The organism is Streptomyces alboflavus (assembly GCF_000716675.1).
Lineage (GTDB): Bacteria > Actinomycetota > Actinomycetes > Streptomycetales > Streptomycetaceae > Streptomyces > Streptomyces alboflavus.
On record NZ_JNXT01000008.1, the window covers coordinates 115343 to 230685 of the forward strand.

The following is a 115343-nucleotide window of genomic DNA, read 5'->3' on the forward strand; positions in this document are numbered from 1 at the left end:
CCGGGTCGGCGTGCCAGTACGACCAGTAGGCGGTGGCGGGCGGCGTGAGGACGCAGTCGTCCTGCGCGGGCGTGGGGAACTGCTTGCCGCCCTTGTAGCCGCTGTATCCGATCCGGCAGATGAACGCGGGGCCGTCGTGGCCGGTGCCGGTGGTGCGCCAGCCGCCCTGGTTGAGCAGTTCGTAGCCGGTGGTGGGCGTGGTGCCGCAGGAGCGCAGGATCGGCCCGCCCCAGTCGCTGAAGTCGACGGCGAGGACCGCCCCGGACCGGGTGGTGCACTGCCCGATGGGCCGGGGCGCGGCGGCGGCCTGACCGGTGGTGGCGGCGAGCGCGCCCGCGGCCAGGGCGAGGGCGCCCGCCGCGCTGAGGGCGGTGCGCAGGACGCGGCGGATCACCGGGGGCCTCCCGCGAGGCCGCCGCGGCGGCGGGCGACGACGAGGGTGCGCCAGCCCGCGAGGCACAGGACGACGGCGGCGAGGGCGAGTCCCGTCACCTGCGCGCCGGTCGAGGCGAGGGGTCCGGTCGGGGTGTCCCCCGCCGCGGAGCCGCCCCCCGAGCCACCCTCCGGGCCGCCTCCGGGCGTGACGATGTCGGTGCCGCTGCCGCCGTCGCCGGGAGCCCCCGCAGGGTCGTCCGACGACGCGCCCGGCGGCTGCGGCCGGGTCCCGTCGAGGTCCCGTACGAGCGTGCCGAACGAGGTGCCGAGGGCGCCGCCGAGCGCCTGCGTCGAGGCGCGGACGTCGGAGCCGCGCTGCCCGCCGGCCGCCACGTTGAAGCCGCCGTCCCGGTTCTGCTGCTTGGCCAGGAACTTCCGGGCCTTCTTGATCTGCGTCTTGTACTTCGGGGCGTCCAGGGAGAGGCCCTGGACCGCGAGGGCCGCGGAGTTGACGGAGTCGCCGGACGCGCCGGGGAACCCGCCGCTGCGCAGCTGCTTGGACGCGATCCACTTCAGGGCCTTGGTGACGGCCTTGTCGGACCGGGTGTCGCCGACGAGGTCCAGGGCCATCGCGGCCATGGCGGTGGAGTCCACCTCGGAGTCACCGGTCGGTGGGATGAGGCTCGGCCAGGCGCCGGAGGTCTTCTGCAGGCTCCGCAGGTACGTGACGGGGGCCGCGGCCGCGCGCTTCTCGCCCGCGCGCAGCTGCGCGATGACGGCGAGGGACTGCGAGAACACCGAAGGGGCGTACCGGTAGGCGCCCTTGGCGGCGCAGCTGCGGTCGGCGCCCTGGCTCTTCTTCTTGCACACGGCCTTGCCGAGGGCCGCGATCAGGTCGTGGCCCGCGAAGTCGCGCGGGTCACGGCCGACGGCCTGGGCGAGTACGGCGACCTTGCCGATGGAGCCACCGGCGGCGTGCGAGGTGCCCACGCCCGTCCAGTCGTTGACGGTGCGCCGCCCGGAGCTCGCGTCCTTGCCCTTGCCGTCGAGGAAGTCGACGATGCCGCGCAGCACGTTGTTGTTCGTGCCCGTGGCGGCGAGCGCGTAGGCGCCGTCGATGGTCAGGCCGTAGTCGGCGAAGCCGGTCCCGGCGACGTTCTCGTAGTAGTGGCCCTTCTTCAGCCGGGAGCCCGCCGTGAGGTAGGCGGTGCCCTTCTTCAGGTCGGGGCCCTCACCCGCGCGCCACGGCGGCTTCACGCCGGAGGTCGGGGGCTTCACCGGGTCCGGGTCGGAGGGGTCGGTGGGGTCGACGGGCGGCTTCGTCGGGTCGACGGGCGGCTTGGTCTGGTCGGGGCGCTTGGTGGTGAGCGCGGCCAGGCTGGTGCGCGCGCCCGCGAACGCGGCGGCCCAGGTCGGGAAGATCGCCGGGTCGGTGGCGTCCTCGTCGGAGCCGAAGCCGCCGGACTTCGTCTGCTGCCTCGACAGCCAGGACACGGCGGCGTCCGCACGCACGGTGTCGCCGAGGAGCCGCATCGCCTGGGCGGACCTGGCGGTGGCGGTGACGTCGCCGGTGGTGACGCCCGGGTAGGCGGCGACGGCGCCGGTGGGCAGTTGGGCGCCGCGCAGGTTCTTGCGGGCCTTCGCCACGGCGTCGGTGTGGCCGCCCGCCTGCTGGAGGGCGATGGTCGCGTACGGGGTGGTGGCGGGGTCGCTGTAGGAGCAGGTGTCGCCGTCGCGCATGAGCGTCGGGCTGAAGCCGCCGTCCTTGCACTGGTGGGCGGCGACGCGCGCGACGGACTCGGCGGGGATCTTCCGGCCCGCGCGGTGCAGCGCGAGCACGGCGAGGGACTGTGTCTCCACGTCGCCGACACCGGGGAAGTCGCCCTTGGCGACGCAGTCGGCGGTGCCGCCCGCGGTGCACACGCTTCTGCCGAGGTCACGGGCCAGGTTGTGGCCGCCGAAGGAGTGCGGGTCACCCTCGGTGCTCTCGGCGAGCAGCGCGAGCAGGGCCGCGCCCAGCGGGCTCGGGGCCTTGTCGGTGCCCTGCGGGTAGGCGAACTCCTCGGTGCGCGCGGCGAGGTAGGACTTCATCCGGTCGAGGGTGGTACTGCGGCCCTTGGTGGCGGCGAGGGCGAGGGCGGTGTTCGCCGTCTGGTAGAGGTTGGCGCTCTCGGCGCCCTCGTCGCGGACGTGGTCGCCCTCGGTCAGCCGGCCCCTCAGCCAGGCGTCCGCGGCCTTCAGGTCGACCTTGCCCGGCTTGACGTCGGGCGGGTTGTCACCGGGGTCGGTCTGGCCGCCCGCGCGCACCTGGGCGGGGGTGAAGGTGGGGCCGCCGCTGGTGCCGTCGGGGTCGGTGGCGCCGAACACCCAGGCCTCGACGGAGCCGTTCTTCGGCTTCTGGCTCATGGCGCCGAGCGGGCTGTACGTCCAGTAGTCCTGGCCGGGCGGGGCGATCCAGTACGACCAGTAGGCGGTGGCGGGCGGAGTGAGCTTGCACTGCTCCTGGCCCGGCGTCGGGTACTGCTTGCCCGCGTTGAACTCCTTGTGCCCGAGGCGGCAGATGAACGCGGGCCCGTCGTGCTCGGTGCCCTCGGTGCTGAATCCGGCCTCGTGCAGCAGGTCGTAGCCGGTCGTCGGCGTCGCGTCACAGCCGCGCACCACACCGCCGCCCCAGTCGGCGAAGTCCACCGCGACGACCGCGCCCTTGGTGCGGGTGCAGGAGCTCATCGGGTCGGCCGCGGCGGGGGTGGCCGGGCCGAGCAGCAGGACGCCGCCGCCCAGCGCTGTCGCGGCCGCGCACAGCAGCGCGAGACCTCTCGTGCGTATGCTCCGGACCCGTCCGGTTCCCTGCCCCACCACTGCCCCCCGGGCGTCTGCCGCACCGGACTTCGTGTGGTGGCGGGTCCGGGGCCGGGGCCCGTGTGGAGAAACCGTCCGAACCACGCCGTAGTCCGCGACGGCGTCAATCGCTAGCCCTCAGTCCAGGTAATCCGGCTCGCCCGCCGGGCACTTGAGGTGCTCGGCGAACCTACGGTTGCGGGTCAGCGCCGGACTTCGACCGGCTTCCCCTGATGACTGAGCTTGGAATCGGCCGAATTAGAGCACAGTTGCGAATGCGCTGGCAAGGGTGTGCGGGTTCTGTGTGCTTCGAGTACCGTCCTGTGCTGCCGATCGGGGGAATCTGGTGCGAACCCAGAGCTGACGCGCAGCGGTGTGGACCGGCAGGGAGCCGGGCCGAGCCCGAATGCCCGAACGGCCAGCGTCAATGGACGTCGACCCCACGCGCTCGGGCGACGGCCGCGTGCCGTCCGGCTCGGGTCCGCGCACAGGGGGCCCTGCCGCGGGGGGACGTGAGGCCGCCGCCCCCTCACCCCGGGAGCTCCCCGACATGACCTCGTCCCGTGCCGCCCGCCGCACCCTCCTCGCCGTGCCCACCGCCCTCGGCGCGGTGGGCGCCCTCGTCCTGACCGCGCTCCCCGCGGCCGCCACGGCCACCCCCGGCCAGATAGCCACGTCCAAGACGAACGGCGTGAGCTATCTCAGATCCCTCCAGGGCGCCGACGGTTCGTACGCGGGCGCGGGCCTCTCCAACGAGTGGGCGTTCTCCGCGTTCGCCTCGGCGGGCACCGCGGCCGCCGACGTCAGCCCCGGCGGCGACACCTCCAAGAACGCCCGCACCGTGTACCGCGCGCACCTCGCGGCGCCGGGCTGGCCGGGCACGTCGCCGGTCGTCACCGACTACGAACGCGGCATCATCAACGCCTATTCGGCCGGCATCGACCCGGCCCGCGTCTCGGCGAGCCGCAACCTGATCGCGGACACCTACGGGCACTGGCAGAACTCCGCGCCGGGCTACTGGGGTTCGCCGTCCAACTTCAACGGCACGGTCTTCGCCCTGATCGCGCTGGGCGGCGCGAAGACGCAGTCCGGCGCCAAGCGGGTGCCGCAGGCGCTGCTCGACCGGTCCGTCGCCACGGTCCGCGCCAACCAGCACAACGACGGCGGCTGGAACTTCGGCAAGGCCGAGGGCGACCCCGACGCGCTCGCCACGCCCGGCGACATCGACATGACCGGCGCCGCGATGGCCTCCCTGTGCGTGTCCGGGGTGCCCGCGACCGACCCCGCCATCACCAAGGCACGGGCGTTCCTCAAGTCGAAGCTCATCAACAACTCCGGCGCCTTCGCCGCCATGTTCGGCGCCAACACCGACTCCAACGGCTGGGCCGTCTCGGGCCTGAACGCCTGCGGCATCAACCCGCAGACCGGCGACTTCCTCACGCCCGCGGGCAAGACCCCGGTGGACTTCCTCATCGCCCAGCAGTTCAAGCCGGGTGGCGGCTTCAAGTACCTGCCGACCGACACCACGCCGTCCGCGTACGCCTCCATCGACGGCCTGCGCGCCGTGGCCGGGGGCGGCTTCATGGCCGCACCGCCGACCCCGACGACGGCGGGCGCGTCCCGCTGGGCCGCCACCTCCGACTTCACGCCGGGCACCGCCACCAGCCTGGCCCTGACCGTCGACGACGGCACGTCGCTCAAGGTCTGCTCCGTCGCCTTCACGCCGACCGCCAAGACCACCACGCTCGGCGCGGTCCTGGACGCGGCGTCCTCGTCGGCCACCCCCGCGGGCTGCGTCACGTCCGTCACACCGGGCAGCGGCACCGGCACCATCACGGCCCTCAACGGCAAGGCCAACAGCGGCGGTTCGACGTGGAAGGCGAGCGTCGACGGCGCGGCGGCCGGGGCCGCCGCACGGAACAAGGAGATCAAGCTCGGCGACACGATCTCGCTGCGGTACGGCAGCTGACGACGGCGGACCGCCGCGCCGGGCGGGCCGGTTCGACCTGCCCGGCGCGCGCGTCCTATTGCTCGCGCTTCTCGCGTCGCAGCACCGCCCGCAGATGGTGCTGCAACGGCTGGCCGACGGCCGCCAGGTCGTGGACGAACGTGAGCGTGTCGTCGGCCAGGGTGTAGCGGCGGCGGGTGGCGTCGACCTCCTTGGCGGTGGGGGTACGGGCCACCTCGTGGGTGCTGAGGTCGACGGCGCCGTCGACCGCGTGGCCCACGGAGATCTCCGCGATGCCCGTCGGCTGGGTGATCAGCGCCTCCACCCGGCCGTCGGGCTGCAGCCGCCACCAGCCGCTCTCGCGCGCCGAGGGCCGCAGCGGCGCGTCGTCGCCGTCGACGAGCCAGGCCCGCGCCTCGTAGCGGAGGAAGGGCCGCCCGTCGTGGCTGAAGGTGACCTCCTGCGCGTACGTGAAGTCGGCGGCGAGCGTCGGGTAGGTGCCCTGGCCCCGGCCGCGCCAGGTGCCGAGGAGCCCGAGGACCGGCGTGAGCAGCGCGTGCGGCGCGGGTGCCTCGTCGGGGCGGAGGCCGTCGGGGTAGGGGTTCTCCGGTGCGGCGTCGAACACGGGGTGCGCTCCTGAGGTCGAGGGCGGGGTCGGCTGGGCCGAACGTCGGGGCCGGGGCCGGGTGGAAGCCTAGAACGCCGCCGGCTACGCGGGCGCCCGCCCCGCCCCCGCCCGCCCGCCGTCCGCAAGGAAGTCCCGCACCGCCGCGACGAACGCGCCCCGCTCCTCGTCGAACCCGGTCCGCGGCCGCAGCCAGCGGTCCTCGGCGGCCAGGTGGTCCCAGGACACCGGGTTGCCCGCGACGGCGAGCAGCCGCCGCAGGTCGTCCTCCGTCAGGACGCCGCTCTCCACCGGCGCGCCGTCGTCCGCCAGGACGCCGCTCCCCCGGATCAGGTCCTCCAGGAAGTCCAGGTCGTCGGGGCGCTCGTCCTCGTCGCGGTCGCCCCAGCGCTCCAGCATGTCGTGGGCGACGAACGCGCAGCCGTGGGCGTCGTCCTCGCACCACTCGGCGTTGCCCGGACACCACCGTCGCTCCAGGGCGCGCAGCGCGGACCGCACCACGGCCCGCCGGGCGGCGTACCGCTCCATGCGCGCGCACCGCTCCCGCACCGCCTCCGCGTGCCGCACGACGCACTCGGGACCGAGCACCCGCAGCCCCGAACACGCCTCCGTCAGCGCCTCGCTCCTGGACCGCAGCACCTCCGCACGGGACCGTGCCTCGATCTCCCCGAGCCGCCACACCACGTCGGCGAACGCGTCCGAGGCGCGCAGGAACACCGTCCACGCCTCGCACCGCTGCGCCTCCAGCCGCAACTCCCGCTCCACGGCGGCCTGCGAGCCCACCGACTCCAGGGCGACGCGCCGCCCGGACACCGTCTGCCAGCGCGCCATCATCACGGCGGCGAGCGCCGCCACCCCCGAGAAGGCCGCTCCCAGCGCCGTGAGAGCCGTGTGCACATCCTGTACGCCCATGCCGCGCAGCCTGCCGTCCGGCCGCACCGCGCCCCGGCATATGACAGCAACAGCACGCACCTTGTGCCCATCCGGGCCCAAGGGTGTCGCCCCCTGTCCACGACCGACCGATACGTACGCCTGGAGCAGTGCCGGGAGCGGCACCCGTCGGCGCAGGTCGTCGAGGCCCTCGCGCGCACAGCGGCGATCTGCTGCGGACGGTGTTCCTCGACCCGGGCGCGCGGGACTTCTCCCCGGACGGGGCCGGACGGGGAGCGAGTGGTGGCGAGCGCCGTGGCCGGGCTGCGCCTCGCGTACGGGGACGGACGCCGCCGGGCCGGTTGTCGTACCGTCACAAGTGTGACGTAGCGTGTCGCCATGTCCACGCCGCCACCACCGCCCCCGCAGGGCTTCGGCCCAGCTCAGGCCCCCTACGGGCAGCAGCCCCCGCCGTCTCCGTACGCCCCGCCGCAGCACCCGGGACAGGCCCCGCCCCAGGGCCAGTACGCGCCCTTTCCCGCTGCTCCCGGGCCCGCGCCCTGGGGCGGGCAGTACGGCGGACCGCCGCAGGGCGGGCGTCGCACCGGCAAGATCCTCGGCATCGTCGGGGGCGTCGTGGGCGCCGTCATCGTGATCCTTGTCGCGCTCGCCGTGATCGGCAGCACCACGGACGCCGGGTTCCCGGAGGCGAAGTACCGGCTGCGGATGCCGGGCACGCTGCTCAACGGGACCTACAAGCTCGCGCAGGACCTCTCCGACACGGCGGGCCGGAAGGTGGTCGAGGAGAACAAGAACCGCTCCAACGTCCGGGACCCGAAGGCGGTCGTCGGCCAGTTCAACGGCAGGGGCACGTTCTCGCGGAACGCGCTCGTGGTCTCCGGGATGTACGGGCGCTTCAAGGATCCCGGCGAGGCGCGCAAGGACCTGATGGAGGGCTCGGCCGGCGCGGACGGCGCCTCGGTCGCCGTCCCCGCGCGGGACATCACCCCCAAGGGCTCCGACCTCACCGTGCGCTGCCAGGTGCTCAAGTCGTCGCAGAACGGCGTGACGAGCAACGTTCCGCTGTGCGCCTGGGCCGACGACAACACCGGCGCGGCCGTGGGCCTGGTCACCCCCGAGAGCGCGACGCAGGACCCCGACGCCATCGACCTCGACAAGCTCGCGGAGACGACGCTTCGCGTGCGCGAGGAGATGCGCGAGCCGATCGGCTGACGTTCACCGGCATCCGGGGCGGGCGGTCTGGGGGCCGCCCGCCCCACCCGTACCTCGCACCCGCTCCACACGTGCCTCCCGGGACCGTCGCAACCTCCTCGCAACGTCCGGCCGCGTTGACTGGACCGGCCGCGCCGTCACGGTGCGCCGTCCGCCGTCCGCCGTCCGGAGGAGTGCGATCGCCCATGGCCGAGACCCCGCGCGTGGAACTCACCGCTGCCGCCGCCGATCTGCTGCGGCGGCTGCGGGCGGCCCACGGCCCGCTGATGTTCCATCAGTCCGGCGGCTGCTGCGACGGCAGCGCGCCGATGTGCTACCCCGACGGTGAGTTCCGCACGGGTGACTCCGACGTCCTGCTCGCGTCGCTGGACGTGGCGGGGGTGGCGGAGCCAGTACGGTTCTGGATGTCCAGGAGCCAGTTCGAGGTGTGGAGCCACACCCGGCTCATCGTCGACGTCGTGGAGGGCCGGGGCAGCGGCTTCTCCCTGGAGGCGCCCGAAGGCGTGCGTTTCCTGATCCGTTCCCGGCTCGTCGGGACGTAGCCATCGCCGTCTGGTCAACTCCTCCTGCCACTGGGACAGTTGGCAGCCCGTCCGAGACGAGGGGGACCTGTGACACGGTGTACGCGACGTAGTGCCCGGCGCAGAACCGGCACCCGGCGATGGGCGGCCCGAAGAGGCCCCTTCGCCGTCCTGACCGTCCTGACCACGCTGGCCGGTGCCGCCCTCACGGGGGCGGCACCGGCCAGCGGCGCTTCCGGCGACGACACGGCGGCGAGCACGCCGATCGCCCCCGGTGTGGAGTACCGGGACTTCGACATCCCGACCCCGCGCGGCCCGGCCCACGCGCACGTCCTGGAGGTGAACCTGCGCGATCCGCGGGTCCGCCTCGGCCTGCTCCACCCGGGCGCGGTCGGCGCCCGGCAGACCGTGTCCGCGATGTCCGACACCGCCGGTGCCGTCGCGGGCGTCAACGGCGACTTCTTCAACATCACGGAGACCCAGCACCCCGGGGTCGAGGCGACCGGCGCGCCCGTCGGACCCGCCATCGCCTCCGGCCGCCACCTCAAGGCCTCGGTGCCCAACGGCCAGCGCTTCGGCCCCGCGCTGCCGCCCGGCACCACCACCGAGGACGTCCTGGGCGTGGGCATCGACCGCAGGGCGCGCCTCGACCGCATGGCCCTGGACGGCCGCATCCACACCCGGTCGGGCCGGCTGCCGCTGCGCGGCCTCAACCAGTACGCCCTGGCGGAGGGTTCCGTCGGCGCGTTCACCAGCGCCTGGGGCCAGACGTCCCGCGTGCGGGCCACCTGCGGCACCGACACCGACCGGGGCGCGCCGTGCTCCGCCGACACCTATGAGGTGACAGTGCGTCACGGGCGGGTCGTGGACCGGGCCGACACCCCGGGCCGCGGTCCCATCGCCGAGGGCACCACGGTCCTCGTCGGCCGCGAGGCGGGCGCGCAGGAGCTGCGCAAGCTGTCGCCGGGCGACCCGGTGCGGGTGCGCCACCGCCTGGTCGCGGCGACGTCACGCGTCCCGTACAGCTTCGCGCTCGGCGGCTACCCGCTGCTGCGCGACGGCGCGCCGCTGCCCGGACTGGACGACCGGGTCGCGGCCGTGCGCACCTCGGCCGGCGTCTCCGCCGACGGCAAGCGGCTCTACCTCGTCGCCCTGGACGGCGGCCCCGAGTTCCGCGCCGGTCTGACGATCGCCGAGGTCGCCGCCTCCTTGCGCGCCCTCGGCGCCGACGACGGCTTCAGCCTGGACGGCGGTGGCTCCAGCACGCTGGCCGCGCGGGAGCCGGGCGCGCCCGCGGTCTCGGTGCGCAACCATCCGAGCGGCGGCGCGGAGCGCCCGGTCCCCAACGGCATCGCGGTGTTCTCCCGCGGCTAGGGCCGGTACGGGCGCGGGGGCGCCGCCCGGGTCACGGGGACGCGTCCCGCACCGCCACCAGGCCGTTGAACACCCCGACGTACGCCGTCCCGTCCGGGCCGAGCGTCACGGGCGCCCAGTTGTTGTCGTACGCGACGCCCGTGCCGGTGAGCCGCTTCCAGCGGGGCTCGCCGGTGCGGAAGTCGACGGCGGTGAGGTACCAGGCGTCGATGCCGAGGCGGTGGGGCTCCTTCGTGTAGAAGTACAGCAGCCCGTTCGTGGTCGACAGCTTGGGGACGGTGGACGGCGAGCGCACGGGGCTCTCCCACACGGTGTCGCAGCCGCTGCCGTCCGCGCGCACGTCGATCCGGCTGACGCCGCCGACGACGCTGCGGCCGAAGGTCAGGGAAGTGATGTTCTCGTAGCCGTAGTTGTTCTCGACGACGAGGCTGTCGCCGTGGCTGATCAGGGAGTTGTCGGTGGTCGACGCGCCGGAGCCGAACACGGGGACCTCGCAGACCAGTCGGCGGTCCTCGGGCACGTCGGGGTCGCGGCGGTAGACGAGGACGTGCATGCGGTCGTCGGCGTTGTCGGTGATGGCCACGTAGTCCTCGTCGGTGCCGAAGAGGTCGGGCGTGGTGCCCGAACCCTGGTTCACCGAGCCGGGTTTGGTGCCGGTGCCGCGGTCGTAGGTCTGGCGCCAGAGGACCTTCGGGGTGCCGTCGGCGGCCGCCTCGAAGCTGTACAGGGCGTGGTCGGAGACGATCGACACGCCGTCCTCGGCGACGGAGAAGGAGTTCTGGATCTCCTCGCCGCCGAGCCGCACGGAGCGGATCGCGCCGCTGTCGGGGTCGACGGTGCCGACGCGGCCCTGCCGGGTCACCCACCAGATCCGGCCGTCCCAGTCGGGCATGACGGAGGTGACCGGGTCGCAGGTACCGCTCGGGTACAGGTTCGTCCACGACACGCAGTCGTGCGGGACGTGCGCGGTCAGGTCCCAGTCGTCCTCGACGACGAACCGCCGGCTGCCGTCGGGGGCCTGCTCGTGCGCGAGCCGCACGATGTGCTGCCGGGAGTCGGCGAGGACGAGCCGGTCCTCGTCGTCGAGGTAGGAGTAGGCGCCGCCCGACGTGTCCTTGAAGATCTTCGAGAAGTCGAGCCGGGTGATCGCCTCGACGGTGGAGGGGCGCTGCGGCAGCTTGTACTCGGCGAGGGTGCGCAGGGTCCCCGGGTCGAGCAGCTTCACGAGGAATCCGGAGAACGTGCCGCAGACGGTGACGATCCGCCCGTCCTTGTCGAAGGTGACGGTCGCGCACTCCCCGCCGAGCGCCGCCATCTTCTCGCTGGTCACCCGCGGTTGGTGGCCGAGCGGGCCGTTCCAGGGGTAGGTGCCGCTGCCCGCGGCGTCGGCGTGCATGCCGCTGCGGCCGTTGGCGGCGAGGTGGGGGTGCTGCGGCGGCGGGTCACCGGGGACCGGGCGGGCCGTGGCGGGCTGCCCGGTGTACTGGTCGACGAGCCGGTGGCCGGGGGCGTTGGGGATCTCGTCGGCATGGGCCTCAGCGGCGAGGACCGGCAGGACGGCCGCCGTCAGAGCGAGGCACAGCGCGAGGGCCCGGCCGCGGTTACTTCGGGTAAGGCGTGGCATGGCCCGAAGCTAGGGCCGACTCCTTGAAGTGTCCATGTACGTACGGGAGTTGTTCACGCGGCCGAAACGATCACGCCGGAGCGGCCGGAACCCTCAGGGATGAATACCGCTGACGATGTCCGCCGTCGCGTTCATGCCGTTGTGGATCGTGGGCGCCACGCTGGTGCTCGCGAGATAGAAGCCGAGCAGGCCGCAGATCACGGCGTGCGACACCTTCATCCGGCCGTGGCGCAGGACGACCACGGCCAGGATCAGGAGCAGCAGCCCCACGGAAATCGAAACGGCCATCACGGACCTCCTCCGCCACGCCGGAATCACTGCTTTCGGCGGCAAGTGTGGCGTAGCGGAGGGTTTGTCCGGGTGAGATGTGTGTCCGCCGGACGGGTGGTTCCGCGGGCGAGCGGGTGCGGGGCCGTTACCTTCCGCGCGCGTCCAGGAACCGCTGGAGCCCGGCGAGGTCGTCGGTGTTGAGGTGGTCGACACCGGCGGCGAGCAGTTCGCCCCACACCGCCTCGCGCTGCGGTCCCGCCAGGTCGGGGGTGGCCCAGAAGCGGACGCGCTGCCCGCGCTTGTGGGCGGTGGAGACGATGCCCCGGAGCTTCTGCCGCTCGGCGGGCGGGATCGGTCCTACGCCCTGCCAGGTGAAGTTGAGCGACCAGTTGTCGCTGATGAGCGGGATGAACGAGGCGGGCGCCGCGCTGCCGAGGTCGGCGAGACGGCCGTCGTAGAAGGCACGCCGGACCCGCTGGGCCTCCATCGGCACCCGGGCCGCGCGGTCGCCGGAGATCACGGCGGTCACGGCGGAGCGGCGGACCTTGCCGTGCGCGTACGTGGTGAACAGGTGCCGGTAGCGGCGCAGACGCAGGTCCAGTTCGCGGTAGGTCGACGCGCCCTCGGTCTTGATGTCGATGAGGAGCTGGAACTCACCGTGCCAACGCCGGTACACCGAACCGTGGTTCTTGCGGACGCGGGCCGCCAGCGGGTCGAGGTAGAGCGATTCCAGGGTGCGGTTCGGGTCCAGGTCCTCCGGGTCGTGGGCGACCAGGAGCTTGCCGCCGACGAGGAAGATGTCGGCCTCGACGCTGGTGAAGCGGTGGTCGAGGGCGTCCAGGAGGGGGCGGGGGTGCTCGTAGTCGTTGTGCGCGTGGGCCTGGGCGAGGGGGCGGGGGCGCGGGTGACGGGCCGCGGCGGCGGGCTCGGTGGCGGGGAGCCCGCCGGACGGGGAGCCGTCGGCGGCGTGGGCGAGTTGGGGCGCGGCGACCGCGGTCGCGAAGGCGGCGCCGAGGGTGCCCAGGGCTCTGCGACGGGTGAAGGGGGCCATGAGGGGTCTCTCCCGGGGTCACGTGGGGACGGGGACGGGTCCGGCGGTGGCCGGAGCCTCAGTGAGTATGAGGCTCCGGGCGCCGCAGGAAACCCCCATGGCCTGGGAGTTGGCGTTATCGACCCCGTGTGTTCACCGGGTCCGGTCCACCGTGACCTCCGGGTTGGCGCAGTGGGCCAGGGGCTCGCCGCGCAGGTAGCGGCCGACTTCCGCCGCGACGATGCGGGCCGCCTTGTGGGCGACCTCCTGGCTGGCGCCCGCGATGTGGGGGGTCATGACGATGCCGGGGGTGGACAGGAGGCGGGAGTCGGCGGGGACGGGCTCCTGCGGGTAGACGTCGAAGCCCGCTCCGGCGAGGCGGCCGCTGTCCAGGGCGTCGCACACGGCGTCGTAGTCGAGGAGCGCGCCGCGGGCGCAGTTCACCAGGACCGAGCCGCGCGGCATCCGGGCGATCTGCTCGGCGCCGATCATGCCCTTGGTCTCCTCGGTCACGCGGGCGTGGAGGGAGACGATGCGCGAGCGGGACAGGAGTTCGTCGAGCGTGACCTGCTCGGCGACCCCGGCGAGCGCCTCCGGGGACACGTACGGGTCGTGGACGAGCACCTCGGCGCCCATCGCCACCAGGATCCGCGCGACCCGGCTGCCGATGGCGCCGTACCCGATCAGGCCGACGGTCGCGCCCTCGATCTCGATGCCGCAGTTGTCGTAGTCGTAGTAGTCGCCTCGCCACACCCCGAGCCGCAGGTCGGTGTGCGTGTCGCCGACGCCGCGCGCCGCCGCGAGGAGCAGCGTGAGGGTGTGTTCGGCGGTGGCGACGGCGTTGCGCCCCGGGGCGTAGCAGACGGCGACGCCGTGCCGGGTCGCGGCCTCCAGGTTGGCGTTGACGGGTCCGCCCCGGCTGACGCACATCAGCTTGAGGTCGGGGCAGGCCGCGAGGACGCGTTCGGTCAGCGGCGCCATCTGCGTCACGCACACCTCGACCCCGGCGAGCGCCGCGATCAGCTCGTCCTCGGTCCCGGACGCCTCGATGACCTCGCCGACCGGCCCGAAGGGCGTGTGCGGCCAGGGCAGGGTGAGTTCGCGGACCGTCGCGGCGCCGTCGGTGGCCCGGCGGACCTCCTCGCCGAGCAGGCGCGGCAGGACGAAGTGGTCGCCCGCGGCCAGGACGGTGAGGCCGCCGATACCAGTGGGGTCGGTAGGGCCGGTGGTGCTCATGAGGGCTTCTTTCTGTGCGTACGAGGGGAAGGGGTGCCCCGGTCAGTGCGCGGGGTGCGCGGGCGCGTTGAAGCGCAGGAGCGACGACTGCCCGTCGCGCACGCGCAGTTCGGTGAGGGAGCCGTTGTCCATGTGCGGGAACACCCTGCGGTACTCGCTCAGGGGGATGCCGAGCTGATCGCAGAGGGTCAGGCGCAGCAGCGTCGAGTGGGCGACGACGAGCACGCGCCCTGCGGGGAAGGCGGCGGCGATGTCGGCGAGGCAGGCGCTCGCGCGTGCGGCGGCCTCGCGCGGGTCCTCGCCGTCGGGCAGGTGGTGGGCGACGGGGTCGTCGAGGAACGCGTCCAGCTCGCCGGGGAAGCGGTCGCGCATCTCGGCCCGGGTGAGGCCCTCGCCGCGGCCGAAGTCGACCTCGCTGAGCCGCTCGTCGACGCGCGGCGTCAGGCCGAGCGCCTCCCCCGCGGGTGCCGCCGTCAGGCGCGCCCGCGACAGCGGCGAGCTGAACACCGCGTCGATGCTCTGCCCGGCCGCCCAGGCGGCGAGTTCGGCGGCCTGGAGGCGGCCGCGCGGGGTGAGCGCGACGTCGGTGCGGCCCGCGTAGCGGTTGCCGTCGTGCCAGACGGTCTCGCCGTGGCGTACGAGAATGACGTGGGTCACTGCGCTGTTCCTCTTGCTCGGGGGTGTTCGGTGTCCGTCGCGGCCCGTCCCGCCGCCGACTGCGGCGGTCGGTGTGCGCGTGCGCGTGCGTGCGCGGCGACCTCGGGGGCGAGCCAGCCGCGGGCGGCGAGCGCGTCGACGAAGCCGAGGTAGACGGGTGTCCAGCGGGCGGTCCGCGCCGGGTCCGGGCGGACCTCGGCGCCGGTGCGCACCATCGCGGCGGCCGCGTCCCGCACGGGCACGCCGCTCGACGTCGCCGCGAGGACCGCCATCCCGACGGCCCCTTCGGCCTGTTCGGGCACGCGCGCCGGGCGGCCGAGCACATCGGCGCGCAGCTGGTTCCAGTAGGCGTTGCGCGCGCCGCCGCCCGTGAAGGTCAGCGGCCCGTCGACGGGTGCGCCGATGCGGTCCAGGTAGTCGAGGCACAGCCGCTCCACGCAGGCCACGCCGAGCAGGTACGCGTGGAAGCGCCCCGCTTCGCCGCGCGGTGTGCCGAGGACGAAGGGCGTGGCGTCCGCCGCCCGGAACGGGAAGCGTTCGCCGCCGCTCGACACCAGGGGGTACGCGACCGCGTCCCCGTCCAGGGCGACACCGGCCGCCGTGAGCCGCGCGAGGTCCGCCCCCGGGAACTCCCGCGCGAGCACGCCCGCGCCGCTGCTGGACGCCCCGCCCGGCAGCCAGGTCCCGCCGGGGCCGCGGTGGCAGTAGACGACGCCGCCCGGGTCGCGCACGAGGTGCGGGCTGCTGCCCTTGAGCACGAGCGTGGTGCCGAGCACCGCGTTCCAGGCGCCGGGCGTCAGGGCGCCCGCGCCGATCTGCGCGGCGCAGCCGTCCGTCATCCCGGCGACGATCGCGGTCCCCTCGGGGATGCCGGTGGCCTCGGCGGCCGCCGCGCACACGGTGCCGAGCACGCTGCCGGGCCGGACCACGTCGGGCAGCAGCCGGGCGGGCACGCCGAGCGCGGCGAACTCCTCGGCGGGCCAGCGTTCGTCGACCAGGTGGTAGCCGGTCTTCAGGGCGTGGCTGGCGTCGGTCGCGACCTGACGCCCGGCCAGGCGCCAGGTGACGAGGTCGGGCTGGTGCAGCACACGGACGTCCGGGCCCGCGGCCGACTCCGCGTGTTCGAGGAGCCACAGGAGCTTGGGCAGCGCCCAGGACGCCTGCATGGAGCGGTAGCCGAGCGCGCCCCAGACGGCGCCGCCGACGGCGTTGGCGCGGGCGGCCTGGTCGGCGGCGCGCCCGTCGTCGTACATCAGGCCCGGCGTCAGCGGGACGCCCCGGCCGTCGGCGAGCAGGAGGGTGCCGGAGGTGGCGTCGAGGGCGAGGCCCCGGACGCGGGCGGGGTCGTCGAGCGCGGCCGTCGCCTCCCGGCAGGCGGCGGTGAGCGCCGTCCACCACTCCTCGGGGTCCTGCTCGTGCCGGACCCCGTCGCGGCGGCTGGTCAGCGGCCGGGACGCGGCGGCGAGGACGGTGCCCGCGGAGTCGACGGCGACACAGCGGGCGCTCTGGGTGCCGAGGTCGAGCCCGAGCCAGACGGCTTCGGGCGCCAGCCCGGCGGGGTCACGGGGCGGACGGGGGGCGGGGTCAGGCACGGGGGGCTCCTTCGGTCGCGGTACGGGATCAGGCCGGCGCGGTGCGGGATCCGGGTGGTGCGGTACGGGATCCGGGGGCCGCCGCCGTCCATCCGGCGTCGCGCGCGAGCGTCCGCCAGCGCAGGAACTCCTCGTAAAGACCGGCGTAGAACTGGGCGCGGTTCGGGTCGGGCTCCCAACTGGTGCGCATCCGCACGTACTTGGCGGCGGCGCTGTGCATGCTGGACTCGGCGCCGGTGAGCACGAGCCCGGTGAGGAAGGCGCCCTTGGCGCCGAGTTCGGTGTCGCCCGAGCGGGCCGTGGGCACGCCGGTGGCGTCCGCGATGAGGCGGCACCAGTCGTCGTTGTTGGCGCCGCCGCCGCACAGCCTCAGCTCGGTCACGGTCGTGCGGGACGCGGCGAGCGAGTCGCGGACGACGAGGGAGAGGCCGTCGAAGACGGCGCGGGCGAGGTCGGCCGGGGTGTGCTCCAGGGACAGGCCCCAGAAGGCGCCGCGGGCGCGCGGGTCGAGGAACGGCGCGCGCTCACCGGCCGGGGACAGATACGGCAGGAACATCAGGCCGTTCGCTCCGGGCGGCGCGGAGAACGCCGACTCGCCGAGCTGCGGCGGTCCTTCGAGCTGGAGGGTGCGCGCGGCCCAGGACAGCACCTCGACGCCGCTGAGGGTCGGGAAGGCGCGCAGGACCCGTTCACGGCCCCGGTAGGCGATGTTGATGCCGGACGGCTCCCCGGTGGCGTCGACGTCCTTGCGGACGATCTCCGTGCACAGTGTCGTGCCGAGGATGCCGCACGCCTGGCCGGGGTTGACGACGCCGACGCCGCGCGCGGTGGAGGCGATGTCGTAGGGAGCCATCACCACGGGGAGGCCCGGCTGCACGCCGAGTTGGGCGGCCGCGTCGACGGTGATCTCGGCGATCCGCTCGTCCTCGCCGAGTACCTTGGGCAGCAGACGCGCGTGCGCGGCGAGCCCGAACAGGTCCACGATCCCGGGGTCGTAGTCGCCGGTGGCGTGGTCGAGGAACGGCGCGGAGGCGTCGGACTCGTCGATCGCCGTCACGCCGGTGAGGTGGTGGAAGAGCCAGCCCGCCGCGGTCAGGCAGGCGCTGGAGCGGGCGAGGCGGTCCGGGTCGTGGGTGTCGAGCCAGCTGATCACGGCGTTCGGCATGCCGCTGCACGTCAGCGAGCCGTTGCGGCGGAACGCCTCCTCCAGGACGCCCGCACGCTCCCAGCGCGTGAGGAGGTCGCCGGCGCGCCCGTCGGACCACAGGATCGCGGGCCCGGTGGGCCGCCCCGCCGCGTCCACGAGCCAGGCGCCGTCGCCCTGCGCGGTGAACGTCACCAGCCAGACGGGGTCGGCGGGGCCGGGCCGTTCGGCGAGGGCGGACAGGGCGGTGCGGACGGTGTAGACGACCGCGTTCCACACCGTGTCCATGTCCTGCTCGGCCCAGCCCGGGTGGCGGCGCTGCACCTCGGTCTCCAGCCGGGAGACGGCGAGTTCGCCGCCCTGGTCGTCGAAGACGACCGACTTGATCATGGTGGTGCCGACGTCGATGGCGAGTACCGACATGGTGGTCACAGACCCTTCGTGGCGGGGGTGGCGACGGCGTGCGCGACGGTGCTTGGTGCGGGACCGCTGTCCGCGGCCGTGGTCCTCAGTACGAGGGTGAGGGCGGCGCTCACCGCGTGGAACCCCGCGAAGATCCAGACGACGCCGCCCACGCCGAGCGGCCCCCGGAAGATGCTGACGACCAGCGGCCCGACGAACGTGGAGGCACCGGCCCCGAGGTTCAGGGCGGCCATGGCCTGCCCCTTGTGGGCGGGCGCGATGGCGGTCATGAGGGCGGACAGCGGCACGTATCCGGAGAGGGTGGCGCCGTACAGCACGGCGACCAGGACACACAGCGCGTACTGCGCGCCGGCCGCCGCCGGGACGTAGTACAGGAGCAGCGTCGAGACCGTGCAGCCGACGCCGCCGCACCACGCGACCGTCGCGCGCCAGCCGACCTTGTCCCCGACGACGCCGAACAGCAGGTTCGTGACGATGTTCGTGGCGAACATGATGGCGAGCAGTCTGAGCCACTGGGCGTCGGAAAGCCCGACCTCGTGCATGAACCACGCCGGAAGCATCACCAGAAAGCCGAACTGCGAGGCGGTGTTGAGCATCCGCACCACGGCCCCGGCGCCCACCCGCGGCTCCCGTACCAGGATGGTGAGGCTGCCGACGAGCCCGGCCAGGGGGCTCTCCCCCGCCGGGGCGAGCCGCGCGGCCCCGGTGGGTTCCCGCACCAGGAGCAACGCGAGCAGCCCGCCGACCACCACCACGCCGAGCGCGGCCCACAGGGTGCCGCGCTCCCCCACCCTCGGGATGAGCAGGCTCGCGGTGAGCGAGCCGAGCGTCGGCAGGCCCGCGGAGAACGCCGACCAGAACCAGCCCATCGCGCTGCCCATCTGCTTCGGCGGCGCGACGGCGGCGATCCAGACGAGGAACGCGTACGCGAACAAGGGATAGGCGAGGCCGCGCAGGCCGTAGCCGAGCAGGAGCAGCGGGTACGCCTTGCTGGGGACGGCCACCGCGAGGAAGAAGACGTGGGTGACCACGAAGGCGCCGAGGCCGAGCCACATCACACGGCGGGGACCCCACAGGTCGGAGAGCGCGGCGGACAGCCATCCGGCGACGGCGCCCGTCACGCCGTACACGGTGAACACCATCGCGACCTGCGACGACGGGATGCCGAGGTCCTCCAGGTACGGCGAGAGGAAACCGGCCTCGATGCCGACGCCCGTCATGAAGACGAGCAGGCCGAGGTAGCCCCAGGAGAGGGGCTGCGGGACACCGGCGCGTGTGAAGAGCGAACGCGGCGCGGGGCTGTTCGTCATCGAAGCTCCCCTGGGGGCGTGGTCTTGGCGGGGTCCGTCCGGCCCTCGGGCAGGTCGGCCCCGACTGGGCTGGAGAGAGCAAACAACTGGCCGAAAAGGCACGTCAAACAGTTCGCGAATCCTCACGCGGGGTGGGTGACGGGCCGCGTGAGATGGCGTGCGGCACCCGCGTGCGCGGCCGGTCGAGCCGGTAATCGCGCTCCCGTGCCGAGTGATGTACGTGAGATCATCACTCGGAGACTTCACATCGATGCATCGGGAAGGCAGAGCCATGACCGAGGCCGAAGGCGGTGCGGCGGACCGCGTCGAGGTGCGCGAGCAGCGCAGGCGCCGCATCCGGGACCTGGTGGTCGCGGGCGGCTTCGTGCGGGCCGCGGACCTGGCCGACGACTTCGACGTCAGCCTGATGACCGTCCACCGCGACCTGGACTTCCTCCAGTCGCAGGGCTGGCTGCGCAAGGTGCGCGGCGGGGCGACGGCGCTGCCGTCGGCGCAGTTCCACGGCAGCGTCGCCGAGCGCATGACGACGATGGCGCAGACGAAACAGCGGCTGGCGCGCGCCGCGGCCCGGCTCCTCGTCCCCGGCCAGACGGTCCTCCTCGACGACAGCACGACCTGCCTGCACCTGACCCGCGAACTGACGGAGCACACCCCGCTCACGGTCCTCACGAACTCACTGCCCGCGATCACGGCGCTCGCCAAGGAGCCCGGCGTCTCCCTCATCGCGCTCGGCGGCGCCTACTTCCCCGCGTACGACGCGTTCATGGGCCTGCACACGGCCGACAGCGTGGCGGCGTTCCGCGCGGATGTCCTCTTCATGTCGACGACGGCGGTGACCCGCGGCCGCTGCTATCACACGTCACCGGAGACGGTGCAGGTCAAGCGGGCGATGATGGCGGCGGCCACGCGCCGCGTCCTGCTCGCCGACCACACCAAGTTCACCCGCGACGGCCTGTACGCGCTCGCGCCGCTCACCGACTTCGACGTGGTGGTCGTGGACGACGGGCTCGCGCGGGAGGAGGTGCGGGCGATGCGGGCGCGGGGGACGGAGGTGATGGTGGTGGAGCGGGGCTGAGGGCGCCGGCGGTGCCGAGTCTTCAGTCGTGCCGCGCGGGCACCGCGTCCAGGACCAGGTTCATCGTGGCGAGGAAGCTCTCGCGCGTGAACCCGACGGGGTGGATGCGGCGGCCGTAGTGCGCCAGCGCGGGGAAGTCCGCCGGGTCGGCGCCCAGCGTGATCACCTGGAAGGCCTCCCGCCTCCGCTTCTGCTCGGCCGGACCGGAGGACTGCCTGGCCGCGTGCGCGGAGATCAGGGACACGGACAGGGTCAGCAGCCGGTCGTTCCACTCGGGGATCAGTTCCTCGGGCACTCCGGCGTCGCTGAGTGCCTGCAGGGTCTCCTCGATCACCAGCCGGCTGCCGGGCCCGCTGCCCGGATAGTGGCCGGCGTCCTTCGCCAACTGCGGCAGCGCGGCGTACGCGTCCCATGAGCGCAGGATCAGATCGACGAGCCGCGCACGCCAGGTCCCCCGCCGTCGGTAGCCGTGCATGGCCTGGACCAGGACGTGGTCCACGATCGCGAGCATCAGCTCGGTGCGATTGCGGAAGTGCCGGTACAGGCTGGAGGAGTCGGTGCCCAGTTCGGCGGCCAGCTTGCGCATGCTGAAGGACTCGTCCCTCTCGGAGCCGGAAAGCAGCTCCACGGCGGCATCCAAAATGGTCTGTCTACTCCACCGCTGACGCATGACCGCAGCTTAATGGCAGCGGAGCCGAGCGGAGTGAGTGCTCCGCCGAACCGCGAGAGCAGTGTTGCACGCACCGTTGCACGCGGTGCGTGCATGACGTTCAATGGATCCTGTGACAGACCACCACGAGCAGGTTGCCGACGGACCGTCCCACGCCGCACCCCTGACCGAGGACACCTTTCCCCACCACCAGCAGGTGGTGCAGCGGTTCGGCGACCTCGCACCGGACGGCACGATCAGCACGGTGGCGCTGTCGCGACTGTTCGAGCATCCACGGGTCGGTCTGCGCCTCCCGCGATTCGGCAAGCTCACGGCCGGCGGCGGGTTCACGCCCTACCAGATCCTGTTCGTCAGCCAGCGCGTCGAGCGGCTGACGGCGTTCGGCAGGGTCGGCTCGACCGTCCGGGTCGGCACCGGTGTCCGCGCGACCGGACGGTCCTCGTACACCTACGGTCAAGGGATGTTCGTCGACGAGCGCCTCGTCGCCACGGCCGAGGCCACCGTCGTCCTCGCCGACGGTTCCGGGCCGATCGCCCTGCCGGACGAACTGCTCGCCGACCTCGCCGGGTTGCGACTGCCGGGCACCGGTGCGCCAGCCGCGTCGAAACCCGAACCGCGCCGCCGCGAGCGGCAGTACTACCCGGCCACCGCCACCGTCCACAGCCGCGTCGGTGACGTCGACGTCAACCGGCACGTCAACTACATCGCCCAACTCGGCTGGTACGACGAGGCGATCGCGTCCCACGCGCACCGCCTGCTGGGAGACGACGCCGCGAGGAAACTCCCGCGCTACCTCCCCTGGCGCTACCACGTGAACTACCTCGGCGAAGTCCTGCACCCCCGCTCCTACGACATCGGGATCGCCGTCACCGGACACGACGAGCACACCGTGCGGTACGAACTGGGCCTGTTCGACGGCGGACAGTGCCTGGGGACCGCCGACGCGGCCGCACCACGCGGCGGGCTTTCCGCCGCCGCACTGGCCGACGGCCGGCTCACGAGCTGACCCCTCGGCTGACCAGGACGACCGGCAGTGATCCACAATGGCCGGATGGTCACCCTTGAGACTCCCCGTCTGATCCTGCGGCGTTGGCGCGACGAGGACGTCGCGCCCATGGCTGCCGTCAACGCCGACCCCGAGGTCATGCGGTGGATCCGGGACGGCAGCGTCCGTGACGGACAGCAGACCCGCGACGGGATCCGGGCCTGGGAGAGCGAGTGGGAGTCACGGGGCTTCGGCCTGTTCGCCGTGGAGATACGGTCCACCGGCGAGCTGGCCGGCTTCACCGGCCTTTCGGTGCCGCACTTCTTGCCGGAGGTACTGCCGGCGGTCGAGGTCGGCTGGCGCCTTGGCCGTCCGCACTGGGGGCAGGGCCTGGCCACCGAGGCCGCCGCGGCCGCCGTACGGTTCGGATTCGAAGAGCGAGGTCTCGAGCGGATCGTCAGCATCGCCCAGGTGGGCAACGACGCCTCCGAACGGATCATGGTCAAACTGGGGATGCGTCCGGTCCGTGAGACCGTCAATCCCACCAGCGGTCGGCGAGTTCGCGTGTTCGAGTTGTCGTCGGACCAGTACGGCGCTCGGTGACGGTGCCGACGAGGACGGCAGCCTCGTGGCGGACCGCGAGCCGGAGCCGGTCGGTCCCGCCGCCGCCCTACGCCCGCGTCAGCTCGTCCCAGTGCACCGTCCGGTCGCACCACCGCTCGAGGAGCACCTTGTCGTGGCCGACCGCGAGGAGGCCCGCGCCGCTGTCCGCGCGGTAGTCCTCCACCGCCGTCACCAGCGCCGCCGTCGTCGACGCGTCCAGCATCGCCGTCATCTCGTCGCAGATGAGCCAGCGCGGGCGCAGGACCAGCGCCCGGGCCAGGCAGGCGCGTTGGAGCTGGCCGTCGCTGACCTCGTGCGGGCGGCGGGTGAGCAGGTCCTCGCCGAGGCCGACGGTGCGCGCGAGGTCCCGTACGCGGTCGGGGGCTTCGGCGCCTCGTCCGGTGGCGCGCAGGGGTTCGGCGATGAGCTGCGTGAGGGTGAGGCGCGGGTCGGCGGAGAGCCGGGGCTGCTGGAAGACGACGCCGAACGCGGTGCGCTGGGCGCGCGGCGCGCGATGGCGCCAGCCGCGTGCGGGCTCTCCGTCGATGACGACCTCACCCCGGTCGGGCCGGTGCAGGAGTGCCGCGACGCGCGCGAGGGTCGACTTGCCGCAGCCGCTGGGGCCGAGCAGGCCGACGGACTCGCCGGGCCCGACGGTCAGGCTGACCTCGCGGACGACGGGGTCACGGCGGTCGTATCCGGCGGTCAGGGAACGCAGTTCAAGCACGGGACGCCTCCAGGGCGGCGGCGACCGGGTGGTGGCAGGCGGCGCCCGACGAAGGCTCCGCCGGGAGCACGGGCACGACCGCGCAGGCCTCGTCGGCCCGCTCGCAGCGCGCGGCGAACGCGCAGCCCTCGGGCAGCGCGGACAGCTCGGGCGGCATGCCGGGTACGGGCCTGAACTCCCGGTCGGGCAGCGCGTCGAGCAGCCCGCGCGCGTAGGGGTGGCGTGGCCCCGGGTCGCCGAAGAAGTCGGCGGCGTCGGCGATCTCGACGATGCGGCTCGCGTACATCACGGCCACGCGGTCGGCGATCCGCTCGGCCGCCGCCAGGTCATGGGTGATCATCAGCAGCGCGCGGTCGTCCCCGACGTGCCGCCGCAGTTCGTCGACGGTGCGGTCGACCAGCTCGCGGTCGAGGCCGGTGGTGGGCTCGTCCGCGAGGAGCAGAGGGGCGTCGCCGATGAGCGCGAGGGCGGTCGCGGCGCGCTGGGCGAGTCCGCCGGACAGCTCGTGCGGGTAGCGGTCGAGGTGCCCGGCGGGGAACGCGGCGCGCTCGGCGGCGGCCTCGCCCGCCTCACGCAGCGCGGGCCGGCGCACACCCGTCAGCTCCCGCAGCGTCTCCTCCAGCTGGGAGCGCACGGTGCGGACGGGGGTCAGATGCGCGGCCGGGCTCTGCGGTACGAGGCCGACGCGCCGCCCGCGCACGGTGCGGGCGAGGGTGCGCTCGTCGGCGGTGAGCAGGTCGGTGCCGTCGCCGAGGAGCGCGGCCCCGGCCGTCTGGGCGTTCTCGGGCAGCAGGCCGAGCAGCGCGGAGGCCAGCACGGACTTGCCGCACCCGCTCTCGCCGACGAGCGCGAGGCACTCGCCCGCGGCGAGGTCGAACCGCGCGTCGGTGACGGCGGCCACGTGGGCGCCGCCGCGCATGCGGAAGCGGACGGAGAGGCCGCGTACAGAGAGGACGGGCGGGGGCGCCGCCACGGCGGCGGCATCGGCATCGGCATCGGCATCCACAGCAGTGACAGGCTCGGCCTCGGTCACGGCCGGCTCGGCCTCGGCCCCGGTGGGCGACCCACTCACAGCATCAGCTCCGATCGGCGGCGCGGGTTGATCCGGTCGCGCCAGGCGCCCGCGAGGCCCGCGATGGCGAGGGTCGGCACGATGATGAACAGGCCGGGGAAGAGCGTGGGCCACCAGTCGCCGGCCAGGAGGGAGCTGCGGGCGCCCTGGACGAGGGTGCCGAGGCTGGCCTGGTGGGTGGGCAGGCCGAGGCCGAGGAAGGACAGGGCGGACTCGTGCCAGATGGCGTGCGGGACCATGAGAACGGCGGCGAGCCCGGCCTGAGGCAGGACGCCGGGGAGCAGGTGCCGCACGGTCACGCGCCAGCGGGACGCGCCGCCGGAGATGGCGGCGTCGATGTAGGGCCGCGAGCGCAGCGAGAGGACCTCGGCGCGCACGATGCGGGCCGTGGACAGCCAGTGTGTGAGGGCCACGGAGATCACGACGGGCCAGACGCCGGGCCGGAACATCGCCACGATGAAGATGCCGAGCAGCAGGTGCGGCACGGACGAGAAGACGTCCACGAGCCGCATGACGACGCGGTCCACCCAGCCGCCGGACGCGGCGGCGAGCGCGCCCACGGCGGTGCCGATGACGGTGGCCACGACGGCGGCGACCACACCGACGAGCAGCGAGACACGCAGCCCGTACACGCACCGCAGGAGCAGGTCGCGGCCCACGTCGTCGGTGCCGAAGGGGTGCTCCAGGGACGGCGGCAGGAGCTTGTCGGCGAGGTGCACGGCCTGTTCGTCGAGGTCGACGAGGGGCGGCACGATCAGCACGGCGAGGACGACGGCCGCGACGATCGCGGCGGAGCTCCAGACCCGCCACGCGCGGGTGGAGCGGGACGCCCTGCGGGTACCCGCGGCGGCGCGGCCGGTCGCGGAGCGCCAGGTGACCTGGGCGGCGGCGTCGGCCTTCGACACCTCGGCCTGCGGACTGCGGGTGTCAGCCATCGAATCCCACCCTCGGGTCGGCGAGCCCGTACAGCAGGTCCGCGAGGAGGTTGCCGAGCAGGACCGCGACGGTGGCGAGCGCGGTCAGGGCGGCGAGCAGGGGGAAGTCCACGGAGGTGGCGGCCTGCACGGTCGCGGCGGCGATGCCGGGCCAGCTGAAGACGGTCTCGACGAGGAGCGCGCCGGTGATGAGCTCGGGCACGCGGGAGCCGACGAGGGTGAGCACGGGCAGCATGCCGGAGCGGAAGGCGTGCTTGAGGAGCACGGTCCGCTCGGCGAGGCCGCGCGCGCGGGCGCCCCGGACGGGGTCGTCGCCGAGCGCGTCGCCGACACCCTGGCGTACGTACAGGACGAACCAGGGAAGCTGGGAGACGGCGAGGACGGCGGCGGGCAGGACGAGATGGTGGGTGACCTGCCCGGCCGTCACCACCGTGCTGGAGGTGTCGGTGAGACCGCCCGCGGGCAGCACGCCCAGCTTGAGGGCGAAGAACCACACGGCGAGCAGGCCTAGCCAGAACGGCGGCGCGGCCTCCAGGGTGTACGCGAGCGAGGTCACGCACCGGTCGAGCCAGCCGCCGGGGCGGCGTGCGGCGAGCACGCCGAGGGCCGAGCCGAGCAGGATCGCGAGGACGAAGGCGGTCGCGGCGAGGAGCACCGACCAGCCGATGCGTTCACCGATGGCGTCGGCGACGGGCTGGCGCAGCGTGTGGGAGTCCCCGAAGTCGCCCCGGAGGGCGGCGGTCAGCCAGTCCCACCAGCGCTCGACCAGCGGCTTGTCGACGCCGAGGTTGGCGCGCAGCTGGTCGAGGTTCTCCTGGGACGCGGTGAGTCCGGCCGTGCCCGCGTACGCCTTGACGGGGTCGAAGGGCGAGGCCTCGGCGACGGCGAAGACGCCGAAGGTGACGATGAGCAGGACGGGGACGGCGAACACCGCCCGCCGTCCCGCGAGCCGCGCCATCGGGCCCCAGGGCAGCGCCCGCCGCCCCCGCCCGGCCGCCGGGGCGGGCCCGGCGGACTCGGTGGGGTCGGCGGACTCGGTGGGAGCCGACGTCACTTGTTCGGCTGCCAGTCCTCGACGTTCCACCACGGGCCGGACGCGAGGCCGTGGTCGTGCGGCTCGACCTGCGTGGACAGCTCACCGAAGGACTTGTTCACCACGTACAGGTGGTCGATGTGGGTGAGGAAGGTGTAGCCGGGGTTCTTGACCAGCTCGCGCTGGATCGTGTCGTACGCGGCCTGGCGCTTCGCGTGGTCACCGCTCCTGCGGGCGTCCTCCAGGGCCTTGTCGACCTTGGGGTTGTCGTAGTGCGCCATGTTGTTGAAGCCGTCACCGGCGAGCGCGGAGTTCAGGAGCGTGTACTGGTCGAAGTCCGGGTCGGCCGGGGAGCCGCCGCCCGCGAGGACCGCGTCCTTGGCCATGCGGGGCTCGATGACCTCCCAGGTGCCGGACTGCACCTCGGCCTTGATGCCGAGCTTCTTGGCGTCGGACGCGTAGGCGAGGGCGTGGTCCTGGCGGAGCTTGTCGCCGGTGAGGTACCAGAGGGGGAACTTCGCCTGGACGCCGTCCTTCTCGCGGATGCCGTCCTTGCCGGGCTTCCAGCCGGCGTCGTCGAGGATCTTCTTGGCCGCCTCGACGTCGAACTTCCGCTCGGTGCCCTTGGTGAACCAGGGGCTGTCCGTCGGCACCGGGCCGTAGGCCTCCTTGCCCGCGCCCTCCAGGATCTGGTCGACCATGGTCTTGCGGTCCACGCCGACGTCGAGGGCGCGCCGGATGTCGGTGTCGCCCGCGACCTTGTTGCCGGTCGGCAGGGTCACGACGCGGTAGTCGAAGGTCTTGGCGGCGTACGTCTGCTTGCCACCGTCGGACTCGAACGTCTTGGCGAGGTTGGGCGGCAGGATGGCGCCGTCGAGGTCGCCGGTGCGCAGGCGGGTCGCGCGCACGTCGTCGTCCTTGACGATGGCCATGGTGAAGTTCTTGACCTTCGGCGCACCGCCCCAGTAGCCGGGGTTGGCCTTGAAGACGAGCTTCTCGCCCTTGGACCACTTCACCAGCTCGTACGGTCCGGTGCCGACGGGCTTGGTGGTGAAGGCGCCGGTGTTCACGTCCTGCTTGCCCGCGATGTGCTGGGGCGCGATGGGCAGGACGGTCCGCTCGGCGAACGGCGCGTAGGGGTACTTGAGGTGGAAGACGACGGTGCCGTCGCCCTTGGCCTCGACGCTCTTGAGGGCGTCCAGCTCGGTCTTGGAGGCGTTGTTCGTCTTCTTGTCGAGGATGGTCTCGTACGTGAAGACGACGTCCTTGGCCGTGAAAGGCTTGCCGTCGCTGAACTTGACGCCCTTGCGCAGCTCGTACGTGTACGTCTTGCCGTCGTCGCCGACCTTCGGCAGCTTCGCGGCGAGCGCGGGCCGCAGCTTCATGTCCGCGTCGTGTGTGAGCAGCCCGTCGAAGATCTTGGAGTTGCCGTCCTTGCCGTAGCCGAGGAGCGGGCTCAGGGTCTCGGGCTCGTACGCGATGCCGACGACGGCGGACGTCTTGGCGCCGCCACCGCCCTTGCCGTCGTCCGGCGCCGAGCAGGCCGTGGCGGCGACCGCCAATGCGGCCGCCGCCGCGACGGCACCGGTGCCACGTATCGATCCGGCCCTCATGCTCCACACCCCTACACAAGATCAAGTGTTATTGCGAATGGCTCGCAATTATGCCTCATGTAATGGGCGGGTAATGGCCGGGTCCCATACGGCTCCGGGACTACGACCAGGTCAGGGCGTTGCGGGCGCGGGGAGGTCGACCAGGTCGGCCAATTCCGTCCGGTGCCGTCCCGCCGTGCCCAGAGCGATCGAGTCGGCCTTGGCCCGCTTCAGGTACAGATGGACGGGGTGCTCCCACGTCATGCCGATACCGCCGTGCAGCTGGAGCGCCTCCTCGGCGGCGCGCACCGCGACGGGGGCCGCGTAGGCCTGCGCGAGGGCCGCCGCGAGGTTCGGCTCGTCGCTGCCGGTGGCGAGGGCGTCGGCGGCGTGCCGGGCGGCGGCGCGGGTGTTGACCACGCGCAGCCAGAGGTCGGCGAGGCGGTGCTTGAGGGCCTGGAAGGAGCCGACGGGCCGGTTGAACTGGTGGCGTTCCTTCAGATAGGCGACGGTCTGCGTCAAGCACCATTCGGCGAGGCCGAGTTGCTCGGAGGCGAGCAGTCCGGCCCCGGAGCGCAGGCCGAGGCGGACGGCCGCGTCCGCTTCCGCGCCCTCGGCGAGCAGGCGCGCGGGGGCGCCGTCGAGGGTGACGGTGGCCAGCGGGCGGGTGCGGTCGAGGGAGGTCAGCGGGGTGACGGTGGCGCCGTCGCGGCCGGTGTCGACGGCGAAGAGGCCGCCGTCGGCGGGGACGAGCAGGATGTCGGCGACGGCCGCGTCCGCGACGCCGGTCACCTCGCCGCGCAGGGCGCCGCCCTCGTGCCGGACCCTGGTGTGGACCGCGCCCGGCGCGGTGGCGAAGGGCACGGCGAGCGCGCCCACGGTACGGCCGGACGCGAGCGCGGCGAGCAGCTCCGCCGCCGGGTCACCGGTGCAGGCGAGGAGCGTCTCGGTGGCGATGACGGCGCTCGTCAGATACGGCACCGGTGCCACCGCGCGCCCCAACTCCTCCAGGACGACGGCCGCTTCGCGGTGCGTGGCGCCCTGCCCGCCGCGGTCCTCGGGCACCAGGAGACCGGCGAGGCCCATGCTGTCGGCGAGGGTCTTCCACAGCTCGCGGTCGTGCGGCTGCTCCGACTCGGTGCGGGCGAGGACGTCGGCCGGGTCGCAGCGATCGGCCAGGAGGGAGCGCACGGCGGAGCGCAGCGCCTCTTCTTCCTCCGTGTACAGCAGGTCACTCTGCGTCGTCATCGAGTCAGGTCCTTCCAGGCGACGTCCTTGTCGGTGCGCGGTTCCGACGGCAGGCCGAGAACGCGCTCGGCGACGATGTTGAGCAGGACCTCGCTGGTCCCGCCCTCGATGCTGTTGCCCTTGGAGCGCAGATAGCGGTAGCCCGCCTCGCGCCCGGTGAAGTCGACCTGGTCGGGCCGGCGCATCGTCCAGTCGTCGTACAACAGGCCCTCGTCGCCGAGGAGTTCCACCTCCAGACCGCTGATCTCCTGGTTGAGGCGGGCGAAGCCGAGCTTCATGCCGGAGCCTTCGGGTCCCGGCTGGCCCTGGGCGAGCTGCTGGCGCAGGCGGTCGCCGGTGAGCCGGGCGACCTCCGCCTCCACCCAGAGGGTGAGCAGGCGCTGGTGCAGGTCGTGGGTGCGCAGTTCGGGGCGTTCGCGCCAGGCCTCGGCGACGGGGCCGATCATGCCGCCCTCGCGGGGGATGCGCATGCCGCCGATGGAGACGCGCTCGTTCATGAGGGTCGTCTGCGCGACCTTCCAGCCCTCGCCGACCGCGCCGAGGCGGCGGGTGTCGGGGATGCGCACGCCGCTGAGGAAGACCTCGTTGAACTCGGCTTCGCCGGTGATCTGGCGCAGCGGCCGCACCTCGACGCCGGGGTCGGTCATGTCGCAGATGAAGTACGTGATGCCGCGGTGCTTGGGCACGTCCGGGTCGGTGCGGGCGATGAGGATGCCCCAGCGGGCGACGTGCGCGCTGGACGTCCACACCTTCTGCCCGTCCACGGCCCAGCTCTCGCCGTCGCGGACGGCGCGGGTGCCGAGCGCCGCGAGGTCGGATCCGGCGCCGGGCTCGCTGAACAGCTGGCACCACACCTCCTCGCCGACCCACAGGGGCCGCAGGAAGCGGCGCTTCTGCTCGTCCGTGCCGAAGCCGAGGATGGTGGGCGCGGCCATGCCGAGGCCGATGCCGATGCGGCGCGGGTCGTTGTCGGGCGCGCCCGCGGCCTCCAGCTCGGCGTCCACGACGGCCTGCAGGGTGCGCGGGGCGCCCAGGCCGCCGAGGCCTTCGGGGTAGTGCACCCAGGCCAGTCCGGCGTCGAAGCGGGCCTTCAGGAAATCGGTGCGGTCCGTGGTCGCCGGGGGGTGCGCGGCGAGCAGGTCCTGGGTGCGGCGGCGGAGTGCGGCGGCGTCCGTCATGCGGCGGCCTCCTCGGGGAGGGCGGGCAGCACGGTCACGCGGCCGGTGGTGGTGCCGTCGGCGACGCGCTGAACGGCGGCCGCGGCCCGGCCGAGCGGCAGGCGCTCGCTCACCAGGGGCTTGACGGCGCCCTTCGCGGCCAGCTCGGTGAGGTGGTCGTGGCACTCCAGGACGGCGCGCGGGTCCTTGGTGTTGTACAGGCCCCAGTGCAGACCGACGATCGAGTAGTTCTTCACCAGGGCGTGATTGAGGGCGGGCGTCGGGATGGCGCCGCTCGCGAAGCCGACGACGAGGATGCGGCCCTCGAAGGCCACGCACTTGGCGGACTTGGCGTAGGCGTCGCCGCCGACCGGGTCGTACACGACGTCGGCGCCGCGGCCGCCGGTGGCCTCCTTCACGGCGCCCACGATGTCGTCGGCGCGCCGGTCGATCACCAGGTCGCAGCCGAGCCCGCGCGCGACCTCGGCCTTCTCCGGGCCGCCGACGACGCCGATGACGCGGGCGCCCGCCGCCCTGCCGAGCTGCACGGCCGCACTGCCGACGCCGCCCGCGGCCGCGTGCACGAGCAGCGTCTCGCCCTCCTTGAGGTGCGCGCGCCGGTGCAGCCCGAACCAGCCGGTCTGGTAGCCGATGTGCAGCGCGGCGGCCTCCGCGTCGTCGAGGGCGTCCGGCGCGGGCAGCAGGGCGGCGGCGTCCGCGACGGCGTACTCGGCGAGGCCGCCGTGCGGCAGCGCCGGGTTGGCGATGACGCGCCGCCCGTCCTCGGTCTCGCCGCAGATCTCCACGCCCGGCGTGAACGGCAGCGGCGGGGTGATCTGGTACTGCCCCCGGCAGAGCAGCGCGTCGGGGAAGTTGATGTTCGCGGCGCGGACCTTCAGGAGCACCTGCCCGTCGCCGGGCACGGGCCGCTCCGCCTCTTCGAGCCGCATCACCTCGCCCGGCTCGCCGTTGCGGTGTACGTGCCATGCGCGCATGCGGGGCCTCCACGCTGTAGTCGACCGTGCTCAGGATGCATACTAAGCGGTCGCTTGCCCGGAAGGGAACAGCGCGGCCCGCACCGGCGGCACCCCCTCCCTCACTCCCCCTTGCTCCCTCTTACTCCCGCTTACTCCCTCTTGCCGCCCTTCACCGCGGGCCGCGCCCGTACGTGCATGCGCTCCCCCTGCGGCCCGAAGAGGCTCAGGAACTCCACCGGACCCTCCCCCGTGGACCCGAACCAGTGCGGCACGCGCGTGTCGAACTCCGCCGCCTCGCCGGGGCCGAGCACCACGTCGTGCTCGGCGAGCACGAGGCGCAGCCGCCCCGAGAGGACGTACAGCCACTCGTAGCCCTCATGGGTCCGCGGGTCGGGCGTGTCGGTGCGCGGGGGCTCGATGACCTTGTACGCCTGGAGCCCGCCGGGCTGCCGGGTCAGCGGCACCATCGTCCGCCCGTGCCGGACGATCGGCTTGGCCCGCACCCGCGGGTCACCCACCGGCGGGGCGCCGACCAGCTCGTCGAGGGGCACCTGGTGGGCGCGGGCGATGGGCAGGAGCAGTTCGAGGCTGGGCCTGCGCCCGCCCGACTCCAGGCGGGACAGGGTGCTGACGGAGATACCGGTGGCCTCGGAAAGCCCGGCGAGGGTGGCGCCGCGCTCCTTGCGGATCTTGCGGAGGCGGGGGCCGACGGCGGTGAGGACCTTGTCGGTGTCGTCGCCGGATCCGGAGTCGGGGGCGAGGGGAGAGTCGTGCGGGCCGGAGGCGAGGGTGGAGTCGTGCGGGCCGGAGGCAGGGGCGGAGTCGTGCGGGTCGTGGACGTCGGACTTCTTTGCGCTTCCCATGCTCCCATTGCAGAATCAGCAAGCCGATATGTCAATCCAGCACCTTGATGGTGCCCCACCCCGCCCCATCCCGTGCTGTCCGGTACTGCCCCGCGCCGCCTCTGGAACTTTGCGAGCCGCCGCGCTATCGATGCGCCCATGACGAGCGACGGCGCCCAAGGGCCCACCACCGACGGCACACCCACAGACGGGACGCCCACAGACGACGCACGCACCGCCCCCGGCACGCCCCCGCTTCCCGGCCTCCCCACCCCTCCCCCACCCGGAGCGAGCGCCCTACCACCCGGCACCTTCGACGGCACCGTCGCCCTGGTCACCGGCGGCGGCAGCGGCCTAGGCCGGGCGATCGCGGCCGAATTCGCCCGCCTCGGCGCTGATTTGGTGATCGCGAGCCGTAATGAACAACGGCTGACGGCGGCGCGCGCGGAGCTGTCCGAGCTGGGCGGCCGGGTGGCGACGGCGGTGTGCGACATCCGCGACCCGGACCGGGTGGCCGCCGCCTTCGACGCCGCCGAGTCCGCGTACGGCCTGCCCGGCGTCCTGGTGAACAACGCGGCGGCGAACTTCCCCGTACCCGCCGAGGAGATGTCACCCAACGCCTGGCGCGCGGTCCTGGACGCGACGCTCACCGGCACGTTCTTCATGACGCGCGAGTTCGCGCGCCGCCACCTCGCTGCGGGCTCCCCCGGCTCCGTCATCAACATCGGCGCGTCCTACGCCTGGACGGGCGGGCCCGGCTTCGCGCACAGCGCGGCGGCGAAGGCGGGAGTGAAGAGTCTGGTCGAGACGCTGGCGGTGGAGTGGGGGCCGTACGGCATCCAGGTCAACGGCCTGGTGCCGGGCCTGATGCCGCACGAGGACCTGCCCCGGGACATCCGCGACGGCCTCGGCCCGGACCACGCCCTGGCCACCCGCCAGCCCGCCCTCCGCGTCGGCGCCCCGCGCGAACTCGGCTGGGCGGCCACGTTCCTGGCCTCCCCCTACGCCCGCTTCATCACGGGCCACACGCTGGTGGTCGACGGCGCGAACTGGCAGCGGCGGTCGCTGGTGAACCCTGCGGTGGTGCCGGTGCGGGAGCAGTTGGGGCGGGCGTGAGTCCGTCGGGACCGGGTCACCTGGTCAGCTCAAGTGCCCGGTAGTTCTCCAGGATCGCCTGCTTGATCTCCTCGAAGCGCTCCTCCGCGTCCCAGCCCTGCGCGCTGGCGGTGCCCCGCCCCCAGTCGGCCAAGTAGGCCTCGCGGTAACCCGGGAAGTACCGGACGGTCCGGCCCGCCCCGGGCCCCTGCCCCTCACTTCCCCTCGAACTCCGCCTCCCGCCCGCCCGCCTTCGCCGCGTACCCCTCCCCCACGTCCTCCGACGTCAGCGTGACCGCCGCGGTCATCGCCACGCGGTCCAGCGCCCGGCCGAGACCCGCGTCCGCGTAGGCGTCGATGTCCCGCTTCACACCCCGCACGGCGAGGGGCGCGTTCGCGGCGATCTCGGCGGCCACCTCCCGTGCGGTCGGCTCCAGGTCGGTGCGGGGCACGACGAGTTGGGCGAGGTGGAGGCGGGCCGCGGTGGCGGCGTCGATGCGGCGGCCGGTCAGAGCGAGGTACTTGGCCCAGCCCGCGCCCGCATCCCGGGCGACGCGCAGGTCACCGCCCGCGTCGACGGCGACGCCGAGCCGGGCCTCGGGCAGGGCGAACACCGCGTCGTCGGCGGCGATCCGGACGTCCGCCATGAGGGCGAGTTCGAAGCCGAAGCCCAGGCAGTAGCCCTGCACGGCGGCGACGACGGGCTGTGGCAGGCCCGCGAAGGCCCGGAAGCGCTCGTGCGCCCAGCGGATGCCTTCGTAGTAGTTGCCGGTGCGCTCCGCGGCGGAGCGGCCGGTGATGGCGCCGCCCGGCGCGGTGATGTCGATGCCCGCGCAGAACGCCCGGCCCTCGGCCCGGAGCAGGACCGCGCGGATCGAGTCGTCGAAGCGGATGCGGTCGGCGTACAGGCCGAGTTGGCGGGTGGACTCCCAGCTCCAGGCGTTGAGCTTGGCGGGACGGCAGAGGGTGAGGACGCCGACGCCGTCCTCGACGTCGAGGCGAAGGCGGCGCTCCGCACCCTCCGGGATGTCCGTGCTGACGGTGTCGATCACCGGTCCGACCCTCATTCCCGCGCCGGCGGTACGTTCCTGACGTACCGTCAGCCTACGGGCGGCGGCTCAGCGGCTGAAGACCTCGAACGCCACAGCGGGCTTGCCGCCGAAGCGGGGCGCGAGCTGCTCGGCGAAGCCGGTGAGGAAGGTGCGGCAGTACTTCTCGGGGTCCTCGTCGGTGAGGACCTCGATGTACGCGCGGTGTTCGAGCAGGGACTGGACGGCCCGCTCCAGGCCGGGGGTCGCGTCCACCGCGTGGGTCGGCGCGTTGGTGCCCGCGACGGCGACCCAGCGCACGCCGTTCCACGGTTCGAGGCCCTGCTCGGACAGCTCGGGGAAGATCCAGCGGTTGCCCGCGTCGGACGCGGCGTCCAGCGTGGCCCGGCCGACGGCGACGTGGTCGGGGGTGTTCCAGGCGACGCCGCCCCAGGTGTCGCGGTGGTTGAGGGTGATGACCAGCTCGGGCTTGTGCTTGCGGATGGCGGCGGCGATGTCGCGGCGCAGCGCGATGCCGTACTCGATCACCCCGTCCTTGTGGTCGAGGAACTCGACGGTGTCCACGCCGACGACGGCGGCGCTGGCCCGCTGCTCACGCTCGCGCAGCGGCGCGGCCTCGGCGGGCGCGAGGGTGTCGATGCCCGCCTCGCCGCGCGTGGCGAGCACGTACACCACCTCGCGCCCGGCGTCGGTCCACGCGGCGATGGCGCCGGCGCAGCCGTACTCCAGGTCGTCCGGGTGGGCGACGACGGCGAGGGCCCGCTGCCAGTCCTCGGGCATGGGGGCGAGCTGCGTGGGCTCGGCGGCACTGTTCTGCTGGTCGGTCATGGCCGCAGCCTAACCGTGCGCGCCGGGCACCACGAGGTCACATCCCCAGGTCAGAGTGCGCCGCTCGCCGCGTCGCAGTGCGTCTTCTCCAGGGCGGATCCGGTTCAGAGTTCGCCGCGCACCAGGCCGATGAGCCGGTCGAGGACCCGCGGCCCGCTCACCCGCAGGCCGTCGTGCTCGTACTCGTCCGTGACCCAGGTGCGCAGCCCCCGGATCGTGCGGGCGGTGTCCAGGGAGTGCTCGGTGTCGACGAACAGGTCGTCGTGGTACACCGCCGCGGCCACCGGCACCTCGTTCGCGGCGAGGCGTGAACGGTCGTACAGCGCGGGCCAGTCGACGCGGTCGGCGAGGAGGTCGGCCGTCTCCCGCAGCGGGCGCAGGGCGGGGTCGGAGTCGAACATCCAGCGCTGCACGGCCTCGCCGGTGAACAGCGGCGGGGCGCCGTCCGCGAGGCTCTTGCCCGCGTCGAAGCGCGGGAACTGGGCCCGCACCCGCTCCGCGGACCAGGCGGTGGGCCGCCCGCCCTGGGCGTAACAGGCCTCGTGCAGCAGGGCGTACAGCGGCGCTCCGGCGTACGACAGGATGCCCTGGACGGCCTCCTGGAAGGCGTCCGACAGGGCGTGGCCCGCCGGGGTCCGCACGAAGGCGTCCTCCAGGAGGTAGTGCAGCCGGTGGGTGCCGTCGCCGGTGCCGAGCAGAATGCCGAGGGACTGGAAGGCCTCGGTGGTGAATCGGTAGCCGCCGGGCAGGACGGGCTCGTGCTCGGCCACGTACTCGGCGATGCGGCGGGCCCGCTCGGCGTCCTGGGGGTAACGCGCGTAGTGCGCCAGGGACTTGCGCTCCATGCGCGGGTACGCGGCGCGGTACACGTCGTCGGCGTGGCCGTCGAGGGTCGGGAGGCCGCCGGTGATCAGGGTCGCCGCGAGCCCCTCGGGCGCGGCCGACAGGTAGTGCGTCGCGCAGAAGCCGCCGAAGCTCTGGCCGAGGACGGTCCAGGGCGCGCCGCCGGTGACCTCGGTCCGGATCGCCTCGCAGTCGCGCACGATCGCGTCGGCGCGGAAGTGCGCGAGGTAGTCGGCCTGTTCGCGCGGCCCGCCGCGCAGGGGCAGCGTCTGCCGGTTGGCGGGGGTGGAACTGCCGGTGCCGCGCTGGTCGAGCAGCAGCACGCGGTAGTCGCGCAGGGCGCGGCCGAGCCACGCCTGCTTGCCGCTGAACCGGTTGGCACCGAAGCCGGGGCCGCCCTGGAGGTACACCAGCCACGGCAGCTCCGCGCCCTCGCGCCCCGCCGCGACACACTCCCGGGCGAACAGCTCGATCCGCTCACCGCCGGGCTCGTCGTGGTCCAGTGGCACACTGAACCGCCGGTCGCTGAGAACGACTCCGGGCTGTCGGTACGTCTCGCTCAAGCCAACTCCTAAGGAAGCTGTCAGCCCGTCCGGCGTTTGAGGACGAGCCCTCAGGGCGACAGGAGGACCCGCCTCGTCCATGAGGCGACACCCCCTGCCCAAGGCGCCCTCGCCAGATTACGCTGACCGAGGCATCCGATGACTGACTAGGAGGAACCAGCGGTGCGCGTCGCTCTGTTCCTGACGTGTGTCAACGACACGCTCTATCCCGACACGGGCAGGGCCGTGGTGAAGCTCCTGTCCAGGCTGGGTGTCGAGGTGGACTTCCCGGCGGCGCAGACCTGTTGCGGGCAGGCCCACTACAACACCGGTTACCGACATCAGGCGGAGCCGCTCGCCCGGCATTTCTCCGATGTCTTCGGGGAGTACGACGCCATCGTGACGCCGTCCGGGTCGTGCGGGTCGATGGTGCGGGAGCTGTATCCGCGCATGGGCGAGCGGGCGCGCGCCGAGGGCCGTGACGACGGGCTCGCCCGGACGCTGGCGCCGGTGGTGCCGAAGACGTACGAGCTGACCGAGTTCCTGGTGGACGTGCTCGGCGTGACCGACGTGGGCGCGTACTACCCGCACACGGTGACGTACCACCCGACCTGTCACGGCCTGCGCTCCCTCGGCCTCGGCGACCGGCCGACGCGGCTGCTCGCGGCCGTCGAGGGGCTCGACCTCGTGGAGCTGCCGGGCGCGCGGGAGTGCTGCGGCTTCGGCGGGACGTTCGCGGTGAAGAACTCCGACGTCTCGGCGGCGATGGGCACGGACAAGGTGCGCGCCGCCGAGTCGACGGGCGCTGACGTGCTGTGCGCGGCGGACAACTCCTGTCTGATGCACCTCGGCGGCACGATGACGCGCCTGCGCACGGCGATGCGGCCGGTGCACCTCGCGGAGATCCTGGCGAGCACGGAGAAGGAGCCCTGGTCATGAGCGGCACGTACCTCGGGATGCCGGCGTTCCCCGCGGCGGCGCGCGACGCCGTGCGCGATACGACCCTGCGCGCCAATCTGCGCCACGCCACCCACACCATCCGCGACAAACGCGCGAAGGCCGTCGCGGAGCTCGACGACTGGGCGCGGCTGCGCGAAGCCGGGCGGCAGATCAAGGACCACACGCTGCGCCACCTCGGCGAGCATCTGCTGCGCCTGGAGGAGGCGGTGACGGCGGCGGGCGGCACCGTGCACTGGGCCGCCGACGCGGACGAGGCGAACCGCATCGTCACCGATCTGGTCCGGGCCACCGGCGAGCGCGAGGTGGTCAAGGTCAAGTCGATGGCCACGCAGGAGATCGGCCTCAACGAAGCCCTGGAGGCCGCGGGCATCCACGCCTACGAGACCGACCTCGCGGAGCTCATCGTGCAGCTCGGCAAGGACCGCCCGTCGCACATCCTCGTACCCGCCATCCACCGCAACCGCGGCGAGATCCGCGACATCTTCGCGCGCGAGATGGCGCAGTGGGGCCGCCCCGCCCCGGACGGCCTGACGGACGCGCCCGCCGAACTCGCCGAGGCCGCCCGGCTGCACCTGCGGGAGAAGTTCCTGCGCGCCAAGGTCGGCGTCTCGGGGGCGAACTTCATGGTCGCCGAGACCGGCACCATGGTGGTCGTGGAGTCGGAGGGCAACGGGCGGATGTGCCTGACGCTGCCCGAGACGCTGATCTCCGTGGTCGGCATCGAGAAGGTCGTGCCGACGTGGCGGGACCTGGAGGTGTTCCTGCAGACCCTGCCGCGCTCCTCGACGGCCGAGCGCATGAACCCGTACACGTCGATGTGGACCGGCACCACGGACGGCGACGGGCCCACCGCCTTCCACCTCGTGCTCCTCGACAACGGCCGCACCGACACCCTCGCCGACGAGGTCGGCCGCCAGGCCCTGCGCTGCATCCGCTGCTCGGCCTGCCTGAACGTCTGCCCCGTCTACGAACGGGCGGGAGGGCACGCCTACGGCTCGGTCTACCCGGGCCCCATCGGCGCCATCCTCAGCCCCCAGCTGCGCGGCACCGCGAGCGAGATCGACGCCTCCCTGCCCTACGCCTCCAGCCTCTGCGGCGCCTGCTACGAGGTGTGCCCGGTCGCCATCGACATCCCCGAAGTCCTGGTGCACCTGCGCGAACGCGTCGTCCAGGGCGGCGAGTTCACCCGCCACGGCGCGAAAACGACCCTCAAGCCCGCCCGCGGCCACGCGGCCGAGCGGGCCGCCATGCGCGCGGCGGGCCTGGTGTTCGCCCGGCCGGGGCTGCTGCGGGCCGGACAGCGCCTCGCCGCACGGACCCGGCGCGCGCACCCCCGGACGCTGCCGGGGCCGGGCCGGGCGTGGAGCGCGACGCGGGATCTGCCGACGGTGCCGAAGGAGTCGTTCCGCGACTGGTGGCAGCGCACGCAGGGACGCGGCGCGGGACCTGCGGGGTCGTCCGGCACGGCTTCTGGCACGGCTTCTGGCACGGCTTCCGGCACAGCGTCCGCCGAGGGTCGTACCGACGAGGGGAAGGCGGGAGCATGAGTTCCAAGGACGTCATCCTGGGTCGGATCGGCCGGGCGCTCGGCCCGGTCCCCGACGAGCCGTACGAGGCGGCCGTCGACCGGGACTACGCGCGCGAGCACGGCGAACGCACCACCGAGCAGACCGTCGACCTGCTCGCCGAGAACCTCGCCGACTACCGGGCGATCGTGCACCGCACGGGCGAGGACGAGCTGCCGGACCTGCTGATGCGGCTGCTCGCGTATCGCGGCGCCCGGAACGTCCTCGTGCCGCCCGCGCTGCCGCCGGGCTGGCTTGCGGCCGCCGACCCGGTCCGCATCCATGACCGGGCCGCGAGCACCACGGCGGAGCTGGACCGGGCCGACAGCGTCGTCACCGGCTGTGCGATCGCGATCGCCGAGACCGGCACCCTCGTCCTCGACGGCTCCCCCGACCAGGGCCGCCGCCGCATCACCCTCGTCCCCGACCACCACATCTGCGTCGTCCGCGTCCCCGACCAGGTCGTCTCCTCCGTGCCTCAGGCCCTGGAGCGGCTCGACCCCGGGCGCCCGCTCACCTGGATCTCCGGCCCTTCCGCGACCAGCGACATCGAACTCGACCGCGTCGAGGGTGTGCACGGGCCGCGCACGCTGGAGGTGGTCCTGGTGAGCGGGAGCCCCACGGCGGACGCCTGAGCGGTCGCCGAGCGTGTGCGGGGAGGATCACGCACGGTTAGCGTGAGGGAATGATCCGGTTCGAGCAGGTGACCAAGCGCTACCCGGACGGCACGACGGCCGTGGACGACCTCTCCTTCGAGGTCGCCGAGGGAGAGCTGGTCACGCTCGTCGGCCCGTCCGGCTGCGGCAAGACCACCACGATGATGATGGTGAACCGGCTCATCGAGCCGACCTCCGGCCGCATCTACGTCAACGGCGAGGACATCGCCGCCGTCGACCCCGTACGCCTACGGCGCCGCATCGGCTACGTCATCCAGCAGGTCGGCCTCTTCCCGCACCGCACCGTCCTCGACAACACCGCGACCGTGCCCGCCCTCGTCGGCTGGAAGCGAGCCAGGGCGCGGGCCCGCGCCGCCGAACTCCTCGACCTGGTCGGGCTCGACCCGAAGACGTACGGGCCGCGCTATCCCGAGCAGCTCTCCGGCGGACAACGCCAGCGCGTCGGCGTGGCCCGCGCCCTCGCCGCCGACCCGCCGGTGCTCCTGATGGACGAGCCGTTCGGCGCCGTCGACCCCGTCGTGCGCGAACGGCTCCAGAACGAGTTCCTGAACCTCCAGCGGACCGTGCGCAAGACCGTCCTGATGGTCACCCACGACATCGAGGAGGCCGTCCGCCTCGGCGACCGGGTCGCCGTGTACGGGCAGGGGCGCATCGAGCAGTTCGACACGCCGGGCGCCGTCCTCGGCACGCCCGCGACGCCGTACGTCGCCAGGTTCGTCGGCGCCGACCGCGGGCTCAAGCGGCTCTCGGTCACCGAGATCGAGGTCGACGACCTGGAACAGCCGCCCGTCGCCCGCCTCGACGAGTCCGCCGCGCAGGCCGCGGCCCGGCTGCGCGGGGACGACGCCCGCTGGGCGATGGTCCTCGACGAGGGCGGCGACCTGCACGGCTGGGTCGGCGTCGACGAGGTCGGCCTCGCCGGGGACGACGCCACCGTCGGCGACCTCGCCCACCGCATGAACGCCTGGGTGCCCGTCGGCGCACCCCTGAAGCAGGCCTTCGGCGTGATGCTCCAGCACGACGCGGGCTGGGTCGCCGTCGTGGACGGCTCCCGCTTCGTCGGCGTCCTCACCCCAGCGAAGCTGCATGAGGCGCTGCGGCGGTCTGTGGACGCGGATGCCCACGGGGTGGGGCGGGGGGACGTGGAGTTCGACTCGGTCGCAGACGCGTAGCGCCTGGCCGGCGCGGGGTGGGCGGGGTCCCCTGCGGGGGGCTCTTGGCTGCGCCATGGCTGGGGTTTGTCTGGGGCCTTCTGTGGATTTTGGCTGCGCCATGGCTGGGGGGTGTTTGGCGCCGCCGGGATGCTTGTGGGGGATTTCGCCGTTGCGGCGGAGAAGAGAGCCCCGTCCGGGGAGGTGGAGCGGTGGGCGGCAGACGGCGGGCAGCGGGCAGCGGGCAGCGGGCAGCGGGCGGCGGGCGGGCGGCGGGCGGGCGGCGGGCGGGCGTAATTGCTGGCGCTACAGCAGGTTCTTGGTCTCCAGGTACTTCTTCGCCACGTCCTCCGGAAGCCTGCGCCAGCTGTCCACCTGCCGGTTGAGGTCCGCCAGGTCCTTCGTCGTCAGGACCGTGTTGAGGCGGGCCAGGGCGCGGGAGACGCCCTTGCTGCCGGCGCGGGAGCGGTTGACGACGGGGACGATGTAGTCGGCGTTCTGGAGGTTCTTGTCGTCGGTGAGGAGGACCAGGCCGAACTCGTCGAGGGTGGCGTCCGTCGTGGTGGTGAGGACCATCTGGTCCTGGCCGCTCTGGACGGCCTTCTTGGCCTGGGTGGTGCCGACGCCCTTGGGGTCGACGCCGGTGATGTCGATGCCGTAGACCTTCTTCAGGCCGGGTTCGCAGTACGGGCGCTGGACGCATTCGTCGCCCGCGGCCAGGCGGACCTTGAGGCCGGACTTGCCGAGGTCGGTGAGGGACTTCAGGTGGTGCTTGCGGGCGTAGGCGGCGGTGACGGCGAAGGCGTTCTGGTCCACGGCCCTGCCGGGGTCGAGGACGGTGAGTCCGCGGGGCGCGGCGAGCTTGCGCAGGGCCTTCATGGTGGCGTCGAGGTCGGGTGAGCCGACGGGCTTCGCGTCGGCTCCGTTGACCTTCGCGTTCAGCCAGTCGGCGAAGGTGGCCGCGTACTCGGGCACGACGTCGATCTGTCCGGACTCCAGGGCGGGTTCGTAGAGTTCGCGGTTGGCGACGGACAGGATCTCGGTGTCGTAGCCGGCCTTGTCCAGGAGGAGCGCGTACATCTGCGCGAGCAGGTCGCTCTCCGTGAATCCGGCGGAGCCGACGACGAGGTGCTTGCTGTCGCCGGGCGGCGCGGTGACCTTGTCCTGGGTCTCCAGGGAGGGACCCGAGTCGCAGCCGGAGGCGAGCAGGACGGCGGCCGCGAGCAGTACGCCGCGCCGGGTCCCACGATTGGCTCCGCGAGCGGTGCGCGTCACGCCGCTCACCCCTTCCCCGTCTTGCGCGCCCATCCGGGCGCGAGCCGCTCGACGGCCTCGAAAACGCCCTCGACCAACAGGGCGAACACGGCGACGAGCACCGCGCCCGCCACCACTTGGGGCGTGCTGGCCAGGTTGAAGCCCGCCGTGATGATGCGGCCGAGGCCGCCGCCGCCCGCGAGCGCGGCGATGGTCGCGGTGGCGACGAGCTGGACGGCGGCGATCCGGACACCGCTCATGATCAGGGGCAGCGCGAGCGGCGCCTCGACCCGCCAGAGCATCTGCCGCCCCGTCATGCCCATCCCGCGCGCCGCCTGGACGACGCTGCGGTCCACGCCGCGCATGCCGACGTAGGCGTTGGTGAGCAGCGGCGGCACGGCGAACAGGACCAGGGCGACGACGGTGGGGCCCTCGCCCCACTTGCCGAGCGGCGTGAGCAGGAGCAGCACGAGGACCGCGAACGTCGGCACGGCGCGCCCGACGTTGGAGATGTTCACGGCGAGCGCGCCGCCCTTGCCGAGGTGGCCGAGGACCAGGGCGACGGGCAGCGCGATGAGACAGCTGATCAGGAGGCAGACGACGGTGAGGACGAGGTGCTGGGTGAGGCGGTGCCAGATGCCGTCGTCGCCCGCCCAGTGCGCGGAGTCGGCGAGCCAGTCCCAGGCGTCGGTGAGGGTGTTCACGCGCGGGCCGCCCTCGTCCAGGGCGTGAGGAGTCGCTGTACGCCGAGCAGCAGCAGGTCGGCGAGGACGGCGATGACCACGCAGAGCACGGAGGCGGTGAGGACCTGCGCCTTGAAGTAGGTGTTCATCCCGGAGTAGATGAGGTTGCCGAGTCCGCCGAAGCCGACGATCGCGCCGACGGTGGCGAGGGAGACCGCCGAGACGGTGGCGATGCGCAGGCCCGCCATGGCGGCGGGCAGGGCGAGCGGCAGTTCGACGGTCAGAAGCAGGCGGATCGGGCCGTAGCCCATGCCGCGGGCGGCCTGCCGGGTGTCCTCGGGGACGGCGCGCAGGCCCGCGAGGATGTTGCGGACGAGCAGCGTCAGGGAGTACAGGACCAGGCCCGCGATGACGAGCGTCTCCGACAGTCCGTACACCGGGAGCAGCAGCGAGAACATCGCGAGGGACGGGATCGTGTAGAGGACGGTGGTCACGGCGAGCACGGGTCCGGCGGCCAGGCCCCAGCGGCGGGCGAGAACGGCCAGCGGCAGGGCGATGGCGAGCGCGATCAGGACGGAGAGCGCGGTCAGCTCCAGGTGTTGCAGCACGGCGTCGGTGAGGATCTCGCGGCGGGTGCTCAGATAGTCGCCGCAGATCCACTCGTTGCGCGCGAGGCAGTCGTCCGGAGGCGCGGTCACCCGTCCATTCCAGCGGGCCACAGGGGGGTCGGCACCTGGTGCTGGACCGTACGGGGTGGGGTGCGCCGTCAGCCGGTGCGGCCGGTGTGGGCGCGGGGCGCCGTCAGTCCGTGCGGCGGGCGTGGGCCCGCGGTGCCGTCAACCTGTGCGGCGGGCGTAGGCCCGGGCGGCGCGGGCGCGGTCGCCGCACCGGGTGGAGCACCAGTGGCGGCGTTCGTCGCCGCCGGGCTCGCCGACCGCCTGGACTGGGGCCGGTAGCCGGACCGGCCGACGGCCCCACTCGGGCGACCCGGCGTCCCCTTCGACCCCGATTGCGGGTGCCTTCAGTGAACCTGCACATCGAATGCGCACCTTCGTCACGCCATTCGATCCGCGCTCCTCTCGAATTTCGGTGCATCGACCACAGGCAACGCTTTTCCGCGGGACCGTGTCCGATTTGTTGGAAGGAGTCATTCCGGGTACCGAATTTTCTTCTGTGAAGCTTGTGAAGGAGCTGCCACCACGCGGTGAAACAGCCTGCACGCAGCGGTGATTCGACGTCACAGCCGCAGCTGACCGCTGCTTCACCAGTTGGATGTACGCGCTGCGAACATGCTTTGATCCTGGCCGTCGCGGAATTCGAATCCCCAGGTTCCGCGGCCTTGGAAACACCTGTGCACCACTCATGAGAAGGGCAGCTCACATCATGAACAACGTCCCCCAGGTCGAGACCCGCGAGATTTCCGACGCCGACCTCGACAACGTCGCCGGTGGCCTCGTCTCCGGCGTCGTGGGCAACGTCACCGGCACCGTTGACTCCATCGCCCCGGTCTCGGGCGTCGTCGGCGGCGTCGTCGGCACGGTCGAGGGTGTCACCGGTGTGAACACCGGCGCCGTCACGGGCCTGGCCTCCGGCCTGACCGCCGGTCTCTGAGCCTTCGCTCACTGAGACGGCGTGACACGTGAGCCCCGGAGCCCCAGGTTCCGGGGCTCACGGACGCCCCAGGCACCGTGACGCCACCGACCAGGCACAGTAAGGGAAGCGTTCCGTGCAGTTCCGCCAACAGGCCCTGTCCAAGCTGCAGTCGCCCGAGGAACTCGACGTACCGGTGCGCTACGCCCGCCCCCAGGGCCTGCTCGTCCTCGCCGTCACCCTCGTCGTCATGGCCGCCGCGGGCGTCTGGGCCGTGACCGGGTCGGTCCCCTCGACGCTGCGGGCCCCCGGGATCCTCACGCACGGCCAGGGCAGCTACGTCCTGCAGAGCCCCGTCACCGGCCAGGTCACCCGCGTGCTCGCCAAGGAGGGCAAGCGGCTCGCCGCGGGCGCTCCCGTACTCGAAGTCCGTACGGAACAGGGCGACAAGGCCGTCCGCGCCATCGCCGCCGGCCGCGTGACCACGCTCGCCGCCAGGATCGGCACCGTCGTCACCACCGGCTCCGACGTCGCGACCCTGGAGCGCGTGGCGGGCACCGACGACCCGCTCCTCGCCATGCTCTACGTACCGGCCGACAGCGCCGCCCTCCCCGTCGGCACGTCGGTGGATCTCACCGTCCAGTCCGCGCCCACGGCCGAGTACGGCAAGCTGCGCGGCCGGGTGCAGGCCGTCGGGCGGGCCGCGCAGAGCAGGCAGAAGATCACCGGCTTCCTCGGCGACAAGGAGCTGGCCGGGCAGTTCACCCAGGACGGGCCGCCCGTGGCCGTGGTCGTACGCCTTGAGAAGTCGACGCGCACCAAGTCCGGCTACGCGTGGTCGACCGCCGACGGACCGCCTTTCCCGCTCGACTCCATGACCCCGGCCACCGGCACCTTCCACCTCGCCGAGCAGCGCCCGATCGATTGGCTGCTTCCGTGACCGCACCGCTCTCCTCCCCCGCGTCTCCCGCGTCCCCCGCGCACCAGCAGCCACTGCCGCCCCCCGGCGGCCGTCGCAGGCACCGCCCCGAACCCCCGCGGCGCGGCCGGCGTGCGGCGCCGCGCCCGGCGCCGAAGGGCAGGCGCCCACGGACCGTCCGCACGCCCACCGTCCTGCAGATGGAGGCCGTGGAGTGCGGCGCCGCCGCCCTCGCCATGGTCCTCGCCCACCACGGACGGCACGTCCCCCTGGAGGAGCTGCGCATCGCGTGCGGCGTCTCCCGCGACGGCTCCCGGGCGAGCAACGTCCTGAAGGCGGCGCGCAGTTACGGCCTGACGGCCAAGGGCATGCAGATGGAGCCCGCCGCGCTGGCCGAGGTCGAGGCACCCGCGATCCTCTTCTGGGAGTTCAACCACTACGTCGTGTACGACGGCACGGGGCGCCGCCTCGGCCGCCGGGGCGTGTACATCAACGACCCGGACAAGGGCCGCCGCTTCGTGCCCGCGGAGGACTTCGACACCAGCTTCACCGGAGTGGCCCTGGTGCTCGAACCGGGTCCCGACTTCCGTCCGGGAGGCCGCAGGCCCGGCGTCATGAGGGCCCTCCCGGCACGGCTGCGCGGCACCACGGGCACCATGCTCGCCGCGCTCCTGGCCAGCCTGCTGCTCGTCGCGGTCGGCGCCGTGCTGCCCGCGCTCAGCCGGACGTACATCGACCTGTTCCTGATAGGGCATCAGACGTCGTTGCTCGGCGCGCTGTTCGCGTCGATGGGCGCGATGGTCGCGCTGACCGTGGTGCTGACCTGGCTGCAACAGGCGAATCTGCTGCGCGGCCGCATCATCTCCTCCACCGTCGGCAGCGCCCGCTTCCTGCGCCATCTGCTGCGCCTGCCCGTCACGTTCTACGCCCAGCGCAGCCCCGCCGACCTCGTGCAGCGCCTGGCGTCCAACGACACGGTCGCCGAGACCCTCGCCCGCGACCTCACGGCCGCCGGGGTCGACGGCGTCGTCGTCCTCCTCTACGCGGCCCTGCTGTGGACCTACGATCCGCAGCTCACCCTCGTCGGCGTCGGCATCGCCCTGCTGAACGTCGTGGCCATGCGCGTCGTCATCCGGCTGCGTGCCACCGGCACCCAGAAGCTGCGCGCCGACAGCGCCAAGCTCACCAACACCTCGTACACCGGTCTGCAGTTGATCGAGACCATGAAGGCGACCGGCGGCGAGGACGGCTACTTCCGGCGCTGGGCGGGCCAGCACGCCACCACCCTCGAGGAGCAGCAGCGCCTCGGGGTGCCGAGCGCCTGGCTCGGTGTCGTCGCGCCGACCCTGGCGACCCTCAACAGCGCGCTGATCCTGTGGCTCGGCGGCCTGCGCGCGGTCGAGGGGCACCTGTCGATCGGCCTGCTCGTCGCCTTCCAGGCCCTGGTGACCCGCTTCACCGCGCCGATCACCCGCCTCAACGGCGTCGCGGGCCGCATCCAGGACTTCGCCGCCGACGTCGCCCGCCTCAAGGACGTCGAGAACTTCCCCGTCGACGCGCTCTACGCACGCCCCGAACCTGCCGCGAGCACGCGCCGCCTCACGGGCCACGTCACCCTCGACGCCGTCACCTTCGGCTACAGCCCCCTCGACAAGCCGCTCCTGACCGGCTTCTCGCTGTCGGTCGGGCCGGGGCAGCAGGTCGCGCTCGTCGGCGGCTCCGGCAGCGGCAAGTCGACCGTCTCCCGGCTGATATCGGGGCTCTACAGCCCGTGGGAAGGCACGATCCGCATCGACGGACAGCGCCTGGAGGACATCCCGCGCGGCGCTCTGTGCGCGTCCGTCTCGTTCGTCGACCAGGACGTCTTCCTCTTCGAGGGCACCGTCCGCGACAACGTCGCGCTGTGGGACCCTTCCGTCCCGGACGACGCCGTCGTCGCCGCCCTCAAGGACGCCTGCCTGTACGACGTCGTGGCCCGCAGGCCCGGCGGCATCCACGGCCGGGTCGAGCAGGACGGGCGGAACTTCTCCGGCGGGCAGCGGCAGCGCCTGGAGATCGCGCGGGCCCTGGTCCGCCGCCCGAGCGTCCTCGTCCTCGACGAGGTGACCAGCGCCCTGGACGCCGAGACCGAACAGGGCATCATCGACAATCTGCGCCGCCGCGGCTGTGCCTGTGTCGTCATCGCCCACCGCCTGAGCACCGTCCGCGACAGCGACGAGATCGTCGTGCTCGACCACGGGCAGGTCGTGGAGCGCGGGCGCCACGAGCACCTCGTCGCCGCGGGCGGCCCCTACGCCCACCTGGTCAAGGAGCACTGACGTGACCTCCGTCCCGGAACAGCACGCGTACGGCGACGACACCGTCGGCGGCGCCTTCGGAGCGCTCGGCACGCCGGTCGACTGCACGGGCCTGCGCAGCGTGCACCTGGAAGGCCCCCAGGTCCTTTGGCTCGTCGTGGCCGGCGCTCTCGACCTGTTCGCCGTCGACGCCGTGCACCAGGGCCCCTGGCACTACCTCGGCCGCCTGGAGCCGGGCACGCTGCTCCTCGGCCCGGTCGAGGGCCCCCAGCACACCCTCGTCGGCCGCCCCCTGCACGGCTGTGGGCTGCGCCGGATCCCGCTGCGCGAGCTGTACCGCCCGGACTACGGCGACACCTGGTCGTACGAGCAGTGGTACCCCAGCCGGTACGACACCCAGGACGCGGCGCTGAGCCTCCTGGAGCACGCCTTCGCGCTCGGCGTCGGACGCGGCCACCGGGTCCTGTTCGAGGCGCCGCTGGACGGCCGCGGCCTGAGCGACGAGGCCGTCCCCGACAGCACCGCCGCCCCCGACGGCGCCGTGGCCGACGACGACATCCTCTGGATGCCGGTCGCGCCGGGCAGCGTGCAGTATGGCGCCGCCTACAGCGAGCAGGCCGCGGGCGACCTGCTCGTCGACGCGGCGATGTGGCAGCGGATGGTCAACCAGCAGTACCGCCTTCTGGCCACCCTCGACCGGTGGATCGAGCGCCTGGAACGGGACCACGAGGACCGTACGGCCGCCGGTATCAAGGCGGGCGAGCACGTGCGCGAGCAGGCCGACAGGACGCTGATCGCCTCCATCGGCCGCTCCGGCGGGCGCCGTTCGCGTCCCGGGGACACCCATGGCGGTCACGACGCGACGTACGCCGCCTGCCGCCTGGTGGCCGGAGCGGCGGGCATCGCACTGACCGACGCCGCGGCGGGCGGTGCGGTGAGCGACCGGATCGACCCGGTGGAGCAGATCGCGGTGGCCGCGCGGATCCGTACCCGTGCCGTCCGGCTCGACGGCCGCTGGTGGCGCGAGAACGCGGGCCCGCTGGTGGGACACCGTGCCGCGAGCGGCGCGCCGGTCGCGCTGCTGTGGCGGCGCGGCGGCTACGAGTCGGTGCACCCCACGTCCGGGCGGCGCACCCGCGTCGGCCCCGCCAACGCCGACGAGTTCGAACCGCGCGCGGTCATGTTCTACCGTCCGCTGCCCGATCGGGCGTTGACCCCGTGGCGCCTGGCCCGCTTCAGTCTGCGGGGCAGCGGTGGCGACGTGCGCAACCTCGCGCTCGCGTCGCTCGTGACGGTCGTGGTCGGCGCTCTGGTGCCCATCGCCACGGGCCAGGTCCTGGGTGTCTTCGTGCCGAACGCCGAGAAGAGCCTCATCGTCCAGGTGGCCCTGGCCGTCATGATCACCAGCTTGGTCTCGGCGGCGTTCATGCTGCTCCAGAACCTCACCGTCCTGCGGCTGGAGGGCCGCATGGAGAGCGCGCTCCAACCGGCGGTCTGGGACCGCCTCTTGAGGCTGCCCACGCGCTTCTTCGCCGCCCGCTCCACAGGGGAGCTGGCGAGCGCCGCGATGGGCGTCAGCGCGATCCGCCGGGTCCTCTCGGGCATCGGCCCGGTCGCCCTGCAGGCAGGCTCCATCGGCGCGATGAACGTGGTCCTGCTCCTGCTCTACAGCGTCCCCCTCGCCCTGGCCGCCCTGGCGATGCTCGCCGTCGTCGCGGCCGTGTTCCTCCTGCTGGGCCTGTGGGAACTGCGCTGGCAGAGGCGTCTGGTGGAGCTCGGCAACAAGCTGAACAACCAGGCGTTCCAGACCCTGCGCGGACTGCCCAAACTCCGCGTCGCCGGGGCGGAGAGCTTCGCCTACGCGGCGTGGGCGGGCGCCTTCGCGCGCAGCCGTGAGCTGCAGCAGCGGGCCGGCCGCGTCAAGAACATCACGACGGTCCTGAACTCGGTCTATCTGCCGCTCTGCACGCTCATCATGTTCGTCCTGCTCGCGGGCCCGGCCCGGGGCAGCTTGACGGCGGCCGAGTTCCTCACCTTCAGCACCGCCGTGACGATGCTCCTGACGGCCGTCACGCAGCTCACCGGCGCGCTGCTCTCCGCGGCCGCGGTGCTCCCGATGTTCGAGCAGATCAAACCGGTGCTCGACGCGGTACCTGAGGTGCGCGCCGGGAGCACGCAGCCGGGCGAGCTCCAGGGCGGGATCGAGGCGCGGGGCCTGTCCTTCCGGTACGCCGACGACGGCCCGCTGGTCCTGGACGACGTGTCGCTGGCGATCCGGCCGGGCGAGTTCGTCGCCGTGGTCGGGCCGAGCGGCTGCGGCAAGTCGACGCTGCTCCGCCTTCTGATCGGCTTCGACGAACCGGCCGCCGGCAGCGTGCTCTACGACGGCCAGGACCTGTCGGCCCTGGACCAGTCGGCGGTGCGCCGCCAGTGCGGTGTGGTCCTGCAGAACGCCCAGCCGCTCACCGGTTCGATCCTGGACTGCATCTGCGGCGCCGAGTCGTTCACGCAGGACGAGGCGTGGGAGGCCGCCGCGATGGCGGGCCTCGCCGAGGACATCAAGCGCATGCCGATGGGCCTGCACACGATGATCTCCGGCGGCGGGGCGGTCTCCGGCGGTCAGCGTCAGCGTCTGATGATCGCCCAGGCCCTGATCCGCCGCCCGCGCGTCCTCTTCCTCGACGAGGCGACCAGCGCCCTGGACAACGAGACGCAGCGCACGGTCATGGACAGCACCCGCTCCCTCAACGCCACCCGTGTCGTGATAGCCCACCGGCTCTCCACCGTCATGGACGCCGACCGTGTCGTCGTCATGTCGGAGGGCCGCATCGTGCAACAGGGCCCACCCGCCGAGCTGTTGGCGGACACGGGCGGGCGGCTGCACGAACTGGTACGGCGTCAGATGCACACCCTCTGACACGCGACTCACCGCCCCCTGTCGCCCCGTCGCGCCGCCGTCCTATGATCCGGGCCGGCCCGTCCTGGGAGGACCGTTGGCTGTCGGACCCGCGACCGATGCGACCGTGTACGAGCCCGTGCCCTTCTGGGCCAGGATCCCGCACGGAGTGTGGCTCAAGGAGGCCACCTCCGTCGCCGTCGACTCCGAGGACCGCGTCTACGTCTTCAACCGCGGCAACATGCCCGTGCTCGTCCTCGACCGGGGCGGACACGTCGTCGACATGTGGGGCAACGACACCCCGTTCGCCGGGACGGAGGTGTTCGAGGACCCCTACGGCAACGCGATGCCGCGCTGGCGTGGCTGCCGGTTCCAGCGCGCGCACGCCATCACCGTCGACCACGAGGACCACCTCTGGCTCGTGGACGACATCGGCAACCGCATCACCAAGACCGACCGCGAGGGCAACACCCTGCTCACCCTGGGCACCGGGCGTCCGTCCGGTTTCCAGAGCGGTGAGCCCTTCAACCGCCCCACCGACGTGGCGATATCACCGCTCACCGGCGACATCTTCGTGTCCGACGGCTACGGCAACTCCCACGTGCACCGCTACGACGCCCGGGGCACCCACCTCATGTCCTGGGGCGGGCCCGGCACCGACGAGGGCCGGTTCAGCCTGCCGCACGGCGTCTGTCTGTTCGGCGACGACGCGGTGATCGTCTGCGACCGCGAGAACCACCGCGTCCAGGTGTTCTCCTTCGACGGGGAGTTCCGCACGTCCTGGCACGCCCACAAGGCGGTCGCCGTCTGCGCGGGCCGGGGTGCCGACACCAACGTGTATGTCGCCGAGCAGGGGCCGCCGCCGGTGCAGCGGGGCGTGCCGGGTCTCGGCCACAAGATCCAGATCTATGACAGGGAAGGGCGGCTCGTCACGCGCTTCGGCGCCGAGCTGCCCGGCGAGGCCCCCGGGCAGTTCAACTGGTTGCACAGCGTCGCCGTGGACTCCGAAGGCAGCGTGTACGCCGCGGAGGTGTCGTACACGGAGGTGGGCAGCACACTGACGCCGCCCCGGGAGCTGGTGAGCCTGCGCAAGTGGCGGCGGGTGCGGGGCTGAACGGAGCTGCTGGGCGCTGAACGTCGCTGATGGGCACAGACGGGCACTGATCGACTGTCGACATGCACGCAAACAGCCCGCAATTCTTGCGCTAATCTTGCGTTCATGACGCGACGACTTGCTCAGGTGGCGAAGAAGGTCGGGGTCAGCGAGGCCACGGTCAGCCGGGTGCTCAACAACAAGCCGGGGGTCTCGGACGCCACCCGGCAGGCGGTCCTCTCCGCGCTCGACGTGCTCGGCTACGAACGGCCGACCCTGCTGCGCGGGGAGCGCGCCCGTCTTGTGGGGCTCGTCCTGCCGGAGCTGCAGAATCCGATCTTCCCGGCGTTCGCCGAGGTCATCGGGGGCTCCCTCGCCCAGCAGGGACTCACCCCGGTCCTGTGCACGCAGACCAAGGGCGGCGTCTCGGAGGCGGACTACGTGGAACTGCTGCTCCAGCAGCAGGTGTCGGGCGTCGTCTTCGCGGGCGGCCTGTACGCCCAGGCCGACGCGCCGCACGACCACTACAAGCAGCTCGCGGCGCGCAACATCCCGGTGGTCCTGGTGAACGCGGCCATCGAGCACCTGGGCTTTCCCGCCGTCTCGTGCGACGACGCCGTGGCCGTCGAGCAGGCCTGGCGCCACCTGGTCTCGCTCGGCCACGAACGCATCGGCCTCGTGCTCGGCCCCGCCGACCACATGCCCTCGCAGCGCAAGCTGGCCGCGGCCCGCGCGCTGGCCGACGCGGCGGGCGGGCGGCTGCCGGAGGAGCGGGTGGCGCGGGCGATGTTCTCGCTGGAGGGCGGCCAGGCCGCGGCGGCCAGGCTGCTCGACTCCGGGGTCACCGGCATCGTCTGCGCCAGCGATCCGCTCGCGCTCGGCGCAGTCCGGGCGGCCCGCCGCCGGGGTCTGGTGGTGCCGCGGGACGTGTCGGTGGTCGGCTTCGACGACTCCGCGTTCATGAACTGCACCGAGCCGCCGCTCACCACGGTCCGCCAGCCGATCGAGGCCATGGGCCGCGCGGCGGTCGAGCTGCTCACCCTCCAGATCGCGGGCAGCGCGGTCCCGTCGGGGGAACTGCTCTTCGAGCCGGAGCTGGTGGTGCGGGGCTCCACGGCGCAGGTGGCACGCGAGGGCACGGGCGGCACGGGCGGGGTGTGATCAGTCGGCACGAGGACGACAGCGCGCAACAGTCGAATATTTTCAATTTACGCGCGAGATATTGCGGCCTGGTGTCGGCGGTGCTTGAGTAAGCGCCGCCGCACAGCTCTCCGCTGTGGGCTTCCCCAGCTCCCGCCATGCCCTGCCCGCACGGGCGGTGGCGCTGCCCCAGAGGGGTCCACCGATGAGAAGCACCGGGATACGCCGACCACGCGTGCACCGCACGCGCCGCCCCCGCCGCACCACCACGACCGCGCTCGCCGCCACGCTCGCCCTCACCCTGCTCACCGCCTGCGGCACCAGCAGCAGCGACGGCGGGAGCGACGGCAACGCCGCGGACGCGGCCGACGCGGCCTCACCGCTGGACCCGAAGACCAAGGTCACGCTCACCATCGACTGCATGCCGCCGGCCGCGGAGAAGGCCGAGCTGCGGCAGTGGAAGGAGGACGTCAAGGCGTTCAACGCCACGTACCCGAACGTCACGATCAAGGGCAAGCAGACCGATCCGTGCCTGGAGCCGCCCCGGTTCACGGCGATGCTGAAGGCCAAGTCCCAACCCGACGTCTTCTACACGTACTTCACCGACCTCCAGCAGGTCCTCGACAACGACGGTGCCACCGACATCAGCGCCTACGTCAACGACAGGTCGGTGCCCGCGCTCGGCGACATGGACCCCGACGTCCTGGACGTGCTGAAGAAGGACGGCAAGCTCTACGGCCTGCCCTCCAGCAACTACACGATGGGCCTGCTGATCAACCGTCCGCTCTTCGAGAAGGCCGGACTCGACCCCGACAAGCCGCCCACCACCTGGGCGGAGGTCCGCGCGGCGGCGAAGAGGATCGCGGCGCTCGGTGACGGCGTCGCCGGGTTCGGCGAGTACAGCGCGGGCAACAACGGCGGCTGGCACTTCACCGCGACGGCCTACGGCCTCGGCGGCAGCATCGTCGACGCGGACGGCACCGAGGCCGCGTTCAACGACGCCACCGGCAAGCGGATCCTCGACAACCTCAAGGCCATGCGCTGGGACGACGACAGCATGGGCAAGACGCAGCTCCTGAAGTGGGGCGACCTGCAGAAGCAGATGGCGTCGGGGAAGCTCGGCATGTTCCTCGCCGCGCCCGACGACATCACGTACATGGTGCAGAACCTCGGCGCGAAGTACGGGGACTACGGGATGGCGCCGATCCCCGGGCAGCAGGCCACCCTCTTCGGCGGCAACGACTACATGATCAAGAAGGGGATCTCGGCCGACAAGGTCAAAGCCGCGATCGCCTGGATCAACTTCAAGTTCCTCACCCCCGGCAAGGGCCAGTTCGACTGGGCCCGCACCAAGGCGGACGGCCTGCCCGTCGGCCTGCCGCAGCCCAACTTCTGGACCGGACAGACGAAGACGGCCGACGACAAGGCCCGCGCCACCAACTCCACCATGCCCGTGGCGAACTTCAAGGCGTTCACCGCGCACCCCGTGCAGGGCAAGCCCGAGCCGCCCAAGGCACAGGAGATCTACAAGGTCCTCGACACCGCCATATCGGCCGTCCTCACCAACAAGGACGCCGACCCGGGCAAGCTGCTCGACACCGCGGAGAAGCAGGTCAACCAGATCCTGGCGAACCAGTAGGGGGACACCGTGTCGGCCCCCACCCTGTCCGAGCGCACGACCCCGCCGCCCGCCCCGGACCCCGGCGCCACCCGCTCCCCGCACCGGCGCGCCGCGTTCCGGCAGGCGCTGAAGCGCAACCTCACCGCCCACGGCTTCCTCGTCGGCGCCGTGCTCTGCTTCTCGTTCTTCTCCTGGTACCCGATGGTCAGGGAGTTCTTCCTGGCCTTCGAGAAGCGCGAGGACGGAGCGACCGTCTGGGCGGGCTGGTCCAACTTCACGTACATCTTCAACGACCCCGCGTTCTGGCAGGCCTGGCGCAACACGCTCCTGTTCACCGGGCTCGCGCTGCTCCTCGGCTTCGCCGTGCCGTTCGTGGTCGCGCTGGCGCTCAATGAGTTCCGGCACGGCCGGGGCTATCTGCGGCTGCTCGTGTATCTGCCGGTGATGCTGCCGCCGGTCGCCTCGGTGCTTCTCTTCAAGTACTTCTACGACCCCGGGTACGGCCTGTTCAACCGGATGCTCGGCGCGGTCGGGCTGCCCGAGCAGCAGTGGCTGCAGTCGACCGACACGGCGATGCTGTCCGTGGTCCTCGCGGCGACGTGGATGAACATGGGCGGCGCGACCCTGATCTATCTGGCCGCGCTCCAGGGCATCCCGGGCGAGCTGTACGAGGCCGCGGAGCTGGACGGCGCGGGGATCCTCCGCAAGATCTGGCACGTCACGATCCCGCAGACCCGCCTCGTGCTGTCGCTGATGCTGCTCATGCAGATCATCGCCACCATGCAGGTGTTCGTGGAGCCGTTCCTGCTCACCGGGGGCGCGGGCCCCGAGGGCGCGACGCTGACCGTCGTCCAGCTGATCTACCAGTACGCGTTCACCTTCAACAACTACGGCAGCGCGGCCGCCCTCGGCCTGGTGCTGCTCGTCCTGCTCGCCGTGTTCTCGGCGGCGTACGTCCGGCTGAGCCGCGTGAGCGAGGAGTGAGGGAGCCCCCGATGACGACGCGCACGCTGATCTCCCCCGCCCAACTCGCCCGCCCGCGCGGCAAGTTCCTCTACTGGACGGCCTTCGCCCTCGTCCTTGTGGTCTTCACGCTGGTGTTCATCGGGCCGCTGTACTGGATGGTGACCAGTGGCCTGAAGTCCCCGCAGGAGTTCGCGCGGACCCCGCCCACTCTGGTCCCCGAGGACGCCCACCCCGGCAACTACGCCGACGCCTGGGGGGTGATGGACCTGGCGAAGCTCCTCGGCAACACGTTGTACTACGCGCTCGGCGCCCTCGCCTTCCAGCTCGTCCTCGACGTGGCGGCGGCCTACTCGCTGTCCAAGCTGCGGCCGGTCCTCGGCAACGTGATCCTCGGCGCGATGCTGGTGACCCTGATGATCCCGGCGACCGTCCTCGTCGTACCGCAGTACCTGACCGTCCTCGACGTGCCGATCGTCGAGCGGAACCTCGTCAACTCGCCCTGGGTGATCTGGCTGCCCTCCGTCACCAACGCGTTCAACATCTTCCTGCTCAAGCGGTTCTTCGACTCGATCCCGCGCGAGCTCCTGGACGCCGCCGCCATCGACGGGGCCTCGCCGCTGCGCACCCTGCGCTCGGTGGTGCTCCCGATCTCCCGGCCGATCCTCGGCGTCGTGTCGATCTTCGCGGTGGTCGGGGTGTGGAAGGACTTCCTCTGGCCCATGCTCACGCTGCCCGACCCGGGCAAGCAGACGATCAACGTCGGAATCTACTCGCTCGCCGCGAGCGTCACCGAGAACTGGCTGCTCGCCGCCCTCGTCATCGCCTCCCTGCCGACCCTCGTGATCTTCCTGGTGTGCCAGCGCCACATCATGAGCGGCCTGACCGCCGGCAGCCTCAAGGGCTGATCCGGCGGGCCGCCGGCCCCTGCCCCCACACCCCGCCCCGGCCGGCGGCGGGGTCCCCCTGCCCGAAAGGACCGTCACCGTGGCAGCCACGCGACCGACCACCCCCGACGCCGACTGGTGGCGCTCCGCCGTCATCTACCAGGTGTACGTACGCAGCTTCGCGGACGGCGACGGCGACGGCACCGGAGACCTGGCGGGTGTGCGCGCCAAGCTGCCGTACCTCGCCGAACTCGGCGTGGACGCCCTGTGGTTCAACCCCTGGTACCTGTCGCCGATGGTCGACGGCGGCTACGACGTGGCCGACTACCGCGTCATCGACCCGGCGTTCGGCACGGTCGCCGAGGCCGAGAAGCTGATCGCCGAGGCCCGGGCCCTCGGCCTGCGCACCATCGTCGACATCGTCCCGAACCACGTCTCCGACCAGCACGTCTGGTTCCGGGCGGCGCTCGCCGCGGGGCCGGGGAGCCCCGAGCGCGAGCTGTTCCACTTCCGGCCGGGGCGCGGCGCGCACGGCGAACTGCCGCCCAACGACTGGCCGTCGCAGTTCGCCGCGTCCGCCTCCACCTGGACCCGCGTCGCGGACGGCGAGTGGTACCTGCACCTGTTCGCGCCCGAGCAGCCCGACCTCAACTGGGCGCATCCGGCGGTCCGCCAGGAGCACGAGGACGTGCTGCGGTTCTGGCTGGAGCGGGGGGTCGCGGGCGTACGGATCGACTCCGCGGCGCTGCCCGCGAAGGATCCCGCGCTGCCCGACTTCGTCGAGGGCAGGGACCCGCACCCGTTCCTCGACCGCGACGAGCTGCACGACATCTACCGCTCCTGGCGGGCCGTCGCCGACGAGTACGGCGCGGTCTTCGTGGGTGAGGTGTGGCTGCCGGACTCCGAGCGCTTCGCCCGCTATCTGCGCCCCGACGAGCTGCACACCGCCTTCAACCTGTCCTTCCTGAGCTGCCCCTGGGACGCGGCACCGCTGCGCACGTCCATCACGGAGACCCTCGCCGAGCACGCCCCGGTCGGCGCGCCCGCGACCTGGGTCCTGTGCAACCACGACGTGACGCGCACGGTGACCCGCTACGGCCGCGCGGACACCGGTTTCGACTTCGCCACGAAGGCCTTCGGCACCCCGACCGACCTGGGCCTCGGCACCCGCAGGGCGCGGGCCGCCGCACTGCTCTCGCTCGCCCTGCCGGGTTCGGTGTACGTCTACCAGGGCGAGGAGCTGGGCCTGCCCGAGTGCGCGATTCCGCCGGCGCGGATCCAGGACCCGATGCACTTCCGGTCGGGCGGCGGCGATCCGGGCCGCGACGGGTGCCGGGTGCCGTTGCCGTGGGTGGCGGGCGCGCCGCACGCGGGCTTCGGGTCCGTGGCGGAGCCCTGGCTTCCGCAGCCCTCGGACTGGGCGGCGTACGCGGCCGACCGGCAGTCGGGCGACCCGGAGTCGATGCTCGCCCTGTACCGCGCGGCGCTGCGGATCCGGCGCGCCGGGCCCGGCTTCGGGGACGGCCCGCTGTCGTGGCTGCCCGCGCCCGACGGGGTCCTTTCGTTCGCGCGCGGCGACGGTCTGGTCTGCGTGGTCAACCTCGCCGCGACACCTTTCGCACCGCCCGCCCACACCAGCCTCCTGCTGGCCAGCGGTCCCTTGGACGACGAGGGGCGGCTCCCGCAGGACACGGCGGCCTGGCTGCGGGTCTGACCCGCGGCGGGGCCGCCGCCCCCCACCCCCTCTGGAGAGAGGCATGACATGCGCACCTCATACACACCCTTAGGCCGCTCCCCCGCCCGAAGAGCGGTACCGATCGCCGCCGCCCTCGCTCTCACGGCGGGCCTCCTGACCGCGCTCGCCCCGGCCGCGCAGGCCGCCGCCGACGGCTCGCGCGCCCGGTCGGCCGCCGCGGGTGCCACCGTCCCCTTCACCTCCGTCGAGGCGGAGAGCGCCACGTCCGACGGCACCAGGATCGGCCCCGACCACACCCAGGGCACGGTCGCCTCCGAGTCGTCGGGTCGGCAGGCCGTACGCCTCGCGGCGGGCCAGCACGTCGAGTTCACGCTGCCCGGCGCGGCGAACGCGGTGAACGTGGCGTACAGCGTGCCCGACGGTCAGTCGGGGTCCCTCGCGGTGTACGTCAACGGCGTCAAGCTCGACAGGTCGCTCGCCGTGACGTCGAAGTACAGCTATGTCGACACGCCCTGGATCCAGGGGTCCAAGACCCACCACCTCCTGGACAACGCGCGGCTGCTGTTCGGCCGGAACGCGGGCGCGGGCGACAAGGTCCGGCTGGAGGCGACCGGCACCCAGGTGACCGTCGACGTCGCCGACTTCGAGCAGGTCGCCGCCGCGGGCGGCAAGCCGTCCGGGGCGGTGTCGGTGACCGACAAGGGCGCCGACCCGTCCGGGCAGGGCGACTCCACACAGGCCTTCCGCGAGGCCGTCGCCGCCGCGAAGGGCGGCACGGTGTGGATCCCGCCGGGTGAGTTCAAGCTCACCCAGTCCCTCAGCAACGTCGACGACGTGCGGATCAGGGGCGCGGGCGCCTGGCACTCCGTCGTCCGCAGCTCCCGCTTCATCGACCAGTCGAGCGCCCCGACCGGCAAGGTCGGCCTGCACGACTTCGCGGTGATCGGCGAGGTCACCGAGCGTGTCGACAGCAACCCGGACAACTTCGTGAACGGCTCGCTCGGCCCGGACTCGGCCGTGTCCGGGATGTGGTTGCAGCATCTCAAGGTCGGCATGTGGCTGATGGGCAACAACGACAACCTGGTCGTCGAGAAGAACCGCTTCCTCGACATGACGGCTGACGGCCTCAACCTCAACGGCGGCGCGCGCGGTGTGCGGGTGCGGGACAACTTCCTGCGCAACACCGGGGACGACGCGCTCGCCATGTGGTCGCTCAACACCACCAACAGCGACTCGGCGTTCATCGGCAACACCGTCTCGCAGCCGAACCTCGCCAACGGCATCGCGATCTACGGCGGCCGGAACATCACCGTCGAGGACAACCTGGTCCTCGACACCAACGCCCTCGGCAGCGGCATCGCCGTCTCCAACCAGAAGTTCCTCGACCCGTTCTTCCCGCTCGCCGGGACCATCAAGGTGTCCGGCAACAGCCTGGTGCGCACGGGCGCGATGAACCCCAACTGGAACCATCCCATGGGCGCGTTGCGCGTGGACGCCTACGACAGCGCCATCGAGGCGACCGTCGACATCACCGACACCACCATCACCGACAGCCCGTGGAGCGCCTACGAGTTCGTCTCCGGCGGCGGCACCGGCAAGGCCGTGCGGAACGTGACCGTCGACAGGTCGACCGTGACCAGGACCGGCACGGTCGTGGTGCAGGCAGAGACGCCCGGCGCGGTGCGGATGAGCAACGTCAAGGCCACGTCGGTGGGTGCCGCGGGCGTCTACAACTGCCCCTACCCGTCCGGCTCGGGCAGCTTCACGCTCACCGACGGCGGCGGCAACTCCGGCTGGGACAGCGTCTGGGAGGACTGCTCGACCTGGCCGCAGCCCGGCGGCGGCAACCCCGACCCCGACCCGAAGCGCAACCTCGCCAAGTCCCGCCCGGCCACGGCGACCGGCTCCGCGGACGTCTACACCTCCGGCAAGGCGGTCGACGGCGAGACGGCGACGGGGAACACGGTCACGATCGACGTGCCCGCGTCAGTGAGCTGACGCCCGCGGGTCCGGGCCCGGCGTGGTGGGTCCGGACCCTGCGCGGGCCCGGGCCCGCTCGATCGCCTCTGGGTGGGCCTCCAGCTCGGCGAGCAGGGGCACCGGGGCCGACCGGGGGCGCATCACTGACGGAGCGCCGCACCCGAGTGCGACATGCGTGCCGAGTTCGGGCGTGACGGATCACCACGCCCGAACTCAGCGAACGACTGCGACTCTCGGTCATCTTCCGCCGCGACAAGGGAGAGTCACCCGCAAAAACCGGCGGGTATCCCTCTGTTTGTCACGCTCGGAGTCGATCAGAACCAGGAGTGCCACAGAAGAATTCCTTCATAGTGGATCGGGCCGATGAATCCTGTCTCCTCGCCGAAGTAGCCCAGTTCGACAACCGTCGGGGCTTCGTATTTCTCCTTGGACATTTAAGTTCCCTTCCTGTTTTTTCTTCGTTCCCAGCCGGTCTTCCGGCCGAGTCATTGCGCCGGTCCGATTTCGATCAGGCGCCGATAGCAGGTGGCGTCCAACTCTTCCCCGATCGACCGGCCTTCGGACTCGATCCATGCGTGCGCGGTGAACGGTGGTGTGGTCAGCACGCCGACGCACCATGTCGGCGTCACTCCGCGCATCCGACAGAGCAGAACGCTCGCGATTGATCGCAGCAGGCAGGCCCGTTCACCGCTGCAGCGCGGGCTGACCGTGAGCACGCTGTCGCGCGCGTGTTGCGCCTCGGAGAAGGTCGCGGGACGAGCACCGGTTCGGAGGTTCGCCAGTGCGGCTTTGATGTGTTTGGGTTTCTGTCGTGCCAGTGCTCGTGCGGCAGTGACGGACATCGTGGTGGCCAGATAGCTGGAGAACGAGAGCTGAACCTTGGTGGACGGCAGTTCAGGGAGTGTCATGTTGCCACCAGCCCGTTTGTGGAGAGCTGCCTGAGGAAAGCGTCGACGTCAGCACGCGCCTGGTCTGAGTCGACATCGAACCGGCTGGTGAGGGAGCCGACCACGGCGTCGACACCGTGAGCCAGATGTTCGAGTATCACGGTGCCGACCGGGTTGATCTGCCAGTATCGGCCAGTGCGTTCGTCGAGTAGTACCATGCCGTACTCGGTGATCGCGGTGGAGACGTCCTCACGTAATCGCATCTCGACGCTCACTCTCATTCCGGGCTTGCCTGTTGTGGGTGCGCAGGAACACGACAGTGTTGAGGGTGGAGTCGAGAAAATAGTCTTCAGCGCGCATCTGTTCGGGCTGCAGACTGTCCGCGAGCGCGGTCATGTCGAGGATGCCGAGATCGACCAGCGGGGACTGTGCACACAATGCACGCAAGTACGACCAGTGGGCCCGCAGGCCTCTCACACCTTGTGTGGTTCCGTTCGTCTTTGTGGTGCGGGAGAGGAAATCGGCCGGCAACTTGTCGCGCATCGCCGTCTTCATCAGTGGTTTGAACTCCATCGGCGTGTCGCGTTCTTCGTGACGGACAGCGAACGCCGCTTCGACGACCCGATCGTCGAAGAAGGGTGCCTCGTAGGGCACTCCTAGGTCGGCTGCGAACTGCTGGGCGCCACGGACAAGATTTGTTCCGCCGCGTACTACGTTCAGTTCGTCGTGTCGTGCCCGGTCCGGGCCGAGCGGAACCACTTCCTCGGCTATTTCCGCGACTCTCCTGCTGATCAACGTGATCGCGTGGCGGGTGAGCCAGCGCGGCAGTCTTATCGGAACGTCCCATTCGAGCGTGCTTGGACTTCGTTCGCCGCGCCCGAGCCGTATGTCCCCTGCCATCCGGCGGAACCACCGGCCATACGACTCCGCGATGAGTAGTTCGCGGACAACGGGTCTCATCGGCCTGCCCATGAGCAGGCCATGGGTACGGGCTCGTCGCCATCCCAGCCATGGATACCGACGGAAGATCGTGTGGTCCCACACCGGGCGGCCTTGCAGCAGGTGGTCCCCACCCAGACCATTGACGCACAGGCGGGCACCTCTGCCGACGGCTTCTCGCACGATGTGCTCGACGCGCGGCGAGGCCAAGTACGCCTGGGTCGGCTCGTCCAGCCGTACGGTGAAGTCGACCATGCCGTCGAAGAACTGCGGCATGTCGTCGGTCGAATACGTCTCGTGCCGCACCTGCGGCATGCAGGGCAAGGCACGGCGAGCCCACAGCAGGTCCTCACGACCGCCGGGGTCGTCGTTGTATCCGGTGCCGGCCAGTATCTCGGCCGGTCCTTGAGCAGCCAGACAGCACAACGGCGTGGAATCCAGACCGCCGGACAGATCACAGTAAACCCTGCCGCCCCCGCGGGTTCGTACGCTCACGGCGGCCTCGAGCGCGCTGCGGAACGCGATCGCTCCTTCCGCCAAGGACAGCAGTGGCTCGGGCCGCCGCCACCACGGCACCGTTCGCGAGCCCCTGTCGGAAAGCAGCAGATATCTCTCTGGCTCGACCGGGGTGACCCCTCGCCACAAGGGCTCCTCGCGAAGCGGATGCGGCAGAGTCTGCAGGAGACGCAGCGCCAACGTGACCTCATTGAACTCGAAATCACCCAGGGCGGCCAGCACATCGGCCCGATCAGACGCAAGGGTGACGCCATCCACGACGGCGTGAAAGACCCGTCTGAGCCCCGACGCCGAGCCCTGCACACGAAGCCGGTCACCATCGGTCGCGACCAGGTGAAAACTCCCGGCGAGCCGGTGAACGAATGCATCCAGGTTCCGCACATCGCCCGCGCGGTCGAGGCCCTGCCGCAGCTCGTCCTCGGTCGCCGACGAACAGCCGATCACCGCGCCCCGCAAGGCCCCGGTCTCGCCGGTCACGATCTGTGCCGGGTGGGTCCGCGCGATCAGCATCGGCCGCCCGGACGGGTAACGCACAACCTGATGTGTCGCCGTGTCAAACCGTTCCGCGACGTGACTCGCCCTTGCACTGTCCGGAAAGACAACGAAGAACCACATCGTGCCAGCCCTCTCTTAAGTGACTGCGTACCGCCCAAGCGCTGCGGGAAGCGACTCCGTGAGTCCGGTGCCCAAGCAAGCGGATCGGCGAGTGCACTGCCCTCCGGGAGTACAGCTTCAAGGTGCCGTCAACGCCCACGAGTTGTCGTTGCTTATACGTGCAGCGGACTTGCCCATTCGCGCACACCGGACAGTTCACCGGCCTCCATCTGCGCGGGCCGGAGACAAGAACACCCCCAGCCGCCCTCCCGCGTTCCGCCCACTGGCTACCCTCACCCCGAACCAGTACGACCTGGGCCGGGAGGCCGTCGTCGCCTACGACGGCGACCGGCCCGCAGGCTTCGCCTACTGCAGTCCGCTCGGCCCCGCCACGCGATGGTGGTCGACCATGACGACGCCGCTCCCCGAGGGTTACACCGACGAGGACGGCACCCGCACCCTCGCGCTCAACGAGATCGCCGTCCGGCGGGACTGGCGGGGCACGGGTCTGGCGCGGCGCATCCACGAGGAGCTGCTGAGCGACCGTCAGGAGAAGCGCGTCATGCTCCTGGTGAACCCGGCACCGAGTGACGGCAAGGTCCAGAAGCTGTCCGAGCAGTGGGGGTACGAGCCAGTCGGCACCCAGCAGCCTTTCCCCGACTCCCCGGTCATGACCGCCATGACGCGGTCCCTTCGCTCCTGAACGTGGACCGGCGCACGCCGACCACCGGGTTGAGCGGCGACGCGGCCAACTCCCCGGGGCGGACACCGGGAACGAAGTCCGTCCACACGCCGCTCATGGCGGTCGGTTCGGCGATGATGCGGGTGCCGTCCGCGTAGTACGTGGAGGACAGCACCCGCCGGGGCGCCGTGGTCCGGTTGGCGCCGGCGGTGTGGAAGCAGTCGACGGCGTGGAAGGAGACCTCGCCCGCCGAGAACGGTGTCGCGTCGGGCCGCACGCCCGCCGCGCGGAGGCGTGCGGTGACCAGCTCGTCGAACGAACGCTCCTGCGGCGACGCCGACAGGGATCCCAGGGCGCCGGTCGCGTCCTGCCGGGACACGCACGCCAGCGGCCCCATCCCGTCGGGGATGTCCCGCAACGGGATCCAGGAGGTGACGACGGCGGTGGAGTCGAGCGGATAGTGATCGCTGTCGCGATGCCAGGGAGTGCGGCCGCAACCGGACTCCTTGGACAGGATGTTGTCGTGGTACAGCCGCACCGCGTCGACGTCGAGCAGCCGTGCCGCGATGTCACCGAGCCGCGGCGACATCGCCACGCTCCGCATCAACGGGTCGGTCAGCCACAGCTGTTCCAGCGCGAGGAACCGCCCTGGTCTCTCCAGGCCGTGGGCGGCCTCGATCAACCGGTCCGCGCGCTCCGCCAGCGCCGCCACCACGGCCGACGCCAGTACGTCGGCCAGCCGCACGAACCCGTGACGGCCGAAGAAGCCGACGGCCTCCTCGGTGAGCGGGTACGGTGCCGCGAGCGCCTGCTCGACCTCGCGGTCTGACGCAGGGGCCACGGCCACCGGACGCGGGGCGCTCGCGAGGCGCGTCAGGTCGGGGCCGGAGCCGGCGGCCAGTGATATGTACCAGTCCCACCACTCCTGATCGTCCCCCACCCACGGGGAGTAAGGCCGAACGCTCTGGCCCAGGTGCTCCGGCGATCGCATGACGCTCCCTCTCGAACGCTCAAGCCCGTTCTGGAGCCGCGGCGGCAGCGGCGCCTCGATCCCTGCCCGAAGTGCGTCGGGGCCATGCCTGGCCCCTACACCTCACGCATGATCCTCGCCCGCACGTCCTCGGGTCCGACCACCACGAGCGTGACGTTCCGCTTCCGGGGCCGCACCACGGACACCGCTCCCCGGGCACCTGACACGTCGAGGGCGCCCGGGACGTCGTACGTGACGACCATGGCCCGCTCGCCGCACGACAACTGAGCCCTGGCCGACCGGCGTTCGTGGCCGGACGTGGACGACCGGGCGTAGGGCCCGCCGGGCAGGCTGTCCGTCGACGCGTCGCTGTCGTCCTTCGGCCACGCGGTCCTCAGGCTGAAGCGCCCCGCTTTGGGGGCGTCGACGACCAGGGCGCAGGCTTCGGCGTCCACGTACGCGACGAGACGGTCTTTCCCGAGCCGCACCTCCGCGACGGGGCGGGTCCCCCGGGGCACCTCTCCGGGGTCATCCCCTCCCGACTCGCCGAGAGGGTCGCCGCTCACCGGGATCTCCGGCAGCTCCTGCAGGGGCGCGGGGCGCGGTTGAGCCGCCCGGCTCTCGTGGCCGTCATCGCGACCGTTGCCGTCATTGCCGTCCGCGGTGCAAGCCGCGGCGGTCAGCGACAAGGCGAGGGCTGCGGTCACGGCCGTCCGGAAAGATCCCATCACCAGCGCGACCCTACCCTGCCGTGCTCTGACCTGCGCATTCACGCATCTGAAGCCCCCTCACCGCCCACCCAGGAGCTATCGCGGGCCGCCGGACCCCGCCACGGCACTCGCCAGCCCGGCCAGCGCCGCCGCCTCCTCGCTGCCCTCGGCCGCGCTGAAGACATGCACGACGAGGCCCGTCTCGCCCGGCTCGGCCGGTACGTGCAGGGTCTCGAAGTCCAGGGTGAGGAGGCCGGCCCGCGGGTGGTGGAGGCGTTTGCGGCCCGCCGTGCACATCACCACCTCGCCGGTGCCCCAGATGCGGCGGAAGTCGGCGCTCCGCTCGGACAGTTCGGTGATCAGGGCGGCGAGTTCCGTGTCGTCGGGGTAGCGCCCGGCGGCGACGCGGAGCTGGCCCACGGCCTCGGCCGCGCGGTCCTCCCACTCCGGGTGCACGGTGTGGGAGGCGGGGTCGAGGAAGAGGAAGCGGGCGTTGTTCGGGTCCCGGCGGGCCGGGTCGCCGAGGCCGCCGACGAGTTCGGCGCCGAGGGCGTTGAAGGCCACCACGTCGAGGCGGTGGTTCGTGGCGAACACCGGGAAGTGGGTGAGGGAGTCGAGGAGGCGCTGGAGCAGCGGGCTGACCCTGACCCTGGGCACGGGTCCGCGCCGGGTCCCGGCGAGGGTGTCGAGGTGCTTGCGCTCCGCCGTGTCGAGGCCTAGCGCTCCGGCGAGCGCGTCGAGGACCTCGGGCGACGGCTGGGTGGCCCGGCCCTGTTCCAGACGGACGTAGTAGTCGACGCTGATCCCGGCGAGCTGCGCCAACTCCTCGCGGCGCAGCCCGCGGACCCGGCGGCGACGGCCCCCGGCGATCCCGACGTGCTCCGGCGCGACGCGCCCCCGGCGGGCCCGCAGAAAGCCGCCAAGCGCCCGCTCGGCGTCACCGACCCCCTCGATCCTGTCGGGGCCCATCCGTCCCTGACCCACGGCGCCCCCGGCGCTCGCGCCGTCCACAGCCCCCACCGCGCTCACGCGGACCACCGCCGCGCCGCCGTCGGCCTTCGCACCACCGCGGACGCGTTCCTCCACCAGGTCCCGTTCCCCCACCAAGTCCATGGGATCAAGTATGCGCGCCGCGCCCCAGGTGGTCCTCCCAGTACCAGGACAGCGAATCCGCTGGTTGAACAGGGTTCTGGCTGCCCCGCCAAAGCCCCGGCACCGTAGTCCTCATGAACGCGACCACGCCGCCCCCGCCCTCCACGCCGTCCACCCCGCAGAAGATCCTCATCGTCAGCGCCCACCCGGAGGGCGACTCGCTCAACGCCTCCCTCACCGACTTCGCGGCCGGCCACCTCCGCACGGCGGGCCACGAGGTGCGGGTCTCCGACCTGTACGCGATGAAGTGGAAGGCGACCGTCGACGCCGACGACTTCCCCGACCTCGCGGCGGACGGGCGGCTGCACGTGATGGCGGCCTCCCAGGAGGCCACGCTCACGGGGCGCCTCACGGCGGACGTCGCGGCCGAGCAGGAGAAGGTGCGCTGGGCGGACGCCGTCATCCTCCAGTTCCCGATGTGGTGGTTCGGTCCCCCGGCCATCCTCAAGGGCTGGATCGACCGGGTGTTCACCGCCGGGTTCGGCTACGGCCCGAAGGTGCCCCCGCCCTACAGCGAGGGCCCCCTTGCGGGACGCCGCGCCCTGGTGTCGGTGACGGCCGGGGCGCGGGAGACGTCGTTCTCCGACCGGGGCATCCACGGCCGTCTCGCGGACGTGCTCTACCCGGTGCAGCACGGTCTTTTCTGGTTCACCGGCATGGCGCCCGTCGAGCCGTTCGCGGTGTTCGGCGCGAACGACCTGCCCGCGGAGCGGTTCGAGACGGCGAAGCGGGAGTACGCCCGGCGTCTCGACGGCCTGTTCAGGGACGAGCCGGTGCCGTTCCGCACCCTGGTGGGAGGCGACTACGACCACGACATGCGGCTGCTTCCGGGGGTGGAGGCGCCGGGGACGAGCGGCTTGGACCTGCATGTCCGGCCCAGCTGACGCTCACCCGGCGTCGGCGACCAGCTTCTCGTACCCGACGAGGCGGACGCAGGTGGCGACCCCGTGAATGATCTGCTCGACCTCCGCCAGGTCCGGGTAGCTGGGGCTGATCCGGATGACGCTGTCCTTCGGGTCCTGTCCGTAGGGGTGCGTGGCGCCCGCGGGCGTCAGGGCGATGCCCGCCTCCTTGGCGCGGCGCACGACGTCGCGGGCGCAGCCCTCGGGGACGTTCAGGACGATGAAGTAGCCGCCCTTGGGCGTGGACCAGGTGGCGAGGCCGGTACCGCCGAGCTCCTTGGCGAAGCCCTGCAGGACGGCGTCGAACTTGGGGCGCAGCAGCGCGCGGTGCTCGCGCATGTGGGCGCGGACGCCGTCGGCGTCCCGCAGGAACAGCGCGTGGCGGAGCTGGTTGATCTTGTCGGGGCCGATGGAGCGCTTGGCGTTGCGCCCGCGCAGCCAGGCGACGTTGGCGGGCGACGAGCCGAAGAAGGCGACGCCCGCGCCGGCCAGGGTGATCTTCGAGGTGGAGCCGAAGACGAAGGCCCGGTCCGGGTTCCCGGCCTCGGCGCAGGCGGCGAGGACGTCGGCGACCTCGGGCTCCTCGTCGGTGAGGTGGTGCACCGCGTAGGCGTTGTCCCAGAAGATCCGGAAGTCCGGCGCGGCGGTGCGCATCGAGGCGAGCCCGCGCACGACCTCGTCGCTGTAGCAGGTGCCGTCGGGGTTGCTGTACTTGGGCACGCACCAGATGCCCTTGATCGCGGGGTCGGCGGCCACGAGGCGCTCCACCTCGGCGAGGTCGGGGCCCGCGGCGGTCATCGGGACGGGGATCATGTCGATGCCGTAGCGCTCGCACAGCGCGAAGTGCCGGTCGTAGCCGGGGACGGGGCACAGGAACGCGATCCGCTCCTCGTCGGCCCAGCGCCGCTCCGCGCCGGGCAGGGTGCCGAGGAGGGCGTGCACGATGCAGTCGTGCATCAGCTCCAGGCTGGAGTTGCCGACGGCGAGGAGCTGGTCGACCGGGGTCTGGAGGAATCCGCTGAAGATCTCGCGCAGTTCCCGCAGTCCGTCGGGGCTGCCGTAGTTGCGGCAGTCGGTCCCGTCGGCCGCGGTGTACCGGTCGCCGGGCAGGCTCAGGAGGTCCGCGGCGAGGTCGAGCTGCCGGGGCGAGGGCTTGCCGCGCGTCAGGTCGAGGGCGAGCCCCTGGCCGAGCAGGTCGGCGTAGTCGCGCCGGGCCTCCTCCAGGCGTACAGCCGGCGGGACGGAGTCGGCGGGCACCTGCGCGGTCGTGGTCATGCGGGCTTCTTCCTCGGGGACGGTCGTACGGCATCCGGGGCACCAGGGGCGTCCGCGGGCCGTCGGGCCGGCGGACCGGCGGAGGACACCGTTCTTCGCGGGCGGCGCCGCGCGGGCGCCGCCCCTGGTCGGTCCCATCATGGCCCCTGCCCGCCGGATACGGACTCCTGTTCCAAGGACCGGACGGTCGCCGTCAGCGTCGCAGCGCCCGGTCCACGAGCCGGAGCGCCGCCCTGGCCTGCGCCTCCCCCCGTTCGTCGGTCCGCAGCGTGAAGGCGGCGACGGTCGCGGCGCGGCTGCCGTCCGCCGTGACGCCGCTCTCTGAGACGATCCCGAGGTGGGTGCCGCCGTGGAACCAGACGCCCTCGTCCCGGCCCCGCGCGGACCGACCACCACCGGACCCGCCGCCGCCCGGCCGCCACGCGATGCCCATGCCGTAGCGCACGCCGTCGGCCTGGATCCAGTCGGGGGCCGCCACGGTCTGCTTCATCGCGGCCAGTTGGGGCCGGCGCAGCAGCCGGCCGCCGAGCAGCGCGCGCAGGAACACGGCGAGGTCGTGGGTGGTGCTGATGATGCCGCCGTCCGCGCCGCCGCCGGTGGCGAGGGAGGTGTCGGTCAGCCGGGCGCCGCCGGGGAACTGGGTGTAGGCGGTCGCGGTCGGCTGCGGTACGTACGCCGAGGTGCCGGGGACCAGGGTGTGCCTGAGGCCGAGCGGAGCGATGACGCGTTCGTGGATCTCTTGGGCCCAGGGGTTCCCGGTGACCTTCTCCACGACGAGGCCCAGGAGCACGTAGTTGGTGTTGGAGTAGCCCCAGCGCTGTTCCCGCGCCGGGTCGGCGGCGTCCGGCAGCCACAGCGGCGGGCGGCTCACGGCGGCGGCCACCTGCTCGCGGGCCGGGGTGACCCGGAAGCGTCCCTTGAGGTAGCCCGCGGGCGTGAAGTCGTCCGCGCCGCCCCCGACGGCCACGTAGTCGTTGAGGCCGCTGGTGTGGCGGAGCAGGTTGGTGAGGGTGATCCTGCGGCCGTCGTTGCCGTGTCCTTCGACCAGGCCCGGCAGCCACCGGTCGACGGTGTCGTGGAGGCCGATCCTTCCCTCACCGGCCAGTTGCAGCACGACGGTGGCGGTGAAGGGCTTGGTGTCGCTGCCGATGCGGTAGTACGCGTCCCAGGGCACCGGCCGGTCCCCCGTCAGGTCCGCCGCACCGGCCCGGGCGGTGCGGCGGCCGTGCTCGTCCTGCACCTCGGCGAGCACACCGGTGGTCCCGGTCGCGCGGATCGCGTCGACGTCGGCCTGGAGGGGGTCGCGCCCCTGGGCCGCGGCGGGGCGGGCGGTGGCGCGTACCGTACCGGTGCCCGCGATGACGGCCGTGGCGGCGGACACGACGGCGACCATGCCGCCGCGCCTGCTGAACACGGGCCCGTGGGCGCTCATCGGGTCGCTCCCTCGGGGGCGCAGGTGAGGTCGCGGGCGGGCAGGGTGCCGTCGCGGAGGTAGTCGTTGACGGCGTCGTCGGCGCACGGGACGGGACGGTGGCCCTCGGAGCCGCGCCCGTACACGCCGTGGGAGCGGATGTCGGCCGTCACCAGGCGTGATCCCTTGAGCTTGCGGTGCAGGGCGAGAGCGCCTTCGTAGGGGACGTTGTTGTCGCGGGTCGCCTGGAGCATGAGGACGGGCACCTTGTTGTGGATGGTGGTGCCCGGCTCGCGCGGCGGCGACTTCCAGAACGCGCACGGCGCGATCATGCCGTTGACGACCGGGCCGAACACCGGCTGCGTGGCCCGGCTCTTGACGGTGTTGCGCCAGTACGTCTCGGGGTCCTTCGGCCAGCCCCCGGCGGGCCAGCCGCCGTCGCCGCACATGAACAGGGCGCCGCCGACCATGCTGTCGCCGAGGTCGGGCGAGTTCAGGAGCGCGAGCAGGGCGGCGAGTTCGGGTCCTGGCTCGGTGAGCTTGCCCGCGGCGGCGGCGACGAGGTCGCGCACCACGGAGGCGAGCGCGGGGTCGCTCTCCTGGTGCTGGACGAGCTGGCGCAGCAGGAGCCGCATGACCGGGGCGTTCATCCGCTGGCCCGCGACCTCCACGGGGCGGCGCTCGGCTCCGTCGAGCAGCTTCTGCACGGTCGCCCGCACCTGGGCGCCGGTCCGGCCGAGCCCGTACCGGTCGTGGTGGCGGGCGGCCCAGGCGGCCCACTCGTCGAGGCCGTCCTCCAGCGGGCCGCCCGCGCGCTGGAACAGCTCGTACTGGGTGGCCGCCGGGTCGGTGGAGGAGTCGATGATCACGCGGTCGGCGCGGCGGGGGAACATCTGTGTGAAGACGGCGCCGAGGTCCGCGCCGTAGGAGACGCCGTAGTACGAGAGCCTGGGCTCGCCGAGGGCGGCGCGGATCGCGTCCATGTCCCGGGCGACGTTCCGCGTCGAGGCGTGCGGCAGCAGCGCGGCGTTGTCCCCGTGCTCCTGACAGCGCCGTGCCGTGTCCCGCGCGGAGTCCACGGAGGCGTCGAAGTCGGCGCGGGGCGTGGTGACGGGGCCGGGCGGGCGCGGGGGTCCGGCCGGGGCGCAGCGCACGGGGCTGCTCTCGCCGAGGAACCTCGGGTCGAACCCGATCAGGTCGTACTGGTCGGCGACGTCCTTCAACGCGGGGCGGAGCGCGAGGGTGTTGGCGAGGCCGGGGCCGCCGGGTCCGCCGGGATTGGAGAGCAGGATGCCGCGCCGGGCGTCCGGGGAGGTGGCCTTGATCCGGGAGATCGCGATCTGGATGGTCCGCCCGCGGGGGTCGGCGTAGTCCAGCGGCACCGTCACCTTGGCGCACTGCGCCCCCGCCTCGTTCAGCTCGGTCTGTGCCGCCGAGCAGGGGCCCCAGGCCAGGTGCTGCCGCTGCGGGACGGCGTCGCGGCCGGCCGGCTGCTGCGGGGTGGCGGCGGCGGGCACGGCGGCGGTGAGTAGTCCGGCAAGACCCAGGCCGAGGCCGACCGTTGACGGGACGCGCATGGTGCTCCTTGTGTCGAACGCGACTTTCTGTAGGTCACGACGCTAGAAGTCGCCGCCCGCCGGGACCATGCGGCTGCCCGGCTCACCGATCGTCGGGTGGACGGTATTGACAGCGCGCGAAGCGTCGTTCGGCCGGGTCGGACGCGCCCGGTGCCGGGGTGCCGGTGGACGCTGTCAGCACAGGAGGTGGGCGGCGCGGGCGAGTCCTTCCAGGGCCCGGCGCTGCTCGTCCGCCCACTCCGTCGCCTGCGCGTGGTGGGTGGACACCACGCCGATCAGCGCGCCGTCGCCGGAGGTGATCGGGACCGAGGCGCACGCGCCGACGCCGGCCTCCTCCAGGACGTCGAGGGCCGGGGCGCCGAGGAAGACCGGGGATGCGGCCACCTCCTCGACGAGGACGGGCTTGCGGTCCTGCGCGGCCACCCCGCACGCGGTCTCCCGGTCGGCCACCGTCTCGAAGAACGTCAGGAACGGGTGGTGGAAGCCTCGTTGGGCCACGATCCGCAGCACGCCGCCCGCCGGGTCGTGCACCTGGGCGTTGCCCATCGGCGCCCCGGTGATCTCGAACGCGGCCGAGAGTGCCGCCGACACCACGGAGAGCCGCAGGGCCTGCTCGCTCGCCGACAGCGGTGCCGTCGCCAGTTCCCGGGCGATCCGCAGGCCCTCGACGTCGCCGCAGCTCCGCAGGGGGCGCAGCACCGCGCTGTGGGCCCGCTCCACCGCGAGGCTGCCGCCCGCGGCGGCGGCCCGCAGCCGGGCGTCGAGGAGCAGGTCCACCCCGGCCGTCCCGCCAGAACGTCACCCGGCTCAGGTCCAGCGACGTGCGGCCCACGGGCCGTTCCACGGCGCGGTGGAGTTCGCGGGCCAGGACCGGCACGGAGGCGATGTCCAGCTCACCGGCCACGCGGATGGTGACCCGGCCGTCCGCCCTGGCGACGCCGACCGACACGGAACGCGACGGCTCGGACCACTCCACGCCCCACCCCGCCCCTGAACCCGCTCACCGCAATGCACGGGCCCGGCCTCCGTGATCCGCACGCCTGGCCCCTGCCCGTCCACGCTAGCGGCGGCGCCGCCCGCGCCCGGGACACTTCACCAGGGCGGCCCACCATGGCACCGGTCCCGTCAGATGCGGTCGGATCCGATCTCAATCGCCCGTCCCGAAGGGCCCGGTGGCCGCGAAGGCGCGGTCCGCGAAGCGTTCGCCGATGCGGCGGTGGGTCGCGGCGTCCGGGTGCAGCTCGTCGGGCAGCGGCAGTTCGGCGTAGTCGGCCTCTCCGTAGAGGTCGCGTCCGTCGAGGTAGGACAGGTGCGGGTCGTCGGCGGCGCGCCGCTCCACGATCCGGGCCAGCTCGTCGCGGATGACACCGAGGGTCAGCTTCCCGCTCGCGCGGTCCGCCGGGTCGCCCATCGCCTGGAAGCGCAGCCGCCCCTCGCTCATGCCGGCGAAGTCCGGGGCGCTCGGGCCGGGGGTGTCCTCGTGGATGGGGCACAGGATCGGCGAGACCACGAGGAGCGGGGTGGTGGGGTGGCCCTCGCGGACGGTGTCGAGGAAGCCGTGGACGGCCGGGCCGAAGGCGCGCAGGCGCATCAGGTCGGCGTTGACCACGTTGATGCCGATCTTGACGCTGATCAGGTCGGCGGGGGTGTCGCGCAGGGCGCGGGCGGTGAACGGGTCGAGCAGGGCGCCGCCGCCGAAGCCCAGGTTGATCAGGTCCACGCCGCCGAGGGAGGCGGCGCGTGCGGGCCAGGTCGTGGTGGGGCTCGCGGCGTCGGAGCCGTGGCTGATCGAACTGCCGTGGTGCAGCCAGACCTTGCGGCCCCGGTCCGGCACGGGCTCGACGGGGGCGTCGGTGCGCAGGGCGACCAGCTCGGTGGTCTCGTTGTGCGGCAGCCAGATCTCGACGTCCTTCAGCCGCTCCGGCAGCCCGGTGAAGCGCAGGGTGCCGACGGTGCCCGGCCGGTGCTCGGCGCTCCCGGCCGTCATGTCGATGGTCAGGGTGTTGCCGCCGGTCGCACTGGCCTGCCGGGTGAGGCGACCGTCGACCAGGAGGTCGTACACGCCGTCCGGGCGGGGCGGCGCGCCGGCGTAGACGCGCTTGGTGGGCAGCGTGTCCAGTTCGACGGCGGTGGCGCGGGTGCGCAGGACGAGGCGGACACCGGCGGGCTGGGACTCCGCCATGGCGAGCTGTCCGTCGGTGTTCTGGGCGCGGGCCCGGTCGGGCAGCCGGTGCGGGAGGACGCCGTGCGCGGTGCGCTCCAGGTCGAGGGCGCCGTGGAGGAGGTCGGCGGTGATGGGGGTCGATATGGGGGTGGATATGGGGTTCGACATGGGGGTGGACGTGGGCGGGGTGTGCGGGGTGGTCATGATGTCTCAGCCTGTTGGTCGAGTCGGGTGGGGCAGCGGGAGGCGTTCCGGGCGGGGCGCCCCGAGCAGTCGGGACGCGGACCGGTCACGGCCTCGGACTCCCGGGCCGCGGAAGGGTCAGAGCGCGGGCGCGGGCCAGTTCCGCAGGAGCGCGTCGAGGGCGTCCACGATCCGGGACCAGGACTCCTCGGTGTCGGGGGCGCTGTGGCTGAAGGCGCCGGCGGCCTCCAGGCTGACGTAGCCGTGGAAGACGCTGCCGAGGAGCCGGACGGCGTGCGTCTGGTCCGGCTCCGTCAGGTCGTATCCGCGCAGGATCGCGCGCATCATCTGGGCGTGCCTGGCTCCGGCGCTGGCGGCGGCCGCTTCGGGGTCGAGCCGGAAGCGGGCCGCGGTGTAGCGGCCGGGGTGCTCGTGTGCGTAGTCGCGGTAGACGTCGGCGAAGGCGGTCAGGGCGTCCTTGCCGGCGCGTCCGGCCAGGGCGGTGGCGCCGCGGTCGGCCAGTTCCTCCAGGGCGAGCAGGGCGATCCTGGTCTTCAGGTCGTGGGAGTTCTTCAGGTGCGAGTACAGGCTCGCGACCTTGACGTCGAACCGTCGGGCGACCGCCGAGACGGTCACCTGCTCGAAGCCGACCTCGTCGGCCAGCTCGGCCCCGGCCTGCGTCAGCCGTGCCACTGTCAGTCCTGCGCGCACCATAACGATCTCCCCTTTCAACGAAATCAATTATGCGCACACCTAAGATCTTTAGGCAAATACCAAAGCATCACCCGAACGACCCCACGAAAAAGTCCCGGGCGGAGGGACGGCTCGCGCCTTCCCTCCGCCCGGGACTCCGGACGCTCACATGGTGCCGCGGACTCAGACCGCCACGGCCGGGTACGTCGGGTACTCCACCCCGGAGACGTACTGCACGACCCGGATCACCTGGCACGAGTAGCCGAACTCGTTGTCGTACCAGAGGTAGAGGATCGCGCTGTCGCCGTCGACCTTGGTGGCGCCGGCGTCGACGATCGACGCGTGGCGCGAGCCGATGAAGTCGTTCGAGACCGCGTCGGGGGCGCTGGTGAAGTCGATCTGGCGGCGCAGCGGGGAGGTCAGCGAGACCTCGCGGAGGTGGTCGAGGACCTCGTCGCGGGTGGCCTCGCGGCCCAGCGTCAGGCTGAGGATCGCGATCGAGACGTCCGGCACCGGGACGCGGATGGAGCTGCCGGTGATCGGCGCCTTCAGGTCGGGCAGCGCCTTGGCGACGGCCGATGCGGCGCCGGTCTCGGTGATGACCATGTTCAGCGGCGCGGAACGGCCGCGGCGGTCCGCCTTGTGGTAGTTGTCAAGGAGGTTCTGGTCGTTGGTGAACGAGTGGATGGTCTCCACGTGGCCGCGCAGGACGCCGTACTCGTCCGCCATCGCCTTCAGCGGCGGGACGATCGCGTTGGTCGTGCAGGACGCGCAGGACAGGATCCGCTCGTCCGGCTTGATCATGTCGTGGTTGACGCCGTGCACGATGTTGGGCACGTCGCCCTTGCCGGGGGCGGTCAGGACGACCTTGTCGATGCCGGGGCGCAGGTGCTGGGAGAGGCCCTCGCGGTCGCGCCACTTGCCGGTGTTGTCGATGAGGATGGCGTCCTTGATGCCGTACGCCGTGTAGTCGACCTCCGAGGGGTCGCCCGCGTAGATCACCTTGATCTCGTTGCCGTTGGCGATGATCGTGCTGTTCGCCTCGTCGACGGTGATCGTGCCCTGGAACTGGCCGTGGATGGAGTCACGGCGCAGCAGCGAGGCGCGCTTGACGATGTCCTGATCGCCACCCCGCCGGACGACGATGGCCCGCAGCCGCAGCCCGTTGCCGGAACCGGCCTTCTCGATGAGCAGCCGGGCGACGAGGCGGCCGATGCGGCCGAAGCCGTACAGGACGACGTCGCGGCCCTCGCGGCACTCGATCTTGTTGGCGCCGGTGGCACCGGCGACGGCCTCGGCGGTGAACTCCGCGACCGTCAGACCGCGGTCGTCGGCCCGGTACGTCTCGGCCAGCATGCCGATGTCGATCTGCGAAGGGCCGAGGTCGAGCGCGGTGAGGGCCTGCAGGAACGGCAGGGTCTCGGTGACCGAGAGCTCCTCGCCGGCGATCTGCCGGGCGAACCGGTGCGTCTTGAGGATGCTGACCACCGACTTGTTCACCAAGGAGCGGCTGTGCAGCAGGACGGTGACGTCCCGCTCGCGGTGCAGCTTCCCGATGATCGGGATCATCGACTCCGCGATCTCCTCGCGGTTCTTCCAATTGGTGAACGAGTCGTCATTGACAGTCACAGGAGTATCTTTCGAGCTAGGCGGCGCTCATATGCTAACCCGACGCAAGTTCGACCTTCCATCGGGTGCCTCCGCGGCAGGTAGGCCCACCGCCGCCGTCGTCGACGCGCTGCTCGCCCTGGCGTGCGGCGTCCCGGTCCTGGTTCCCGTCCCGTGACTCCGTGAAGTAGGCGGCGCTCTCCGCGTCCGCCGGGTAGTACGACTCGATCGCGACCTCGTCCAGGGTGATGTCCATGGGCGTGCCGAACGTGGTGATGGTCGAGAAGAGCCGCAGTTCGCGGCCGTCGAAGCGGATGATCATCGGGATCAGGACGTCGGAGTCCACGTGCGGGCCCGCGTCCTCGGCGTCGGGGGCGAACAACTCCTCGTAGAGCGCGGTGAGTTCGGCGTCGGGGGCGGCGGCGAGCTGACGGGTGACGCGGGTGCGGAACACCGCGCGTACGTCGGTCTGGTTGACGACGTACTGGGCGAGGCCGCGCGGGTCGAGGCCGAGGCGGAGCAAGTTGACGGGCGGGCGCAGCAGCTCGGGGGCGACGCCCGCGAAGAACGGGTCGACGGCGCGGTTGGTCAGCACGATGTTCCACCGGCGGTCGAAGACAAGGGCCGGGTACGGCTCGTGCGCGCGCAGCACCCGCTCGACCGCGTCCCGCGCCGCCGCGAGCGCGTCGTCGCCGAGCGGCCGCTCGGCGTACCGGGGCGCGAACCCGGCGGCGAGCAGCAGCCTGTTGCGCTCGCGCAGCGGCACGTCGAGCTGGTCCGCGAGCCGCAGGACCATGTCGGCGCTCGGGCGGGACTTGCCGGTCTCGACGAGGCTGACGTGCCGGGCCGAGACGTCGGCGGCGAGCGCCAGATCGAGCTGGCTCAGCTGCCGACGCCGCCGCCATTGCCGCAGGAGCTCCCCCACCGTGTCCACGGTCACCGAGGCTACGTCCCGGTGGCGCCGCCCGCCATGACATCGGAGTTCATCGACAGGCCGCGCGGCGGTGGCGACACTGCGGCCCATGACCACGCAGAACACGGGCAAGCAGAACACGGGCAAGCAGAACGCCGACCACAAGCTCATCGTCCAGCGGGCACTGGCCGAGCTGGTCGGCACGGGCGACGTCGACGCGCTCGGCAAGGTGCTGAGCGACGACTTCGTCCATCACCGGCCGGACGCGACCTCCCGTACGAAGGCGGAGTGGCTCGCCGCCGTCCGCGCGTCGCCGCTCGGCGACATGCGGGTCGACGTCCTGCACCTGCTGGCCGACGGCGACCACGTCGTGATGCACTCACGGCGCCACCACCCCGGCACCGGCGCCGAGATCACGGGCGTCGACATCTGGCGGTTCGACGACGGGCTGATCGCCGAGGCGTGGGAGATCCTCGAACCGGCGGACTCGGCGGCGGCGCATCTGGTGTGGTGGGAGCCTCCGCGCACCGCCCCGGAAAGCCTCGCGCACATCGCCTCGCTGGTCTCCGGAACGCCCGCGCCGCCGACGGCCGAGCGGCCGCCGGTCGAGCGGCCGCCGGCCGGCTGACAGCCCCGCGGTCGCCCGTCAGCACGTGGCTGTGCGGTCGCCCGTCAGCGGATCGAATAGCGGCTGCCGAAGGCGGTGACGGTGAACGGCCCGTCCAGGTCCCGGTGGCCGCTCTCGGCGAGCCGCCGCACCGCTTCGACGCGGTCGACGGACATGCGCCACTCGACGGCCGTGTCGGCGTTCACGGGGTGGGTCAGATCGTGGACGCGTACGTCGAAGAACGCGTCCAGCCACGCCTTCTCACCCGCCTCGGCGGGGGTGCCGGCCTGCGCCGTCGTCCGCCGGACCAGCGCGGGCAGGCCGTCGCCGTCGGAGCCGTTCCCGTGCTGGATCGAGGCGTCGTACAGCTCGGCGACGGCCAGCGGACTCCTGAGCCCGGCCTTGTCGGCGGCCCGCAGGGCGGGGGTGAAGTAACGGTCGTCGACCTGGGCGTCCTGCACCTCGCGGAACACGGGGTCGGCGGCGGCGCGCTTCCACGCGGCGATGTAGTCGGCGTCGGGGAGGGGGCGGGAGCCGTCGGAGTCACCCCCGTCGGCCCCGTCCCCGTCGGCCAGGCGCTTGAGCGCGGGGAGGAAGCGGGCGAGGGGGTTGTCCGGCTTCTTGTCGGTGTAGGCGCGCACCACTTCGAGGGCGTCGCCGTCGTCCGTGGTGAAGCCCGCCCGGCCGGCGGTGACGCCACGGCCATCGTCGAGGTTCTCCGCGTACCCGTACTGGATCTTGGTGGTGCCGTTCTCGAAGACGCTCACGAGTTGGTCCGCCCGGCGGCGCTGCTCGGCGCTGAGCCCGCCGTCGGCAGCGTCGCCGCCTCCGCTGTCCGAGTCGTCACCGCCGGTCAGGACCACGCCGAGGACGACGGCGACGACAGCGAGGAGAGCGGTGGCGGCCAGGGCGACGCGGCGTGCGGGTGGAGCGGGGGCTTTCATACGAGGAGCCTAGATCGGGGCGGACCGCGTGGCGTGCCCAGACCTTCCTGAGGGCGCATCCGGGCCGCCACCGGCTGCTGCCCCTACCCCTCGGGGCCGACCGCCGTGACGGGGCCCTCGATGAGGTCGCGGAGCTGGGCGCGGGCGGTGATGCCCAGTTTGGGGAAGCTGCGGTAGAGGTGCGAGCCGACCGTGCGCGGGGAGAGGAACAGCTGCTCGCCGATCTCGCGGTTGGTCAGTCCGCGGGCGGCGAGCCGGACGATCTGCCGCTGCTGCGGGGAGAGTTCGGCCAGCGCGTCGGGGGTCGGGGCCGTGACGTCGAGGCCCGCGGCGCGCGACTCGGCGCGGGCGCGCTCGGTCCACGGGCGGGCGCCCAGGCGGCGGAAGGTCTCCAGGGCCGCAGTGAGCGGGACCGCGTGCCTCCGCGACGCGCCGTCGGCGCCGCAGCCACTCGGCGAGGTCGAGGAGGGTCTGGGCGTGCTCGAAGGGCCAGTGCTCCCGTTCCGGGTCCGCCAGGGCCGCCCTGAAGTGCGCCTCGGCGTCCTCGGGGTCCGCCAGGAGGCCACGGGCCCGGCTGATCAGTGCCCGCAGCCGGGGGGAGGCGTTGTCCGCCAGGGCGTGTACCGCGCGCTCGACGACCGCGGTGGCCTCCGCGCGGCGGCCGCAGCGCACCGCGGCGGCGGCCAGATCCGCGAGGGCCGGGTAGGAGGCGTGGTGGTGGACGGGCGCGCCGACTGCCGTGAAGACCGTGCGGAGTTGGTCGTACGCGGTCTCGTGGGCGCCCGCCGCGGCCGCCGCGGCACCGAGAGCGCGCCGGGCGTAGACGGCGACCGAGCGGCTCTCCAGCGGGTCGACCAGGGCGAGCGCCTCCTCGGCACGGGCGCGGGCCGCCGCCGCGTCGCCCTGGTACGCAAGGACCGTCGCGTCGACGGCGGCCGCGCAGGCCACGGCGTGGTCGAGGCCGGCGGCGCGGCCGACCGCGGTGGTGCGGGCGCAGGCCTCGCGGGCCTGGTCCCACCTGCCTCGTTCCACATAGGCCCAGGCGACGGCGCCGCCCAGGCCCTCCGGCAGCGCCCCTTGGGTCTGCCAGCGGTCGAAGGCCTCGTCGAAGGCCCGGACGGCCCGCGGGGTCTCGTCCAGGAGCCACGCCATGATCCCGACGGTGGTGAGCCGCTCGGGCCGGGTCCGTACTTCGGCGGCCAACTGCGGGAGCAGCCGCAGCAGTTCGGCCCGGTCGGAGACGGGGTCCGATACGGCCTTCACCCAGGTGCGTACGTCCGTGAGCGAGGCGTCGTCGGGAAGGCTCCGCAGGAGGTCCTGGACGCGGTGACGCTGGGCGTCGTCCCCGGAGTAGAAGGAGACCACGGCGGCGCCGGACAGCAGGTCCAGTGCGGCGGCGGGCTGTGCGGGCGTCAACTGCTCGGCCGTGTCGGCCAGTCGGGAGAACACCACGGCGTGCCGGACGGTCAGGACCGCGAGGCGTCCGGCCTGCACGGCGGCGGCGGTCAGGAGTGCCGCGTCGTCCGTGCGGGCGCGTGCCCCGGCGGTCAGTTGCTCGACCCAGGTGATGTCTCCGGTGAACACGGCCGCCGACGCCGCTTCGACGAGCAGCCGGGCGCTGTCCTCGCGGCGCGGCGCGAGCTCCGCCGCGCGCTCGAGGGCCTTGGCCGCCGCCGTGTGCCCGCCGCGTCGGAGGGCCCGTGCGGCGGTCAGCTCCAGGTCCGCCGACACGGCCGCGTCCGGGCCCGGGCAGGCGGCGGCCCGATGCCAGGCGCGCCGGTCCGGCTCGTCGCGCAGCATCCCGGCGAGCCTGAGGTGAGCCTCGCGCCGGGCGTCCGGGGACGCGGAGTGATAGACGGCGGACCGGACCAGCGGGTGCCGGAACCGGACGTCCCGGCCCGTCCGGCGGACGAGCCCGGCCTGCTCGGCGGGCGGCCAGGCCTCGTCATCGGCGCGTGGCAGCCCGGCCAGGACGGCGGGCGCGGAGTCGGCGCTGTCCATGGCGGCCAGGAGCAGCAGGGCCCGCGTGGTGGTGGCGGGGAGGCCGGTCAGGCGGGCGGCGAAGATCCGCTCCAGGTGCGCGGTGAGCGGGAGCGGGCCTGCGGGCGGCGGCCCGGCGGCGTCGGGTGCGGTGGCGGAGGGTGCGGTGGCCGCCCTCGTGAGTTCCACCAGTGCCAGCGGGTTGCCGCCCGCCTGGTCGAGGATCCGCTGCCTGGTGCGGCCGGTGGGGCGCTGCGGCTGGAGGTCGAGGAGCCTTGCCGCCGCGGTGGGATCGAGCGGTCCCAGGGCGAGCGTCGGCAGGCGGCGGTCGAATCCCGGCAGCTGATCGTCGGCACGGGCTCCGATCAGCATCGTGACCGGTTCGCCTTCGAGCCGTCTGGCGGCGAAGGACAAGGCGTCCAGGGAAGCGCGGTCGCACCACTGCGCGTCGTCGAGGACCACGAGCACGGGGTGGTGGTCGCCCAGGGCGGACAGCAGGCTCAGGACGGCGACTCCGATCAGCATGAGGTCGGGGGCGGCCGGGGCCCGGCCCGCGTCCTGGTCCGCGCGGAATCGGTCGTACGCCTCCGGTCCCGTACCGAATGCGGTGTGAAGCGCCGCGCGCTGTCTCTCCGGCAGTGCGTCCACCTCGGCCGCGACCGGCCGCAGCAACTGGTGCAGCGCGGCGTACGCGAGGCTCGACTCCGCCTCGCTTCCCCCGGCGCGCAGGACGCGGGCGCCGCCTGCCTCGGCCTTCCGCACCGCGCGGTCGAGGAGCGCGCTCTTCCCCGTGCCCGCGTCGCCGACCAGCATCAGCACCGGGTCGGCCGACGCCGGGTCCACCGCGCGGAAGAGGCGCGCGAGCTCCGCGTCCCGGCCGAGGAACGGCTCCCCCGGATCCGGATCCGGAGCCCGTCCCGTGTCCGCGCCCAGGCCGCCTGTGTGCTCGTCCACGGAGTCTCCAGGAATGGTGGCTTCCCGACAGGAGTCCCCTGCCTTGCCCGCCCAGGCTACAAGCGGCCGCACGGGTGGGGGCGGGCCCTGTGCGCGGGTGCGGGCACGGCGCCCAGGTGCAGTCACCTGACGCATACCGCGCACGCCGATGCCGGTCGTACGGTTCGGGAAATCCCCCGAATTCCCAAGGATTCCGCATGGAAACAATCACGCTCGGCGCCGTCAGCATCACCCGGGTACGGGAATACTTCGGCTCCGTCGACCTGACGCCCGCGACCTTTTTCCCGGACATCCCGAAGGGAGTGTGGGACGACGGCGCTTCCTGGCTGGCCCCGCATTTCCTGGGCGCCGACACCGATGTCGTGCATTCCGCGATCCAGACGTGGCTGCTGCGCAGCGAGGGCAGGACCATTCTCGTCGACACCGGGGTGGGAAATCACAAGGAGCGCCCGTACGCGCCGGTCTGGAGCCGCCTCGACACGGACTTCCTGGCGAATCTCGCCCGGGCCGGTGTCGAGCCCGAGGACGTGGACGTCGTGATCAACACGCATCTCCACGTCGATCACGTCGGCTGGAACACCCGTCTGGAAGGGCGGCGCTGGGTGCCCACGTTCCCCAACGCCACCTATCTGATGCCGAAGGACGACTTCGACTTCTGGAATCCCGTGAACGGCCACAAGCCGCTGCTCGGCCGCGGCAACCAGAACGTCTTCGAGGACAGCGTGGCCCCGGTGCACGAGGCCGGTCAGACGCTGCTGTGGGAGAACTCCCACCGGATCGACGCCGGCCTCCGTCTGGACGCGGCTCCCGGGCACACCCCCGGCTCCTCCGTCCTCACCCTCAGCTCCGGGACGGACCGGGCGGTCTTCGTGGGCGACATGCTGCACAGCCCGGCGCAGGTCCTGGAGCCGGATGCCAACAGCTGCTTCTGCGAGGACCCCGCGGGCGCCCGCGCGACCCGCAGGAAGGTCCTCGGCTGGGCGGCCGACCACAACGCACTCGTGATCCCCGCGCACCTGGGCGGCCACGGCGCCGCGGAAGTGACGCGCGACGCCGACAAGTTCGCCATCAAGGGCTGGGCCCCCTTCACCCCGTACGCCGAGCAGTCCTGAGACCGGAGAGGCACCCCCGTGAACCACCAACCCGACCCCGTGGTGACCACGGCGCAAGGGTCCGTCCGCGGCCTGCGCCAGGACGGCGTCGCCGCTTTCCTCACCATCCCCTACGCCGCCCCTCCCCGCGGCGCCGCCCGTTTCGCGCCGCCCCGGCCGCACGAGCCCTGGGACGGCGTGCGGAACGCCACCGCCCCGGGGCCCACCGCGCCGCAGTCCGCGCGCGAACTCGGCGCCGTGGACATGTCGCCCTACTTCGGCGCCGGCTGGAGCCGCGGCGAGGACCACCTCACGGTCAACGTCTGGACGCCCGCTGTCGGAGGCGGTGACCTGCCCGTCATGGTGTTCGTCCACGGCGGCGGATTCGTCGCCGGGTCGACGCGGTCCGCGCTGTACGACGGTTCCGCCTTCGCCCGCGACGGCGTCGTGCTCGTCACCCTCAACTACCGGCTCGGCATGGCCGGGTTCCTCGACCTCCCCGGTGCGCCCGCGAACCGCGGGCTGCTCGACGTCGTCGCCGCGCTGCGCTGGGTCCAGGAGAACATCGCCGCGTTCGGCGGCGACCCGCGCCGGGTCACCCTCTTCGGGCAGTCGGCCGGGGCGACCCTCGTCGGCGGCGTCCTCGCCGCGCCCGAGGCCAAGGGACTCCTCCGGCGGGCGATCGTCCAGAGCGGCAGCGGCCTCGGAGCGTTCACCACCGAGCAGGCCGCCCGCGTCACCGCGGCAGCCGCCCGGCGTCTGGGCGTCGAGCCCCATGTCGACGCCTTCGCGGGCATCTCCGACGAGCGTCTGGTCGAGGCCGCCACCCGGCTCGGCGGCATCGACCTGCGGACCGCGACGCACCGCGACCCGCTGCTCGGGCTCAGCCCCTTCAGCCTGGTCCTCGACACCCAGCCCGCCACCTCCGTCGCCACCGGCCTCGGCACCGACGTGGACCTCCTGATCGGGACCAACGCCGAGGAGGGAAACCTCTATCTGGTCCCCGTCGGCGCGTACGCCACCTCGACCGCCGAGGACGTCCACGAGGCGGCGGCACGCGCGCACCACGACGCGGCGCGACTCGTCGAGACGTACCGCACGGCACGCCCCGAGGCGTCCTCCGCCGAGCTGCGGTCCGCCGTCATGGCCGACGCGCTGTTCGGGGCGGGCACCCGGGCCCTCGCCGACGCGCACGCCGCCCACCCCGGGTCGGCCACGTACAGCTACGAGTTCGCCTGGCGCTCGCACGCCCTGGACGGGCAGCTCGGCGCCGCCCACACGGTCGAGCTGCCCTTCGTCTTCGACCTCGCGCACCTCCCCCGGCTGCACGGCCCGGCCGCTCTGCTCGGCCCGGACGAGCCGCCCGCGGACCTCGCCGCCCGCGTGCACGCGGCCTGGATCCGGTTCGCCACGACCGGCGACCCCGGCTGGGACCCGTACGACGGCGGGCGCAGGGCCACGATGCGCGTCGCCGCCGAGTGGACCCAGGTCGACGATCCCCACGGCGAGGAACGAGAGGCGTGGAGCTGACCCGCGTACGCGCGACGGTCCCGCCCCTCCCCCGGCCGACCGGAGCCCGACCGATGGAGTCCGGCCATCGGAGTCCGGCCCATCGGAGTCCGGGCCATCGGAGTCCGGGCCATCGGAGTCCGGCCGCCTCACCAAGAACCCGCACGGCCACACTGGAGATCACCACCGCTGTAGGAGGACTCCATGCCTGCCCCAGAGCCGCAGCCCTTCAGCTGCTGCGCCCCGCGGGGCGCCGCCGCACTCCGCGATGCCGCCGCCCCGCCGCCCGCCCTCTCCGTGACCGGCCCCGCCGGTACCGCCCCGTCCGGTACCGCCCCGTCTGTGACCGCCCCCGGCGACGACCGCATGGTCACCTTGCCGGGAGGCGAGTTCCTGATGGGCGCGGAGGACGCCGAGGGGTTCCCTGAGGACGGTGAGGGGCCGGTGCGGCCGGTGCGTGTGGACGCGTTCCGGATCGACGTGTGTGCCGTGAGCCATGACGACTTCGCGGCCTTCGCCGCGGCGACGGGGTACGTGACCGACGCCGAGCGGATCGGCTGGTCGTACGTCTTCGCGGGCTTCCTCCGCGGCGAGCTGCGGCGCGTCTCGCCGCGGCCCGAGCACACGCCGTGGTGGTGCGCGGTGGCGGGCGCGAGCTGGCGTGCGCCGGAGGGGCCCGGCAGTTCGGCCGAAGGGCGCGGCGACCACCCGGTGGTGCACACGTCGTGGAACGACGCGCGGGCGTACGCGCGGTGGGCGGGCAAGCGGCTGCCGACCGAGGCCGAGTGGGAGTACGCGGCCCGGGGCGGCCTGGAGCAGCGCCGCTACCCCTGGGGCGACGAGCTGGACCCGGCCGGGGAGTACCGCTGCAACATCTGGCGCGGCGCCTTCCCCACGAAGAACACCGCCGCCGACGGCCACCGCGGCACCGCCCCGGTCGACGCCTTCGCGCCGAACGGCTTCGGCCTGCACAACATGTCGGGCAACGTCTGGGAGTGGTGCGCCGACTGGTGGTCCACCGGCCGTGCCACCGCGCGCCCCGCCCTCAACCCCCAGGGCCCGCCCACGGGCACCGCCAAGGTCGTCCGCGGCGGCTCCCACATGTGCCACGACTCGTACTGCAATCGCTACCGGGTCGCCGCCCGCACGGCCGACGCCGTCGACGGCGGGGGCGGTCACACCGGCTTCCGCTGCGTGCGGGACGTCGGCACGGGCCCGGGCGCCTGAGAGCCGGAGTCGCATGCCGGGCGGGCCCGTGGGGTCGGGCCCGCCCGGCGAGGGGCCGCGCGCGGGGACGGATCGCGCGGCCGGGGGGTCAGCAGCTCAGATTCGAGCCCGGCGTCGTGCCGAGGATCTGCGTGAAGGCCTTGTACTTGTCGATGCGGCTCTGGACCTGGGCGGGGTTGCCGCCGTTGCACTCCAGGGCGCCGTTGATGGAGCGGATGGTCTCGCCGAATCCGGCGCCGTTGACCATGGCGTCGTGCGCGGTCATGGTGCCGGGGCCGTTCTGGGTGTTCCAGTACCAGAGGCCGGTCTTCCAGGCGATGGCCGGGTTCTGCTCCACCAGGTACGGGTTGTTCAGGAGGTCGATGCCGAGGGCGTCGCCCGCGGCCTTGTAGTTGAAGTTCCAGCTCAGCTGGATGGGGCCGCGGCCGTAGTAGGCGGCCTGCCCGGCGGGACAGCCGTAGGGCTGGTTCCGGTCGCAGTAGTGCGGGTAGTTCGCCTGGTTCTGCTCGACGATGTGCACGAGACCGCCGGTCTCGTGGTTGACGTTGGCGAGGAACGCCGCCGCCTCCTGCTTGCGGACGGTCTCGCTGCCGGTCTTCGTGAAGCCCGGGTAGGCGCCGAGCGCGTCGGTCAGGCCCTTGTACGTGTAGAAGGGATTCCGGTTCGGGAACATCTTGTTGAACTGCGTCTCGCTGACGATGAAGCCGGACGGGTCGGGGTTGCCCGGGTCCGTCCCGCCGCCACAGGCACCCTGGTCCGCCCACACGTCGGCGCGGCCCGGGGTCTCGTTCTGGGTCCACCACTTGGCGGTCCAGTTGCGCCCGTTGTACGAGGCCGACTTGCCGCCCGTGTACACGGACGAGGAGTTCCACGGCGCGGCGCACTCGGCGGCGGACGCCGTGGCGGCGCCCGGGCCCAGGACGATCAACGCGCCGATCGTGGCCACCGCGGCCATGAAGCTGGTGATGCGTCTGATCATGCCAACTCTCCTTACGGGCAGGGCGGAAGCCTTCTCCCGCGCCGCCATCGGGGGTGCCGCGACTCAAACGAAAATGGTCTGGACCTGTCAAGGTCTAGACCAAACTCGGAGGGGAAGAGGGGCAAATTCGCGGAATCCGTCCAGCATGCGGACCGATGGGGGGCGTGGGGGTGGGTGGTGACGGGGACGTCAACTCGATCTGCACGAGGGTCAGTTGCCGCGCCCGCCACCCCGCCCTCTCACGACGACCGCACCAGCACCGACCCCTCGTCCAGGTGGACCACCCGGGGCAGTCGCTTGATGGTCGACTCGCGGTGGGCTATGACGATCAGCGTGCGGTCCGCGCGGAGTGTGTCGATGGCGGTCTCCAGGCGACGGGCCGTGTCCGGGTCGATGTCGGCGGTGGCCTCGTCGAGGACGAGCACCGCCGGGTCGACCAGGGCGGCGCGGACCAGGCCGACGAGTTGGAGTTCGCCCGCCGAGAGCATGCCCTCGCCGCCGCCCAGGCGGGTGTGGAGGCCGTCGGGCAGGCCCGCCACCCAGGGGGTCAGGCCCAGGTGTTCCACGGCGGTGCGGACGCGGGACTCGTCCGGGGTGCCCGGGACGAGGCCGAGGTTCTCAAGGACCGTGCCGTCGATCATGTGGACGCGCTGGGGCACTAGGACGACACGGGTGCGCAGTTCCTCGGGAGACAGGTCGCGCAGGTCCACGCCGTCGTAGCGGACGGTTCCGGAGTCGGGGGTGTAGAGGCCGGTGAGGAGTTTGGCGAGGGTGGTCTTGCCCGCGCCGGTCGGGCCCACCAGGCCGATGCGGTCGCCCGGTTCGATGCGCAGGGACAGGCCGTGCAGGACCTCGGTCGCGGTCACGTAGGAGTAGTGCACATCGTGGGCTTCGAGGGCGCCCCGGTCGGCGGTCCGCATGGGCTGATCGGTGGGGTGCTGATCGGTGGGGTGGTCGGCCGGGTCGTCGGTGGGGTGCTGCCCGGTGGTCGGGGGGCGGTGCTCCGACGTGGTCTCCAGGAGGTTCAGGAGTCGCGCGAGGCCGACCAGGGTCAGCTGGAGCTGACCGACCAGGTTCGAGGCCTGGGTCGCGGAGTCGAAGAGCTGACGGGTGGCCAGGACGAAGACGACCACGGTGCCCACGCTGATCGTGCCCTCGTCGGCGAGCCAGCCGCCGACCAGGAGCAGGACGGCGGTCGTGACGCCCTGGACGACGCGGGAGAGGCTGATGACGAAGAGGGAGCGCTGGCTGCGGCGTGCGCTGCGGTAGCGGTGTTCGCCGTCGGCGACGAAGCGGCGGCGCCAGAAGCCGACGCCGCCGCTGGTCTGCAGCATCTCCCGCGACTGCACCAGCTCGCGGTAGGTGGTGGCGACGGTGCCCGCGGCGGCGGCCTCGGCGGCGAAGGCCGGGTTCGCGACGCGCTTGAACAGGCGCAGCACGAGGACGATCGCGGGCACGAACACGACGAGCAGGACGAGGGTCAGCAGGGGCGAGTAGCTGAGCAGGAGGACGGTGGTGAAGATCAGGTAGCCCGCGACCGTGAGGACGTCGGGAAGTTGGCCGCGGACGAAGTTCGCCAGGTCCGCGATCTCGGTCGTCGTGCGCCGGAGCAGGTCGCCGGAGGGGTGGGCCTCCAGGAAGCGCAGGGGGGCGCGGGAGAGGCGTTCCACGGCGAGGTCGCGCAGGCGGCGCACGACGCGTTCGCCGACGGTCGTGAGCAGCAGCTCCGACTTCCGGAACAGGACGAGGCGGGCGAGCGCCAGGGCCGTCAGGACGGCGACGGCGGTCATCAGTCCGCCACGGTCGTCCTCCAGGAGGCGGTCGACGCCCGTGCCGATCACGGCAGGCACCGCCACGGTGGTGGCGGTCGCGGCGGCGCTGCAGCCGAGCGCGGCGACGATGGCCCGCCGGTGGTCGCGCATGTGGGGCCAGGCGCGGCGCAGGACGGCGCGCTGGTCGGGGGTCGCGGTCAGCCGCTGCTGTTCAGCCACCGTGGGCCACCTGCTCTTCCGTCTCGGGCGTGGTGCCGTCGGCCGGCTCCAGGGTGACGACGTGGTCGGCCGCGTCGAGCAGGGCCGGGCGGTGCGTGGCGCACACCACGGCCGTCCGCTGTGACCAGGCGCGCAGCCGCTCAAGGACGGTCCGCTCCGTGGCGGCGTCGACGGCGGACGTGACGTCGTCGAGGAGGAGCACGGCGGGGCGCCGCAGCACCGCACGGGCCAGGGCGAGGCGCTGCAACTGGCCGCCGGACAGCGTGCTGCCGCGCTCGCCGACCTCGGTCGCGAGGCCGTCGGGCAGCCCCGCGACGAAGTCGTCGAGGGCCGCGACGCGGCAGGCCTCGCGCAGCTCGTCGTCGGTGAACCCGTCGCCCAGGCGCAGGTTCTCGGCGAGGGTGCCGCTGATCGTGACGGGGCGCTGGGGGACGAAGGCGATGCGCGCGTGGAGTGCGTCGCGGGGGACCTCGTCGAGGGGTAGGCCGCCGTAGTGGACGGTTCCGGTGCCGGGCGCGGCGAGTCCGGCGAGGACGCGGAGGAGGGTGGTCTTGCCCGAGGCCATCGGCCCGGTCACGGCGACGAGTTCGCCGGGGCGCGCGGTGACGGTGACGGAGGCAAGGACGGTCCGGCCCGCGACCTCGGCGGACACGTCCGTCGCCGTCAGCGTGCCGTGGCGGGGCAGCGCTTCGCCGCCCTCCCCGGCGAGCGGGTGTGCGGGCCGGAGCCGGAGGACTTCCTGGAGGCGGCGGGCCGCCGTCACGGCCTGGCTGAGCTGGCTCAGCCGCAGCGTGAGGACGCCGACCCACATGACCAGCATGCTCATCCACCCGGCGAAGGCGACGATGCCGCCCACCGACATGCCGCCGCGCAGCACGGCGAGGCCGCCGAAGGCGAGGCCCGCGGCGAGCGCGACGGCGGGCACGAACGGGGACAGCGCCGCCCAGTTCGCGGAGACCCGCGCGGTGGTGAGCGTGTGCTCGCTCACCGCGGCGCTCCGCGCGCCGTGCCGTCGGACGAGCGCGGGCTCACCGCCGATGCCCCGCACCGCGGCACTGGCCGAGAGCAGTTCCTCGACCGCGTCGGCGCGGCTGCCGTGCGCGGCGGACAGCGCCGTGTTGGCCTTCCCGAAGCGCTTGGGGAACCAGTACGTGTTGATCCACACCAGCGGCGGCACACACACCAGGCAGACCACGGCGAGCAGCGGGTCGAGCCGCACGATGGCCACGATCATCACGACGAAGCCGATGACGCCGGTGACGAAGGAGCCGAAGCCCATCAGCCAGATCCGGACGAGGTCGACGTCGCGGGTGCCCCGCATGCCGAGGTCGCCCTCGCCGAACCGGACCAGGGCCCGCGCGTCGAGCTGCGAGACCCGGTCGGCGAGGGCGAGGTAGAGGCGGTTGCCCTGCAGCGTCCCGGAGACGGTGGCGAACCAGCCGAGCACCATCTCCGCGCCCGCCGCGGCGATGCCGGCGAGCACGATCGCGAGGGCCCATCCCCGCAGCGCCCCGTCGTCGTGTCCGACGATGCCCCGGTCCACGGCGCGTTCGATGATCCACGGCATGGAGATCAGGGCCAGTTGGTAGACGAGGCCGCCGAGCACGGACAGGGCGATGAGGCCCGCGCTCCCGCGCAGGCAGCCGCCGAGGAGGCGGAGCGCGTCGGCGGCGGTGGGGGGTGGCGCCGCCGGGCCGTCGCCCGGTGACGAGGGTCCGGCGGGCGCGGACGACGGGCTGGCGGGTGCCGTCGTCATGCCGCCCGTCCCGCGAAGAGATCCAGCATGGCTCCGTTGACCTCCGTCGGTCGTTCGGGGGTGGGGGTGGCCGCGGTGGCGCGGCCCACGGGGGTGCGGATCCCGTGGTCAGACGTCGCTGTCCTGCGTCTCGCCGCGCGTCCAGTAGGCCGTCAGGTGCGTGTCCGCGCGGCTGACGCCCCGGTCCCGCACGAAGTGGCGGCGCAGCCCGCGTACGGTGCCGCGCTCGGCGGCTCCCCAGACGCGGCCGCGGCCCGGCGGCAGGTCGAGCGCCACGGCCTGTTCGTACAGGAGTTGCCCGGCGGGGCGGCCGTCGCGGTGCAGCCAGCGGACCTCGGCGTTGTCGCGGACGGTCAGCTCCTGCTCCTCGGCCTTGTCGGCGATCTCGACGAGTACCAACGTCCGGTGTTCCGGGGGGAGTTCTTCGAGGAGGACGGCGATGGCGGGCAGCGCGGTCTCGTCGCCGATGAGGACGGTCCACTCAGGTCCCGGCGCGAGCGGGTAGGCGGGGCTCGGGCCGAACCAGATGGCCTCGTCGCCCGGTGCGGCCCGCTCGGCCCAGCCCGAGGCGAGCTGGTCGGCGCCGTGCAGGACGAAGTCCATGTCGACCTCGCCGAGTTCGGGCCGGTGGCTGCGGATGGTGTAGCGGCGCAGGCGCGGACGGGCGGTGGGCAGCAGGCGTTTGGCGGCCTCCGAGGTGAACGGCCGGGGCAGGCGCACGTCGGGGTCGTAGAAGTACATGGCGACGTGCTGGTCCGTGCCGTTGCTCAGAAACGGCGTCAACTCCTCGTCGCCGAAGGTGATCCGGGCCATCCGTGGTGTGACGCGGGACACCCGGCGTACCCGGGTCACATGGAGACTGCCTGGTCGGCGGCTTGCGTTGTGCTGACCCTCGTCCGACACGCCACTCATTCCTCAGAACCCCTCACAGCGAACTTCTCTGCCGATGCCCTAGATCTTGCTCGGTAGTTGTAACTTAGGCAAGCCTTACCTCTCCTGCCCGGCCGAAGGGGCGGGCGGAGCATGCCGCAAGCACGACGGAGGAGTTCGAGAAATGCCCCGTTCACGCATCATGTCCACGTCTCTCGACCGGAGACGGCTCTTGGGCGGCCTCACCGGCTCAGCCGCGCTGCTGGGCCTGTCCGCCTGTGGCGTGAGCGAGTCGTCGGATGACAAGAAGGACAAAAAGGCGGGCGGCGGCGGGGACACGCGCAGCCTGAAGACCGACAACGGCACGGTGAAGGTGCCCAGGACGCCCGAGCGCGTGGTCGTCACGGACAACTACGCCGCCCTGATGCTCATCGACCTCGGCCTCACACCGGTGGGCGTGCCGGACGGCACCGCCGTCCCCGCCCTGATGCCGAAGAAGGACTACGAGCGGCTCAAGGACGTCAAGACGATCGGCGCCGCCGGTTCGCCCAACTCCCAGGCGATAGCGAACCTCAAGCCGGACCTGATCATCGATCAGTTCTACCAGGCCAAGACGGAGCCGCTGCGGGACATCGCCCCCGTCGCGTACTTCAACTGGGGCAACAGCGGCGCCCTCTGGCACGAGCAGGTCGCCAAGGTGGCCCGCGCCGTCGGCCGCGAGGACCGTCTCACCGAGCTGAAGAAGCAGTACGAGACGCGGCTGAAGGAGGTCAGGAGCACGTACCGCAAGAAGATCGCGACCTCCACCTGGGCACCGCTGAGCGGCGGCCCGAGCGGCAAGTTCTTCCTCGGCACGCCGCTGGTGACCGTGATGCGCGAGGTCGGCCTGAAGATCGGCGCCAAGATCCCCGCCGACGAGGCCGGGTTCCTCACCAAGAGCTACGAGGAGATCGATGTCCTGGACGACTGCACCGCGCTGATCTACCCCGTGCAGTTCGACGGCAAGCCCACGCCCACCACCCAGGAGTTGCTCAAGCAGAAGCTCTGGAAGAAGGTCCCCGCGGTGAAGGCGGGCCGCGCGTTCACCTCCCGGCACTTCCTCATGCCCAACTACACGTTCGCCATCGGCGCGGTGGACGAGATCGAGGGCATGCTCAAGAAGCTCTGACGACAGCAGCCCTGACGACGCTCGCGGGCGGCTGTACGGAGATCTCCGTACAGCCGCCCTCCGGCGTGCCCCGTCAGCGCCGGTCCACCGCGCCGTCCGCGGCACCGTCGCGGCTCAGCGCACCGGCGAGTGCCGCGGGGGTGCGCAGCAGGAAGACCTGCCGCGGCGAGAGCCACCAGCCCTCGGCGCGCAGCGCGCCCACCAGGCGCACCGAGACGATGCTGTCGCCGCCCAGGGCGAAGAAGTCGTCGTCGGCGCCGACCCGGGGCAGGCCGAGGGCCCGTGCCATCGCGGCGCACAGCGCCCGCTCCCGCTCCCCCTCCGGCTCCCTGCCGAGCGCCGAGCCCCCGAAGTCCGGGGCCGGAAGCCGGTCCCGGTCGAGCTTGCCGTGCGCGGTCACCGGCAGGTCGTCGAGCGCCACGAAGGCCCCGGGCACCAGATGGTCCGGCAGCTCCCCGGCCACCCACGCCCGCAGCGCCGCAGGGTCGAGGACGGCCGTGGGGCGCGGCACGGCGTACGCGACGAGGCGCCGCACTCCCCCGTCCTCCCGGGCGACCACGACGGCCCGCGCCACGTCCGGATGGCGGGAGGCCACCGTCTCGATCTCGCCCAGCTCCACCCGGAAGCCGCGGATCTTCACCTGGTCGTCGGTACGGCCCAGGAACTCCACCGCGCCGTCGGCCGTCCAGCGGGCCAGGTCCCCGGTGCGGTAGAGCCTGCCGCCCGAGCCGAAGGGGTCGGCCACGAAGCGCTCCGCGGTCAGGCCGGGACGGCCCAGGTAGCCGCGGGCGAGCCCGGCACCGGCCACGTACAACTCGCCCGGCACGCCCGGCGGTACGGGCCGCAGGCCCGCGTCGAGGACGTAGCAGCGGGCGCCGTCGACGGGCCGTCCGACGACCTGCCTGTCGCTGTCCCGCACCCGGGCGAGGAGCGAGTCGACCGTGCACTCGGTGGGGCCGTAGAGGTTGACGACCTCGGTGTCGGTCAGCCGCCGCAGCCGCGCCCACTGCGCGTCGGGCACGGCCTCGCCGCCGACGCCGAGGAGCGGCAGCGGGCAGCGGCCGCCGTCCATGAGCCCGGCCTGCTCCAGCTGCGCCAGCATCGAGGGCGCGACCTCGACGAAGTCCACGGCGTGCGCCCGCAGATGGTCGTGCAGGGCCACGGGGTCGCGCTGGACGTCCTCGGAGAGCACCTGCACGCAGTGCCCGTGGTACAGCCACAGCTGGGGCTGCCAGGAGGCGTCGAAGGAGAACGACCAGGCGTGCGCCACGTGCAGCCGCCGCCTGCCGGTCCGCTCGACCACCGGCTCGTACAGGGCCCGGCGGTGGCTGTGGAACAGGTTGACCAGGCCCCGGTGGGTGACCACCACGCCCTTGGGGAGGCCGGTGGAACCGGAGGTGTAGATGACGTACGCGGGGTGGTCGGGGCGCAGAGGACGGTTGCGGTCGGTGTCGGTGGGCAGGGCGGAGGGGCGGTGGGCGAGGGCCGTGCGGGTGTCGGGGTCGTCCAGGGCGAGGACTTCCGGGGCGGGGGTGGCCGGCGCCGGGGCGCCGGGGACGGAGGTGTCCGGCCGGGGTGCCCGGTGCCGCAGAGCCTGGGTGGTCAGGAGCAGCCGGGGCGTCGCGTCGCCGAGCATGAAGGCGATCCGCTCGGCGGGGTAGTCCGGGTCGAGCGGCAGATACGCGGCGCCCGCCAGGTGCACGGCGGACAGCGCGACCAGCATCTCCTCGGTGCGCGGCAGCATCAGCGCCACCACGTCCTCGGGGCCGGTGCCGCGCGCGATCAGCTCGTGGGCGAGCCGGGCCGACCGCTCGCCGAGCTCTCCGAAGCTCAGCTCCGTGGCGCCGCAGACGACGGCGGGGGCGAGGGGGTCGTCCGCGACGCGGGCGGCGAGGAGTCCGGGCAGGGTCGTCGGCGGCGCCACGGGGGCTGCCGGTGCATCCGGCGCGCTCGGCGAGCCGCCGTCCGCAGGGGACGCGTCGCGCTCGTCGGCCACGCCATCCGCGCCCGGCGCGTCCGCCCCGCTCCACTCCCGCACGATCCGCTCGCGCTCCGCCCCGTCCAGCGCCTCGATCCGGTGCACCGGCGCGTCGGGACGCGCGGCGAGATCGCGCAGGATGTGGGTGAACCGCCGCAGGAGGTCCTGGACTCCGGACTCGTCGAAGAGGTCGGGGCGGTATTCGAGGGTGAGCCCGCGGCCGGGCACGACGGCGAGGGTCAGCGGGTAGTGGGTGGCGTCCGCGCTGCGGCCCCCGGTGACGGTGAGCCCGCCGGAGCGTTCCGCGCGGCGCAGCCCGTCGGCGTCGACGGGGTAGTTCTCGAACACGAGGAGCGTGTCGAACAGGGCGCCGGCCCCGGTGAGCCGCTGGATCGCGGAGAGCCCGAGGTGCTGGTGGGCGGCCAGGCGCGACTGCTCCTCCTGGAGCCGGGCCAGGGCGCCGCGCACGCTGTCCGCGGCCCGCAGGTCGACGCGGACCGGCAGCGTGTTGATGAAGAGGCCGGTCATGGACTCCACGCCGTCCAGCTCGGAGGGCCGTCCGGAGACGGTGGCGCCGAAGAGCACGTCGTCGCGGCCGGTGTGGCGGGCGAGCAGGAGCGCCCAGGCGAACTGCACCACCGTGTTCACGGTGACGTCGGCGTCGCGCGCCAACGAGGCGATGAGCGCCTGGAGTTGACCGTCCCCCTCGTGCCGTACGTGCCGGGTGAGGACGGGCCTGCGCGCCGGGTCGGCGGGCACCACCAGCGTCGGTGTGTCCACGCCGTGAAGGGCGGCCCGCCACGCCTCGGTGGCGGCCTCGGGGTCCTGGCCGTCGAGCCACCGCAGGTAGTCCCGGAAGGGGCGTCGGGCGGCCGGTGGCGTCCCGGTCCCGGTGCGGGCCGCGTACAGCTGGAAGAACTCCTGCATGAGCACGGGCACCGACCAGCCGTCCAGGACGGCGTGGTGGTTGGTGACGACCAGCGTGTACGCCTCCTCGTCGAGCCGGACGATCCGCATCCGCAGCAGCGGCGGCTCGGTCAGGTCGAAGGGCCGGGCCCGGTCCTCGTCGGCCACCTCCCGCAGTACGGCCTGGCGTTCGGGCTCTCCCAGGGACCGGAGGTCGCTCTCGTGCCAGTGCGGGGCCACGTCGTCGACGACCACTTGGACGGTGGTGCGGTCGGCGGTCGTGAGGAACGCGGTGCGCAGGTTGGCGTTGCGTGCGAGGAGGTCACCGGCCGCGGCCCGCATCGCCGCCGGGTCGATCGCGCCCTCCAGGTCGAGGGCGAGCTGCATGGTGTAGACGTCGAGGTCGTCGTCGGCCAGCTGGGTCAGGAAGTAGAAGCCCTCCTGGAGCGGGGCCAGCGGCCAGATGTCGGTGAGCGCGGGCAGGCGCCGCTGCACCTCGTCGACGGCGGCCTGGTCCAGCGGGACCAGCGCGAAGTCGGACGGGGTGCGGGTGGGCGCAGTGCGGTCCGCGGCCAGTTCGGCGAGCGCGGCGCACCACAGGTCGAGCAGCCGTCGGGCGTCCTCGCCGGACAGCACCCCGGTGGCGTACGACCAGCGGGTCGCGAGGGCGGGGCCTTCCGGACCGTCCACGGTGGAGGCGATGATCTCCAGCGGGAAGAGCACGGGCAGCGGGTTGCGGGCGGGGCGCAGCGGGGGCAGGTGCTCGGGGGCGGGCGTCCACGCGCCGCCGCCCCGCTCGGCCCCGGCACCGTCCTGCCCGGTCCCGCCGCCCCGCTCCCCGCCGCCGGTGAACCGGCCCAGGTAGTTGAAGACGGCTTCGGGTGTGCGGGGCGCGCCCAGGAGGTCGGTGTGCTCGCGCAGCAGGCCGTGGCCGATGCCGTTGTCCTCGTACTGCCGCAGCTGTTCCTTGATCGAGAGGAGTGCGGCGCGCGCCTCCGCGTCCGGGGCGGACGCCGTCCCGGTGTCGAGCAGCACCGGGTACCAGCTGGTGAACCAGCCGACGGTGCCGGACAGTTCGGCGCCGGGCACCACGGCCTCCTCGCGGCCGTGGCCCTCGGCGGCGATGACGTCGGGGCCGAGGCCGCTCTCGCCGCGCTCCGCGCGCCAGCGGCCGAAGGCCAGCGCGGCCGCGGCGAGCAGGACGTCGTGCACGGTGCCGTGCACCGCGGCGGGCACGTCGGTGAGCAGGGCGCGGGTGAGGTCGCCGGGGAGGGTGCGCTCCAGGTGCGCCACGGCGTCCTGGGTGTCGCGGGCGGGGTCGAGCGGACGGCCGCCGAGCGCGGGCGCGGAGGCCGCGTCGTGCGCCCGCCACGCGGTGGCCTCGGCCTGGCGTGCGGGTTCGCGGGCCGCGTCGGCGAGGCCGAGGGACCACTGCCGGAACGAGGTCGAGGGGTCCGGTGCGGGCAGTTCGGTGCCGTCGAGCACGGCCTGGTGGGCGGCGGCCAGGTCGGCGGTGAGGATGCGCCAGGACACGCCGTCGACGGCGAGGTGATGGATGATCAGGAGCAGCCGTCCGGCTTCCCCAGGGCCGAGGTCGCACCACAGCGCTCGCACCAACTGACCCTGGTCCGGGTCGAGTTCGTCGACGGCGTGGGCGGCGTGCTCGGCGATCACCGCGGCCCGGTCGGCCGCGTCGGTCCCGGTGAGGTCGACGCGCAGCAGCGCGTCGGCACCGCGCGGGGTGCCGGGCGGCGGCACATCGAGGGCGTGCTGCCCGCCCTCGGTCACCAGGCGGGCGCGCAGCATCGGGTGCCGGTCGAACAGGGCGTCCAGGGTGGCCGTCAGGGTGCGCTCGTCCGCCTCCGGGGGCGTCAGGACGTACAGGTACTGGTGCAGGCCCGTGACCGGGCCGCGCTCCAGGGCCCAGCGCATGATGGGCGTGAGCGGCACCCGGCCGGTCGCGGGCACGGCGGGAAGCCCCGGGGCCGGTCCGGTGGCGCGCGCGGCGCGGGCGAGGGCGGCGGGCGTCTTGTGCTCGAAGACGTCCCGGGGGGTGAGCAGGAGCCCGGCCTTGCGGGCGCGGGCCACCAGCTGGATGGAGAGGATGCTGTCGCCGCCGAGCGCGAAGAAGCTGTCGTCGGCCCCGGCCCCGGGGGCGCGCAGGAGCTCGGCGAACAGCTCGGTCAGGCGTGCCTCGCGCATGCCCCGGGGTGCGGTGCCGGTGGCGCGCGCCGCCAGGTCGGCCGCGGGCAGCGCCGCCCGGTCGAGCTTGCCGCCCGGGGTGAGGGGCAGCCGGTCGAGGAGGAGCAGCGCGCTCGGCACCATGTGGTCGGGGAGGCGGCGCCCGAGGCGGGCGGTCAGCTCGTCGAGGTCGGGGGCGGCGCCGGGCGCGGGCACGACGTAGCCCGTCAGGTGCGGGCTGCCGCCGTCCGCACGGAGCAGCACGGCGCAGGCCGCGACCTCCGGCTGCCCGCCGAGGACGGCCTCGATCTCACCCAGCTCCACGCGCAGGCCCCGCAGTTTGACCTGCCCGTCGGCGCGGCCGACGAAGACGAGCGCGCCGTCGCGGCGGCGGCGCACCAGGTCCCCGGTGCGGTAGAGGCGCTCGCCGGGCCCGCCGAAGGGGTCGGCGACGAAGCGTTCCGCGGTCAGCGCGGGCCGGTCGAGGTAGCCGCGGGCGAGCTGGTCGCCGCTGAGGTACAGCTCGCCGGTCACGCCGTCGGGCACGGGCCGCAGCCAGGCGTCGAGGACGTGCGCGCCGGTGTTCCACACGGGCCGGCCGATCGGCACGCCGGTGCCGCCGCCGGGCGCCACCGGCCAGGCGGTGACGTCGACGGTCGCCTCGGTGGGGCCGTACAGGTTGTGCAGCGCGGCGCCGGGCAGGGCCCGCAGCGCGGCGTCGGCGACGGCCGGGGACAGGGCCTCCCCGCTGGCGAAGAGCAGCCGCAGGCTCGCGCAGCCGGCGGCGGCCGGTTCGGCCGCGAACGCGGCGAGCATGGAGGGGACGAAGTGCGCGACGGTGACGTCGTGGCCGCGTACGGCGGCCGCCACCTGGGCGGGGTCGCGGTGCGCCCCGTCGGGCAGCACGACGAGCGGGGCGCCCGTCAGCATCGGCAGGAAGAACTCCCACACCGACACGTCGAAGGCGGCCGGGGTCTTCTGCAGGACGCGGTCGGCGGGGGTCAGCGGGTAGGTGTCGGCCATCCAGCGCAGCCGGTTGACGAGCGCGCGGTGGGTGACGACGGCCCCCTTGGGCCGTCCGGTGGAGCCCGAGGTGTAGAGGACGTACGCGGCGTGCTCGCCGCGCAGGTCCGCGTGCACGTCGGCGGGTGCGGCGGCGGCGAGTTCGGCGCGCGTGTCCGGGTCGTCGAGGAGCAGCGCGGGCACCGCGTCGGGGACGTCGAGGGCGGTGGCGATCTCGCGGGTGCTGATGAGGACCCGGGGTGCGCTGTCGGTGAGCATGTGGGCGGTGCGTTCGGCCGGGTAGCCGGGGTCGACCGGTACGTAGGCGCCGCCCGCGCGGTGCACGGCGTGCAGGGCCACGACCAGGTCGGCACAGCGGGGCAGCGCCACGGCGACGTGGACCTCGGGGGCGACGCCACGGGCCCGCAGGAGGGCGGCCAGGGCGCCGACGCGCCGGTCGAACTCGGTGTAGTCCACCTCTAGTTGAGCCTCCCCGGCACCTCCCTCCGGCCCGGCTTCGACGAGTGCGAGCGCCGACGGCGTGCGGGCGTACCGCTCCCGCAACACCTCCGGCAGGGGCGCGGACGGCAGCTCCCGCGCCTCCCCGGTCCCGTCACCGAGCACCCGCGCCCGCTCGTCCGCCGTCAGGGCGTGGATCCGGTGGACGGGCAGGTCGGGCTCGGCCACCAGGGCGGTGAGCAGCGTGACGTAGCGGTCCGCGAGGGCCTGCGCGGTCTCCCGGTCGAAGAGGCTCGTCTGGTAGGTGAGCATGCCGTTGATCCCGGCGCCGCCCGGGCGTTCGGCCAGGGTGAAGGCGAGGTCGAGCTTGGCGACGCCCGGGTCGGCGCTGACCGGGGTGACGTCGAGGCCGGGCAGCGTCAGCTCGTCCTCGGAGACGTTCTGGAAGACGAGCATCACCTGGAACAGCGGGTTGCGGGCCAACGTGCGCTCGGGCGCGATGAGTTCGACGAGCTGCTCGAAGGGCAGGTCGGCGTGGTCGAAGGCGGCGAGGTCGCCCTCGCGCACCCGGGTGAGCAGTTCGCGGAAGGTGGGGCGGCCGCTCAGGTCGGTGCGCAGGACGAGGGTGTTGACGAAGAAGCCGACGAGGTCGTCGAGGGCGGCGTCGGTGCGGCCCGCGACGGGCGTGCCGATCGGCAGGTCGGTGCCCGCGCCGTGCGCGGAAAGGAGCACGGCCAGGGAGGCCTGGGCGGCCATGAACACACTGGTGCCGCTCCCCGCGGTCAGGGCGCGCAGCGCCCGGTGGACGCGCGGGTCGACGGCGAACGTGACGGTGGCGCCCTCGTGGTGCTCCTCGGCGGGCCGGGGCCGGTCGTAGGGCAGCGCCAGCTCCTCGGGGGATCCGGCCAGGGCGGTGCGCCAGTACGCGGCCTGCCGCGCCACCGGGCTCTCCAGGTCGTCCTCGGCGCCGAGCACGTCGCGCTGCCACAGCGCGTAGTCGGCGTAACTCACCTCAAGGGGCGGCCAGTCGGGGTCGGTGCCGGTGGTGCGGGCGACGTACGCGGCGCGCAGGTCCCGCGTCAGCGGGCCCATGGACCACTCGTCGCCCGCGATGTGATGCAGCATCACCGTCAGCACGTGGTCCCGCTCGGTGCGCAGCAGCCGTACCCGCAGGGGGATCTCCTCGATGATGTCGACGGTGGCCGTGACCTGCGCGTGCAGGGCCCGCTCCAGGTCGGCCTCGGCGACCGCCACCGGGTCGCCGAACGCCACCGCGGCGCGCCCCGCGTCCTCGTCGAGGATCAGCTGGTGGGGCAGTCCTTCGGTGTCGGGGTAGACGGTGCGCAGGATGGCGTGCCGGGCGACGAGGTCGCCCACGGCCAGGCGCAGCGCGGCCACGTCGAGGTCGCCGCCGAGGCGCAGCACGAAGAACAGGTTGTACGTGGCGCTCGGCCCGTCGAGCCGGTGCAGGAACCAGAGCCTGCTCTGCGCGAAGGACAGCGGAAGCAGCTCGCCCGGCGTGTGCTCGCGCGGCAGCAGCGGGGCCCGGCGCTCGCCGCGCGGAAGCACGGCGGCGGCGAGCGCGGCGGGCGTGGGGTGGTCGAAGACGTCGCGCAGGGCGACGTCGGTGTCCAGGGCCGAGCGGAGCCGGTTGGCCAGGCGCATGGCGAGCAGCGAGTGGCCGCCGAGGGCGAAGAAGTCGTCGTCGGCGCCGACCCGGGCCATCCCGAGGACGTCGGCGAAGAGCTCGGCGAGCACCGCCTCCCGCGGGTCGCGCGGGGTGCGGCCGCCCCCCGCGGCGGCGGTCTGCGGGGCGGGCAGAGCGGCCCGGTCGATCTTCCCGTTGGGGGTCAGCGGCAGCTCCGGCAGGACCATCAGGACGGACGGCACGAGGTAGTCCGGCAGCCGCTCGGCGACGTACGCGCGCACGGCGGCGGGTTCGGCGGCGCCCGGGGCGTCCCCGGTGACGTAGCCGATGAGGCGGATGGCACCGGTCGGGTCCGGCAGGCCCACCACGACGGCGTCGCCGACGTCGGGGCAGGAGCGCAGGACGGCCTCGATCTCGCCGGGTTCGACGCGGTGGCCGCGCACCTTGAGCTGGTGGTCGGCACGGCCGATGACCCGCAGGGTGCCGTCGGGCCGCCACTGGACGACGTCACCGGTGCGGTAGCAGCGCTCACCGGGCGCGCCGTACGGGTCGGCGACGAACCGGGCCGCGGTCAGCGCGGACTTGCCCAGATAGCCGCGGGCGACTCCGGCGCCGCCGAGGTACAGCTCCCCCGGTGCGCCCGGGGGCACCGGGCGCAGCCACGGGTCGAGGACCCGCACGGTGGTGTTGTGCAGGGCGCGGCCGACGTGCGGTGCGCCCGCGTCGTCGGTGAGTTCGGCGGCCGTCGACCAGACGGTGGTCTCGGTGGGCCCGTAGAGGTTGAACAGGCGGGCGCCGCCGTCGGCGAGCCGTTCGGCCAGGTCGGCGGCCAGCGGCTCGCCGCCGCTGAGCACGGCGAGGCCGGGCAGCAGCTGGGGGGCGGCCTCCACCAGGCCGCGCCACAGCGACGGGGTGGCCTGGAGGTGGGTGGCGGCGGTGCGTTCGGCGAGCGCGGCGAGCAGCGGCGGGTCGAGGACCTCCTCGCGGTCGGCGAGCACCACCGTGCCGCCGGTGACGAGGGGCACGAACAGTTCCAGGACGGCGATGTCGAAGCTCACGGTGGTCACCGCGAGCAGCCGGTCCCCAGGGCCGCTGCCGAGCGCGGCGGCCATGGTGTCGAGGAGGTTCGCGAGGTTGCCGTGGGTGATGACGACGCCCTTGGGGGTGCCGGTGGATCCGGAGGTGTGGATGACGTACGCGGTGTCGTCGGGCCGGGGGCGGCGGCCGGGCGGGTTCGGGTAGGGCTCGGTGCCGGGCGCGAGCACCGGTGAGTCCGCGTCGACGACGAGCAGGGGGCGGGCGTCGGTGAGGACGTGGGCGATGCGCTCGGCTGGGTGCTCGGGGTCGACGGGCAGATGGGCGGCGCCGGTCGAGGCGACCGCGAGCAGCGTGGCGACCAGGTCGGCGCGGCGCGGCAGGGCGACGCCGACGAGGGTGCCGGGGCCTGCGCCGCGCGCGGCGAGCCGGGCGGCGAGGGTGGCGACGCGTGCGCTCAGCTCGGCGTAGCTCCACTCGGTGCCGTCGGCGACGAGCGCGGGGGCGTCCGGGGTGGCCGCCGCCTGGTCGAGGAAGCGGCCCGCGAGGCCCTGGCCGGTGATGTCGGCGGTCGGTCCGTCCAGGCGGCGCGGGTCGCCGGAGTCGGGGCACAGGGCGCGGGTGGCGCGGTGCGGCGCGGCGACGAGCTGGGTGAGGACGGCGCGCAGGTGGGCGCCGATGGCCTCGGCCCGGTCCGGTGAGAGGAGTTCGGGCCGGTGGTCGAGGGCGAGCGCGAGCCGGTCCCCCGCTCCCGGAAGGGCGACGAGGACCAAGGGGTAGTGGGTGGCGTCGTGGCCCTCGGCTCCGGTGACGACGAGTCCGGCCTCCTCCTCGGTGCGGCGCAGCTGGGCCGCGTCGACGGGGAAGTTCTCGAACAGCACGAGCGTGTCGAAGAGTTCACGGTGTCCGGCGAGCCGCTGCAGCTCGGCCAGCGGCTCGTACTGGTGGTCCAGGAGGCGGGCCTGCCGCGTGCCGAGGTCCCGGACGAGGTCGGCGAGGGGCTGGTCGGGGCGCATCCGCACCCGGGTGGGCACGGTGTTGATGAACAGGCCGATCATGCGCTGCGCGCCGTCGAGGTCCGCGGGTCTGCCGGACACGGTGATGCCGAACACGACGTCGTCCCGGCCGGTCAGCCAGCCGAGGAGCAGTCCCCAGGCGGCCTGGAGCACGGTGTTGACGGTGACGTCCTGGGCGCGGGCGAACGCGTACACCTGCGCCACGAGGTCGTCGGAGAGCGGCAGTTCGACACGCTCGGGCACACCGGCGGGCATCCCCGCGGCGTGCGGGACCAGTTGGGTGGGCCCGTCGAGACCGGCGAGCGCGGCGCGCCACAGCTCCTGGGTGCGGGCCCGGTCGCGGCCCGCGAGCCACAGCAGGTGGTCGCGGTAGGGGCGGGGCGCGGGGCCGGGGTCGCCGCGGTAGAGCGCCAGGAGGTCCTGGATGAGCAGCGGGCCCGACCAGCCGTCGAGCAGGATGTGGTGCGAGGTGAGCGCGAACAGCTGCCGGCCGCCGCCGAGGCGTACGAGGGTGAAGCGGATCAGCGGGGGCCGCGCGAGGTCGAAGCCGCGGCCGCGCTCCTCGGCGAGGAGCCGCCGGGCCCGCTCCGGCACCGGGCCGCCGCTCGCCTTGCCACGGCCGGGGCCGCTCCTCTCGCTCCCGTCGCCGCCGTGGCTCCCCGGGCCGCCGTCGCCGTGGCTCCCCGCGCCGCCGAGACCGTCGTTCCCCGCGCCGCCGAGGTCGTGTTCCGTGAACGGGATGTCCACCGCGACCGGGATCGCCTGGAGCGGGTCGGCGTCGGGGCGGGCGTGGAAGCCCGCCCGCAGGTTGGGGTGCCGTTCCATGAGGAGCCGTCCGGCGCGCCGCAGCCGGTCGGCGTCCAGGTCGCCCTCGATCTCCAGGACGGTCTGGGTGGTGTAGACGTCGGGTCCCTCGCCCTCCGCTCCGTACCCGGACAGGAAGAACAGGCCTTCCTGGAGCGGCGAGAGCGGCAGCAGGTCGGCCAGCGGATGCCGGGCCTCGATGGCCTCGATCTCCTGCTGGTCGACGCGCACCAGCGGGAAGTCGGACGGGGTGTGGCCGCCGTCGCTGGTGGCGCACCGCTCGGCGAGGGTGCGCAGGGCCGTGAGCCACAGCTCGGCGAGCCGCCGCACCTCCGTCTCGTCGAGCAGCCGCTCGGGGAAGCTGAAGGAGGCCTGCAGGACCGGTCCTTCCGGTCCTTCCACGACGGACGCGTTCAGCTGGAGGGTGTGCGAGGCGGGCAGCGCGGCGTCGGCGCCGCCGCCCAGGGAGCCGGTGAGGGCGGGCTGCCAGGGCCTCGGCCCGCTGTCACCGACCGCCGTCCGGGCGCCGAAGCGGCCCAGGTAGTTGTAGCCGATCTCGGCTCCGGGCAGGGCCGCGAGGCGGGGGGCGGCGGCCGGGTCGAGGTGGCGGAGCATGCCGTAGCCGATGCCGTGCCGGGGCGCGGCGCGGAGCTGTTCCTTGACGCGCTTCAGGGCCGCCGCGGCGGATCCGGCGCCGGGCGCGTCGTGGCCGCCGAGGTCGAGCCGCACCGGGTGGACGCTGGTGAACCAGCCGACCGTGCGGGAGAGTTCGGCGCCCGGCACCGCCTCCTCCGCGCGGCCGTGGCCCTCCACGTCGACGAGCACCGGCTCGGGTCGGCCGCGCCAGGCCGTGAGGGCCTGCGCGAGACCGGTCAGGAGGACGTCGTCGGGGCCCGCGGCGAAGCGCTCGGGCACCGCGGTGAGCAGCGGCTCCGTGACGGCCTCTTCGAGCCGCACGGACACGGTCCGCACGGTGCCGAGGGTGTCCCTGGCCGGGTCGAGGGGCGCGGCGACGGCCGCGTGGTCGGCGGTGAGCAGCGCCAGCCAGTCCTCGGTCTCCGGGGCGAGCGCGGGCGCGCCCGCGGCCTCGGCGAGGCCGTGCGCCCAGGCCGCCCAGGGCGTGCCCACGGCGGGCAGTTCGGCGCGCCTGCCCTGCCGGGCGGCGTCGCAGGCGGCCGCCAGGTCCTCGGTGAGGATGCGCCAGGAGACGCCGTCGACGACGGCGTGGTGGATGAGCAGGGCGAGCAGTCCGCCCCGGTCGGGTCCCCCGTCCAACCAGACCGCGCGCACCATCACGCCCTCGAAGGCGTCGAGTTCCTCCGCGACGCGCTGGGCGAGCGGCCGCAGGGTCGTGACGAGGTCGCCCTCGGCGACCGCCCTGCCGTCGACGCGGGTGAGCAGCGAGGCCGGGTCGAGGGCGCCCGCCTCGGGGATCTCCAGGCTGTCGACGGTGAGGCGGGCCCGCAGCACGTCGTGGTGGTCGACGAGGCGGCCGAGGCCCGCCACCAGGTGGTCGACGCGGATGCCGGGCGGGGTGTGAAGCACGGTCGACTGGTGGTAGTCGGCCAGTGGTCCGCCGCGCTCGACCAGCCAGCGCTGGATCGGGGTGAGCGGCACGCTGCCCGTGGCGGGGAGCCGGTCGGCGGGCGCCGCGGGGTCCGCCGCCGGGGCGGCGCGGGTCGCGAGGGCCTCGACGGTGCGGGCCTCGAAGACGTCGCGGGGGCGCAGGAGCAGGCCGCGGCGCTTGGCCGCGCCGACGAGCTGGATGGAGGAGATGCTGTCGCCGCCGAGGGCGAAGAAGCTGTCGTGGACGCCGACTTCGTCGACTCCGAGGACCTCGGCGAACAGTGCGGCCAGTTCCTTCTCGGTCTCGTCGCGCGGCGCGACCAGGTCGGCCGACGGCGACAGGTCGGGGTCGGGCAGGGCGGCGCGGTCGATCTTGTTGGCGCGGGTGAGGGGCAGCGCGTCGAGGGTGACCAGGGCCGTGGGCACCATGTGGTCGGGCAGGGTGCGGGCGGTCCAGGCGAGGAGTTCCTCGGGCGCGGGCCCCGCGTCACCGGCGACGGGCACGACATGGGCGACGAGACGGCGCACGCCCCGGTCGTCGGCGCGGTCGGTGACCACGGCCTGGGCGACGCGCGGATGGGCCGTCAGACGGGCCTCGACCTCGCCGGGTTCGACGCGGAAGCCGCGGATCTTCAGCTGGTGGTCGGTGCGGCCCGCGTACTCCAGCTCGCCCGCGGTGTTCCAGCGCGCCAGGTCCCCGGTGCGGTACATGCGGGTGCCCGCGGGGCCGAAGGGGTCGGCGACGAAGCGGTCCGCGGTGATGCCGGGCCGGCCGAGGTAGCCGCGCGCGAGGCCGGTGCCCGCGATGTACAGCTCGCCCAGGGTGCCGGGGGCGACCGGGCGCAGCGCCTCGTCGAGGACGTAGGCGCGCTTGTTGACGTCGGGCGGTCCGATCGGGACGGGGCCGCCGGTCCAGTCCCGGGGCACCAGCCAGGTGGCGGAGTTGACGACGGCCTCGGTGGGTCCGTACGCGTTGAACAGGCGGTGGCGGGCCGCCCAGGTGCGGATGACCTCGCCCGGCAGCGCCTCGGTGCCGACGATCAGCGTCAGGTCCCGGGGCAGCCGGGCGGCGGGCGGCAGTGAGGCGACGACGGTGGGCGGGATGACGGCGAGGGTGAGGTCCGCGTCCCGCAGGAACTCGGCGAGGGGCTCCCCGGCGCGCCGCTCCTCCGGTACGACGACCAGGGTGGCCCCGGAGAACAGGGAGTTGGCGAGTTCGCAGAAGGTGACGTCGAAGCTCGGTGAGGCGAACTGGGTGACACGGTCGCCGGGCCCGGTGCCGAAGCAGGCGTGCGCCCACGCGATGAGGTCGGCGAGGGGCCGGTGGGCGACGAGAACGCCCTTGGGGGTGCCGGTGGAGCCCGAGGTGTAGATGAGGTACGCGCCGTGGTCCAGGCGCAGGGGTGCCCTGCGGTCGGCGTCGGTGGGGTTGTGGCGGGGCTCGTCGGCGGCGGGCGGCGCGTCGGCGTGGAGCACGGTCGCCGGTCCCGACCAGGCGGCGGTGTCGGTGCCTGAGCCGGTCAGGACGGTACGTATGGAGGCGTCGGCGCGCAGGGACGTCAGGCGGTCGGCGGGGTAGCCGGGGTCGAGGGGCGCGAAGACGCCGCCCGCCTTGGCGACGGCGAGCTGGGCCACGTACACGTCGGCGCCGCGGGGCAGCGCGACCCCGACGACGTCCTCGGGGCCCACGCCGTGGGCGATGAGGCGGTGTGCGAGGGCGTTGGCGCGCTCGTTCAACTCCTGGTACGTCAACGTCCGTTCGCCGTCGGTGACGGCGGGCAGGTCGGCGTGGGCGGCCGCGCGGGCCTCGAAGAGCGCCGGGAGGGTCGCCGCGGTGACGTCGGTGACGTCGGAGTTGAAGCCGCGCAGGACCTGCTCGCGCTCCTCGGCGGTCAGCAGGTCGAGCTGGGCGAGCGGGCGGTGCGGGTCGGTGGTGAACTCCTCGACGGCGCGCACGAGGCGGTCGGCGACGCGGCGGACGCGCGGTGCGTCGAAGGCGTCCGGATGGTGGCGCAGGCGCAGCGTGAGGCCGCCGTCGGCGGCGGGGGCGGCGACGAGGGTGAGGGGGTAGTGCGTGGCGTCCGCACCGCGCACGGCTGTGACGCGCAGCCCCGCGAACTCGGCGCTCCCGGCGTCCCCCGAGTCCCCCGTGCCGCCCTGCTCCACGAGGTAGTTCTCGAACACGCACAGGGTGTCGAAGAGCGGACCGCCGAGGTCGGCGAGCTGCTGGACGCGGGCGAGCCCGATGTGGTGGTGGGCGAGCAGCGCGGACTGCTCCCCGCTCACGCGCCGAAGGAGCGCGGCGAGGGTCTCGGCGGGCCGCAGCGTGACCCGGACGGGCAGGGTGTTGATGAAGAGGCCCACCATGCCCTCCACGCCGCCGAGTTCGGCGGGGCGGCCGGAGACGGTCGTGCCGGACACGATGTCCTGACGTCCCGTCAGGTCGGCGAGGATCAGGGACCACAGGGTCTGTACGACGGTCGGCGCGGTGACGTCGAGGTCCCGGGCGGTCGCGGTCAGCGCGGCGCCGAGCCGCGCGCCGAGGGGGATGTCCAGGGTGGCGGGTTCGACGGCGGGCAGCGCGGTGGGAGCGACGACGGTGGGGCCCTCGAGGCCGGTGAGCGCCGTCTGCCAGGCCCGTTCGTCGGCGGCGGTGTCGCGGGCGGCGGCCCAGGCGAGGTAGTCGCGGTACGGGCGGACCTGCGGCAGTCCGCTCGCGGCGCCGTCGGCCGCGTACAGCGTGAACAGCTCCTGGATGACGCGGGCCGTGGACCAGCCGTCGAGGAGCAGGTGGTGGTGGGTGAACAGGAGCCGGTGGCGCCGCTCGGCCAGGCGCAGGGCGGTGAAGCGGATCAGCGGCGGTGTGCCCAGGTCGAAGCGCTCGCCGCGGTCGGCGTCGGTGATCCGCCGGGCCTCGCGCTCCCGCTCCGCAGCGGGCAGCCCGGTCAGGTCCTGCTCCCGCCACGGCAGTTCGACGCCGTGCGGGATGAGGGTGACGGGCTCGCCGTTCTTGCGCTGCCGGAAGGCCGCCATCAGGTTCGGGTGGCGGCGCAGGAGCGCGTCGGCCGCGCGGCGAAGGCGGGGGCCGTCGAGGGGGCCCTCCAGGTCGAAGGCGATCTGCACGGTGTAGACGTCCAGCGCGCTCTCGTCGTAGGAGGACAGGAAGTACAGCCCTTGCTGCAACGGGGACAGCGGGAGTATGTCCTGCAGTCCTGCGGGTGCGCCGGTCACGAAGTCCTCCACTCGTTTTCGAACTCATCGATTTCGTCCTGGCTCAGCGACAGCAGGCCGAGGTCGGACGGGGTGTGCCCGGCGGCGTCCGAGCGGGCCGCGGCCAGCAGGGTGCGCAGCGCGGTGTGCCACCACCGGTCGAGGTCGGCGACCTCGTCGGCGCCGATCCGCGCCGGGACGTGCTGCCAGATCACCGACAGCTCCGTGCCCGAGGGGCGGCGCAGCGCGCTGACGGTGAGGTCGAGCGCGCACGGGGCGCCGACGGCGGCCGGGCCGCGCCAGACGGCGGCGGATTCCGGGGCGGGTGTCCACGGCTGCGGTTCGGGCGCGTCGTCCACGTCGAAGCGGCCCAAGTAGTTGAAGCTGACGTCCGGTCGGGGCAGCGCCGCGAGCCGGGCGGCGGAGGGATCGTCGAGGTGACGGAGCTGTCCGTACCCGATGCCCTGGTCCGGTACGGCCCGCAGCTGTTCCTTGACGCGCTTGAGCACCCGGCCCGCCTGCCGCGGGTCCTCCGCCGCGGTCACCGGGTCGGCGCCCGCGAGGTCCGTCCTGACCGGGTACAGGCTCGTGAACCAGCCGACCGTGCGCGACAGTTCACCGTGCTCCAGCACGTCGTCGACCCGGCCGTGCCCTTCGAGCAGCACGAGCGCGGAGCCGCCGCCGGGGCGCCTCCTCGTGAGTGCCAGGGTCAGGGCGGCGAGGAGGACGTCCTGCTCGGTGCAGTGGAAGGCGGCGGGGACCTCGGCGAGGACCGCGTCCGCGAGGGTGGCGGGCACGGTCGAGGCGATGTCCTCGACGGTTTCCGGGACGTCCGGGGTGGCGCCCCACTCCCGCACCGGGAATCCACCGACCGGCTCCCCGTCTCCGGCCAACACACCCTCCCAGTACGGGAGTTCACCCCGCCGGTCCTGCGCCCCCGCGCTCAGCGCCCGCGCCCACGTGCGGAACGACACCTCCACCGGCGGCAGCGCGCCGCCCGGGTCCGCGCACAGCTGGGCGAGATCGGGCAGCAGGATCCGCCAGGACACCGCGTCCACGACCAGGTGGTGCGCGACGAGGAGCAGCCTGCCCGGCCGCCCCGGCCCCCGGTCGAACCGGACCGCGCGCAGGACGGCGCCGCGCCCCGGATCCAGCTCGGCGACGGCGGCCCGGGAGGCGTCCCGCACCGCACGCTCCAGGTCGCCCGGCGCGTCACCGTCGACCTGGACGCCGCGCACGACGTCGGCGGCGGACTCCGCCGGTTCCTCGGGAACGCGCAGGGTCCAGGCGCCGCCGGGCCCGGTGCCGAGGCGTGCGCCGAGCATCGGGTGGCGGGCGACGAGCAGGCCGACGGCCTCGCGCAGCCGTTCCAGGCTGAGGGTGTGCTCGACGGTCACCAGGAGCGACTGGTGGAAGGCGCGCGGGTCGCCGCCGCGCTCGCGCAGGGCGTGCATCACCGGGGTCGGCGGCACCTCGCCGAAGCCCGGGTCGTGGACGGCCGTGCGGGTGTCCTCGCGGCGGGCCACGGCGGCGAGGGCCGCGGGGGTGCGCTGTTCGAAGATCTCGCGCGGGGTGATCACCAGGCCGTGCCGCCGCACGGAGCCGACCAGTTGGATCGACGCGATGCTGTCGCCGCCGAGCGCGAAGAAGCTGTCGTGCGGGCCGACGGCGGGCAGCCGCAGCAGGGCGGCCATCCGCTCGGCGATGATCCGCTCGGGCCCGTTCCGGGGCACGTCGTCCGCTGCGGGCCCGGTCGCGCGCGGCACGGGCAGGGCGCGCCGGTCCAGCTTGCCGCCGACGGTCTGCGGGAAGCGGTCCAGGACGAGGACGGCGGCGGGGACGAGGGCCGCGGGCAGGAGCCCGGCGGCGTGCCGGACGACGTCCTCCGGTTCGACGCCGTCCCGCGCGCACGTCACATAGCCGACGAGCCGGTCCCCGTCGGCGCCGGGCAGGTCGCCGCGGACCAGCACCGCCGCGTCCCGTACGGCGGGGTGGTCCAGGAGCGCGGCCCGCACCTCCTCGGGTTCGACGCGTACGCCGCCGAGCTTCACCTGGTCGTCGGCGCGGCCCGCGAACTCCAGCTCCCCCGCGCGGTTGAAGCGCGCCAGGTCGCCGGTGCGGTAGAGCCGCGCGCCGGGCGGGCCGAAGGGGTCGGCGACGAACCGCTCGGCGGTCCGCGCGAGTTGGCCGAGGTAGCCGAGGGCGAGCTGGGCGCCGCCGAGGTACAGCTCGCCAGTGATCCCGCCGGGCACGGGCCGCAGCAGGTCGTCCAGGACGTAGGCGCGGGTCCCGGCGCCCGGGGCGCCCAGCGGCACCAGGGGCTGTTCCCCGGGCACGGCGCGGCGGGCGGTGACGTCCACGGCCGCCTCGGTGGGGCCGTACTGGTTGACGACGGGCGCGGGCAGTGCCGCCGCGCAGTCCCGCACGAGGGCGTCCGTCAGGGCTTCGCCGCCGCTGAACACCCAGGTGAGGTCGGTGCAGCGGGCGGCTTCCGGCTCGGCCGCGAACAGGGCGAGCGCGGAGGGCACGAAGTGCGCCGCGTCGACGCGCTGTTCGCGTACGAGCCGCGCCAGGTAGGCGGGGTCCCGGTGGCCGTCGGGGCGGGCGACGACGACCGCCGCGCCGCTGAGCAGCGGCCCGAAGATCTCCCAGACGGACACGTCGAAGCCGGGCGACGCCTTCATCAGCATCCGCTGCCCCGGCCCGAGCGGGAAGCGCCGCGCCGTCCACGCGAGCCGGTTGGCGAGGGCGCCGTGCGGCACGACGACCGGCTTGGGGGTGCCGGTGGAGCCGGAGGTGTGCAGGACGTAGGCGGGCTGGGCGGCGGGGGGCTCGGGGGGTGCGGGGAGGTGCGGTGCGGTGGCCGGGGACGCCTGGGTGTCCCCGGCGCCCTCGGCGCCCCTGCCTCCCTCGGCGTCGCGGGCGTCCCCGGCACCCTCACCTCCCTCGGCGCCCCCGCTGCCCCCGGTGTCCAGAAGCAGGACGGGCCAGGGCGGGGCCTCCGGGAGCAGGGCCCGGGTGGCGGTGGTGGCGAGCACGGCCCGGGGCGGGTTGCGGTCCAGGGCGGCCGTCAGCCAGGCCCCGGGGTGGTCGGGGTCCAGGGGCTGGTAGACCGCGTCGGCCCGGTGCACGGCGTGCGCGGCGGCGACCAGGTCGGCGGAGCGCGGCACAAGCACCGCGACCACGTCACCGCGCCGGACACCGTGCCGCAGCAGCCCTACGGCCAGGGAGTCGACGCGGGCCAGCAGCTCGCCGTAGCTCAGGGTGCCGTCCTCACTGATCACCGCGGGGGCGTGCGGGGTGCGGGCGGCCTGGTCGGCGAACGCGGCGGGCAGCGCCGGTGCGTCGACCGGCTCCTCGGCGGCGTTCCACTCCGTGAGGATCCGGCGCCGCTCCCCCGCGTCCAGCAGGTCGACGGCGCTCAGGGGCGTGTCGGGGCGGTCCGCGAACGCGGCGAGGACACGCAGGAACCGGTCGGCCAGGTCCCGCACGGTCCGGTCGTCGAACAGGCCGGTGCGGTACGTGATGCCGCCGCTCAGCGCGCCGTCCGGGCCCGGGTCCTGCACCAGGGTGAAGGTGAGGTCGAACTTCGCGGTCCGGGTGTGCACCGGCACCGGCTCCGTGGGCAGCGCGCCGAGGCGGGGGCCCTGCGGGGTGCGGGTCTGGTGGTTCAGCATCACCTGGAACAGCGGGTGCCGGGCGAGGGACCGCTCCACGTCCAGGACGTCCACGAGCCGTTCGAAGGGCACGTCGGCGTGGTCGAACGCGGCCAGGTCCGTGGCCTTCACGCGGGCCACGAGGTCGGCGGGCGTCGGATCGCCGCTGACGTCCGTGCGCAGGACCAGCGTGTTGACGAAGAAGCCGACCAGGTCGTGCAGCGCCGCCTCGTCCCGGCCCGCGACGAGGGTGCCCACAGGCACGTCGGCGCCGCAGCCGAGCCGCCGGAGCAGCGCGGCGAGGGCGGCGTGGGCGACCATGAACGGCGTGGCACCGGCGCGCCGGGCGAGCCGCGCGAGGCCCGCGCGCACGTCGTCGGGCACGGTGAACTCGACGACGTCACCGTCCGTGCCGGTGTCCGCGGTGCGCGGCCGGTCGAGCGGCAACGGCATCTCGACGGGCGCGCCCGCCAACTGCTGCTCCCAGTAGCGGATCTGACGGCCCGTCTCCACGGCCTCCCGCGCCTCGCCCCTCCTACTCGTACCGCTCGTACCGCTCGTACCGTCGTACGTGGCGTGCGGGCCGTCCCCCGTCTCCTCCGCGCCGAGCGTCTCCCGCTGCCACAGCGTGTAGTCCGCGTAGCTCACCGGCAGCGGCTCCCACTGCGGCACGGTGTCCCGGCAGCGCGCCGCGTAGGCGGCGGACAGGTCGTCCAGGAGGGGCCGTACCGACCATTCGTCGGCGGCGATGTGGTGCAGGAGCAGCAGGAGTACGTCGTGGTCCGCGCCGACCCGCAGCAGGGTGGCGCGCAGCGGGATCTCGCGGTCGAGGGCGAAGGGCCGCCGGGCCGCGGCACGCAGTTCCGCGTCCGCGGTCTCCTCGGTGACGTCAAGGACCTGGAGGTCCACGGGGGCCTCGGCGGGGTCGAGGACGCGCTGCGCGGCACGGCCCGCCCGGTCCGGGAAGACGGTGCGCAGGGCGGCCTGGCGTGCGACGAGGTCGCCGAGCGCGGCCCGCAGCGCGTCCGGGCGCAGGCGTCCGGCCACCTTGAGGGCGATGGGCACGTTGTACGCGGCGGTCGGCTCGTCCGCCAACCGGTCCAGGAACCAGAGGCGTTGCTGGGCCGGGGACAGCGGCAGGTCGGCGTCCGGGGCGTGCGGGACGGGCCGCAAGGCGGGCCGGTGCGCGGGCCGCAGCAGGGCGGCCGTGGCCGCCGGGGTGCGGGCGGTGAACAGGTCGCGCACGGACAGCTCGGCGTCCAGGGCCACGCGCACCGCGCCGACGAGGCGCATGGCGGTGAGCGAGTGGCCGCCGAGGTCGAAGAAGTCCTCGTGCGGCCCGCAGCGCGCGACGCCGAGCGCGTCGGCGAACAGGCGGCACAGCAGTTCCTCGCGCGGGCCGAGCGGCGCGGCCGGCCCACTGCCGGGGCGCTCCGGTGCGGGCGCGGGCAGCGCGGCGCGGTCGACCTTGCCATGGGCGGTCAGCGGGATCTCCGGGAGTTCCAGGACCGTCGAGGGCACCAGGTATCCGGGCAGGGTCCGGCTCAAGTCGGCCCGTACGGAGTCCGGTTCGAGTCGCGCGCCAGGAGCGGCCACGACATACGCGATGAGGGCGGGGCCGCCCGGCAGGTCGGCGCGCACCTGGACGGTGGCGCGGGCGATCGCGGGCAGGGCGTGCAGCGCGGCCTCGGCCTCGCCGGGTTCGACGCGGTAGCCGCGCAGCTTCACCTGGTCGTCGGCCCGGCCCAGGAAGTCGATGCCGCCGTCCGGGCACAGCCGCACCAGGTCCCCGGTGCGGTACATGCGCCCGCCGGGGGCGCCCCACGGGTCGGCGACGAAGCGTTCCGCCGTGAGGTCGGGCCGCCCCAGGTAGCCGCGGGCCGGTGCGCCGCCGCCGAGGTACAGCTCGCCGGGCACGCCGCGCGGCACGGGCCGCAGCGCCCCGTCGAGGACCCGTACCGCCACGCCGTCCAGGGGCGCGCCGATCGGCAGGGCGCGGCCGGTGGCGGCCGCGGCCGCGTCGACGGGGCCCGCGGTGGCGAAGGTGGTGGTCTCGGTGGGGCCGTAGCCGTTGACGACGCGCAGCGCGGGAGCGGCCGCGAGCGCGGCGGCGACCGCCGCGGGCGGCACGACGTCCCCGCCGGTCCACACCTCGCGCAGGCCGGTGAAGGCCTCCGGGGCCTGCTCGGCGAGGAGGGAGAAGAGGCCGGCGGTGAACCAGGCGGCGCCCACGGGGCCGCGCGGACCGCTCCCCGGGTCGGCGTCGGCGTCCGGCCCCGCCCCGGCCAGCAGTTCCCGCCAGCGCGCCGGGTCCAGCGCCTCGTCGGGCGCGAGCACGACCTCCCCGCCGCGCAGCAACGGGACCCACAGTTCATAGGTGGAGGCGTCGAACGAGTGCGGCGAGTGCATCAGGACGGACCGGTGGGCGTCCCCCGCGAAGCGGGTGTCGGCGGCGAGCGCGAGGACGTCGGCCTGGGTGACGGCGACGCCCTTGGGCACGCCCGTCGACCCGGAGGTGTACATCACGTAGGCGAGGTGGTCCGGGCGGACGGGGGCCGGGGCGGGGACGCCCTGGCCGGTGGCGGCCGGGGACGCGGGTGCCGCCGGGCCCGGGTGCACGACGGGCAGTCCGGGCACGAGCGGTACGTCCGCCGTGCCCGGCGCCCGGATCAGCGCCACCGCGCCCGCCGCCTCCAGTACGTCCCGGCAGCGCGCGGCGGGCCAGTCCGGGTGCAGCGGCAGGAAGGCGGCGCCCGCCCACAGGGTGCCGAGGAGCGCGACGACCAGGTCCGTGGAGCGGGGCAGCAGCACGCCGACCACCCGCTCGGGTCCGGCGCCCTCGGCGCGCAGGCGTGCCGCCATGTCGGCGGCGCGGCTGACGAGTTCGGCGTACGTGACGTGCGGGCCGCCGGACAGGGGGCGCAGGGCGACGGCGTCGGGCCGGGCGGCGGCGGTCGCGGCGACGCGGGCCGCGATGCCGGAGAGGCTGGACGGGCCCGACAGACCCGACAGACCCGACGGGCTCGACAGGCCCGACGGGCTGGATGCAGGTGACGTACCGCAAGGGCTCGACGCACCGGAATCACCGGAATCACCGGAAGCGACGGCCCCACCGGCCCGCTCCCGAGGCTCCCCGCCGACCAACGACGGCGCCGTCACCGACAGGCCGAGCGCACCCGTGAGCATGTCCGGGCGGTGGGCCAACGCCTCCAGCGCGAGCGCGAGTTGCCCCAGGACGTGGTCGGCGTCCGCCGGTTCGCAGACGTCGGGGCGGTGCTTGAGGACGAGTCGCAGGCGGCCCTCGCGCAGGGTGACGGCGAGGGTCAGGGGGTAGTGGCTGGCGTCCCGGCCGCCGACGCCGCGGACCTGGAGCCCGGCGGCGCGCTCCCGGTCGGCGAGGGACTCCTCGTCGAAGGGGTAGTTCTCGAACACCGTCATGGTGTCGAGGAGCGCGGGCAGGCCCACGGCGCGCTGGATGTCGGCGAGGCCGAGGAACTGGTGGTCAAGGAGCGCGAGCTGCCGGGCGTGCAGGTCGGTGACGACGGCGCCGAGCGGCGCCCCCGGGGCACAGCGCACCCGTACGGGCAGGGTGTTGACGAAGAGCCCGATCATCGCTTCCACGCCCGCGAGTTCGGCGGGGCGGCCGGAGACCGCGCTGCCGAAGACGATGTCGTCGCGGCCGGTGAGCCGGCCGAGGACGAGCCCCCAGCCGGTCTGCACCAGGGTGTTGAGGGTGGTGCCCGCCGCCCGGGCCGCGTCTTCCAGGGCCCGCGTGGGCGCGGCGTCGAGGACCAGCTCGGCCTCGGCCGGCAGGCCCGGCGCGGCGGGGCCCGCCTCCGGGGCGACCAGGGTCGGCTCGCCCACCCCGTCGAGCGCCCGGCGCCACGCCGCACGCGCGGCGGCCTCGTCGCGCTC

At 73.5% G+C, this 115343-nt stretch carries 80 protein-coding genes, 1 pseudogene and 1 riboswitch (2 of these 82 running past the window's edge); of the genes and pseudogenes, 30 read left to right on the top strand and 51 right to left on the bottom strand.

Annotated features, from left to right (window positions below; genetic code table 11):
- Together OO63_RS08760 and OO63_RS08765 are read right to left on the bottom strand one after the other, a co-directional pair.
- Positions 1-391: the beginning of a hypothetical protein gene (locus OO63_RS08760; protein WP_397622204.1), read on the bottom strand. The gene continues 569 nt to the left of window position 1, outside the view; the window shows 391 of its 960 coding nt (coding positions 1-391); it begins with the start codon at positions 389-391; its stop codon lies beyond the left edge, outside the window.
- Positions 391-3231, bottom strand: coding sequence for a prenyltransferase/squalene oxidase repeat-containing protein (locus tag OO63_RS08765; RefSeq protein WP_107066793.1), 2841 nt, complete (start codon positions 3229-3231; stop codon positions 391-393). The genes OO63_RS08760 and OO63_RS08765 overlap by 1 nt, the downstream gene beginning before the upstream one ends.
- Before the next feature lie 265 nt (positions 3232-3496).
- Positions 3497-3645: riboswitch (cobalamin riboswitch) on the top strand.
- Positions 3646-3763: 118 nt separating this feature from the next.
- Here OO63_RS08765 and OO63_RS08770 point away from each other — a divergent pair.
- The gene (locus tag OO63_RS08770; protein WP_031192316.1) at positions 3764-5182 is read left to right on the top strand and encodes a hypothetical protein; all 1419 of its coding nucleotides are present in this window, start codon (positions 3764-3766) and stop codon (positions 5180-5182) included.
- A 55-nt stretch (positions 5183-5237) separates the two neighbouring features.
- Here OO63_RS08770 and OO63_RS08775 read toward each other — a convergent pair whose 3' ends face one another.
- Positions 5238-5786 carry a heme-binding beta-barrel domain-containing protein gene (locus OO63_RS08775; protein ID WP_031192317.1) on the bottom strand — a complete coding sequence of 183 codons (549 nt, stop codon included), beginning with the start codon at positions 5784-5786 and terminating at the stop codon, positions 5238-5240.
- An 84-nt stretch (positions 5787-5870) separates the two neighbouring features.
- Positions 5871-6698, bottom strand: coding sequence for a hypothetical protein (locus OO63_RS08780; protein ID WP_157853961.1), 828 nt, complete (start codon positions 6696-6698; stop codon positions 5871-5873).
- A 357-nt stretch (positions 6699-7055) separates the two neighbouring features.
- Between OO63_RS08780 and OO63_RS08785 the strand changes: the two genes are divergently transcribed.
- The 3 genes from OO63_RS08785 to OO63_RS08795 all read left to right on the top strand — a co-directional run bounded on the left by OO63_RS08785 (position 7056) and on the right by OO63_RS08795 (position 9784).
- Positions 7056-7889, top strand: a complete 834-nt coding sequence (locus OO63_RS08785; RefSeq protein WP_031192319.1) for a hypothetical protein — start codon at positions 7056-7058, stop codon at positions 7887-7889.
- 185 nt (positions 7890-8074) lie between these two features.
- Positions 8075-8431, top strand: coding sequence for a DUF779 domain-containing protein (locus OO63_RS08790; protein ID WP_030363899.1), 357 nt, complete (start codon positions 8075-8077; stop codon positions 8429-8431).
- A 69-nt stretch (positions 8432-8500) separates the two neighbouring features.
- Positions 8501-9784, top strand: a complete 1284-nt coding sequence (locus OO63_RS08795; protein WP_397622197.1) for a phosphodiester glycosidase family protein — start codon at positions 8501-8503, stop codon at positions 9782-9784.
- 31 nt (positions 9785-9815) lie between these two features.
- Here OO63_RS08795 and OO63_RS08800 read toward each other — a convergent pair whose 3' ends face one another.
- The 8 genes from OO63_RS08800 to OO63_RS08835 all read right to left on the bottom strand — a co-directional run bounded on the left by OO63_RS08800 (position 9816) and on the right by OO63_RS08835 (position 19070).
- Positions 9816-11408 carry a hypothetical protein gene (locus OO63_RS08800; protein WP_031192321.1) on the bottom strand — a complete coding sequence of 531 codons (1593 nt, stop codon included), beginning with the start codon at positions 11406-11408 and terminating at the stop codon, positions 9816-9818.
- 93 nt (positions 11409-11501) lie between these two features.
- Positions 11502-11696, bottom strand: coding sequence for a hypothetical protein (locus tag OO63_RS08805; RefSeq protein WP_031192322.1), 195 nt, complete (start codon positions 11694-11696; stop codon positions 11502-11504).
- A gap of 127 nt (positions 11697-11823) precedes the next feature.
- A complete protein-coding gene (locus tag OO63_RS08810; protein ID WP_031192323.1) occupies positions 11824-12729 on the bottom strand; it encodes a phosphatidylinositol-specific phospholipase C/glycerophosphodiester phosphodiesterase family protein in 906 nt (301 codons plus the stop codon).
- A gap of 132 nt (positions 12730-12861) precedes the next feature.
- Positions 12862-13944 (bottom strand): 2-hydroxyacid dehydrogenase, encoded by a 1083-nt coding sequence (locus OO63_RS08815; protein WP_051810666.1) that lies wholly within the window; start codon positions 13942-13944, stop codon positions 12862-12864.
- Between the two features lie 42 nt (positions 13945-13986).
- Positions 13987-14601, bottom strand: a complete 615-nt coding sequence (locus OO63_RS08820) for a histidine phosphatase family protein (protein ID WP_030363925.1) — start codon at positions 14599-14601, stop codon at positions 13987-13989.
- On the bottom strand, positions 14598-16193 hold the full coding sequence (locus OO63_RS08825; RefSeq protein ID WP_051810667.1) for an FGGY-family carbohydrate kinase: 1596 nt from the start codon (positions 16191-16193) through the stop codon (positions 14598-14600). The genes OO63_RS08820 and OO63_RS08825 overlap by 4 nt, the downstream gene beginning before the upstream one ends.
- Before the next feature lie 28 nt (positions 16194-16221).
- A complete protein-coding gene (locus OO63_RS08830) occupies positions 16222-17760 on the bottom strand; it encodes an FGGY-family carbohydrate kinase (RefSeq protein WP_031192326.1) in 1539 nt (512 codons plus the stop codon).
- Positions 17761-17765: 5 nt separating this feature from the next.
- A complete protein-coding gene (locus OO63_RS08835) occupies positions 17766-19070 on the bottom strand; it encodes an MFS transporter (protein ID WP_031192327.1) in 1305 nt (434 codons plus the stop codon).
- 271 nt (positions 19071-19341) lie between these two features.
- On the opposite strand from OO63_RS08835, the gene OO63_RS08840 reads away from it, so the two are divergent.
- Positions 19342-20145: a DeoR/GlpR family DNA-binding transcription regulator gene (locus OO63_RS08840; RefSeq protein WP_031192328.1), complete on the top strand. Its 804-nt coding sequence runs from the start codon at positions 19342-19344 to the stop codon at positions 20143-20145.
- A 22-nt stretch (positions 20146-20167) separates the two neighbouring features.
- Here the strand turns inward: OO63_RS08840 and OO63_RS08845 are convergent, their stop codons facing one another.
- Positions 20168-20815, bottom strand: coding sequence for a TetR/AcrR family transcriptional regulator (locus OO63_RS08845; protein ID WP_033263953.1), 648 nt, complete (start codon positions 20813-20815; stop codon positions 20168-20170).
- A 112-nt stretch (positions 20816-20927) separates the two neighbouring features.
- On the opposite strand from OO63_RS08845, the gene OO63_RS08850 reads away from it, so the two are divergent.
- The gene (locus tag OO63_RS08850; RefSeq protein ID WP_234335427.1) at positions 20928-21821 is read left to right on the top strand and encodes an acyl-CoA thioesterase; all 894 of its coding nucleotides are present in this window, start codon (positions 20928-20930) and stop codon (positions 21819-21821) included.
- A gap of 45 nt (positions 21822-21866) precedes the next feature.
- Positions 21867-22403, top strand: coding sequence for a GNAT family N-acetyltransferase (locus tag OO63_RS08855; RefSeq protein ID WP_031192331.1), 537 nt, complete (start codon positions 21867-21869; stop codon positions 22401-22403).
- Positions 22404-22470: 67 nt separating this feature from the next.
- Here OO63_RS08855 and OO63_RS08860 read toward each other — a convergent pair whose 3' ends face one another.
- The 9 genes from OO63_RS08860 to OO63_RS08900 form a co-directional block, all read right to left on the bottom strand.
- Positions 22471-23130 (bottom strand): ABC transporter ATP-binding protein, encoded by a 660-nt coding sequence (locus tag OO63_RS08860; protein ID WP_030363802.1) that lies wholly within the window; start codon positions 23128-23130, stop codon positions 22471-22473.
- Positions 23123-24163 carry an ABC transporter ATP-binding protein gene (locus tag OO63_RS08865; protein ID WP_397622203.1) on the bottom strand — a complete coding sequence of 347 codons (1041 nt, stop codon included), beginning with the start codon at positions 24161-24163 and terminating at the stop codon, positions 23123-23125. The genes OO63_RS08860 and OO63_RS08865 overlap by 8 nt, the downstream gene beginning before the upstream one ends.
- A 35-nt stretch (positions 24164-24198) precedes the next feature.
- Positions 24199-25137, bottom strand: coding sequence for an ABC transporter permease (locus tag OO63_RS08870; RefSeq protein WP_051810668.1), 939 nt, complete (start codon positions 25135-25137; stop codon positions 24199-24201).
- The gene (locus tag OO63_RS08875; RefSeq protein ID WP_031192334.1) at positions 25130-26095 is read right to left on the bottom strand and encodes an ABC transporter permease; all 966 of its coding nucleotides are present in this window, start codon (positions 26093-26095) and stop codon (positions 25130-25132) included. The genes OO63_RS08870 and OO63_RS08875 overlap by 8 nt, the downstream gene beginning before the upstream one ends.
- 92 nt (positions 26096-26187) lie before the next feature.
- Positions 26188-27783, bottom strand: a complete 1596-nt coding sequence (locus OO63_RS08880) for an ABC transporter substrate-binding protein (RefSeq protein ID WP_031192335.1) — start codon at positions 27781-27783, stop codon at positions 26188-26190.
- A gap of 111 nt (positions 27784-27894) precedes the next feature.
- Complete coding sequence (locus OO63_RS08885) at positions 27895-29010, bottom strand: acyl-CoA dehydrogenase family protein (RefSeq protein ID WP_031192336.1); 1116 nt, start codon at positions 29008-29010, stop codon at positions 27895-27897.
- Positions 29007-30188: an acyl-CoA dehydrogenase family protein gene (locus tag OO63_RS08890; protein WP_031192337.1), complete on the bottom strand. Its 1182-nt coding sequence runs from the start codon at positions 30186-30188 to the stop codon at positions 29007-29009. The genes OO63_RS08885 and OO63_RS08890 overlap by 4 nt, the downstream gene beginning before the upstream one ends.
- Positions 30185-31162 (bottom strand): NADPH:quinone oxidoreductase family protein, encoded by a 978-nt coding sequence (locus tag OO63_RS08895; protein WP_031192338.1) that lies wholly within the window; start codon positions 31160-31162, stop codon positions 30185-30187. Before OO63_RS08895 ends, OO63_RS08890 begins: the two co-directional genes overlap by 4 nt.
- A 131-nt stretch (positions 31163-31293) precedes the next feature.
- A complete protein-coding gene (locus OO63_RS08900; RefSeq protein WP_078619026.1) occupies positions 31294-32007 on the bottom strand; it encodes a helix-turn-helix domain-containing protein in 714 nt (237 codons plus the stop codon).
- 138 nt (positions 32008-32145) lie between these two features.
- On the opposite strand from OO63_RS08900, the gene OO63_RS08905 reads away from it, so the two are divergent.
- Positions 32146-33102, top strand: coding sequence for an SDR family oxidoreductase (locus OO63_RS08905; protein WP_031192340.1), 957 nt, complete (start codon positions 32146-32148; stop codon positions 33100-33102).
- 194 nt (positions 33103-33296) lie between these two features.
- Here OO63_RS08905 and OO63_RS08910 read toward each other — a convergent pair whose 3' ends face one another.
- The 3 genes from OO63_RS08910 to OO63_RS08920 all read right to left on the bottom strand — a co-directional run bounded on the left by OO63_RS08910 (position 33297) and on the right by OO63_RS08920 (position 36364).
- The gene (locus OO63_RS08910) at positions 33297-34133 is read right to left on the bottom strand and encodes an enoyl-CoA hydratase/isomerase family protein (protein WP_031192341.1); all 837 of its coding nucleotides are present in this window, start codon (positions 34131-34133) and stop codon (positions 33297-33299) included.
- 66 nt (positions 34134-34199) lie between these two features.
- Positions 34200-34958, bottom strand: a complete 759-nt coding sequence (locus tag OO63_RS08915; protein WP_031192342.1) for a PIG-L deacetylase family protein — start codon at positions 34956-34958, stop codon at positions 34200-34202.
- Between the two features lie 104 nt (positions 34959-35062).
- Complete coding sequence (locus OO63_RS08920) at positions 35063-36364, bottom strand: alpha/beta fold hydrolase (protein WP_030363778.1); 1302 nt, start codon at positions 36362-36364, stop codon at positions 35063-35065.
- A 162-nt stretch (positions 36365-36526) separates the two neighbouring features.
- Here OO63_RS08920 and OO63_RS08925 point away from each other — a divergent pair, with 162 nt between their 5' ends.
- Genes OO63_RS08925 through OO63_RS08940 form a run of 4 tightly spaced genes read left to right on the top strand, consistent with a single transcriptional unit; the run spans position 36527 to position 40717 of the window.
- On the top strand, positions 36527-37282 hold the full coding sequence (locus tag OO63_RS08925; RefSeq protein WP_031192343.1) for a (Fe-S)-binding protein: 756 nt from the start codon (positions 36527-36529) through the stop codon (positions 37280-37282).
- Positions 37279-38850, top strand: coding sequence for a lactate utilization protein B (locus tag OO63_RS08930; RefSeq protein ID WP_051810669.1), 1572 nt, complete (start codon positions 37279-37281; stop codon positions 38848-38850). Before OO63_RS08925 ends, OO63_RS08930 begins: the two co-directional genes overlap by 4 nt.
- Complete coding sequence (locus OO63_RS08935) at positions 38847-39503, top strand: LutC/YkgG family protein (protein ID WP_031192345.1); 657 nt, start codon at positions 38847-38849, stop codon at positions 39501-39503. The genes OO63_RS08930 and OO63_RS08935 overlap by 4 nt, the downstream gene beginning before the upstream one ends.
- A gap of 50 nt (positions 39504-39553) precedes the next feature.
- A complete protein-coding gene (locus OO63_RS08940) occupies positions 39554-40717 on the top strand; it encodes an ABC transporter ATP-binding protein (RefSeq protein WP_031192346.1) in 1164 nt (387 codons plus the stop codon).
- A 285-nt stretch (positions 40718-41002) separates the two neighbouring features.
- On the opposite strand, the gene OO63_RS08945 is transcribed toward OO63_RS08940, so the two are convergent.
- The 4 genes from OO63_RS08945 to OO63_RS47890 all read right to left on the bottom strand — a co-directional run bounded on the left by OO63_RS08945 (position 41003) and on the right by OO63_RS47890 (position 43997).
- Positions 41003-41971, bottom strand: a complete 969-nt coding sequence (locus OO63_RS08945) for an ABC transporter substrate-binding protein (RefSeq protein ID WP_397622196.1) — start codon at positions 41969-41971, stop codon at positions 41003-41005.
- A 5-nt stretch (positions 41972-41976) separates the two neighbouring features.
- Positions 41977-42654: an ABC transporter permease gene (locus OO63_RS08950; RefSeq protein ID WP_031192348.1), complete on the bottom strand. Its 678-nt coding sequence runs from the start codon at positions 42652-42654 to the stop codon at positions 41977-41979.
- Positions 42651-43331 carry an ABC transporter permease gene (locus OO63_RS08955; RefSeq protein ID WP_031192349.1) on the bottom strand — a complete coding sequence of 227 codons (681 nt, stop codon included), beginning with the start codon at positions 43329-43331 and terminating at the stop codon, positions 42651-42653. The genes OO63_RS08950 and OO63_RS08955 overlap by 4 nt, the downstream gene beginning before the upstream one ends.
- Positions 43332-43469: 138 nt before the next feature.
- Positions 43470-43997: a CGNR zinc finger domain-containing protein gene (locus OO63_RS47890; RefSeq protein ID WP_487046638.1), complete on the bottom strand. Its 528-nt coding sequence runs from the start codon at positions 43995-43997 to the stop codon at positions 43470-43472.
- 19 nt (positions 43998-44016) lie between these two features.
- Between OO63_RS47890 and OO63_RS08960 the strand changes: the two genes are divergently transcribed.
- From OO63_RS08960 to OO63_RS09010, 11 genes are all read left to right on the top strand, one after another.
- Complete coding sequence (locus OO63_RS08960; RefSeq protein ID WP_031192350.1) at positions 44017-44244, top strand: hypothetical protein; 228 nt, start codon at positions 44017-44019, stop codon at positions 44242-44244.
- A 115-nt stretch (positions 44245-44359) separates the two neighbouring features.
- On the top strand, positions 44360-45163 hold the full coding sequence (locus OO63_RS08965; RefSeq protein ID WP_031192351.1) for an HlyD family efflux transporter periplasmic adaptor subunit: 804 nt from the start codon (positions 44360-44362) through the stop codon (positions 45161-45163).
- Positions 45160-47460 carry an NHLP family bacteriocin export ABC transporter peptidase/permease/ATPase subunit gene (locus tag OO63_RS08970; protein WP_078619029.1) on the top strand — a complete coding sequence of 767 codons (2301 nt, stop codon included), beginning with the start codon at positions 45160-45162 and terminating at the stop codon, positions 47458-47460. Before OO63_RS08965 ends, OO63_RS08970 begins: the two co-directional genes overlap by 4 nt.
- A gap of 1 nt (position 47461) precedes the next feature.
- The gene (locus tag OO63_RS08975) at positions 47462-50356 is read left to right on the top strand and encodes an NHLP bacteriocin export ABC transporter permease/ATPase subunit (protein WP_031192353.1); all 2895 of its coding nucleotides are present in this window, start codon (positions 47462-47464) and stop codon (positions 50354-50356) included.
- Positions 50357-50432: 76 nt separating this feature from the next.
- On the top strand, positions 50433-51449 hold the full coding sequence (locus OO63_RS08980) for a peptidyl-alpha-hydroxyglycine alpha-amidating lyase family protein (protein WP_031192354.1): 1017 nt from the start codon (positions 50433-50435) through the stop codon (positions 51447-51449).
- A gap of 105 nt (positions 51450-51554) precedes the next feature.
- A complete protein-coding gene (locus OO63_RS08985) occupies positions 51555-52589 on the top strand; it encodes a LacI family DNA-binding transcriptional regulator (protein WP_078619030.1) in 1035 nt (344 codons plus the stop codon).
- Positions 52590-52773: 184 nt separating this feature from the next.
- Positions 52774-54207 (top strand): extracellular solute-binding protein, encoded by a 1434-nt coding sequence (locus OO63_RS08990; protein ID WP_031192356.1) that lies wholly within the window; start codon positions 52774-52776, stop codon positions 54205-54207.
- A gap of 9 nt (positions 54208-54216) precedes the next feature.
- Positions 54217-55173: a carbohydrate ABC transporter permease gene (locus OO63_RS08995; RefSeq protein WP_031192357.1), complete on the top strand. Its 957-nt coding sequence runs from the start codon at positions 54217-54219 to the stop codon at positions 55171-55173.
- An 11-nt stretch (positions 55174-55184) separates the two neighbouring features.
- The gene (locus OO63_RS09000) at positions 55185-56060 is read left to right on the top strand and encodes a carbohydrate ABC transporter permease (RefSeq protein ID WP_031192358.1); all 876 of its coding nucleotides are present in this window, start codon (positions 55185-55187) and stop codon (positions 56058-56060) included.
- Between the two features lie 79 nt (positions 56061-56139).
- Positions 56140-57753, top strand: a complete 1614-nt coding sequence (locus OO63_RS09005) for a glycoside hydrolase family 13 protein (protein WP_031192359.1) — start codon at positions 56140-56142, stop codon at positions 57751-57753.
- A 48-nt stretch (positions 57754-57801) separates the two neighbouring features.
- Positions 57802-59733, top strand: a complete 1932-nt coding sequence (locus OO63_RS09010) for a glycosyl hydrolase family 28-related protein (RefSeq protein WP_031192360.1) — start codon at positions 57802-57804, stop codon at positions 59731-59733.
- A gap of 467 nt (positions 59734-60200) precedes the next feature.
- Here OO63_RS09010 and OO63_RS43270 read toward each other — a convergent pair whose 3' ends face one another.
- The 3 genes from OO63_RS43270 to OO63_RS09020 are packed head-to-tail and all read right to left on the bottom strand — an operon-like array spanning position 60201 to position 62591.
- Complete coding sequence (locus OO63_RS43270; protein WP_078619031.1) at positions 60201-60623, bottom strand: lasso peptide biosynthesis B2 protein; 423 nt, start codon at positions 60621-60623, stop codon at positions 60201-60203.
- Positions 60620-60877, bottom strand: coding sequence for a lasso peptide biosynthesis PqqD family chaperone (locus tag OO63_RS09015; RefSeq protein WP_234311488.1), 258 nt, complete (start codon positions 60875-60877; stop codon positions 60620-60622). The genes OO63_RS43270 and OO63_RS09015 overlap by 4 nt, the downstream gene beginning before the upstream one ends.
- Positions 60852-62591, bottom strand: a complete 1740-nt coding sequence (locus tag OO63_RS09020; protein WP_157853963.1) for an asparagine synthase-related protein — start codon at positions 62589-62591, stop codon at positions 60852-60854. The genes OO63_RS09015 and OO63_RS09020 overlap by 26 nt, the downstream gene beginning before the upstream one ends.
- A gap of 172 nt (positions 62592-62763) precedes the next feature.
- Between OO63_RS09020 and OO63_RS44585 the strand changes: the two genes are divergently transcribed.
- Positions 62764-63354 (top strand): GNAT family N-acetyltransferase, encoded by a 591-nt coding sequence (locus tag OO63_RS44585; protein ID WP_234335430.1) that lies wholly within the window; start codon positions 62764-62766, stop codon positions 63352-63354.
- Here the strand turns inward: OO63_RS44585 and OO63_RS09030 are convergent.
- The 3 genes from OO63_RS09030 to OO63_RS09040 form a co-directional block, all read right to left on the bottom strand.
- Positions 63320-64273 (bottom strand): phytanoyl-CoA dioxygenase family protein, encoded by a 954-nt coding sequence (locus OO63_RS09030; protein ID WP_051810672.1) that lies wholly within the window; start codon positions 64271-64273, stop codon positions 63320-63322. The two genes, OO63_RS44585 and OO63_RS09030, sit on opposite strands and share 35 nt — an antisense overlap.
- Before the next feature lie 146 nt (positions 64274-64419).
- Complete coding sequence (locus OO63_RS09035; protein WP_159025942.1) at positions 64420-65031, bottom strand: hypothetical protein; 612 nt, start codon at positions 65029-65031, stop codon at positions 64420-64422.
- A gap of 78 nt (positions 65032-65109) precedes the next feature.
- On the bottom strand, positions 65110-66126 hold the full coding sequence (locus OO63_RS09040) for a helix-turn-helix domain-containing protein (RefSeq protein ID WP_234335433.1): 1017 nt from the start codon (positions 66124-66126) through the stop codon (positions 65110-65112).
- 113 nt (positions 66127-66239) lie between these two features.
- On the opposite strand from OO63_RS09040, the gene OO63_RS09045 reads away from it, so the two are divergent.
- The gene (locus OO63_RS09045) at positions 66240-67049 is read left to right on the top strand and encodes an NAD(P)H-dependent oxidoreductase (RefSeq protein WP_051810673.1); all 810 of its coding nucleotides are present in this window, start codon (positions 66240-66242) and stop codon (positions 67047-67049) included.
- Between the two features lie 3 nt (positions 67050-67052).
- Here OO63_RS09045 and OO63_RS09050 read toward each other — a convergent pair whose 3' ends face one another.
- The 8 genes from OO63_RS09050 to OO63_RS09085 form a co-directional block, all read right to left on the bottom strand.
- Positions 67053-68342, bottom strand: a complete 1290-nt coding sequence (locus OO63_RS09050; RefSeq protein ID WP_030363672.1) for an aspartate aminotransferase type Ic — start codon at positions 68340-68342, stop codon at positions 67053-67055.
- A gap of 193 nt (positions 68343-68535) precedes the next feature.
- The gene (locus tag OO63_RS09055) at positions 68536-69774 is read right to left on the bottom strand and encodes a serine hydrolase domain-containing protein (protein ID WP_031192365.1); all 1239 of its coding nucleotides are present in this window, start codon (positions 69772-69774) and stop codon (positions 68536-68538) included.
- Positions 69771-71330 carry an alpha/beta hydrolase gene (locus OO63_RS09060; RefSeq protein ID WP_031192366.1) on the bottom strand — a complete coding sequence of 520 codons (1560 nt, stop codon included), beginning with the start codon at positions 71328-71330 and terminating at the stop codon, positions 69771-69773. Before OO63_RS09060 ends, OO63_RS09055 begins: the two co-directional genes overlap by 4 nt.
- Positions 71331-71504: 174 nt before the next feature.
- On the bottom strand, positions 71505-72107 hold the full coding sequence (locus OO63_RS42100) for a GAF domain-containing protein (RefSeq protein ID WP_031192367.1): 603 nt from the start codon (positions 72105-72107) through the stop codon (positions 71505-71507).
- Positions 72108-72477: 370 nt separating this feature from the next.
- Complete coding sequence (locus tag OO63_RS09070) at positions 72478-73662, bottom strand: GDSL-type esterase/lipase family protein (protein WP_031192368.1); 1185 nt, start codon at positions 73660-73662, stop codon at positions 72478-72480.
- A gap of 153 nt (positions 73663-73815) precedes the next feature.
- Positions 73816-74391 carry a TetR/AcrR family transcriptional regulator gene (locus tag OO63_RS09075; protein WP_031192369.1) on the bottom strand — a complete coding sequence of 192 codons (576 nt, stop codon included), beginning with the start codon at positions 74389-74391 and terminating at the stop codon, positions 73816-73818.
- A gap of 162 nt (positions 74392-74553) precedes the next feature.
- Positions 74554-75999, bottom strand: coding sequence for a glyceraldehyde-3-phosphate dehydrogenase (locus tag OO63_RS09080; RefSeq protein WP_031192370.1), 1446 nt, complete (start codon positions 75997-75999; stop codon positions 74554-74556).
- Between the two features lie 34 nt (positions 76000-76033).
- Positions 76034-76918 (bottom strand): helix-turn-helix transcriptional regulator, encoded by an 885-nt coding sequence (locus OO63_RS09085; RefSeq protein WP_397622194.1) that lies wholly within the window; start codon positions 76916-76918, stop codon positions 76034-76036.
- 82 nt (positions 76919-77000) lie between these two features.
- On the opposite strand from OO63_RS09085, the gene OO63_RS09090 reads away from it, so the two are divergent.
- The gene (locus OO63_RS09090; RefSeq protein WP_078619036.1) at positions 77001-77519 is read left to right on the top strand and encodes a nuclear transport factor 2 family protein; all 519 of its coding nucleotides are present in this window, start codon (positions 77001-77003) and stop codon (positions 77517-77519) included.
- A gap of 44 nt (positions 77520-77563) precedes the next feature.
- Here OO63_RS09090 and OO63_RS09095 read toward each other — a convergent pair whose 3' ends face one another.
- Positions 77564-78442 carry a chitosanase gene (locus tag OO63_RS09095; protein ID WP_051810674.1) on the bottom strand — a complete coding sequence of 293 codons (879 nt, stop codon included), beginning with the start codon at positions 78440-78442 and terminating at the stop codon, positions 77564-77566.
- 83 nt (positions 78443-78525) lie between these two features.
- Positions 78526-81376 (bottom strand): annotated as a pseudogene (locus OO63_RS41390) (helix-turn-helix transcriptional regulator).
- Positions 81377-81573: 197 nt separating this feature from the next.
- Between OO63_RS41390 and OO63_RS09105 the strand changes: the two are divergent.
- The 3 genes from OO63_RS09105 (at position 81574) to OO63_RS09115 (ending at position 85203) form a co-directional block, all read left to right on the top strand.
- A complete protein-coding gene (locus tag OO63_RS09105) occupies positions 81574-82488 on the top strand; it encodes an MBL fold metallo-hydrolase (protein WP_030363796.1) in 915 nt (304 codons plus the stop codon).
- A gap of 18 nt (positions 82489-82506) precedes the next feature.
- A complete protein-coding gene (locus OO63_RS09110; protein WP_031192374.1) occupies positions 82507-83997 on the top strand; it encodes a carboxylesterase/lipase family protein in 1491 nt (496 codons plus the stop codon).
- Between the two features lie 183 nt (positions 83998-84180).
- Positions 84181-85203 (top strand): formylglycine-generating enzyme family protein, encoded by a 1023-nt coding sequence (locus OO63_RS09115; protein WP_078619033.1) that lies wholly within the window; start codon positions 84181-84183, stop codon positions 85201-85203.
- A gap of 88 nt (positions 85204-85291) precedes the next feature.
- Here the strand turns inward: OO63_RS09115 and OO63_RS09120 are convergent, their stop codons facing one another.
- The 4 genes from OO63_RS09120 to OO63_RS09135 form a co-directional block, all read right to left on the bottom strand.
- Positions 85292-86158, bottom strand: coding sequence for a glycoside hydrolase family 19 protein (locus OO63_RS09120; protein WP_397622202.1), 867 nt, complete (start codon positions 86156-86158; stop codon positions 85292-85294).
- 263 nt (positions 86159-86421) lie between these two features.
- Positions 86422-88173 carry an ABC transporter ATP-binding protein gene (locus tag OO63_RS09125; protein WP_031192377.1) on the bottom strand — a complete coding sequence of 584 codons (1752 nt, stop codon included), beginning with the start codon at positions 88171-88173 and terminating at the stop codon, positions 86422-86424.
- Positions 88166-89929 carry an ABC transporter ATP-binding protein gene (locus OO63_RS09130; protein ID WP_051810675.1) on the bottom strand — a complete coding sequence of 588 codons (1764 nt, stop codon included), beginning with the start codon at positions 89927-89929 and terminating at the stop codon, positions 88166-88168. The genes OO63_RS09125 and OO63_RS09130 overlap by 8 nt, the downstream gene beginning before the upstream one ends.
- 108 nt (positions 89930-90037) lie before the next feature.
- Positions 90038-90841, bottom strand: a complete 804-nt coding sequence (locus OO63_RS09135) for a siderophore-interacting protein (RefSeq protein WP_031192379.1) — start codon at positions 90839-90841, stop codon at positions 90038-90040.
- A gap of 142 nt (positions 90842-90983) precedes the next feature.
- On the opposite strand from OO63_RS09135, the gene OO63_RS09140 reads away from it, so the two are divergent.
- Positions 90984-91967, top strand: a complete 984-nt coding sequence (locus OO63_RS09140; protein WP_031192380.1) for an ABC transporter substrate-binding protein — start codon at positions 90984-90986, stop codon at positions 91965-91967.
- A 73-nt stretch (positions 91968-92040) separates the two neighbouring features.
- Here the strand turns inward: OO63_RS09140 and OO63_RS09145 are convergent, their stop codons facing one another.
- Positions 92041-107793, bottom strand: coding sequence for a non-ribosomal peptide synthetase (locus OO63_RS09145; protein WP_051810690.1), 15753 nt, complete (start codon positions 107791-107793; stop codon positions 92041-92043).
- Positions 107790-115343, bottom strand: the end of a protein-coding gene (locus tag OO63_RS09150; RefSeq protein WP_234335439.1) for a non-ribosomal peptide synthetase. It continues 8850 nt past the right edge of the window; 7554 of the gene's 16404 nt are visible here — the last part of the coding sequence; its start codon lies beyond the right edge, outside the window; the stop codon is at positions 107790-107792. The genes OO63_RS09145 and OO63_RS09150 overlap by 4 nt, the downstream gene beginning before the upstream one ends.

What these genes read in the sequence shown, in the direction of transcription:
- OO63_RS08830 (WP_031192326.1), bottom strand. Translation starts at nt 17,760, where the DNA reads ATGTCGGTACTCGCCATCGACGTCGGCACCACCATGATCAAGTCGGTC.
- OO63_RS09115 (WP_078619033.1), top strand. Translation starts at nt 84,181, where the DNA reads ATGCCTGCCCCAGAGCCGCAGCCCTTCAGCTGCTGCGCCCCGCGGGGC.
- OO63_RS09090 (WP_078619036.1), top strand. Translation starts at nt 77,001, where the DNA reads ATGACCACGCAGAACACGGGCAAGCAGAACACGGGCAAGCAGAACGCC.
- OO63_RS08990 (WP_031192356.1), top strand. Translation starts at nt 52,774, where the DNA reads ATGAGAAGCACCGGGATACGCCGACCACGCGTGCACCGCACGCGCCGC.
- OO63_RS09105 (WP_030363796.1), top strand. Translation starts at nt 81,574, where the DNA reads ATGGAAACAATCACGCTCGGCGCCGTCAGCATCACCCGGGTACGGGAA.
- OO63_RS08785 (WP_031192319.1), top strand. Translation starts at nt 7,056, where the DNA reads ATGTCCACGCCGCCACCACCGCCCCCGCAGGGCTTCGGCCCAGCTCAG.
- OO63_RS08800 (WP_031192321.1), bottom strand. Translation starts at nt 11,408, where the DNA reads ATGCCACGCCTTACCCGAAGTAACCGCGGCCGGGCCCTCGCGCTGTGC.
- OO63_RS08875 (WP_031192334.1), bottom strand. Translation starts at nt 26,095, where the DNA reads ATGGCGCGGCTCGCGGGACGGCGGGCGGTGTTCGCCGTCCCCGTCCTG.
- OO63_RS08805 (WP_031192322.1), bottom strand. Translation starts at nt 11,696, where the DNA reads ATGGCCGTTTCGATTTCCGTGGGGCTGCTGCTCCTGATCCTGGCCGTG.
- OO63_RS08780 (WP_157853961.1), bottom strand. Translation starts at nt 6,698, where the DNA reads ATGGGCGTACAGGATGTGCACACGGCTCTCACGGCGCTGGGAGCGGCC.
- OO63_RS08900 (WP_078619026.1), bottom strand. Translation starts at nt 32,007, where the DNA reads ATGGGAAGCGCAAAGAAGTCCGACGTCCACGACCCGCACGACTCCGCC.
- OO63_RS08940 (WP_031192346.1), top strand. Translation starts at nt 39,554, where the DNA reads ATGATCCGGTTCGAGCAGGTGACCAAGCGCTACCCGGACGGCACGACG.
- OO63_RS09075 (WP_031192369.1), bottom strand. Translation starts at nt 74,391, where the DNA reads ATGGTGCGCGCAGGACTGACAGTGGCACGGCTGACGCAGGCCGGGGCC.
- OO63_RS08810 (WP_031192323.1), bottom strand. Translation starts at nt 12,729, where the DNA reads ATGGCCCCCTTCACCCGTCGCAGAGCCCTGGGCACCCTCGGCGCCGCC.
- OO63_RS09035 (WP_159025942.1), bottom strand. Translation starts at nt 65,031, where the DNA reads ATGGGATCTTTCCGGACGGCCGTGACCGCAGCCCTCGCCTTGTCGCTG.
- OO63_RS08870 (WP_051810668.1), bottom strand. Translation starts at nt 25,137, where the DNA reads ATGGCTGACACCCGCAGTCCGCAGGCCGAGGTGTCGAAGGCCGACGCC.
- OO63_RS08985 (WP_078619030.1), top strand. Translation starts at nt 51,555, where the DNA reads ATGACGCGACGACTTGCTCAGGTGGCGAAGAAGGTCGGGGTCAGCGAG.
- OO63_RS08835 (WP_031192327.1), bottom strand. Translation starts at nt 19,070, where the DNA reads ATGACGAACAGCCCCGCGCCGCGTTCGCTCTTCACACGCGCCGGTGTC.
- OO63_RS09120 (WP_397622202.1), bottom strand. Translation starts at nt 86,158, where the DNA reads ATGGCCGCGGTGGCCACGATCGGCGCGTTGATCGTCCTGGGCCCGGGC.
- OO63_RS08905 (WP_031192340.1), top strand. Translation starts at nt 32,146, where the DNA reads ATGACGAGCGACGGCGCCCAAGGGCCCACCACCGACGGCACACCCACA.
- OO63_RS09135 (WP_031192379.1), bottom strand. Translation starts at nt 90,841, where the DNA reads ATGAGTGGCGTGTCGGACGAGGGTCAGCACAACGCAAGCCGCCGACCA.
- OO63_RS47890 (WP_487046638.1), bottom strand. Translation starts at nt 43,997, where the DNA reads ATGAGTGGTGCACAGGTGTTTCCAAGGCCGCGGAACCTGGGGATTCGA.
- OO63_RS08770 (WP_031192316.1), top strand. Translation starts at nt 3,764, where the DNA reads ATGACCTCGTCCCGTGCCGCCCGCCGCACCCTCCTCGCCGTGCCCACC.
- OO63_RS08840 (WP_031192328.1), top strand. Translation starts at nt 19,342, where the DNA reads ATGACCGAGGCCGAAGGCGGTGCGGCGGACCGCGTCGAGGTGCGCGAG.
- OO63_RS08885 (WP_031192336.1), bottom strand. Translation starts at nt 29,010, where the DNA reads ATGACGACGCAGAGTGACCTGCTGTACACGGAGGAAGAAGAGGCGCTG.
- OO63_RS09140 (WP_031192380.1), top strand. Translation starts at nt 90,984, where the DNA reads ATGCCCCGTTCACGCATCATGTCCACGTCTCTCGACCGGAGACGGCTC.
- OO63_RS08815 (WP_051810666.1), bottom strand. Translation starts at nt 13,944, where the DNA reads ATGAGCACCACCGGCCCTACCGACCCCACTGGTATCGGCGGCCTCACC.
- OO63_RS08935 (WP_031192345.1), top strand. Translation starts at nt 38,847, where the DNA reads ATGAGTTCCAAGGACGTCATCCTGGGTCGGATCGGCCGGGCGCTCGGC.
- OO63_RS09040 (WP_234335433.1), bottom strand. Translation starts at nt 66,126, where the DNA reads ATGGACTTGGTGGGGGAACGGGACCTGGTGGAGGAACGCGTCCGCGGT.
- OO63_RS09050 (WP_030363672.1), bottom strand. Translation starts at nt 68,342, where the DNA reads ATGACCACGACCGCGCAGGTGCCCGCCGACTCCGTCCCGCCGGCTGTA.
- OO63_RS09010 (WP_031192360.1), top strand. Translation starts at nt 57,802, where the DNA reads ATGCGCACCTCATACACACCCTTAGGCCGCTCCCCCGCCCGAAGAGCG.
- OO63_RS08960 (WP_031192350.1), top strand. Translation starts at nt 44,017, where the DNA reads ATGAACAACGTCCCCCAGGTCGAGACCCGCGAGATTTCCGACGCCGAC.
- OO63_RS08930 (WP_051810669.1), top strand. Translation starts at nt 37,279, where the DNA reads ATGAGCGGCACGTACCTCGGGATGCCGGCGTTCCCCGCGGCGGCGCGC.
- OO63_RS09130 (WP_051810675.1), bottom strand. Translation starts at nt 89,929, where the DNA reads ATGACGACGGCACCCGCCAGCCCGTCGTCCGCGCCCGCCGGACCCTCG.
- OO63_RS08790 (WP_030363899.1), top strand. Translation starts at nt 8,075, where the DNA reads ATGGCCGAGACCCCGCGCGTGGAACTCACCGCTGCCGCCGCCGATCTG.
- OO63_RS09000 (WP_031192358.1), top strand. Translation starts at nt 55,185, where the DNA reads ATGACGACGCGCACGCTGATCTCCCCCGCCCAACTCGCCCGCCCGCGC.
- OO63_RS08880 (WP_031192335.1), bottom strand. Translation starts at nt 27,783, where the DNA reads ATGAGGGCCGGATCGATACGTGGCACCGGTGCCGTCGCGGCGGCGGCC.
- OO63_RS08890 (WP_031192337.1), bottom strand. Translation starts at nt 30,188, where the DNA reads ATGACGGACGCCGCCGCACTCCGCCGCCGCACCCAGGACCTGCTCGCC.
- OO63_RS09060 (WP_031192366.1), bottom strand. Translation starts at nt 71,330, where the DNA reads ATGCGCGTCCCGTCAACGGTCGGCCTCGGCCTGGGTCTTGCCGGACTA.
- OO63_RS09095 (WP_051810674.1), bottom strand. Translation starts at nt 78,442, where the DNA reads ATGAAAGCCCCCGCTCCACCCGCACGCCGCGTCGCCCTGGCCGCCACC.
- OO63_RS08915 (WP_031192342.1), bottom strand. Translation starts at nt 34,958, where the DNA reads ATGACCGACCAGCAGAACAGTGCCGCCGAGCCCACGCAGCTCGCCCCC.
- OO63_RS09055 (WP_031192365.1), bottom strand. Translation starts at nt 69,774, where the DNA reads ATGAGCGCCCACGGGCCCGTGTTCAGCAGGCGCGGCGGCATGGTCGCC.
- OO63_RS09070 (WP_031192368.1), bottom strand. Translation starts at nt 73,662, where the DNA reads ATGTCGAACCCCATATCCACCCCCATATCGACCCCCATCACCGCCGAC.
- OO63_RS08895 (WP_031192338.1), bottom strand. Translation starts at nt 31,162, where the DNA reads ATGCGCGCATGGCACGTACACCGCAACGGCGAGCCGGGCGAGGTGATG.
- OO63_RS08845 (WP_033263953.1), bottom strand. Translation starts at nt 20,815, where the DNA reads ATGCGTCAGCGGTGGAGTAGACAGACCATTTTGGATGCCGCCGTGGAG.
- OO63_RS08855 (WP_031192331.1), top strand. Translation starts at nt 21,867, where the DNA reads ATGGTCACCCTTGAGACTCCCCGTCTGATCCTGCGGCGTTGGCGCGAC.
- OO63_RS43270 (WP_078619031.1), bottom strand. Translation starts at nt 60,623, where the DNA reads ATGACACTCCCTGAACTGCCGTCCACCAAGGTTCAGCTCTCGTTCTCC.
- OO63_RS09045 (WP_051810673.1), top strand. Translation starts at nt 66,240, where the DNA reads ATGAACGCGACCACGCCGCCCCCGCCCTCCACGCCGTCCACCCCGCAG.